This is a genomic window from Hahella sp. HN01 (genome assembly GCF_018986435.1).
Lineage (GTDB): Bacteria > Pseudomonadota > Gammaproteobacteria > Pseudomonadales > Oleiphilaceae > Hahella.
Genome location: NZ_JAHMIN010000013.1, coordinates 1 through 113,777, shown reverse-complemented (window position 1 = coordinate 113,777; position 113,777 = coordinate 1). Strand labels below are relative to the sequence as shown.

Genomic DNA, 113,777 nt, shown 5'->3' with positions numbered 1-113,777 from the left:
GAATCGTATCGCCAATCCCATCCATCAGAAGCATTCCCAACCCAATGGCGGATTTGACGGCGCCAGAACGGAACCCACCCGCCTCGGTAATGCCAAGATGAAGTGGTTGCTCGATCTGGCCTGCAATCTGGCGATAAGCCGCTACAGTCATGAAAACATCTGACGCTTTCAAACTCACCTTAAAGTTCTGAAAGTCATGACGATCAAGAATATCGATATGGCGCATCGCGGATTCCACCAGGGCTTCCGGCGTAGGCTCCCCATATTTTTTCTGTAAGTCTTTTTCCAGCGACCCGGCATTAACTCCAATACGAATCGGGATACCGTTATCTTTGGCGGCGCTGATAACTGCTTGCACGCGGTCCTCCCTGCCAATATTTCCCGGGTTGATACGGAGGCAGTCGACTCCCACCTCAGCAACCCGAAGCGCAATCTTGTAGTCGAAGTGGATATCCGCCACCAAAGGTAAAGTAACTCTTTGCTTGATAGCAGCAAAGGCTTCCGCCGCATCCATAGTTGGAACCGATACTCGGACAATATCCGCCCCGGCTTGCTGCAGCTTTTCAATCTGCGCTACAGTCGCATCAACATCACAGGTCTCAGTGTTCGTCATTGACTGTACAGCGATAGGCGCATCTCCACCAACCGGCACAGCGCCAACCATAATCTGGCGCGAACGTCGCCTTTTTATCGGTGACTCAAAATGCATAAAAACAGAACCTCAACGTTCCAAGGTCATTTCAACACGGTTATTGCGTACTCGGTATTGCCCGAAATCCAGAGGATTGCCATTTACCTCCAACTTCACAGCGTCCACCGCGCCGATAATAAAGCGCAAAGGGTACTCCCCTTGAAAATCAACCACATCGCCCTGGCGGTATAAGCCCACAACGCGGTTGTTGCTCTTATCTCTCAAATCAAACCAGCAATCCCCAATAAATGTAGCCCGAACAGCAACTTTACCAATCGCTGTTTGAGGAGCCGGGGACTCGGACGCTGCAGAGGGAGCTGGCTCGGCTGCAACAGGGACCTCAGTCGCCACCAAAGGCTGCTCACTTGTCGAGGGCTCAGAAGCGCCAACATCTTCTGGCTGTATAAAATCTTCAGGGGACGGCTCCTGATCATCTTCCTCGCGACTTGAACTGTCCAGCTGCATTGGTTCAGCCTCCGTGCCGGAGGTATCTTGTTCATCAGCTGGGACCAGCGGCTCAACTACATCTCCGCTGTCGTCGCCAGACACAGCCAAATTTTTGACTGAAGTTTCCGCTTCCTGGACCGTCGATTCAGCTTTCTCCGAGGGCACTAACTCTCGCCCCGAGAGGAAGAAGTAAATGAGTCCCGCCGCAACCGCCAACGCCAGTATTATCAGCCACAACCCTCCGCCACTCTTAGGCTTTTCCTCAAAGGATGGCGTAGAAGCTGATCTTTCTTCCGTAAAACCACCGTCTTCCAGAGATAATTCTTGCTCCAGATCTTCGATCACCCTGTCCTCAGACAGATTGACCAAACGGGCGTAAGCTCTAACATACCCTTTCAAGAACACTAAGCCAGGCAACTGACTGTGCTCGCCGTCCTCGATGGCCTTCACATAACGTGGAATAACATGCAGCCGTTCGGCTGTCTCCGGGATGCTCCAGCCCAAACTCTCCCGGGCCTGACGCAATCGGCTGCCCGGTCGATCATTAGCGGCGGGGTTGGATGCGGCCTCGGACGACATATCAACTACTTCCTTTCATCGTTTTATATTCAGCGGAGTCGGGAAACATATTCTTCAGCAACAACATCAGAGATGCTTCCTCATTCAAATCCTTCTTCTCCCTGGCGATTTTAATTCCCAACGCCAAGCTCGCGGGCGAGTGTGAAGCCCCGCCTCTGCGCACTGATTCCCAGAATGCGCCATATAATTTGTCCGCTTTCTCTAACTCACGCTTTTCAAAATATAAAGATGATAATGCGAGCACAGCATTGGGCTGACCATGCCTCAGAGTTAGTGACTTCTCATACGCTTTAATAGACTGGTCAATATCTCCCAGCCTTAAACGTATCAAACCTATATTACTAAATATTTGAGCGCGCCCCTCATAGTTCACATCGCTAGAGGCTTTTTCAAACTGCTCCACGGCCTCCTTAAAGCGGCCCTGCTCATACAGGTAAGCCGCATAATAAGTGCGCCCTCTGGTAAAATCCGCATCAGAGCGAAGTGCGGATTTAAATTGTTTTTCCGCCAAAAATGGTTCTTTTTGGCGCTGATAAACCAGTCCCATCGCCGCCAATGCCTCCGCATTATCAGGCTTTATCTCCAAAGCTCGTTGAAGCTTTAATAAAGCGCTTTCCATATCTCCCTGCTGAAAATACGCCAGTCCAAGTTGGACATATTGTTGGGCGGCCTTCTCTTCTGAAGCCTTTTTAGTGTAGGGACCAGTTACAGTAGTTACGCACCCTGCAACAGCACCGGATATTAAGACTAACATTAGTGCTGTTTTAAAAGCGTGCCTGAGGTTTTCCATTTTTCTCAACTTAACTATCAATGCCAGCGATATTTTCAAGGTTATAAACAGCCTTTCTTTTTCAGGAAACTCCCCTCCACCACCGACTAATCTGCTTAATTAAGCAGAAGCTCTACCGTCAGGGGAAACATTAATGTTTTGCAAAGGGATATACTTCTGGCTTCTCCGCGTCCGATCCTCAACGCGTCCCACTAACTGGCCGCAAGCGGCATCAATATCATCGCCACGTGTAGTACGAACGGTGGCGACATAGCCCGCATCGCTCAGTATTTTTTGGAACCTTAATGTCGCGTTTCGAGAAGGACGCTCATAACCGCTGTTGGGGAACGGGTTGAATGGAATCAAGTTAATCTTGCATGGCAGGTCGCGCAATAAGTCACGCAATTCACCTGCGTGCGTCTCACTGTCGTTTACACCTGCAATCAGAGTGTACTCCACTGTAATTCGACGCTTATCGGACAGTTTGCTCAAATAACGATGACAGGCCGCCAACAGCTCTTCTATCGGATACTTTTTATTGACTGGAACTAGCACATCTCGCAACGGATTATTTGGCGCATGCAAGGAAATGGCGAGAGAGACATCCGTCACATCGCCCAGCTTATCAAGGGCGGGAACAAGTCCAGAAGTGCTGACGGTCAGTCGGCGCTTGGAAATACCGAAGCCGAAGTCATCCATCATGACATCGCAGGCGCGCACGACGTTGTCGAAATTCAATAAGGGCTCGCCCATTCCCATAAAGACAATGTTGGTGACGTAGCGCTCTTTGGAAAGATCATAATCGCCGAAAGATCTCGCTGCTATCCACAACTGACCGATTATTTCAGCGGAGTTTAAATTACGGTTGAATCCCTGCTTTCCAGTAGAACAGAAACTGCAATCGAGGGAGCATCCTATCTGAGAAGAAACACACAATGTACCCCGGCCATTATCCGGAATATAAACGGTTTCAATACTGTTGCCGCCGGCCAATCGCATAACCCACTTACGGGTGCCGTCAGCAGAAATATCTTCATAAATAACTTCTGGCACGGAAACTTCAGCTACTTCTTTCAGCTTTTCCCGTAGCGCCTTACTCATATTCGTCATGAGGTCAAAGTCAGATACGCCAAGGTGATACATCCACTTCATCAACTGAGTGGCGCGGAATTTTTTCTCTCCCAACGACTCGAAAAAAGACTCGAGATCGGAACGATTCATTCCCAGTAAATTAATTTTAGCGTTGGCGCCTGACATGCTATACCTCTTAAAAAGAGTGCAGCGATAGTGCTGCACTCGATTAATTGCCTTGACTGATAAGTTTATATCAGCTGCGTGGGCAGATTTCGTTCTCGCTGAAGAAATAAGCCACTTCGCGCTCTGCAGACGCTGCAGAGTCGGAGCCGTGCACCGCGTTCGCGTCAATAGAGGAAGCGAAGTCTGCGCGAATAGTGCCTGGCTCAGCTTCTTTAGGGTTGGTTGCGCCCATCAGTTGACGGTTCAGAGCGATGGCGTTTTCACCTTCCAGCGCTTGAACAACAACAGGACCGGAAGTCATGAAAGCAACTAGATCTGGGAAAAACCCACGTTCTTTGTGTTCAGCATAAAAGCCTTCAGCCTGCTCTTGCGACAGGTGCAGCATTTTTGCAGCCACAACACGCAGACCGGCTTTCTCAAAACGCGAATAGATTTCGCCGATTACATTTTTAGCCACTGCGTCGGGCTTGATGATTGACAGCGTACGTTCTACGGCCATCGATATGCTCTCCAAAATCAGGGTTATAACAACTTTAGGTTTATATTCTGAACAGGCGATTATACGCATGTTCCAGGGAAAGTTACACTCCGCTCCTAACACGAAAAAGACGCCCGCGACATAAGTGTCAAACGAGCGGCAATTGCGACAGCGGACGCCCGATGCATTCAGCTTAAAATTGCATCAGACGCAGATTTAAATTTTGTTAACAAGAATAAAGAAAGCGCCCTCCACCAGGGTCTTACCGCATTAATTGCCCAGCTTCGCCTTCCACGCCGGCGACAACTCGCGCAATTTATTCACTGCAGTGATAATGACATCCGCGGCGACATCAACATCTTCTTCCTGAGTAAAACGCCCCATAGAAATACGCAGAGAGCTGAGCGCCAACTCATCCGGCACGCCAACCCCCCTCAACACATAGGAGGGCTCAAGCGAAGCGGAGGTACATGCCGAGCCGGTTGAGACCGCAAGGTCTCGCATAGCCATCAGTAGCGACTCGCCATCGACATACCCGAAACTAATATTCAACGTACCCGGTAGCCTATTGGATTCGGAACCGTTCAAATGGATCTCTGGCAATACAGACAGCGACCGCCACAATCTGTCGCGCAACCCTGCCAGTCGCTCAGCTTCTTCCGCCAGGCTTTCTCCAGCCAGCTCGAAAGCCACACCCATACCAACAATTTGATGAGTTGGCAGCGTACCGGAGCGCATGCCCCGCTCATGGCCGCCACCATGGATCTGAGCGTCTACGCCGACAAATGGGTTTCTTCGAACGTAGAGCGCCCCTATGCCTTTAGGCCCGTAAATTTTATGCGCACAACAGGACAACAGGTCGACAGGCATGGTTTTCATATCAACGACCAACTTGCCCACAGACTGCGCCGCATCCACATGAAAAAAAGCTTGATGCCCACGCAACAGCTCACCAATGGCCTGAATATCGTTAACGCTACCCAGTTCATTATTGGCGTGCATCAGAGAAACGAGAATAGTATCGTCGCGCAGCGCATTCTTAACCGACTCCGGGCTGATGACTCCATCTTTATCTGGTTTCAGATAAGTCACGTCATAACCCTGCTTTTCGAGGTAGGCGCAAGGGTCCAGCACAGCTTTGTGCTCAATCGCACTGGTAATGATATGACGACCTTTTTCAGCATAGCGACTCGCCACACCTTTAATAGCGAGGTTATCCGCCTCCGTGGCGCCGGAAGTCCAAACAATCTCCCGAGGATCGGCGCCAATTAGATCCGCCACTTGGCGACGCCCTTTCTCCACCATCTCCTCTGCGCGCCAGCCGTATATATGCGAGCGGGACGCCGGGTTAGCGAAGACGCCATCCAACGTCAGACAGTTGCTCATCGCCTCGGCGACCCTGGGGTCCACCGGGGTAGTGGCGGCATAGTCGAGATATATAGGTTTCTTCATTATTTCAATTATCCATATCCAAGTACTTCAGCGCTCCCCGCGCCTGCTTTAACAGTGACACGAGAGAAATCAGGTTAACCAATATCAACTAAAGAGATGCCTGTCTCGCCCGCTCGTTTTCTTTCGCTCTGCCTCTCGGCGATTTCCCGCACCGCCCGACTGGAGACAAGCTCCTCCAGACTGATACTACTGAGATAATCATGAATACGTTCGCTGAGGTCCTGCCACAAATGATGGGTTAGACAAATTTCGCCACCCTGACAGTCCCCTTTCCGTCCACACCTTGTCGCATCTATTGACTCGTTAACCGCCTCAATAATTTCAGCTACCGCGGTTTCGCCGAGCGGGCGCGCCAACTTATAACCGCCACCAGGCCCTCTGACGCTGGACACCAGACGATTACGCCTCAATTTGGCGAACAATTGCTCAAGATATGAAAGCGAGATGCCCTGACGCGCCGAGATATCCGCCAGACTGACAGGGCCGCCATCACCGTGCAGCGCCAAATCCAGCATGGCGGTCACCGCATAGCGGCCTTTGGTGGTCAAGCGCATGATCAAACCCCTAAATAATTTAGGGCATTATGAAATGACCCTGCAAACTGATCAAGTATTACGGATTATGTCGGCAGACTACTTATCTTCGCGGACACATTCAAAATCCTCACTCTTCAAAGGGGGCAGTTCACCATTTCGATATTCCACGTCCAACTTATGCAGGCACTTGCACATTGACTCCAGACGATCGTCCACCGCCTGCATATGATCCAACATTGCGCGAATGGAGCGCGCCACCGGATCTGGCATCTCTTCACTCAATCCATATGCGTCAAAGCCCATTTTCTCTTCCATGGCTTTACGGCGATCAGCTTCCGGCTCTGTCTTCTTGACTATCACGCGCCCCGGAATACCCACCACTGTGGCATTAGACGGCACCTCCTTGGTGACCACAGCATTGGAACCCACTTTCGAGTTATCCCCAACAGTGAATGGCCCCAGAATCTTGGCGCCAGCGCCAACGACCACGCCATTTCCCAGCGTAGGATGACGTTTGCCCGCATTCCAGCTGGTTCCTCCCAAAGTCACCCCCTGATAAAGGGTCACATCGTCACCGATTTCCGCAGTTTCCCCAATCACCACTCCCATGCCGTGATCGATGAAAAAACGGCGACCAATCTTCGCACCCGGATGTATTTCAATCCCGGTCATCCAACGACTAAATGTGGAGAGAAAGCGCGCCAACCACTTCAATCCCTTTTTCCACAACCAGTGACTAATGCGATGCGCCAGCAACGCATGCAGGCCGGGGTAGCAAGTCAGCACCTCAAAGGCGTTTCTGGCCGCCGGGTCCCGGTGAAAGACACTTCTTATGTCCTCTTTTAACTGTGCTAACATGATTCGCCCCGATTATTTCTTTTGCCAAGTTCCCGCCACTTTCTGCGTGGATCGTAGAATGCCTCGCAGAATGTTAATTTCCATCTTATCCAAACGCGCACGCTGATACAGTCGCCGCAGTCGCGACATCAATTGCCTTGGATTTTCCGGATCATGGAAGTCGATATCGATGAGCGTTTGCTCCAAGTGGACCAGATAGCGCTCAACTTCATCAGCCGTCGCGGCTTCGACATCCCACCCTGTATCGCCAGGACCGTCCAACCTCTGGATATATGATTGATTCTCTTCGTTTTCAAGCAGCCACCGCATGTGGAGCTCGTAACAAATCACTTGCGCCGCCATCGCAACGTTTAAAGATGAGTAATCAGGATTTGACGGAATATGAACATGCAAATGACAGCGTTGCAGCTCTTCGTTGGTGAGCCCCCGCTCTTCCCGCCCAAATACAATCGCCACCTCGCCCTGGGTCGTCGCAATATGATCATAGACATCATCCGCCAAATCTCGCGGATTTCTCACTGGCCAGGGAATACTCCGGCCTCTTGCGCTGGTTCCCACCACGAGGACACAACCAGCGATAGCCTCATCCAAACTCGCAACCACTTGAGCGCCATCCAAAACATCTAAGGCTCCGGATGCACGGCTTATAGCATCATCATCTGGAAATCGATCTGGCTCCACCAGCACTAATCGAGACAGCCGCATGTTTTTCATCACGCGCGCCGTAGCGCCGATATTACCGGGATGAGAGGTGTTGACCAGCACAATACGGATGTTTTCCAGCATTTTTACACCTTTTTAAAAGTGCGCAATGGTAGCAGAATTGTATGCAAATGCCTCCCCCACTGAGACTGAAACATCGCCATGACTCCGCTTTCTGGCGCGCTCCGCGACCTTTTCTATAATTTAACTCGTAAGTAGATTTCTGGGTGTGTTTACACGACGGAGTTGCTATCATTAGCGCCCTTTTTAAAACCGTTCTTTACAAAGTAGTGATCAAACCATGCAGCCAATGATTAATATTGCCTTGCGCGCAATTCGCTCGTCCAATGAGCAAATCAACATGATTCTTGAACGTGAAGAGTTGTCTTTTACCGATCCGGAAAAGCTAAAGAGAGTCATTGCACGCGTTGACGCCGCTTTCTACGATAATTTGTCCCGCGCCCTACAACGGGCCTACCCGACCCATCAAATCAACAAAAAAGGCGATTTGAAAGGCGCCCCGAAAAGCGTCAGCTGGCACATCATGCCTGTACACAACACCGCCAGCCTCGTACGCGGCCTATCCGACTGGTGTTTTTCACTTGTCTGCAAAAAGAATGATCAGACCGAACACGCCATCATTATTTTCCCTGTAACCGGCGACGAATACACGGCAAGCCGGGGCGGCGGAGCTTCTCTAAACGGCAAGCGCATCCGCGTTTCCGGCACAAAAGAGCTGGAGCTATCCGTACTGTCCACCAACATTTTAGAAGGCGTTGGCAAAAGAGAAGAGCCTGCAACCTTGCTGGAAGCTTATGCGGAACTGGATAAGAGCTGCTTCGGCGTAAGAAGCGCACACTGCATCCCACAGGAGCTGGCCTACCTGGCTTCCGGAAAAATCGACGTTGCGATTCTGAACAACATCAACCCGCTTGAGACGGTAGCTGGTTTACTTATCGCCAAAGAAGCCGGAGCTCTGCACAGCGATGTCCGCGGCAACCCGCTAAATGAAAGAAGCCGCTCCATTATTTGCTGCAATCCTAAAATGCTTAAGCCCGTCTCACAAAAAGCCCACAAATTGGCTGAGCTATTGAAATAACAAACAGCCCCAAAAGCTCTTTTACATCACAAGAGCTCACAAAAAAGCCGGTCATATGACCGGCTTTTTATTTGGTATTTGCCCCGTCCTGAATAGGGCTGACAGCTTACACCAAGAAGAAGATCGCCTTAAGGGCGATCATCCAACTCAGCACCTTCTTTCACAGGAATCATCAAATCTTCTTTACTGATATTCATGATCAGCAGCAGGTTACTCGCAACATATATTGAGGAATAGGTACCGACAACAATACCTACTATCAACGCCGTCGAGAACCCTTTAAGCGCAGGACCGCCGAACAAGAACAACGCCACCAGAACCAGCAAAGTAGTCAGGCCAGTAACGATTGTACGGGACAGGGTTTGCGTCAAAGAAATATTAATGATGCTTACCGGCGTTTCCTCACGCAGGCGGCGGAAGTTCTCACGCACGCGGTCGCTCACAACGATGGTGTCGTTCAATGAATAACCGATTACCGCCAACACCGCCGCCAACACGTTCAAATCGAAGTCCCACTGAAACAGCGAGAACATCCCTACCGTGATAATGACGTCATGCACCAACGCCAATACAGCGCCAACAGAGAACTTGAACTGAAAGCGAAAAGCGATGTAGAGCATGATGACGCCAAGCGCCAGCAGCAGGCCCAATCCACCCTGTTCGCGCAACTCTTCGCCGACCTGAGATCCAACGAACTCGGAACGACTCAGACTCACTTGTGCCCCGTCCGCAGACAGCGCATTCACCACTTCCGTTCCGATGGACTCGCTGTGCTCTTGCTGCAAACGAACCAGGATGCTGGTGTCAGAACCAAACTTCTGCACAACGAAGTTTTCATATTTGTGAGCCTCAAGCTGATGCCGCACATCATTGATTTGCGGCGCTTTGGCGTACTCCACCTCTACCAGCGTACCGCCGGTAAAATCCAACCCGAAAGACAAGCCGCGAGTAGCGATGGACACGATAGATACAATGATCATTATCACAGACAAAGCCAGCGCAGGCTTCGCTATGCCCATAAAGTTATAAACTTTTTCATCAGACATAGTTATGCCTCCTTAACCTTGCTTGACGCCACCAATGGACAAACTGCCAATATTGCGGCCGCCGTAAATCATATTGACTACTGCGCGAGTTACGGTAATCGCAGTAAACATGGAGGTCAGAATCCCGATAGACAGCGTAACAGCGAAACCTTTGACCGGGCCTGTGCCGATTGCGAACAAGATCAGCGCAGCAATCAAAGTGGTCACGTTGGCGTCAAAAATAGACACAAATGCGCGATCATAACCAGCATGAATCGCCGACTGAGGCGGCAGCCCGTTACGCAACTCTTCACGAATTCGTTCGTAGATCAGCACGTTGGCGTCGACCGCCATCCCCACCGTCAATACGATACCCGCAATACCCGGCAGAGTCAGCGTCGCCGACAGCAAGGACATGACCGCAATCAGAATAAAGACGTTGGCCGCCAAAGCGATATTGGCCACGATACCGAATACACGGTAGTAAACGATCATAAACAGCATGACCAGCACGAAGCCAATAGCTACGGAAGTGGCGCCGTCTTTAATGTTCTCTAGCCCCAAGCTGGGACCGACAGTACGCTCTTCAACAAAATAGATTGGAGCCGCCAATGCGCCGGAACGCAACAGCAAAGCCAGTTCTTTGGCTTCAAATACAGAGTCCAGCCCCGTTATACGGAAGCTGTTTCCTAACGGCGACTGTATGGTGGCGAGACTGATGATTTTCTTTTCTACGTAGCGGCGCTTCTTGGGCTGTCCAGTTGTGGACTTGGTATCCACGTCTTCTTTGTATTCAACGAAGAGCACGCCCATATTGCGCTGCACAGCATCCTTGGTGATGTGGAACATTTTGTTGCCGCCCAAGGAGTCCAGCTTAATGTTAACTTCAGGACGACCATTCTGGTCAAAGGACTGCTGCGCATTGGCGACGCTGCCGCCAGTAATAATGATGTCGCGCTCCAAGCTTGCAGTGCGGGGCTCTGAGCGGAACTCAAACTTTTCAATAGAACCCGCCGAAGCATCTGGACGCGCCTCAAGGCGGAACTCCAGGTTAGCAGTGGAGCCCAAAATACGCTTGGCTTCCGCCGTGTCTTGCACGCCCGGCAATTCCACAACGATACGCCCGCGTCCTTGACGCTGAACCAAAGGCTCGGCGACGCCCAGCTCGTTAACCCGATTACGCAAGGTGCTTAAGTTCTGGGAAATGGCGTAGTCTTCAATTTCTTTCGCCCGGCTTTCCAGCAGGGTCAGCTTCACCATAAACAAGCCGTTCTCTTCAGCGCTTTCCGCCAAAAAGTCGCCAAACTCACGACGCGCCAGAGATAATGCGTTATCGCGATCATCTTCGTCACGGAAGCCGACAGAGATCTGCTTTGGCGGCAGAATATCCACCGACTTGTAACGCAACCCTTCTTCTCTCAGCTTGGTTTTAATGTCGCCCTGGGTAATTTCCATTGTCGTGGCGACCGCTTTCGCCAGATCCACCTCCATCAGGAAGTGCACCCCTCCACGCAAATCCAGACCCAGCTTCATGGGCGCAGCGCCCAAACTGGACAACCATGCCGGCGTTGTCGGCGCCAGGTTCAACGCCACAACGTAGTCATTGCCCAAAGCGCTCTTGACGTGAGGCTGTGCGTCCAACTGAGTATCGTTGTCCGCAAAGCGTATGATGATGTTCTTCTCGCCGACTTTCGCTTCGCCGTATGCAATGCCCGCTTCGTCCAGGGCGTCGGTGGCTTTTTTCAGCACGCTCTCGTCAACCCCGATGGAGCCGCGAGATCCGCTTATCTGCAAAGCGTAGTCATCAGGATACAAATTCGGTAAGGCGTAAATAAAGCCCATCATCAGCACTATGACAACGAGCAGATTTTTCCAAAGTGGGTATTTATTGAGCATGCCGTAAAAGGCTCCCTATTGTTTATCTCTATGCCGGGGAATAGGCGCGCCATGCAGGCGTTCGCGGAAATTGAACGCCTGACGCAGGCCCGGCGCGCATGCGCGGCCGTCTTAGATATCTTTCAAAGTGCCTTTGGGCAACGCTGCGGTCACCGCCATTTTCTGCACTTTGATTTCCACTTTGTCAGCAATCTCAACTACCAGGAAGTCGTCCTTCACACGCACGATTTTTCCAGCAATGCCGCCGTTGACTAACACTTCGTCGTTCTTGTTCAAACCGCCCAGCAGCTCTCTGTGCTCTTTGGCCCGCTTGCTCTGGGGACGCCATACCAGAAAGTAGAAAATCAGCACGAAACCGCCGAGGAACAGGATCTGCATCACCGCACTCGGTCCTTGAGGACCCGGAGCTGGCTCAGCCGCAGCAATAGCAGGCATCAGCAGGGCGAACAGCGTGCCTAACAGCACATGTAGCTTACGCATAAGAAATAACTCCAAAATATGCTTATAACACTTTGACTAGGCTGGAATACCTTGCTCCTGCCTATGATAAAAGTCGGCGACGAAGTCGCACAATTTACTCCGTTCAATCGCATGACGCAAACCAGACATCAGGTTTTGGTAGTAGCGCAGATTATGAATAGTATTCAACTGCGCGCCTAACATCTCGCCGCAACGGTCAAGGTGATGCAGGTAGCTGCGACTGAAATTGCGACAGGTATAACAGTCGCAGTTTTCATCCAGGGGACGCGTATCTGTCCGGTACCGGCTGTTGCGCAATTTGAGCACTCCAAATGAAGTGAACAAGTGCGCGTTACGCGCATTCCGGGTCGGCATGACGCAGTCGAACATGTCCACYCCGCGCAACACCGCCTCTACTATATCCTCCGGCTTGCCCACGCCCATCAGATACCTGGGCTTATCTTCAGGCATCGCAGGAGGCAGGTAATCCAGCACCTTTATCATTTCATCCTTGGGCTCTCCTACCGACAATCCGCCGATAGCGTAGCCGTCGAAGCCGATTTCAGTCAGCCCCGCCAGCGATTCTTCCCTTAAATGGGGATACATTCCGCCTTGTACAATACCAAACAATGCAGAAGGGCTATTTCCGTGCGCCAGTTTGCTTCTTTTAGCCCAGCGCAGAGACAAGCGCATGGAGTCCGCCGCTTCTTTTTCAGTGGCCGGATAAGGCGTGCACTCGTCGAAAATCATGACAATATCGGAGCCCAGGTCGCGCTGGACCTGCATTGAACGCTCCGGGTCCATGAATATGGGCGAGCCGTCGATGGGCGATTTGAATTTCACGCCCTCTTCCGTAATTTTGCGCAGATCCCCCAGGCTGAACACCTGAAAGCCTCCCGAGTCCGTCAGAATAGGGCCATCCCACTGCATAAAGTCATGCAGATCGCCATGCTGACGGATGATTTCCGTACCCGGACGCAACATCAAATGGAAAGTGTTGCCAAGAATAATATGCGCGCCGATATCTTTAATATCCCGGGGCGTCATGCTTTTTACGGTGCCGTAGGTGCCCACGGGCATAAAGGCGGGTGTCTCCACCACGCCTCTTGGAAATTTAAGCCTACCGCGACGGGCTTTGCCGTCGGCATTGTCGATTTCGAACTGCATGTGGCAAGTACGCGACAAGGTTGTTCTCCTACTCAGATCTGACAGTCATTCTTAATTTGTTAAGGCGTCTTCGCGACCAGAAAGACGACGATGCAGAAACATGGCGTCGCCATAGCTGAAAAAGCGATAGCGTTGCTCAATCGCCTCTTGGTAGGCGGCCAGGATATGCTCTCTACCGGCGAAGGCCGACACCAGCATCAATAGTGTGGACTTGGGCAAGTGAAAATTGGTCACCAATGCGTCGACGGTAACAAATTCATATCCAGGATAGATGAATATACTGGTATCGCCCGCATAAGGCTCAATAGACCCAGATCGGCTCGCCGTCTCCAACGCCCTGACTGCGGTAGTGCCCACTGCAATGACGCGCCCGCCTGCCGCCTTTACCTTGCGCACCTGTTCGCAGACATCCGCGGAAACTTCCAGATACTCTGAATGCATCTGGTGATCCTGCACCACATCCACCCGCACAGGTTGAAACGTGCCCGCGCCGACATGCAATGTAACAAACGCAGTCTCCACGCCTTTTTGCGCCAGCGCCTGCAATAGCGGCTCGTCAAAATGCAAACCGGCGGTAGGGGCCGCCACCGCGCCGGGTTGACGACTATATACAGTTTGATAACGCTCGCGATCGCTCAAGTCATCTTCACGATCTATATAAGGAGGCAGCGGCATATGCCCGCACGCTTCCAATAATTCGCTGACGCTTCCGCCTTCGCTTACCCGCAGACGGAACAGATCGCCTTCCCGCTCCACCATCGTCAGCACATGGTTATCGTCTATAAGGATCTCGACGCCAGGCTTGGGCGCCTTGCTGGCTCGGACGTGAGCGAGTATTTCCGTCATGGACACGACTCGCTCAACCATCACTTCGACTTTGCCGCCGCTGCGTTTTTGGCCAAATAAGCGAGCCGGGATAACGCGGGTATCGTTGAAAACCAACAAATCCCCAGGATTGATCATGCCCAACAGGTCCTTGAAGCCGCGATGGTTTATTTCTCCGGTATCCGCATCCAGACACAATAAGCGGCTGGAGGAGCGCTCAGCCAGCGGACGCCGGGCGATTAACTCCGGCGGCAGATCAAAATCAAAATCGTCAACGCGCATCAAGACATTCTGCTTCAGTTTTGGGGGCGCATAGGTTAGCGGAAATGCCCGCCACTCGCCAGCTTCGACCGTTTTTATAGCGTCGAGCCAGGGCAAGGCAAAAAAATAGTTAGTAAAAGTTGTTGACGAGCAATCAAAAGCCCGTATAATCGCGGCCCTAGTTAGCCACTCACAGGCTGACATGGTTGCCGGGATGGCGGAACTGGTAGACGCGCACGACTCAAACTCGTGTTCCTTCGGGAGTGAGAGTTCGATTCTCTCTCCCGGCACCAACTTTCTTATTTAACTCCTTTCTATTTCATCTTTGTTAAACATTCTTCACGCTAGACGAATCCAACCTCTTTGTCTTTCTACTGATTTTCTCCACACGCCTGTATTGCGCTGATAATCACTTCTGTATGCGAGCTATTGGGCCTGCCCTGCTCTGCAAAATAACGAATATCGTCCAACGTCAAATCCTTGTCGACTCGTTCCACAACGCAAGAGCAATAATTCGCCACGGCTTCCGTCCCTTCGCCCTGACCACTGTGCGCACTGATACAACCATTGGACATATTGGAAATATAGTTCTTTTTCATTTCCTGCCATGGCGGCGCTGCGCCATCTATGGCGATAGCGGATGCGACGCCGCTGCAAAGAATCACGCCACACATAGCCAATGAAGAAATTATTCTCATAGATGAGCCTCTTTAACTGCGATCAACCCTGACTATAAGAATAGACGTGTTTGCGGAGTGTGGCGGCGATTCATTGGATCGCCGCCCTGCTTAGAGCAGATCGAACAGCGACAGGCTGGTGACGCGGGAATAGGATTGTTGGGCGGCCTGCAGGACAAAGTTTTGCAAGGTGAGATTGCTTACCGCTTCCGCATAGTCCAAATCCTGCAGCTCGGACAGCACTTCTTTGGTCAACACCTCAACATCTTCCTGCAGCTGTTTGGTGTCGTCGATAGTGTTTAGTCGGGCGCCGAGTCGCGACCGCGTCTCGAGTAGCTTGGTTTCCGCATTGGTGAAATTCGCCAAGGTGGAATCCAGCAGATCAGTCAATGTCTGGCGGCCAGCCGGGGTATCCTGATAATCCTCCAGTCCCGCCGCCAGGCGCTCCACCGTAGTCAGAAGGCCCTGCTTCTCTGACGACTGCACAAAGAAGGTGTCGCCGGGTTGAGGCGAGCCGATAATTTCGAACTGCACGCCTTGCACTTGAATAGGTTGTCCCGTGGCGAAGCGTTGATTATTCAAAATGGGCTTACCGTCAGAGCGCTGCACGATAGAGTAGTTCGGCGCAGGCGGAACCACATCGGCCTCGTCATTAAACACAACAACCATATCTTCTGGATAAAACGCGTCATAGAGCTCCTGATCGATCATCTGTCCCTGAGTAATGATCGCTGGCGGCTCCGCTGTGTTGCGAGGGCTCGCCTGAGTGAAAAAAGTGTTGTTGGCGCTTTTGATATTGACGAACACCTCTTTGCCATTGTCCCCCGCCGCCACGGAAACATTGGCGTCGATCTGCATGAATCGACGCCCCTCATCGCCCACATACTTATATGAACCCGCGGCATTTAGCTGAAATGGCTCCTGCTTACCCTGAAATCCCGCAAAGATATACTCTCCACTGGGATCTTTGGTATTCAGCATACCGACTAACTGACTGAGCCGTTGCCGCACTTCCGCCGCGATAAATGTTTTATCGTCTGCATTCTGAGAACCGTCGCCCGCCTGCACCGTCAATTCACGTAAACGCTGTATCACTTCACTGACGCCCCCCAGAAGGCCGTCTTCCAGGCTCAGACGATTTTCCGCCAGATTGATATTGCTCTTATATTGATCAATCAACGACAGCTCTTGGTTTATCTGCAGGATGCGCGTGGACGCCACCGGGTCATCCGCTGGCGTCAGTACGCGACGCCCGCTGGAGATCTGCAGCTGGGTTTTCTGCAACTGGCCGGTCACATCAAGGATGTTGTCCAGCCCGCGGTTAAACAGTTGTTGGGTTGAAATACGCATGGTCACATCCTCGGGTTATCCATCAGGCGAAAGTGTTCAACAGGGTGTCGAACAACTGTCGGGCGATGGACACCACTTGCGCAGACGCATTGTAGGCCGCCTGATACTGGATCAGACGACCCGCCTCTTCATCCAGACTGACGCCTGAAACTTCCTGCCAGCGATTTTCCGACTGCCGCAGCAGTGACTGAGCCGACTCTGTATCCAGTTGCGCCTGACTGGCGGTGGAGCCGACCACTTCCACTAATTGGGAATAGGCCTCATTGTAGGTGCTGACATTGCCGCCAATGGTTCCCTCCGTTTCCAGCCCCGCCATTTTCAATGCATTACGGTTATCGGAAACGCCGTTTTCGTTGTACTCGATAGTAAAAGTATCTCCTTGACTGGGCGTGCCGGTAATGTTGGCCTGATAGCCCCGGAACGAACTCTGCGCCACTGGCGCAGGCAAGAATATATTGTTGTTATCTGCATTCAAGCGCACGCCGTCATCCAGCTGCACATCCACGAACCCGCCAACGCTGGTCCCGCTCCCCCCGGCAATGGTGGTGGCGACAGTGTCATTGGCGGTAGCAATGTCCACAGAATCCGTTGCGTCGCCTGTCACCTCGACGGTAATGTCCTTACCGGTGAGTGCGCGAACAGTCAAAGTGCCGCCGTCGCTCCAGGCGACGATACCGGCATCTTGAAGGTTTGAGTTGTTGTTGATCAGATCCACGTAATCATCCGGCGTAAAAGAGCCTCCGCTTGGCAACGTCAGCACCTCACCGTTGATGGTCAGCCCCGGCGCCACACCACCGCCGTCATCCACAAAATTGGAAAGCTCCACTTCTGTGTAGGCGAGAGCGGACACGCCGTTGCGACTATTCAGGGCCGAGGCGATTTCCTCTGCGCTGGCGTTGGCGGCGATATTAAGCGGCGACTGAGTAGTGACTATCCCTGTCTCCGGATCGCGATTTCTAAGTGTCACTGTCTGCGCCCCATAGCCGTTTGCATAAGGTCCAGGAGACGCAACTGGCGCAGGAACCTGCGCAATACTGACGCCCTCGGCGCTGACCGCAGTTTGCCCCTCGTCCGCAGTGAAAATGGCGTTGGACACGCCCGCGATATATTTCTGATTGTTTAATGGCGGATCGAGCGGAACCGGATTAGCCGGATCGCTGTTATCCAGCACTTCATAATAGGTGTCAGTGATGAAACGGATCAGTATGGGCGGCGTCAGTTCGCCAGGAACCGCAAACGTTGGCAAGATAGCGTCGTTAGAGCTGCGCTTCACCGCCAGCAGTTCGCCCTGGCTGATCACTGCATTCCCCACGTTGCCCAAGTCTGACTCAGTGCGAATTGGCGACGCCAGGGCAATTTCCTCGACGCGGCTCACCGACATATCGATATCTCGGGCGCCGTAACGGGTCGGCGTCACCAGAAAGCTGTCGCCGGTTTGAAAGCTGCCTGACTCGAAGTTAATCCGCAATCCATCGAACTCAAAGGTGGCGGGAAACAAACCGGGCAGCCGCCCGCGAGTGACCGTGGCGCCACTTAATGCATCCACCACCAGGATGTCGTTATCGGAAGGTCCGGTGAACTGTATTCGATAATCTTTGGTGGTCAACGCGGAAGTGTCGATGATCTCCACGCCGATGTCGCGATCATTCGGCAGCGCATTGCCTTCATTCGCTGTGACCCGTTGACGCGCATTGTTTTCAGAGTTGATGTCCTCAAAAAACATGCCGCCGAGCCGGTTTTCCAAGTCCATGCCTAGCTGATGCTGCTCGTTGATCGTGTCCGCCATCACCACTGCAATTCGGCCCAGCGCGTTAAATGACGGCTGTAGAATCTGATCGCGAAACAGCAGTATGCCGCCCAGCTCACCGCCGGTTATTTCTGAAGTAATAATATTGGTTCCAGAGCCGCCGCTTTCCGTTAGCGCCACTTCCTGATGGGTCGGGTCGGTTTCGCTGACCTGCAGCCCCAATGTATTGGCGTGAGAGCCAATCACCAGAGACTGGCCTTTACCCACCAGGATATTGAGCTGACCATCGGTTTGCTCCACGACGGTCACCGATACAATTTCCGACAGCTCGCGAATCATTTGATCACGCTTGTCCAGCAAGTCGTTGACGTCTTTACCCTGCGCCGAACCGCGAGCCGACACGATGGCCTGATTCACCTGGGCGATGCCGCTGGCCAGACTGTTGGCTTCCGTAATCAACGCGCGCATATCCTGATCTATATTGCTTTGCTGCGATTCCAGGCGGTTATACAGCACATTGAAGCGATTGATCAGACCTTCCGCCTGAGTCAACACCAACTGACGTTCGGGTATGGACGAGGGATCGTCCGCAGCGCCCTGCAACGCCTGAAAAAAAGCGCTCATGCCGGGAGACAGTCCGGTGGTGGGGTCCGCCAGCAGGCTGTCGATCTGGCTCACATTGGCGCGGATCTTATCTATTTCACTGAACATGGAAGTATCCGAGCGCAACTGGGTAACCAGAAACTGGTTGGTCATGCGGGAGATATCGGCGACCCCTACCCCCGTGCCCAAATACCCCGCCCCGATATACTGGGACGGTGTCGCTTCGAACTCCACCCGCTGACGACTGTAGCCCTCGGTGTTGGCGTTGGAGACGTTGTTGCCGGTAGTGGCCAGCGCGGTCTGGCTGGCTTTGAGTCCGGTGAGTCCTATGTTGATGACGTTAGTGCTCATGACAGGAGTCCTCAGCCTTGATCATCCGAGCGGACGCTTTGTAGATACGCTCCGTTCATGATGCGCTGAATCTTCGACGCATAATTGGGATCTGTGGCGTATCCGGCTTTTTGCAGTTCCCGCAGGTATTCTTCCGGCTCCGCCACCTGTTTCAACGCCTGTTGATAGCGGGGCTGTTCCTGCAAGAAGTTGAGATAATCCGTAAAGCTTTCTTCATAGGAGCCATAAACGCGGAACGGAGCCCGCTCTTTCACCATGCTCCCTTCCCGATATTCAGTGGTCGTCACCCAGGCGACGGGTCCTTTCCAGCGCTGGTCCGCTTTGATGCCGAACAGGTTGTAGCTGGGCTCGCCCTCTTCGGTAAGAATCATGCGCCGTCCCCACCCGGTTTCCAGAGCGGATTGCGCCAGTAGGACGCCCGGCTCCACACCCAGCCCGGCGGACGCCTTACGGGCCGACGCCAGCAGGCTGTTAACAAAATGCTGCGGACTCTCAAATGAAGCCGGCGCAGACTCTTTCTTAAGGTCTCCGCCTTCGTTATGGTTTGCTTGCGAGGCTTCCGCCGCCGCAATGACCTCCTTCACCTCGACGTCCACGAACGCAGAGCGCGACATTTGCTCCGAGTAATAAGCTACCTGCTCCAGAGCCTGAGTCTCTTCTTCCGTCAACTCCGGCGCCTGCGCGAGGCTTTCTTCGGCCTGCGCATAGTTCAGCGGCATCGCCTCCAGCGCACGCGGATATTCATTGATTTCTTTGTAGCCGCCCTTTTTCGGCTCGCTGCTTTCTCTGGCCAAAAGTTGCTTCGTCAGCGCATCCGCCAATCCAAAACTCTTCTGCTTGGACAAGGTCAGACTGAGCTGATGGTCGAACATATCCTGATAAATATTGGAGGCGGAATCGTGAAATGGATTGCCTTGCTCAAATACCGCGTTGACCTGGCGCATGGATTTCAGCATCAGGTTGACCATGATGGACTCAAACTGCTTCGACACCGCACTGATCGCCTCCGACTTGTCCATGCTTGGCGACTTCAGTCGCTGCAACGCATTCAGGTCGGTATAGACATGAGCCTGGTCGAGGGCGCGATTGTTGATGGTCATACGCTTGCCTTAAAACACTATTGCCGTGTTAGATCACGATCAGTTCCGCTTTCAGCGCGCCGGCCTGCTTCAGGGCTTCCAGCACCGCCATCACATCCCCTGGCGCCGCTCCGACCTGATTCACCGCACGCACAATTTCATTCAGAGTCGCCGCCGGGCCGAACTTGAACATATGACTGGGCTGCTGCTCTACATTCACATCAGTCTGGGGCACAACGACCGTATCCCCTCCCGCCAGCGCATTAGGTTGGCTGACGCCGAAATCCTCGGTGATGGTGACGGTCAGATTGCCGTGGGTCACCGCCGCCGGCAGCACCTTCACGTTCTGCCCAACCACAATGGTGCCGGTGCGGGAGTTGATCACCACCTTGGCGGCCTCTTGCCCGGGCTCCACCTCCAGGTTTTCCAAAATAGACAGAAACCCGACCCGCTGCGACGCCTCACGGGGCGCCATCACTCGAATGCTGGCGGCGTCCATCGCTTGCGCCAGCCCTGGGCCTAGCAGGTCATTGATGCGATCCTGCACGCGCTTGGCGGTAGTAAAATCCGGCGAGCTCAGATTCAGCGTCAAGGTATCTCCGTGACCAAAACCGCTGGGAACCGCGCGCTCGACTGTGGCGCCGTTAGGAATACGTCCTACACTGGGGACATTCACCGTGATGCTGGAGCCATCCGCGCCGCCGGCGCCAAACCCGCCCACCACCAGATTGCCCTGGGCCACGGCATAGGTTTTACCATCCGCGCCTTTCAGACTGGTCATCAGCAAACTGCCGCCACGCAGGCTCTTCGCGTTGCCAACGGAAGACACCGTAATATCTATTCTCTGGCCCGGCTTCGAGAAAGCCGGAAGATCCGCATGCACGGATACCGCCGCCACGTTTTTCAGTTTCGGGTCAGTTCCTGTCGGAATGGAGATGCCGAAACGATTCATCATGTTGCGAAACGTCTGATCCGTAAACGGCGCCTTATCACCGGTGCCGTCCAGCCCCACCACCAGACCGTACCCCACGATCTGGTTACTGCGCACGCCTTCCACCGTAGCGATGTCTTTTATCCTTTCCGCGCCAGCCATTGTTGCGAAACATAACAGGCCAAACGCAATCAACGCCCGACACGCCTGTTGCAAAGGACGGATCGCTTTGGTTTTGTCGGATACTTCATGCATAGTCAGATACCGCTAGTTAGAGACAGAAGACTTCGTGTCGAAATCAAACGTTACAAAGGAAACCATTCGCTGTTGAAGAAGCGCTGCAGCCAGCCGGCGCGGTTCACATCGCCAAAGGCGCCGGTGCCGCTGTAGGCGAAACGGGCGTCGGCAATTTTGCTCGACAAAATGGTGTTATCGACGCCAATATCCTGAGGGCGCACCAGTCCACTGAGCCGGATGTACTCATCTCCTTCCGTCAGCGTGAGCCACTTCTCGCCCCGAATACGCAAAACACCGTTGGGCAACACATCCGAAATAGTGACGCTGATATTGCCAGTCAGACTGTTGCTTTGATCCGCATCCGCCGATCCGGAGAAGTCCCGGGTAAAACTAGGGTCCGTCAACAGACTGAGGTTATGGGCGGACACTGCTGTGCCCAGAATCGTCGCCTCGTTGAAGGAGTTATCAGAGTCTTTCTTTAAAGACGAGCCCGTACTCTTTTTTGACTGAGTGCTTTCCTGCAGCACCACCGTCAATACGTCGCCCACCTGATGGGCCGTGCGATCGCCGTATAGAGAAAAGCTTTGCGCGCTGGAATAGATAGAGCCATCCACCGCCGCCGGTTGCATTAGCGTCTGCGGTGGAACAGGCGCGAAAGCCGGGTCTCCCGGGCGCACCTGCTCTCTGGTGATTGGACTGCAACCGCTCAGCAACGTAACCACGATTAGTGAGATCAGCGTTAGTGTTTTCACGCCTGGCCCTCCCCGATTAAATCGACGACACATCAATTAAAGATTTTGGGTGATGTACTGCAGCATCTGGTCCGCAGTGGTCACCACTTTCGCATTCATCTCGTAGGCGCGCTGAGTGGTGATCATGTTCACCATTTCCTCAACGATCTCTACGTTGGAGGTTTCCACCATGCCCTGTTCCACAGTTCCCAGCCCCGCCAATCCAGGCGTGCCTTCTTGAGGATCGCCACTGGCGGCGGTCTCCCTGAACAGGTTGTTGCCGATCGCTTCCAGCCCGGCCGGGTTGATGAAATCCACCGTATTGATGTTGCCGATCTGAGTTGGCGTAGCTGTGCCCGCAACGGTGACACTGACCACGCCGTCGGTGCTGATGGTCAGGTGCAAGGCGCCGTCTGGTATGGTGATGCCGGGCTCAAGAGGGAAGCCATTGGCGGTGACCACATCGCCGTCGGAATTCAGGTGAAACTGGCCGTCCCGGGTATAAGAGATCGTGCCGTCCGGCATCAGAATCTGGAAGAACCCTCGACCATTGATGGCGATGTCCAGCGGCTGTTCAGTGACTTCCAGATTGCCTTCGCTAAAGACTTTCTGCGTGCCCACCACGCGCACCCCTGTCCCCAGTTGCAGACCAGAAGGCAGCTGCGTGTCTTGGGAACTCTGACCGCCCGGCTGCCGCTTGATCTGATACAGCAGATCCTGGAATACAGCGCGATCACGCTTAAAGCCGGTCGTGTTAACGTTCGCCAGGTTATTGGAAATGGTTTTTAGAGCAGTATCCTGGGCCGCAAGCCCGGTTTTACTCACCCACAACGCACCATGCATGACAAATTCTCCTATGCAGGTCGGACAACACAATAAATGGGTTTCAACCTATACCCGGATAGACTCCGGGCCGCATGGCGGAAAATTGCCGCTCATGCGGGATTACTAGGATATTTGCAATAAGCGTGCCGCAGCTTCGGAGTTATCATCCGCAGCGCGCATAACTTTGACTTGAAGTTCGAATTGGCGGGATAGAGAGAGGATTTCCGTCATTTCTTCGACGGCATTAACATTAGAGGACTCAAGATAGCCGGACTCTAGGCGCACCAGCCCATCAGGAAGAGCCGGACCAGGAACATCCGGTTTCAGATGAATCAGGCCGTCGACGCCTTTTTCCAGATTTTCGGCGGGAGGATTAACCAGACGGATACGATCCACTTCCTGAATTTCGTTCGGATTCCCGCCCAAAGGCACGATAGAAATCGTACCGTCTCCGCCAATATTAAGCTTGGCCGCCGGCGGCACGGCGATAGGCCCGCCGTTGCCGAGCACCGGCAATCCCGAGCCGGTGCGCAGCATGCCATTCACATCCAGCAACAGCTCCCCTTCCCGGGTATAAGCTTCGCCGCCGTCCGGCGCCTGCACCGCGATCCAGCCCTTGCCGGCGACGGCGACATCCAAGTCACGTCCAGTCTGCATCATAGACCCCATTTCGAAGTCCGTCGCCGGCCTCTCCGTCATGGCGTAGGCCCGGCTGGGGAAATGTTCGCCAAACACCGGCATACTGCGCGCCTGCATAAAGTCAGACTTGAAGCCGGTGGTATTGGCGTTAGCCAGATTGTTGGCGTGGCCGCGCTGAGACAACATGTTCTGCTTGGCGCCGCTCATGGCGATGTATAAGGCTTTATCCATGACTACCTCTCGAATTCCGCCTGATCGCGTTAATGGTCTCTATCACGCTTTCACTCATCCATTAACGTAGATTGATGATGGTCTGAGTGATGGCGTTCGCCGTCTCAATGGTTTTCGCATTGGCCTGATAGTTACGCTGGGCGATGATCAATCCCACCAACTGCTCGGACAAATCCACATTGGAATCTTCCAAAGAGCTGGAGCGAATAGCCCCCAGAGATGCGGTGCCAGGCGCCCCGATCACAGGATTGCCGGAGTTGAATGTCTCCACCCAAGTGGTTTCCCCAACCGGCGCGAGTCCTTGAATATCATTGAAGTTCGCCAGTGCGACCTGTCCCAGCACTTTGGACTCGCCGTTGGTGTAACGGGCGAAAATCACCCCGCCATCATCCACGTCCAGACCAATCAGACGTCCAGTGGTGAAGCCATCCTGCTGCAGGTCATTGACCGCAAATGCGCTGCCATACTGAGTCGTCGTGCCAAGATCTATTAAGAAATTGGAGCTGGTGGGGGGATCAGGAATCGGCAAGGTTCCGCCATCCACCACATTCAGCGGCCCTTCCGCGCCGTTTGGCGTACCGTCAGACGCCAACGGCGTCCAGTTGGATATCAACACGTCGTCGGACAACACTTCGTTAAGTGAGCCATCCTGATCGAACACCAGACTGTAGGAAGCGCGGGATGGCGTACCGCCAGTCACCAAGGGATCGCCGACATCCTGGCCGTCTATTAACGCATACATGGTCCACAGATTGTCTGGCGTGGTCGCTGACAGCGGCTCTTTGACGAAGAACGTCGTCAGAACGTGAGAGTTACCCAGACTGTCGTAAATCGTTGTGGAGGTGGCATGGTTATACGTGTTTTCATCCGCCGGATCGAACACGTTGTTGACGAAAGGCGTGCCTGTGAAAGTAGCGAATAAATCCGTTGTTCCGCTTGCCAAGGTAATGCCATCCTGCATGGTCAGGTTGACGCTGCCGCCTACAACGGCATCCGTCAATGCCGTGCTCAGAGTTTGTGATGTGGCCGCCGCATCATTGCCCTGCACCACAAATTGATCTCCGGCGGCGCCACTGAAGCCAAAACTAAGATCATCACCACGATTATTGATAATCACCAGGTCCGTGCCATCCAACACCGCGCGCACGCCATTTAGCTGAGAGGAAGAGTTAATTGCATTGCCTAAATCAGTCAGATTGGTATAGCCATCGAAAGGCACGCCATCAATAGTCACCTGCATAGTGCCGGACGCATTGTTGAAACCCGCCGCCGTAATTGTCGCGCGGGTGCTGGCGGCAGCGTCTATGTTGTCCAGATTGTTAAACAGGCCCGCTATTTCAGCAGCGGAACTATTGGCAGGAATAGTCACTGTTGAAGTCGAACCGTCAGCCTGAGTCACTGTTATAGTTTGTGCGGCGTATCCATTAGCGCCATTCGTACCTGCGGCGGTAGCGTCAACCGCCCGTCCGATCAACAAACCATCTGAAGACAATGAGTCTCCGCGTTCAAGCAGCACTGGCTCGGACGCGTCTAGGTTCAGATTGGCGTTCACTCTTGTGGTTCTGTCTGGCGCCAGGCTGGTGTCATCTATCAAAAGATCGCCAAGAACGCCACTGACCACGCCGCTGTCATTAGCGACAAAACCTTGCAAGCGCATGCCAGAGCTGTTCACTACATAACCTTCCTTGTTGATACCAAAAGCGCCAGCTCGGCTGTAGCGACGATCGCCACTGGTGGTATCGAGAATAAAGAAGCCTTCGCCGTTAATGGCGAGGTCCAGTCCATTCTCGGTAAAGGAGAGATTGCCCTGCGCAAATTCTTGCCGCACCTTCTGCACCCGCACGCCATCCCCAACCGGGTTGGAGCCCAGACTCAAAAAGCTGTTGGCGTAGAGATCGCCAAACTCCGCACGGGACCGTTTAAAGCCGGTCGTGCTGGCGTTGGCGATGTTGTTGCCGGTCACCTCCAGGTCGACCGACGCTGCTCTGATTCCTGTTAACGCGATATTAAACGGCATACCACACCTCGCACATGCTAACTGATCTGTTTGATATCGCTTAATCCGACCGAGCCAAGCCCGTTCAGATTTAATGTGACGCTGCCGTCACGCGCGATTGACACACTATCCACATTGGCCGCCAGATAAGAGCTGACTTGCATCTGCTCCCCACTGTAGCGGGCTCTTGCGACCACTTCATACCGCCCCGCCGGCAAAGTTTCGCCGTTGCTGTTTTTGCCGTCCCAGCTGAAATTGACGTCGCCGCCGGGCTGGTAACCTTTATCAATAGTCGTGATGAGCTCGCCTGCCTCGTTATAGACGCTAATGGCCAGTTGCGAGGTTCCCGCAGGCAGTTCCACCACCCCATTAATAGATCCATCCGCACTTTTAATGGCGCTTTCCATTGGCGCCAGCACATCCCGTCCCACCATCGCAGAAGCCTGCAGGGCTTGTGCGCTGCGAAACTGTGAGGCCATAGTGTCCACGGTCGAATTCAATGATTGAATGCCTTCCACCGAGCTGAATTGCGCCAACTGTGCGACAAACGCCGTGTTGTCCTGGGGATCTAGCGGACTCTGGTTATTCAACTGGGCGATCATCAGATCCATGAATTCGTTTTTACCCAGTTCGTTTTTCCTGTTGGCGGAATTCTGCTGAAGCGCGTATTGACTCAGCGCGTCGCTAGTCTGATTTGTCGTATTGATATCGCTCATCACGCTGTCCTCACGAAAAGTTCATCACTGACCAATAGTCAGCAGGCGCTGCATCATGGTTTTCGCTGAATTCAGCACTTCCACGTTGGTCTGGAAGCTGCGGGAAGCGGACATCATATCCGCCATTTCCTCCACCACATTCACGTTGGGATAAAACACATAACCGTCCGCATCCGCCATGGGGTGGTCCGGCTGGTAGCGACGCTCCAGAGACGCATCGCTTTCCACAATGGCCCGCACTTCAACGCCGCGGGAAGCGTCATCGTTGATTGAAGGAGGAATCGCCGCGTTGAGCGCATCCTGATGCACCGCAGCAAAAATCGGCTTGCGCGCGCGATAAGTCTGATCGATGCTGGAGCTGGCGGTGTCGGCGTTGGCCAAGTTGCTGGCGGTGGTGTTCAGTCGCACGGATTGCGCAGTCATACCGGAGCCGGCAATGTCGAAAATGCTATTGATCCCCATCGTTATTCTCCTTTAATCGCGCTGACGATGCCTTTCAGGCGGCTGTTGAGGAATTCAAAGCTGGCCTGAAAATCCAGCGCATTCTTGGAGTACTGCACGATTTCCGTCTGCGTATCCACCGTGTTGCCGTCAATGGAGGGCTGCAAAGGCTGGCGGTAAAGCAGAGCTCCTTCCGCCGGTGTTTTTATCGCCATGTGGGCATCGTGAGTGGTGACCACTTCCAATGAATCCTCCATACTTTTGGCCTGCTTGAGCACGGCTTTAAAATCGATATCCCGGGCGCGGAACCCAGGCGTGTCCGCATTGGCTATGTTGTTCGCCAGCACTTCCGCCCGTCTGGTGCGGACGTTCAGCGCCTGCTCATGGATACCCAGCGCTTTGTCGAATGATATGGCCATCTAACACCTCTGCAGTTGCCTGACTGCGACAATCGTCATTTGCGTCAATGTCAGCAAGTCCCGCGCCAGTTATTTTTTTGTTCTATTTTTCAGTTGGATAGCATTTTCAGGCAGGCAGAAGGCGGCAAAGGGATACCGCCCTGAAGGAAAGCGCGCACACGCCATGCGGCAAGTGGAATACCATCGCCACCGAAAGGCTCAGGCAGGACGACGGAGATACAGAAGAGATTTGGGAAAAGCGACGCCTGCAGAAAAGAAACATGCGACGTCGCAGGAGATATCAGCTCGCTTCGCCAGTAAAGAAACTGACACGCTCCTCAAAAGCTGGCGGTTCGGGAACTTTCTTTTCTTTGCTGGCCGGCGTCCCTACATACAGGTAACCCACCACATGTTCGTTGGAAGCCAAACCAAGGCGCCGCTTGACGCGCTCATCGTAGGCCACCCATCCGGTGCGCCACATGGCGCCATAGCCCAGTTCCTCCAGCCCCAGCATTAACGCATAGGCGCTGCAGCCAGCGGAAATCAGCTGTTCCGACTCCGGCGCCTTGGGATGCTCCTGAACGGTGGCGACCACGACGATCACCATCGGCGCGCGACTGGGCGCTTTGGCCAGCTTTTGCCTGGCCGCATCGTCCTGACCATCCTGCTCCGCAGTCTCGCCGTATATGCGCCCCAACGCGTCGAGCCCCTCTCCCTCTACAATAATCAACCTACACGGCCGTAAGCGGCCATGATCCGGCGCACGCATGATCACCGGATACAGTTTGCGCAATTCTTCATGGCTCGGCGCCGGCGCCTGCAACAAAGGGGTGGAGGTTCGATTTACAAGAATATCTAATACCGCCATGGCGTTATACGTGGCTCCTGTTGTTTATCCGTGTGGCCGCCGGTCAGGCCAATAAGTGGCCAACGGCTGATTCGGTTCAGATTATAAATAGGAATGATTCTTAAATATATGCAATTGGCCGTCGAAAAATGCTTGTCCTATCGCGCCACATTGCCTGCCTTTCACGCCAACTCAAAAGGTTAAAGATTGTCTAACGACGGACAAAACCGTCTCACAGATTGTCCGACAACCCCATTACTGCTAACCTTAGACGCGATCGAAGCGCTGGTGGACTATACTACCAGAAGAGGGCGGCAGTTATGGCGGATGGTTTACGCCGGTCCAACGGCTTTATACATGGCAATCCCGCATTCAACCAATGCGTCGCGCTACGCCTGTTGAGCAGGCGCCTCCCGCTTTCCACCCGGAAAACCTTCTATTCCTGTCCTTTTTAGGGTATATCCGTGCTAGGACAGGACGTTTTTTTGATAACAGCAAACCGGCGAGCCGCATTGCCACTCCCATGAGCTCGCAGGGACTTTTGGTTAGGTTGAAAAATATGCTGACGGGACAATACCGGTATTCGCGGTTATGACACAAATGATGCCGATACCTCCACATCTCGCCAATACGCCACACTCCCCGACTCAGGTGACCATCCCGCCCATGCCGGACTATAACGCCCGGGTGCTCGGCTATCTGGTATGCGCCGCCATCATCGTCGCCGGCATTCTGGAGGGGCATTTCGACGAGTACCTTATCTGGATCATTCCCGGCGCCATGTTATGGCCGCATATTCTGTATTTCGCCCTGCGTTTCTTCGATAAACAGAAGAACACCAAGGTCCGCCAGGGCATGATGGTGGTGGACGGCTTTCTATGCGGCGTGATTCTGGTGCTGATCAAATTCAGCGTCACCCCCACCCTGTTTTTTCTGCTGATGCTGAACTTTAGCTTCATAATCGTCGGCGGCATGAAAAGCTGGCTGTATGGCAATATCGCCTTTCTCGCCGGCTTTACCGTGGCGTCCATCTATTTTGGTCTGAGCTTTGCGCCGCCCACCCCCATGGTGGTCAGCATCATCGGCGGCGTCACCTGTTCGCTGTATGTCGGCGTCACTGCTTACTACACGCACCAACAGGCCCGCGCCCTGGTGCAGGCAAAGTCACAGATTCAGTTTCAGCGCGAGCAATCCATCGCCCTGTCTCACAAGCTGGCCAAATACCTGTCACCGCAGGTGTGGCAGTCCATCTTCACCGGCGAGCGCGACGTGCGCCTGGAAACTCAGCGTAAACGCCTGGCGGTGTTTTTCTCCGACATCAAAGGATTCACCGAGCTGGCGGAGGAAATGGAGCCAGAAAGTCTGACCGAGCTGCTTAACACTTACTTCAACGAGATGTCCCAGATCGCGCTTAAATACGGCGGCACCATCGACAAATTCGTCGGCGACAGCATCATGATCTTCTTCGGCGACCCCAGCAGTCGCGGCGCCAAGGAAGATACCTGCGCCTGCGTCATGATGGCGATCGAGATGCGCAAGCACATGAAAATTCTACGGCAGAAGTGGCGTAGCCAAGGCGTGCGCACGCCGCTGGAAATTCGCATGGGCATTAGCACCGGTTACTGCACCGTGGGCAACTTCGGAGCGGAAAACCGTATGGATTACACTATCATAGGCAAAGAAGTTAACCTCGCCAGCCGTCTCGAATCCATGGCGGCGCCCGGCGAAATTCTGGTATCCTACGAGACCTTCGCGCTGATCAAGGACACTACCATGTGCCGGGATAAGGGCGAAATTACGGTGAAGGGCTTCACCAAACCGGTGCCGATTTACTCCGTCGTGGATTTACGCCGCGACATCGGCGGCAATCAGAGCTTTATCGAGCATGAAACCGAAGGATTCGCCATGTATCTGGACGCTGGCAAGGTCAGCGCCCAGGCCAAAGAGCGCATTCTGAAATCCCTCGAAAGCGCTGCGGAAAAGTTGCGTAACTAACCGCGCCCTTCCCCCACAAATTACAGAAGATTTGCAAGTAAGCATCGCGCATCTCATGGCGTCGGCGACGCAGAGATGTGCGACATGGGTACATTTCAGTACACGGAGGTCGGCTTCGCCATGATCTAACCAAGTCGCGTCATCCCTCGACGCGCACCCCGCCCCAATTGCATTCACGCAGGCCCAACAGGCGCCGGCGCGACTGCGCGCAATTTTTCGCCTTTCAAAATCAGGTCCCATATGTCACACAAGAAAACGCTACTCAGCGTCTCTCTGCTTATTTTTCTGGGCGCACTGGAGAAAACCATCGTCACTACGCCTCTCCCCGTCATCGGGGCGGAACTCAACGCCATGAACGATATCGCCTGGGTCGTCACCGCTTACCTGCTGACCGCTACCAGCGTCATTCCAATCTGCGGAAAGCTAAGCGATCTGTTCGGCCGGCTCAAAGTGATCCTCGTCAGTCTGGGCATTTTCTCCATTGGCTCACTGCTATGCGCTCTCGCCAGCGATATGCAGTCGCTCATACTCGCCCGAGCCTTGCAGGGCGTCGGTGGCGGGGCTTTGATTTCACTGGCGTTCGTGGTGATTTCAGACGCCATTCCAGCACGGGAGATTGGCCGCTATCAGGGCTACATCTCCGCCATCTATGTGATTTCCAATATCGCCGGACCGGTATTCGGCAGTCTGTTGACGGAGCATATGAGCTGGCGCTGGATCTTCGCGATCAATATTCCTCTGGCCCTGTTGGCGGCCTTTATAGCCATAAAAAGCATCAAAGATAAAGTCGTCAAACGTGAAGACAAGTTCAATTGGGGCGGCTCGCTGCTATTGGTGTCCTCCACTACCCTGCTTATCTTGTTGCTGAGCGAAGACCTCAGCTTACCCCACGCCTTCTCGCTCGTTGGAGCCTTATTTATCGCCGGGGCCTGGACTTATCTGCTCACGGACAAAAAGCGCTCCGTTGTCCCGCGTCATCTGTTCAAGCTCCCCAACTACGCCGCCTGTATCTTGACGATGGGCGTAAGCCAGATCCTGATGACAGCGGCGTTAATTTACTTCCCGCTGCAAATGCAGGTGCAGAACGGCGTCAGCCTGACCCTCAGCGGCTATAGCATGTTGCTGTTCACTCTTGGTGTCTGCGTTAGCGCCTATTTTTCCGGCAAGCATATTGCCGCGACAGGGGCTTACAAGACGCACATTTTGGTGGGGTTCATACTGATCGCCGTCGCTTTCTTCCTGATGTTGATGAAAGTGGCGTTCGTGTCGCTGTTTCCAATAATTGGATTGGGAATCGGCTTCACTTTGCCAGGAGTGACCTGCGCGGTACAAAACGTGTTGCCCGCAGCGGACAGAGGCGTTGGCATTTCCTTCTTTGGTTACGTGCGGGAGTTAAGCGGCGCTGCTGGCGTGGTGATCTGCTCTACCTTGTACCACGGCAGTAGCTCCCTGCAAGCAGCCTACAGCGCTTTCGGCGCGATATATCTCGCCATGTGCTTATTCGCCAGCCTGGCGTTTATTATTGTGGCGGGGTTTATCACCGAGAAAGAGCTGATGACCCAAGTGGCGGAATAGCATTGCCGAAAGGCCTGTGACTATCAGTGGCGAATAGAGTTGGCAGCCGCGCCAGACGTATTCAGGCGCGGCTTGCCCTAGAAAGGACGAGGTGAGGTCTGAGCTACTGTCGAGGCAACTTAAAATTATCCGCCGTCAACGGGTAGTTGGAGCGCAATGGGTTGATGTCCAGACCGCCGCGTCGGGTATAACGCGCATACACCGCCAACTTCTCCGGCTGATATCGTTGCATCAGCGCCAGATAGACCGATTCCACGCAATGCTCATGAAAATCCTGATGCGAACGCATGGAAACGATGTACTTCAACAGCGCCGCTTTATCCAACGGCTTACCGCGATAGTGAATATATAAAGTGGCCCAATCCGGTTGTCCGGTGACCGGACAATTGCTCTTCAACAGATCCGAACTCAGCGTTTCCTCCACTACATCGTCGCCCACCGGATCGGGCAGTAGTGAGGCGTCAGGGGTATACACCTCCACCTCGATATCCAGACCGTCCAGATTTTCCGCCGCCTGCCAGAAGGAGGGCTCATCGCGCCAGTCTCTTGCCGACAACAATGTCACCGACACCTCGCCATCCGCCGCCGCAGACAGATCTTTCTGCATCAGCGCTTGCACCTCTTCACGGGAAGCGAAACGGCTTTGATTGAACGAGTTCAGGTACAGTTTGAAAGACTTGGACTCAATGATATTGAGGCTGTCGCAGCGAATGCGAAATACGCCAAGCGCCACTTCCGGCTTACCTTTGCTGTTGAGCCAGGACAGCTCATAGCCGTTCCATAAATCTTCGCCAACAAAATCCGGCGCGTCGCTCAACCCCAAAGTCTCCCGGGATTTGGCGCGGGGGATCGGGGTCAGCCAGGACGGAGAGTATTCCTCAGGGTATTCCGTCGCCTTCCCCAGATGCGTATGTTTTTCCAGTTCCACAATTACTTCTCCAAACCGGTTAAGTGCGTATGCCAACGCCTTTGTTCAACAAGCGCATGCTAAAGCTGAACAACGCGACGATAAATAAGAGAATCATGCCGTAGGCCGCGCCCAGGTTGATATCGCTAACGCCCAGCAGGCCATAACGAAAGGCGTTGATCATATACAGAATAGGGTTGATCAATGACACATTCTGCCAGAACTCCGGCAGTAGCGTGATGGAGTAAAAGACTCCGCCCAAATAAGTCAGCGGCGTCAGAATAAAAGTCGGCACAATAGAGATGTCGTCAAACTTGTTAGCATAGACCGCATTGATAAAGCCGCCTAGAGAGAACAGCACCGCCGTCATGAACACCACGCTGACCACCACCGGCACGCTGTGAATCTGCAGGTCGGTAAAATACAGAGAGATCGCCGTCACAATCACGCCCACCGCCAGACCGCGAGCGACGCCGCCGCCAACGTATCCCAGCAGAATAACGTAGTTCGGTACAGGGGCCACCAGCAGTTCTTCGATGCTGTGTTGAAACTTCATACCGAAAAATGAAGACACCACGTTAGCATATGAGTTAGTGATGACCGACATCATGATCAGTCCGGGCACAATAAAATCCATGTAGGAATATCCGCCCATTTCTCCAATTCTCGGCCCGATAAGGTTGCCGAAAATCACGAAATACAACGTCATGGTGATCGCCGGCGGCAGCAATGTCTGCGACCAGATGCGGGTGAAGCGGCGCACCTCCTTGATCAGAATAGTCTGGAAGGCAATCATAATCGCGCTGTTCATGCCTGCGCCCCCTCTGCGTTCGCCGTACTGCCTGTCTCATTCTTATCCTCGTTGACCATGCGGATAAACAACTCTTCCAGGCGATTGGTTTTCGTACGCATGCTGCTCACTTTCACCCCTAACTGGTCCAACTGCTGGAACACTTCATTCAGGCTGCGCTGCTTGTCCACGTCCACTTCCAACATACCGTCGGCGGTAAGGCGGGAACCATAGCCTTCCAGACGCGGCGCTTCCTGCAGACGACAAGTGAGATCCAACACGAAGGTTTCCTGGTTGAGCTTATTCAACAGGTCGCGCTTATTGGTGTTTTCCAGAATCCGGCCGCGATCGATGATGGCGATGTTGCGGCACAAGGCTTCCGCCTCTTCCAGATAGTGAGTGGTCAGAATGATCGTGCGGCCTTCGTTGTTGACGTTGGTAAGGAAGGTCCACATGCTGCGGCGCAGTTCAATGTCCACGCCAGCGGTAGGTTCATCGAGAATAATCAGCCGTGGCTCATGCACCAGCGCGCGCGCAATCATCAGACGCCGTTTCATACCACCGGACAACATACGCGCCTGTTGATCCTTCTTATCCCAAAGCCCCAGCTCTCGCAGATATTTTTCCGCATTGTCCTTGGATGCTTTAGCGGGAATGCCGTAATACCCTGCCTGGGTGACGAGGATATCGAATACTTTTTCGAACTGATTAAAGTTGAATTCCTGAGGCACAACGCCCAGTTGCAGTTTTGCTTTGACCAGGTCCTTATCAAGATCATGACCAAAGATGGAGACGGAGCCGGATGTTTTGTTCACCAGTGACGATACGATGCCAAGAGTGGTGGACTTGCCTGCGCCGTTAGGGCCCAGCAGCGCAAAGAAGTCGCCCTCCTCCACATCCAGATTGATGCCCTTCAAGGCCTCAAAACCGTTACCGTATATTTTTCTTAAATCGCGAATAGCCAGTGCGGTAGTCATATTTCTTTCTGATTCCTGCGGCCAGTGAGAGAGCGTCAGGCATAAGGGGCGCGCCAGCGGCCTGATCTACGGGAAGACTGTATAGATTGCGTCGCCGCCCGTTTTTTTCAATGAAAAAGACGGAATTAATCGTCCATTTCCCTGAAAACTGCGATGGGCTTCCTTTTTAGCGCCCGCCCACTCTTTATAATCTGCGTCAATAAGCGCCTGAATTAAGCGCGCAGCAGCGACCACGCGCGTAACCTGTTGTTTGCAGACACAATAAACGGACGCTATTGGTCTGCAGAATAAATAATAAACAAAAAGGAAAGCAGCGATGATGAAACGGCCGTTAAGAGCCATGACCCTGACGTTCGCCGCCGTGCTGGCGGGTTGTGGCGGTGGAGGAGAATCCAGCGACGACAGAGCGACCGCCTATCTTGGTTCACCCGGCGTGGCGGGCCTTAACTACCGCACCGCAAGCCAATCCGGCGTTACCGGCGATTATGGCGAGTTCAGATACTACCCTGGTGAAACTGTCACCTTCTTCGTCGGTGACGTGGTGCTGGCGCAAGACATTCCCATCAAGCGATTCATGACTCCCATCGACTTTGACCCGACCTGGGAGCAAACCATCTATCCCGGCACAGAGGTCGGCGGTCTCAGCACTCATAAAGAGCAGGAAAAGCAGGTGCTCAACGCGGAGTCGAATATCGCCGTCAATACAGCGCGCTTCCTGGTTTCCATCGATTTTGACTCCGATACGGAAAACGGCATTCAGATTCGCGACTCCACGCGCGCAACGATTGAAAACTCCGTCAATGCCGCCGGCGTGGACTTTACTATCGATCCCGCTAACTTCGGAAACCTGGACGACCTCCCCGAAAGCCCGGAAAACCTCCTTGTGGCGGAGCTGTGTCTGCGTGAAGTCTGTTCCGACCTAACACCGCTGGAAACAGTCGCCGCCGCCTCAGTGGGCGTAAATTGGGTCAACGCGCTCGGCTCCAATATCTTTCTCAGGGAAGGCGGGCATATCTTTCTGGAAAGCGAGCACATTGAGGCCAATGCTGGCGACACGCGCACCTTCACCGTACAAATCCGGCTGATTGATATTTCCGTCGGGCTGGCGGACCTGGAAGTGAAAACGGTAGATGAATTGCCGGATTCCGACGGCGAAATTCCAGACCCGCCCCGCTCCGTCATCGCAATCGTTCCCGACCCAACGCCGGAAAGCAGGGAGTTCAGTTTTATGATTACGGGAGAATCGGGAGAGGAAACGGAAATTGTGGTGAATATGCGTCTGGAAGGAGACTATCGCTGGTATCAGAAGGTGATGCGGGTAACGCTGCTATAGCGTCAACCGCATCACGCCTCATCATCCCATGAAGTGACGCAGGCTCCAGCGGCTGTTGGCGCCGGTCACCTGAAAGCGAGAGGCGTCGATGCCATAGGCTCCGCTGGGTAGACTGTGGGTGATGTGAAGATAGCTGTCTTCATTGCCCTGTTTGATATTAAACGCCATCAAATCCACCACCTTGGCGGTTCGCAGCGGCGCTTTGTCTTCATCCAACAGCACCATCACGGTCGGCCATAATTTCCTTTCCATGTTGTGCTGAATGACCACGCCCACTTCGCGATTGCTCAATTCGACCGTGGCGCCGGTCGGGTAGATGCCGACGCACTGAATGAATTTTTCCACCAGGTCTTCCTGGAATTCAATATTGCGGGAATGGTATAGCGCCGTCACCGCTTGCAGCGAGGTCATCGCTTCCGCGCCGGCGCGCGGTTCCAGCATTTCCTGATAATGATCAACCAGCCCAGCTATCTTGGCCAGCAAAGGAATCTTGTCGCCAGTCACCCCTTGCGGGAAGCCTGAACCGTTGTGGCGCTCGCGATGATATTCCACCACACTGATCACTCTTGGCGAAATAGTGGGGTCCGATTTGAGGATCGCCACGCTCATGTCCACATAACCTTTGTAGCGCTGGTACTGGGCGGCGTCCAGGAATTTGGCGCTTTGCAATAGCTCTTGCGGCATTTTCGCCTTGCCTACCTGGCTCAACAACAGGCCAGTGGCTAAATCCTTGAGGTAACTTCTGGAAAGTCCGAGCTGACGACCAAACACCAATCCCCAAATGCTGGCGGCTACTGAGTGTGAGTAAGCGTATTCATCCCGTCTTCTGACACGGGACAACCACAGCATGGCGTCGGGGTTGCGAATAACGCTCTCCACCATCATGGCGGCGACTTCTTCAGTCTCAACAATATCCGGCGCCTGCCCTAAGCAAACATTGGCGAAAACGCGGTCCAGCGCCTGATTCACCCGATGCGTCAGCTTTTCCGCTTCTTTTACTTCATGCTTCAGCGTACTTTGGCGCTCGTATTTGGCGGGACGACGGATTTTAATAGGAGGAAGGGTCAGACGGTGCTCTTCAACGGATTTACCGGAAGACAATGAGCCCAATTTGAACAGCAGCTCTTCTTTGCCGCTGCTCTCCATTTTTTCATATTCAGTGCGGGTCAACGGCCGGTCGATATATACCGAACGACAAAAGGACTGCAATGCGCGAATATCATCCGCACTGCGAATATAAAAACCCTGAATAGGAAATGGAGTTTGATGCCATGGACGGTCTAAATCCGCAACAAACATCCCGATTTGTAATTCACTTACCGCTATTTGTGTCTTCTTGGCGGCCATAGATACAACCTCATAGAGCGTCTGCTCTAAGCTCCACTACGACATGATGACTATATTTCCCACAATAACGGAAAGAAGCCACTGCATTCGGTAGGCTTTCGGTTACAAAAAAATTAAGTTTTCTTACGCTTTGTACAAATATAGACAAGTTCTCACGGATTTTGCGGGAGGTGTCACACTTCTTCAGGCATCGCCGTGACATCAATCCGTTATGCAGACAGTTTCCGAAAGCGCTGGCGGCCTGTCTTCCGACCCGCCGGCTTCCGCCCGCTTGACCGACACTATATAAGGAACGGAAGAGGCTTTGATATAGTCCAGATTACCGGAGCCATCATCCGTTTTAACTATTGTTCGCGCCGGCCAACAAGAAACCTGCAATTGCATGACCCGCCCCAGGTCGGCGATCTGGCTTGCTCCGTTTTCATCTGTGATCGCCCCGCATAAGGTCGTCGAATTAACTAACGCCTTACCTTCTAACGACAGATCCTGTCCTGGCTCCCCACACCAGACCACGCCAGTCTCTTGATTCCCTCGACAGGCGTCGCCGCCCTGCCCTGGCTCCATGAACAGCAGCTCTCGATCACTGCATTGGGTGCGAAGCGTAACAGGAGTGACAGCGGTCACCTCTCCACTCACGCTCTCCGTCGTCCGCCAGGAAATGAGAAACTCCCGTTCCTCCCCTGCGGAATTCTCGGCGACGAAACGACCGTAATGAGAATATTCCGTGGCGCAGCCGCCAAGCGCGCTTAATACAGGAAGGAGCATCAGTATGCGCTCGGTATGGAGGCGAATGGTCATGATTTTCTCCAATGTGGTTCAGGCTGTTGTTATTTCGCCAGGTATTCTTGCTTCGCTTTCTTCTTCTAACTCTTCTTTATTTGCCTTGCTTCCAGGTCTCTCATCAGCTTTTTTAAGAGGGGATGAGTTGCTTTAGGTCAGGTCAACACTGTTTTCGTCAATGCGCCTTAGTGTCTTCACACCCAGTAATATAAGGACACAATCGTTGTTAAGCGCTTGTTCTTGCACGCAAAGCAGTTCGATTTTCCACACCTGCGAGGAGATTTCAAATAGCGGGTCCGATTTATGCGGGCTTGACACTGTTACAAAATTACTGAGAATTATTTTCATTATATTTACTTTTATTTGTTGGGAACTCTTTTCATGCAAAAAAAGACCGCCTCGGTTATCAAAGCCGCCCTCCTTTCCGCCTTCTGTTTGACGCCCCTTGCCGCCCAAGCTGCGGAGGAAGTCAACGTCTACTCCTACCGCCAGGAGTTTCTGATCCAGCCTTTACTTGATACGTTCACCAACCAAACCAACATCAAGGTCAATGTCGTATTCGCCAAAGAAGGCGTGGCGGAGAGACTGAAGCGCGAAGGCGCCAACAGCCCCGCGGACCTGGTGTTAAGCACAGACATAGGACAATTGCAGGAACTGACTGACGCCAAGGTGCTGCAGCCAGTAAAATCTGACGTTTTAAACGCCAACATTCCGGAACAATATCAAGCGCAGGACGACTCCTGGTTTGGTCTCACCGCCCGCGCCCGCGTTATTTACGCATCCAAAGAACGCACCGACGTAAAAAGCATTTCCTATGAAGACCTGGCCAAGCCAGAGTGGAAAGGCCGCATATGCACGCGCTCAGGCAAGCACCCGTATAACATTGGCCTGATCGCTTCCATGATCGCCCACCACGGCGAAGCCAAAGCGGAAGAGTGGCTGCGCAGCGTAAAAGAAAATCTGGCTCGCAAGCCCCAGGGCAATGACCGGGCGCAAGTCAAAGCGATTAAAGACGGCATTTGCGATGTTTCCCTAGGCAACAGTTATTACTACGGCTTGATGCTGACGGATGAGAATCAGATCGAATGGGCCCGCGCGGTCAATTTGATTTTCCCCAACCAGGAAAATCGTGGTTCTCATGTGAATATCAGCGGCGTTGGTTTGACCAAAAGCTCCCCCAACAAAGCAAACGCCATCAAGCTGATGGAGTTTTTAACTGAGAAACTGGCCCAGAAAATGTATTCCGAGCAGAACTATGAATACCCGGTCAAACCCGGCGTAGAACCTTCTGGCCTGGTGCTTTCCTGGGGTGAGTTCAAGCGTGATGAGCTACCTTTGTACAAAATCGGCGAACTGCGCGAGAAAGCCGTGAAGATGGTGGACAGAGTCGACTTCGACGGCTGATCGCACACAACGACCACCCAATAACAAGCCGAAGCCTGTGCGCTTCGGCTTTGGCGGTTATAAATTCGGGAACTGACGGTAAGGTCACCCATTAATGGAAGCAGTATCAGCCCCGGTTATACGGGAGCTTTCCAAACACGCGACGACGGGCTCTCCAGACGCCCGCCGCTGGCGTTTTTTCAGCGCGATTGTCGCCTTGATCGCCGTCATCCCTCTGCTCGCCGTCATTTATGTGGCGTTTTTCCCTACAGAGAATATTTGGCCACACCTGTGGAGCACAGTGCTGCCGCGCTATCTGGAAGCCACGTTCTTCCTGATGCTTGGTGTGGGCTTATTGGCCACTTTCTTTGGCGTGACCTCCGCTTGGCTGGTGGCGTTCTATCGTTTTCCCGGACGTAAACTGTTTTCCTGGGCGCTGCTACTTCCCTTTGCAGTGCCCGCCTATGTCATCGCCTACGTTTATACCGACTTACTGGAATACTCCGGTCCAGTACAGGCGCTGTTGCGAGACTGGTTCGGCTGGCGCACGCCGCGGGACTACTGGTTCCCTCAGATTCGCAGTCTGGGCGGCGCCATCATCATGTTCTCCCTGGTTCTGTATCCTTATATCTATCTGACCTGTCGGGCCGCCTTGATGGAGCAGTCAGACAGTTTATTGATGGCCAGCCGTTCTCTGGGCGCCGGTGCCTTGCGCACCTTTTATCGCATTGTGCTGCCGATTATTCGCCCTGCTCTCGCAGTAGGTCTGGCGCTGGTGCTGATGGAGACTCTCAACGACTTTGGCACCGTCAGCTTTTTCGCCGTCCAGACGTTAACAGCCGGGCTTTACGATACCTGGCTAAACCTTGGCAATGTGGGCGGAGCGGCGCAAATCGCCGCATTGATGGTGGGCATCGCCCTGGCCTTGCTCTATCTGGAGCGCGCCTCAAGGCACAAGTCCAAAAGTTATCAAAGCGGCGGCCGCACACGACCTCTGACGCCGACGCAACTCACCGGTAAGTCTGGGTTCATCGCCTCCGCATTCTGCTTCTTATTGGTATTTTTCGGCTTCCTGGTTCCTGCTTCCGTGCTTGGGTACTACTCCATCGAATATTTTGATGTCACCTGGAATTCGGAGTTCTTCCGTCTGGCGATGAACTCGTTGCAACTGGCGACTATCGCCGCTGCGCTCTTAGTCGTTGTCGGCGCTTTGCTGGCCTACTCCCAACGTATCGCTCCCAGCGCACTTAATAAATCCATGGCGCGCCTGGCCTCGGTCGGCTACGCCATGCCCGGCGCAGTGCTGGCCATCGGCGTCATTGTGCCTTTGGGCGCATTGGATAATGGCATCGACGGCGTCGCCCGCGACTATTTCAACACCAGCACGGGCCTGATATTCAGCGGCACCATCGCCGCCATCATTTACGCTTACTCCGCACGCTTTCTGGCGATCTCCCTCGGTTCCGCCGAAAGCGGACTGGGCCGCATCACTCCCTCTATGGATCAAGCCGCACGCACGTTGGGACACAGCTCTTTATCCATTCTCACCAAGGTGCATTTGCCTTTGCTCAGTCGCAGCATGCTGACGGCGGCGATTATCGTGTTTGTGGATGTGCTGAAGGAGCTGCCCGCCACACTGATTCTGCGCCCGTTCAACTTCGAGACACTGGCGACGTATCTGTATCAGTATGCGTCGGATGAACTGCTGGAACACAGCGCGCTGGCCGCCATGTTTATCGTAGCGACGGGGATTATTCCCGTCATTTTGCTGAATCGGGCCAGTACAGCGAAACAATATTGAAGTAAGGCGCTACGCCTAGTCGGGGGAGCGGCCAGGAGAGCAAACTCCCCTGGCGCCAGACGATCGCTTACTGCCAGATAACCGGAGCTTTAGCGCTATACCATTGCTCAAGATGCGGCTTGTAGGCCTCTTCGATGACATTTCGCTTCAGCTTCATCGTGGGCGTCAGGAAATTGTTTTCGATAGTCCACTGCTCAGACACTACCGCCAGGAACTGCAAACGCTCATGAGGATCAACAGTGGCGTTGATGTCCTGCAGCAGGTTTTGCAAGCTCTTCTCCAGAGTCTGGCGGAAATCCGGGTTCGTCCGCTTCGGATAGGCGTCGTCAGACAGCATGACCAGACAGTGAGGCTGCGGATAGTCGGAACCGGCCACGCAAACCATCTCAATCTGCGGATGACTGATGATGCGGTTTTCAAGCGGCGCGGGCGCCACATACTTGCCCTTGCTGGTCTTAAACAGTTCTTTTTTACGCCCAGTCAACTTGAGACGACCCAGCTCGTCCACTTCGCCGAGATCGCCTGTGCGCAAAAAACCGTCTTCGGTAAGCGCCTCCGTGGTTTTATCCGGCTCCTTGTAATACCCCATCATGGTGGCGGGACTTTTCACCAGGACTTCCCCGTCCGAACCCACGCGCACATCCACGCCAGGCAACGCCTCGCCGACAAAACCCACTTTGGTTCGTCCCGGTTTGGTCATATGGGAATAGGCGAAGTTTTCCGACATGCCGTAGCCTTCCAGCAACTCCAGCCCCAACCGGCGATACCAGCTGAGAATATCCTGGGACAGCGGCGCGGAGCCGCTGCCGGCGAATCTCACATACTCCAGCCCCAGACCTTTCAACACTTTCTTTCTGATCAGATGCGACACGCCAGGGATCTTCAACAGAAGATTCAGTTTTTCTTCCGGCATCTTGCTCAAAACCCCCGCCTGGAACTTGGTCCAGATGCGCGGCACCGCCAAAAATAAAGTAGGCTTGGCTGCTTTCAAGTCGCGCACGAAGGTGTCCAGGGACTCGGCGAAGAACACGTGAAAGCCCGTGTACAGAGCGCCCATTTCCACCACAAAGCGTTCAAACACATGTGACAGCGGCAGGTATGAGAGCATCCGCTCATGGGAACCGACATCCAGAAAGTTCACGACGCCATCCGCCGCGAACGCCAGGTTATTGAAGGACAACATCACGCCTTTAGGCATGCCCGTCGAGCCGGAGGTGTAGACAATAGTGGCCAGCTCTTCGTGATTCCGGGGCGGGCTCTCCTCCAGAGGATGCGTCTTGGCGACGATATCGTCCCAGGTGGGAAAGTCGTTCGGGGGACTCAATGGATAGGAAATACAGTGAATATCATCCGGTACGCCGGCTTTCATGGTGTCCCAGTCATCCAGTTTGCCGACGAACAGCACCTTGGCCTCGCTGTGCTCCAGAATCTGCCGAACGCTGTCCGCGCTCAATGTCGGATATAAAGGAACCGATACATAGCCCGCCATCCAGATGGCCAGATCGCTCATGATCCAGTGGGCGCAGTTTTTCGAGAGGATGGCCACCTTAGCGTCTTGCGGCAGACCCAGCGAGCGCAGGTACGCCGCCATGCGTCGCGCTTCCTGCGCAGTCCGTTGAAAGGTGTAATCAACTGAAAGGTTATCGCCCATCGGCTGCGTCATGAAAACATCTCCGGGACGGCTTTTTTCCCAGTGGTAAAGACGTTGCAATGGGGTGGGAATATGCGTGTGCAGCTCCATAGTGTGTCCTTGCCTTCTTTTATTAGTATTGTTGGTTATTTATAAGTTATTGATTATTAGACTTATTCATTGTACGGACAACTATCTTTGCGAACAGAGTATTCGTTGCGGATAGCGTCTTGGCTCTTCCGGCCCTTAATTCGATCAGCCGCAGTATGTGGCGGGTCCCTGACCAGAGTTAGTGTATCCCCTGCCTGCTTGTGAATCCGGGCTTGATTCGCAAAATATCCTAGTCCGATTGACGCAGCAAGCGCTGACTTTGCCCTCTCCAGCTTTTGAAAACTCTGTAATACTTGTCCGCAAACGCCGTGAATCGTGGACCTGCCCCGCCAAGCGGCTATAATAACCCGCCAATACTGCATATATTGACATGTGCTCGTCGGAAGCGTGCGAGGCCGTTCCAATCACACCGCCACAGCCCCGGGTCGCCAGTCCTTTGTCGCAATATGGACAGCAGACTGACCACCGGACGCCGACAGTGAAAAGAAGGTTGAAGCGCGCGTTTCCTGAGGAGAATCCATTAAGAAGATAGGTCGAAGGCGTCCATCGCCAGGATCTTTACAACAGGAAAATAATAATGTCTTCTTACCGCTGCCGAAAATGCAAAAATGGAATTCTTATTGCCGCCGTGCAAGGGCACAACGAGACGGAGCTTACAGAAACATATGAGTGCGACGCCTGCGGACATGTCGCAGTGATACCGTCGCGAATGATTATCTGCAGTCAGATGGTGACAAGCTTTATCGGCGGCCTGATTACCGCCTACCTGTTCATAGAACAGCTGTCGATATTCGTCACCGTCGTGCAATTTAATATAGAACGGAATCTCACCCAGAATATTGTGTTGCTGGTCGTCTCTCTGCTGTTTCTGGCGGGCTTCGGCTACACCCTCTATACGGGCATGCAGGGACTGGCGAAAAGGAAGTTTTATCTCAAAGCGCCGCAACGAGATAAACGGGTCCGCGCGTCATAGCGAGGGTTGACGCGGATTTCCGGTTTTAGAAAACTCCCCTGCCGACTATAATCCGGCTCCCGGCGCACAGGAGTCAGGCGGGCAAAAACCATAACTCATAAAGAGAGATCGTGTATGTCGAAGAAATTGTTGGTGGGCTTGTTGTCCTTGTTACCCTTCATGAGTCCGGCGGCTCTGGCTGCTGACGAGAAATTCGTTGCCATCACCCAGATTGTTGAGCACCCCGCTTTGGACGCCTGTCGTAAGGGCGTACAGGACGAACTCGCCGAGAGAGGTTTCAAAGTAGGCGAAAACCTGAAGTGGATGTACGAAAGCGCTCAGGGCAACCCGACTACCGCCAACCAGATCGCCAAGAAATTCGCGGGTGAAGAGCCTGACGTAATCGTCGCCATCGCCACGCCTTCCGCGATCACCGCCGCAGCGGCCGCACGCAACACGCCAGTCGTTTTCTCCGCCGTCACCGATCCTCTGGGAGCAAAACTGGTCAAGACTCTGGAAAAGCCTGGCGGCAAAGTCACTGGCACCATGGACATGCTGCCCATCGACAAGCACCTGCAACTGGTTAAGCGCATCGTTCCTGATGTGAAAACCATTGGCACGATCTACAACCCCGGCGAAGCCAACTCCGTCTCGCTGGTGGAAAGACTGAAAGCAGAAAGCGCAAGCGCTGGCCTGGTGCTGCGTGAAGCCGCCGTCACCAAGAGTTCAGAGATTCTGAACGCCGCGCGCTCACTGGTAGGAAAAGTCGACGCTATCTACCTGCTGACTGACAACACTGTCATTTCCGGCGTAGAAGCAGTCATCAAAGTCGGCGAGCAGAACAAGCTGCCGGTCATCGCCGCCGACACAGACACCGTCACCCGCGGCGCCATCGCCGCCTATGGTTTCAACTATTATGACGTAGGCAGACAAACCGGCGGTATCGTAGCGGATATTCTTGAAGGCAAAGCCCCTGGCGATATCGACGTACAAGGCGTTGAAAAGCTGGAGCTTTACCTGAACCCCGGCGCCGCTGAGCGCATGGGCGTCAAACTGGATTCCAAATTGTCTGAAGAAGCCAAGGAAATCGTAGGCGGCTGATCCCGCTCTCTCCAGGGCCTCAAGGAGAGGCCCTCTCCCATCATTGCAGTTGTTCCCGGAGGTACTTTTGTCCCAAATCGCTTTTCTTGGCGCTATTGAAGTCGGCCTTGTATTCGCCCTCGTCGCCTTCGGCGTGTTTCTGTCTTTCCGCATCCTGGACTTCCCCGACCTCACCGTCGACGGCAGCTTCCCTTTAGGCGGAGCGGTGTGCGCCACCCTGATTACGTTCGGCTGGAATCCCTGGCTGGCCACGCTTGCGGCGATTACTGCAGGCGCAATGGCGGGCGGCGTCACCGCCTGGTTGAACGTAAGGCTCAAGATTCTGCATTTGTTGGCCTCCATACTGACCATGATGGCGTTGTACTCCATTAATTTGCGCATCATGGGCAAGCCCAATGTGGCGTTGTTGGGCGAGCCTACCGTCCTCAGCGTATTTGATACCCTGGGCGTTAAGTATTACTACGCCGCCCCTATCGGCTTTGCTGTCGTGGTCATCGCCGTCGCCGGTTTTCTGTTGTTCTTCCTGAAGTCGGAACTGGGTCTGGCCATGCGCGCGGCAGGCGCCAATCCACATATGGCGAAGGCGCAAGGGATCAATACCGGTTTCATGATTATGGTGGGCATGGCGCTGTCCAACGGGTTGGTGGCGCTGGCTGGGGCGTTGTTCGCGCAATCCACCGGCAACGCGGACATCACCATGGGCGTCGGCGTTATCCTGGTCGGTTTGGCGTCGGTCATTGGCGGCGAAGCGCTCTTAACGCCTCGCACTATATTGCTGGCGCTGCTGGGCTGCATTCTTGGCTCCATACTTTATCGTCTGGCCGTGGCGACCGCCCTTAACACCGACTTTCTGGGTCTGCAGGCGCAGGACCTCAACCTGATCACCGCCGCGCTGGTGGCCATGGCGATTGTTCTGCCTACCGCCAAACGCGCTGTATTCAAACCTGCAGGGAGGCCTTAAGCATGATCCAGGTTTCCGATCTTCACGTCTGCTTTGGCCGCGGCACGCCGCTGGAAGTCTACGCGCTGCGGGGCGTCGACCTGACCATCCCGCAAGGGCAGTTCGTCACCGTTATCGGCAGCAACGGCGCAGGCAAAAGCACCCTGCTCAACGCCATCGCCGGTGAAATACAGCCGGAGTCCGGCAAAATCGTCATTGGCCATCAGGACGTCACCCAGGCGCCCACTCACAAACGCGCCAAAAATGTCGCCCGTGTATTCCAGGACCCCAAGCGGGGCACTTGTGAAACTCTCACCCTGGAAGAAAATCTGGCGTTGGCTTTGGCGCGGGGCAAACGTCGCGGTTTGCGCCCAGCGATCAAGTCTGTCGACAACAAGCGCTTCAAAGAGCTGGTCGCCCGCCTGGGGCTGGGTCTGGAAGATCGTTTGGGCGATCAGATCGGCCTGCTGTCCGGCGGACAGCGTCAGGCGATGAGTCTGTTGATGGCCACTCTGCAGCCCATTGAGATTCTGTTGCTGGACGAACACACTGCCGCTCTCGACCCCAAGACCGCCGCCTTCGTTCTGGAGCTGACGGCGGAAATCGTCGAGCGGGAAAAATTAACGGTTCTGATGGTGACTCACAGCATGCAGCAGGCGCTGGACTACGGCGACCGCACGCTGATGCTGCACGAAGGCAAAATTATCTTTGATATTGAAGGCGAACAGCGTCAGTCCACCACCATCCCGGACCTGCTGAAACTGTTTGAGACTAAAAGCGGGCAAGGGTTGGCCGACGACTCACTGCTTCTGGGCTAGCTTCCAGCGCAATCTTAACGGCCACCCTATTCAGGCCGTTAACCCGGCGCGGCGGGAAAAACTTTGTAAATTACATTGAGCAATCCTCGCCGCGTTATCTATAGTTAGGATATAAAGCATAAACACCTGTCAAAACAGGCAACGGGCGATCGATCATCATTTACGGGTCATTTGCGCGGTAGTCCTTTAAATGCAAATTCAACAATTCATCCGGAAAAACGGTCAGTGGATGACGCCCCTCCCCGACCAACCGGATCATGACACGGTTTTGCTGCTTTGCTTCGGTCGACAGTCCCTCCTGTTTTCCGATGGCGTCGACTCTTCATTACGTGAAAGTTTCCCCGAGGCCCGATTAGTCGGTTGCTCCACCGCTGGAGAAATCATGGGAACCAAAGTGCTGGAGAATACCCTGACCGTTACAGCGCTCAGCTTCTCCCGCGCAACCATCGCCGTCGTTTCCAGCCCAGTTCAAGACGATTCAGATAGCCGCTCTGTCGGCCGCAACGTTGCGCAACAGTTACCGCCGGAAGGGCTGCGCCATGTGCTATTGCTGTCGGACGGTTTGAAGGTCAACGGTTCCGAACTGGTGCAAGGCGCGCAGGAAGCCCTGCCTCATAGAGTTAAAATTACAGGCGGACTCGCAGGCGACTATCAGGATTTCACTGATACGTCCGTCTGGGTCGACGCGCCAACGCATGAAGGGCTGGTGGCGGCGATCGGCTTTTATGGCGACTCGTTGCGCATCGGTTACGGCTCCATGGGGGGCTGGGACGCCTTCGGCCCTGACTGGCGCATCAGCAAATCCGAGCGCAACATACTGTTTGAATTGGATAAACATAGTGCGCTTTCTCTTTATAAAGATTATCTGGGCGATTACGCTAATGGGCTACCAGCTACCGCACTGCTGTTTCCCCTACTGGTCAAGCTCGCCGATAATCACTATGTTGTGAGAACGATTCTCGGCATCAATGAGTCGGAGCAATCCATGACCTTCGCTGGCGATATGCCTCAAGGCGCCGCCGCCCGATTTATGAAGGCCAATTTCGAACGACTCGTTGAGGGCGCCGCCTCAGCTGCGGAGCAAAGTCGCTTTTCCGGCGGACGGCAACCGCAACTGGCGTTACTGGTCAGCTGCGTCGGCCGCAAAATGGTGCTGAAACAGCGTACGGAAGAAGAAGTGGAAAGCGTTCGCGAGGTGCTCGGCGCCGACACCGCCATAAGCGGTTTCTATTCTTATGGCGAAATCAGTCCGGTAATCAATGGGGTTGGCTGCTCCCTGCATAACCAGACAATGACGATTACAACAATCAGCGAAGACTAAGAATGCAACATCAACCAAGCTTAATGACTCCCTATGCATAGGCTGTTAGAGCGTCAGTTGAAAAAACTTTTACCCGCCGATCTGCCACCGGAGCGGCTGCGCGCGCTTCTGGACGCAATTGACGCGGCTTACCTTCAGGCTGATGAAGAACGCAGCATGCTCGAGCGCGCCCTGGAGTTGTCTTCGCAAGAACTCACCAAACGCAATCAGGAACTGAAGCAGCAATTACAGGAGATCTCCACCACCAAACAGGAGCTGGAGAACTCGGTTTCCCTGCTTAACGCCACCCTCAACTCCACCTGTGACGGCATCATTGTGTTCGATCAGGACAATCGCGTGATCGCCTGCAATAACGTGTTTCTGAAAATGTTCGACATGCAGCAGGAAGTGGCGGAAAACATCAACAAACACCATATCCGTCCCTATTTGCGGGAAAAAGTGAAGAACCTGGATGAGCTGACCCGTCTCTGGGAGTTCAATAAACGCTTCAACCAGCGCTCCAGTTACTGTTTGCTGGAAATGAAAGACGGCCGTTTCATCGACTGCTACACCAACCCGCGCATTCATGAGGGCAAAGTGCTCGGTCGGGTGTGGAGTCTGAGCGATATTACCGAACTCAAGCGCAGCGAACAGCAGGCGCTGTTTCACTCCTATCACGACAGCCTGACCGGCCTGCCCAACCGCACCTTGTTCCACGAACGCCTCACTCATGCGATTGAGCGACGCGGCGGTCAGCAGCGGGATCTGGCGGTCATGTTTCTGGATCTCGACGGCTTCAAGGACATCAACGACTCCACTGGCTTGGAAACCGGCGACCAGTTGCTCCAAATGGCCGCACAGCGCATCAAGGAGACCCTGCCGCCAGAGACGACGGTCGCCCGCTACGGCGGCGACGAGTTCATCGTCCTGCTGGAAAACATCAAGACATCCTTTGAGGCGACCCTGATATCCGAACGCCTGCGTACCGCCATTGACCGTCCTTTTACGGTCGGCGAGCAGACTTTCCATCTCACCTGCTCAATCGGCATCGCCCTCTATCCGACCGACAGTCGCGACGCCGACGCATTGATCCGAAAAGCGGACATGGCTATGAATCACGCCAAGAGCCGTGGCCGCAACAACTGCCAGTTCTTCGCTGACGAATTCGAAATACTCACCTCCCATCGCTTGAGGATTCGCAACAATCTCAAATCGGCGCTGGAAAAGAATGAGTTCGATTTGCTGTACCAGCCGAAAATCGCTCTGCACAGCAACATGATTATCGGCGTTGAAGCATTGATACGCTGGCGTCGTCCCAGCGGCGAAGTAGTTTCTCCGGCGGAGTTTATTCCCGCGGCGGAGGAAAACGGTCTGATCATCGATATCGGCAACTGGGTCACCGAGGAAGCCTGCAAACAATTGCAGCGTTGGGGACGGGAAAATCACCATGACTTCTCGGTCGCCATCAATATCTCCCCGTTCCACTTTCAGCACGCGGATATCCTGAGCACCATCACTCAGGCTTTGCGACGTTATTCCGTGCGGCCCGAACTGCTGGAAATTGAGCTGACGGAAAGCGCCTTGATGGAGGACATCGAACACACCATCGCAATACTGGGAGAGCTGCGCAAGCTGGGCATCAGTTGTTCTGTGGATGATTTCGGCGCCGGTTATTCCTCTTTGAATTACCTCAAGCGGCTGCCGGTGGACACTCTGAAAATCGACAAGATGTTCATCGACGACATCACCAAATCACAACGTGATCTGGCGCTGGTCGACACCATGATCAACCTCGCCCACCATTTAGATATGCTGGTCGTGGCGGAAGGCGTAGAAACAGAAGAGACTGTCCATCTGCTTAAGGAGAAACACTGCGACTTGGCCCAAGGCTACTATTTCAGCCGTCCGGTCAGCGGCAAGATGATCAGTGAAATGCTGACCACCCGTTTGCAGGATCGCGCCTGACCGCCGCCACTCATTTAGGCTCCGTCTCTACATTCCCACTCTTTGACAGATCCGCTCTCTGTTAGAGTTCTTCAGGTCTGCCGCTGCGAAATGCGGATAAGGTGTAGGCCTCCTCCAGTTCATCCGCCGTCGCCACGCCGCTGCTCATGAACAGCACGACTGTCTTACTGCGAAGCTTCTGCCTGAGCAGGTAGGCCGCCATGATGGGCGCGCCACCCGCCGCATCCACCATTTGCCGGGTGTGGTGCGCCGCCAGCGCCACGCCCTCGTACAACCTGTGTTCCGGCAGTAAAACAAAATCCGTTAGCGCTTCCGTATACAGGCTGAATGGCGTTTCAAAGGCTTTACTCATACCCAGCTCTTGTGAAAACGTACGGCTCTCCTGACGTTGCAGTGCGCCGGTTTTCCATGACAAGTAAGCGGCCGGCGCCAACTCAGCCTGCACGCCAATGACTTTTAACTTGGGATTAAGGACGCTCGACGCCGCCAGAGTGGAAGCAATACATCCGCCCATCCCCACGGAACCAATCGCCACATCCGCTTCAGGCAGTTCTTCGATCACCTCCAGAGCGGCGGTGGCGCAGCCATGAATAAACTGCATTTCGTTAGCGGGATGCACAAAGTAGTAATCGCCATTTTCCTCCATACGACGCGCAATGCGTAACGACTCAGGAAAGTCGATTCCATTCGCGCGAACTTCCGCCCCTTGGTCCTGTATCGTTTGAATCAAAGACAGCGGGCTTTTTTCCGGAACAACCACCAGCGCGCTCATGTTGAACAAGCGGGCGGCGTACGCCAGCGCCAATCCCGAAGCCCCATTGGCGGCGGTGACGATGCGGGTGACGCCATTGCGCCGCAATTCCCACGCAAGATTGACCGCGCCGCGTATTTTTTGGCTGGCGGTGGGGTTATGATTCTCGTGTTTGATGTAGATATCCGCGCCTATCAGTCTGGAGAGGCTCTCATAGCGTAGCAATTGAGTAGGCTTGAGATTACGCGAAACCGTTTGACGGGCTTTGAATATGTCGCGAATATCAACGACTTGGTCCTTCATAAGTCAGTCTCAGGCAATGTGGGCGACGGCTAGCATATACGCAGGCGCGTTCAGGCACTGTGACTGCATTCAAAGTAAAGAAATGTAACAAGGAGCAAAAGGACATCCATGCTAATTTCTCCAGCATCCCTGCATTCGCATTTGGGCGACGCCAAATATCGCATAATCGATTGCCGCTTCGCGCTCAACGACCCGGAATACGGACGCCTCGCTTATCAGCAGGATCACATTCCAGGGGCCGTATACGCCGACCTGAACAAGGACTTATCTGCGCCGGTGATTCCAGGTAAAACAGGTCGCCACCCTTTGCCGGAGGTCCACCAGTTTCTGGGCTGGTTACAGCAGTCGGGAATCACCTCGGAAGATATCGTCGTCGCCTACGACGACGGCCCAGGCGCCTACGCATCTCGCTTGTGGTGGTTGTTAAAATGGCTCGGTCACGCAGACGTCCGCATTCTGGACGGAGGCCTGAAAGCCTGGCGCGCAGCAGGTTATGACATGTCCACTGAGCCAGCGACGCCCAGGCAGGTTAACGCTTACGAGGCGACGCCCGACGAGCGCCTGCTGGTGACAGCGGAGGAGTTGCACAGCAAGCTGAACGACGCGTCGGTCAATATTCTGGACGCCCGCGCCGCACCGCGATTCGCAGGTGAGATGGAGCCGATAGATCCCGTCGCCGGACACATCCCCAACGCGATCTGCGCGCCCTTTGAAGAAAACCTGACCGCCGAAGGCGTATTCAAACCGGAAGAAGAATTACGCCGTCGCTTCGCCAACTATTACGCTCACGGCAAAGCCTGGGAAGTCATTTGCTACTGTGGCTCCGGCGTCACCGCCTGCCACAACATCTTCTCCGCCCACCTGGCGGGCTACCCCATGCCCAAACTCTACCCCGGCTCCTGGAGCGAGTGGATCACCGATCCCAACCACCCCATTGCCGTTGGTAACGAATAGCCTTCAGATATATAACATCTCACTGGCGTCATTGCCTTACAATGACGCCCTTGTGGCCCTTCACTTAATAATGAATTGAAACCAGTTATACCGCTGCGCCCAGATTAAATCTCTTATGGCGAAATAAAGGTCGACGTCCTGCAATACAATAGGCGGCTGACTGTACTTGGGTTCAACTTCCTGAGTGACATAGCGCCCATCCAGAAACCGTTTCAGCGTCTTATTTGTATTAATTGGATCGCTTACTTCCGTAATAGTCAGTGTGTTGCGTCTATTTTTTCCCTGCGCCGCAAGCGTTATTCCTTGAATGAAGACCCATATATGCTCTTGCATGCCAACATAGGAGCCAAAGGTTACAATGTCATGGTCGCCCTTTATGACAAGATAGCCGGTGCAGCCTATCCAACATATAGGAAAGTAAAATGTCGAAGGTCTTTCCAATACCTTTTCTCTTGGGTAAGCCTCCGTGTTGCAGGTTCCAGATTAAGAAACTGAAAAGTGATTGCTTCCGCATGTACAGTATCCCATCCCGGACCAGTCGTTTTCAGAGTCCACTATATCTTTATACCAGTTATCAAAATCGCTCATTGCACGCCCTTGTTCGCCAACCTGAGTTAGTCACTGAAAATATGCGTTAATGGTTACCCGATATTGATAGATATCGTTAAACGAAAAACGCCTCCATATAGGAGGCGTTTCCGTAAAGGCTTGGTATGACGCTTTACTGATATCCCCCTTCGTATGGAGGATGTATAAGCGCTAACCGATTACAGCCTTATAAAACCATTAAGCAGCCAACCAGCTCTCAACAGTTTCTTTGCCGTATTGTTCTTTCCACGCGTTCAGAACTTTGTGGTTACCGCCGCGGGTTTCAACTACTTCGCCAGTCTGTGGGTTTTTGTAGACTTTCAAAGGACGCGCGCCACGACGCTTGTCAGAAGCAGAGGCTTTAGCTGGCGCTTTATCCCCACCCAGCAGGTTCAGCAACTCGTCGGAAGAAACGTTGTAGCTTTTCATCAGCGCTTCAAGCTGCTTTTTGAATTCCAGGCTCTTTTTCAGTTCGTCGTCATTTTCCAGCGCTTCCAGTTTCTTTTTCAGCGCTTCGATTTCAGCAAGAGTATTTTCGTAGGCGTTAATCTTTTTCATTTCTTATCCCCAATGTAATTATGAAAACTATTGATTTCGGGCCATCTACAGCCTGACCAATACAATACGAGTTGGAAGCGGAGTATAACGCAAAGTTATTAAGCATCAAGCATTTTCACTTATAAAGCACAATTATTTACTAATAAATAACATTACCGTCATATTAATTTTTGTTGTATCGACTCTACCCTTACGCAAATTCGATCACTTTATAATCAAAGCCATTGTGATGCGAACTATACGGCCAGATAAAACCACTTATACATAGACGGTCTGGCGCCACGTTAATAAGTGATAACTATGATGGCGTGAGTGATTCGAGTGGATACGGGATCTTTACGAGGTATGAGAATTACGATTACTTCAAACTCCACCAAAACCAGAGCCGATGTTCCTTGTCGCCTGAAGCATAGTCTCCGCGTCCGGCCATAATATCCTGCAATCCCTGCATTAGTATCTGAGCGCCCTGTTTCGATATATCCAGGCAAGGTTTGTCTTCAGTTTCACTAATGATCCATTGTTCCGCCCTATCCGGCGTATAGATCAGTTTGAGTTTGGGGAAGGTAATAACCTGATCGCTGCAGTTCGCCACTGCCGCCGCTGCGTCAGGCTTGCTTAAGGTTAAGGTGCGGAATAGAGCGTCATTAGCCTGAGTACATTGCCCCAATAACTGCAAAAGTGAATCGGCGCCGGTTGCATCCGCGCTCAAATGCCAGCCAGCGTAATCGCTGGGGTTGGTTTTATAGCGCCAGAAATATATTTCTCCCTGCTGGCGCCATGAATAAAGATCTGTCGTTGTCGATTTATTCTGCTTCATCTTCTCTATGGGCGATAATCAAGTCGTTCACATCGTCACATAGCTTCTTAAAGCTTTCCACTATCGCCGTGCCGCCGACTTCAATGTAGTAAACCGGGCATTTTCCATCTTCCGCATTTTCAATATCGAGAAACAACAGGCTTTCCGGTTGCGCGATGACATCCAGATCCCCCACTTCAAAGTCGCCGTCAATAAAGCCGGTAACTAAAAACGGAATTTTGGTGTCCAGGTCCAAATTTTCAGGCATGCCGTCGCAAAAGAGATCGTCGAAAAAGCATTCCGCGTCGCTTTCATCCACCTGCGATAGATCAAAGATCATCGCATCACGCGCCTCACCCTCAATCTCCACAGACACGGGACGCCACATTAAATCCGAGTATCTTTCATAGATGCTTCTTAACATGTCTTCACCTCTAACCTTGGAAATGAGAAATAACACCGTTCTAACGCGTTACCATTTCCCTATGGGTCAAAGCGAAACGAATCTATATAAGAGTAGAGTATGTCAGGGATTTCTTTATATGAAACTTTAATGGCTAAGCGCAGGGGCGCCACCTGAGCAGGATATGGCGCGCAGGCAGTAGATAGATAGGAGTCGTCAAACTCATCCCTGAGTCAGTTTTTCACACCGTCATGTACCCTCTGACCTGTTCTTTATCCATGTCCGCTTTCTGGCCGGACAGGACAACGGAGCCGCGATCCAGCACGGCATAGTTATCGGCGAGTTCGTAGGCGAAGTCGAGGTACTGTTCGATCAGCACAATGGCCATGTCCCCCCTGTCGCGCAGTCTGCCGATGACGTTCTGGATATCCTTGATGATGGATGGCTGGATGCCTTCCGTCGGCTCGTCCAACATCAGGAGTTTGGGACGGGTGACCAAGGCGCGGGCGATGGCGAGCTGCTGTTGCTGTCCGCCAGAAAGATCGCCGCCACGGCGTTTCAGCATACTTTTCAGTACGGGAAACAACGTGAAGATTTCCTCTGGAATGCTGCGCTGACTGCGAGGAATGGCGGCGAAGCCGGTTTTCAGATTCTCCAGCACCGTGAGCTGGGAGAATATCTCGCGCCCCTGGGGCACATAGGCGATGCCCAGTTTGGCGCGATCATGGGGAGAGAGTCGCGCAATATCGCGCCCCTGCCAGAGCACCGCGCCTTTTTTGACGGGATGGCGACCGGACAATGCCCGCAGCAGCGATGTCTTGCCGACTCCGTTGCGACCCAGAATGCAGGACACCTTGCCCGCCTCCGCTTCCATACTGACGCCATATAAGGCCTGACTGGCGCCGTAAAACAAGTCTACGTTCTGTACGTTCAACATATGACATTACTCGATTATTCTGTCGCTGTTTGATCCAGAGGCGTCGATTTATCGTTACCGCCCCAGATAAACCTCAATCACCTGCTGATTCTTCTGCACCTGATCCAGCGAACCCTCCGCCAGAACGCGCCCTTCGTGAAGCACCGTGACTTTGCATTGCAGCGCGCGCACGAAATCCATGTCGTGCTCCACCACCACCAGAGAATGCTGTTTGGAGACAGCCTTGAACAACTCGGCGGTTTTCTCGGTTTCCACGTCAGTCATTCCCGCCGCCGGCTCATCGATCAGCAGCAATTCCGGCCCTTGTATCAGCAACATGCCAATCTCCAGCCATTGCTTCTGCCCATGCGAGAGAGCGCCAGCGAGTTCGTCCGCCCTGGCGCTGAGATCCACCAGCGTCAGGATTTCATCAATGCGGGTTTTCTGGGCCTTGCTCAGTCGATGGAAGAAGGCCTCATACACCTTGCGACCGCCTTGCAGCGCCAGCTCCAGATTTTCAAACACTGTCAGCGACTCAATCACCGTCGGCTTCTGGAATTTGCGGCCGACGCCCATATTGGCGATTTCAGCCTCGTCGTGCTGAGTCAGATCAACGTTATTGTTGAACAGCACCTGTCCCGTGTCTGGCCGCGTCTTGCCGGTAATCACATCCATCATGGTGGTCTTACCTGCGCCGTTTGGGCCGATGATCGCGCGCAATTCCCCCGGGGCCAGAATCAATGACAGACTGTTCAGCGCCTTGAAGCCATCGAAGCTGACGGAAACGCCGTTTAAATAAAGAATGCTGGGTTGTTGCAGATGTTTCGCTTGCATGATCTTTCCTTATGAGCTGGGACTGACTTCCACCGCTTTCCCGGCGCGCAGGTCAGCGGCGGCGGGACGCGAAGGCTCACTTGGCGTGGACGCGGCGGAACCGGTAGTCGCAACGGCGTCCCCAGACACTTCAGACTGCGTTGGTGACGCCGACTTTTCCCTGGGACGGATGCGTTCAAGCAACCCCACCAGACCTTTAGGCAGAAACAACGTCGTGACCACGAATAAGGCGCCCAGGCAATACAGCCAAAGCTCAGGAAACGCCCCCGTGAAATAACTTTTCGCGTAGTTCACCGCGATCGCTCCAATGACTGCGCCATACAGCGTGCCGCGCCCGCCTACGGCCACCCAGATAATGATCTCGATGGAGTTGATGGGGGAAAACTCACCGGGGTTAATAATGCCCACCTGAGGGACATAGAGCGCGCCGGCTATTCCAGCAAGCACCGAGGAGACGACGAAGACAAAGAGCTTGTACTTGTCCACCCGATAGCCCAGAAACCGCGTGCGCGCTTCCGCATCGCGCACCGCCACCAGGACGCGTCCCAGTTTGGAGTTAACAATACGGCGACACAGAACATAGCCCACCATAAGCGACACGGCGGAGGCGATGAACAGGCCACAGCGGGCGGCGTCCGATTGCAGGTTGAAGCCCAGCAAATCCTTGAAGTCGGTCAGACCGTTATTGCCGCCGAATCCCATATCGTTACGGAAAAACGCCAGCATCAGGGCGTAGGTCAGCGCCTGGGTAATAATGGAGAGATAAACGCCGGTGACCCGCGAACGAAACGCCAGCCAGCCGAACACGAACGCCAACAGCCCCGGCGCCAACGCCACCATCAGCATGGCGAAGCCGAAATTATCGAAACCCTGCCAATACCAGGGCAGCTCTTTCCAGTTCAAAAACACCATGAAGTCCGGCAACAACGGATCGCCGTATACGCCCCGCTCGCCGATCTGACGCATCAGGTACATCCCCATCGCATAACCACCCAAGGCAAAAAAAGCGCCGTGCCCCAGACTGAGAATCCCGCAGTATCCCCAAATCAGGTCAACCGCCAGCGCCAAGAGGGCATAGCAGAGGTACTTTCCAAGCAATGTCACCGTGTAAGTGGACACGTGTAGCGCCGAACCCGGCGCCATAGTCAGATTCAACAGAGGCACGATCACCGCCAGCGCGGCCAGCGCCAGCAGCAGATAGCGACCGCCTTTATCGTTCATAAGAAGTCGAGTGACAGGTCCCAACTGCATCGTCATCAGCCCTCCACCGCGCGGCCCTTGAGGGCGAACATGCCCCGCGGGTATTTCTGGATAAATAGAATGATGAAAACCAGCACCAGGATTTTCGCCAGCACCGCGCCGGCAAAAGGCTCCATCAGTTTATTGGCGACCCCCAGGGACATGGCCCCAACGAACGTGCCCATGAGATTGCCCACGCCGCCGAACACCACCACCATGAATGAGTCGATAATGTAGGACTGGCCCAGATTGGGGCCGACATTGGTTAACTGACTCAACGCCACGCCGGCGATACCGGCGATGCCGGACCCAAGACCAAAGGTCAGCGCATCCAGCCAGCCGGTGCGAATCCCCATGGAGCTGGCCATGGGCCGGTTTTGCGTCACTGCCCGCATTTGCAGTCCGAACTGGGTTTTACGCAGCAACGCCGCCAGCGCCAGCAGCACCAGAATGCTGAAGATAATGATGTATAAACGGTTGTAGGTCAGAGACAGTGCGCCGTTGATCTCAATAGAGCCCGACATCCAGACCGGCGTAATAACGGATTGATTCAAGGAACCAAAAACGGTTCTGACCAGTTGCTGCAGACACAGGCTAATGCCAAAAGTGGCCAATAGGGTTTCCAGTGGGCGACCGTAAAGAAAACGGATCACGCCACGCTCGATCACGACGCCCGCCAGCCCCGACACCAGAAACGCCGCAGGAATGGCGACAAATAAAGAGTACTCAATATGGTTCGGCATCCATTGCTGAATCACATAAGTGGTGTAGGCGCCCAACATAATCATCTCGCCGTGGGCCATATTGATGACTCCCATCACACCAAATGTGATGGCCAGCCCTACCGCCGCCAGCAACAGCACCGCGCCCAGACTGACGCCGAAGTACACGTTCTCCACGCCTTTATTGAAGGCGACCAGGCTTTCGATCGCATCCAACGCCTCCTGCGCCGCCTGCCTTACGGCTGGGTCCGGTTCCAGGAACTCGCCCTGGCCGTTGGTGTTCAGAAAGCTGCGCAGCAGCGAACGCACTTCCACATACAGCTCGCCCTGCAGTTGCTCTATCGCCGCCACACGACTCTGCGTTGTTTCGCCATAGCGCGCCTGCAACATGGCCAGATCGACAGATAACAGCTCTTGAACGGACGCATCCTGCTCTTTCTCCAGCGCGCGCTGCAGTAGAGGAATATTGCTCGCGTCATCGGATTTCATCATATTGCGCGCCGCTTCCAGACGCACATTCACATCCGGCGCACGCAATTGCAGCGCCGCCAGACTTGCCCGCAGCAATTGCCGCAGGGAATTATTCACACTGATCTTCTTGAACGCGCGCTTCTCGACATCCTCCGTCACCTCGCCGGTCAGCGCGTTTTGCGCAGAGTAAAGATCATTGGCGTAGCGCAAGATAACCACCTCGCCCTCGCCTTTCTTGGCGTATTGCAGATCGCCTTCCAGCAACGCGCTGAGAATGGGAGCGACCTGGGGATCGTCAATCTCGCTTAATTTGCTGACGAGCTGCTCTTTTTCAGCAAAGCCCGCCGTCTTTAATTGGGTAAGAATGGGTTCCAGGCGAGCGTCGGCGGGTTCCGCCTGTGCGCCGGAGCCCAGCATCCACATACATATCATTAACAGCGCGCAGCCCAGTCTTGCAAAACTCAGCCGCGAGCTTGAGGAAAACAGGAGGGAAAGTCGTCGCATGGGTTACTCTTTCCGTAGCGGTTTACGCCCGGCGGAAGTCTGCGCTGTGACGCCAGTCGAAACTGTCGTCACAGCAATTTCCGCGATGGGATGGGCGTTATCGATTAATAGTTTTGCCCGGAGCACTTGCCGGTTTTGACGTTGTAGTTGCCGCAGCTCAAAGGCAGGGTCCAGTCCGCCGTCAGGTCTTTGCTGCCTGGCAAATAGTCGGACCAGGCGTCGCCCATGACAGCGCCGGATGTGCGCCACACGGTTTCAAACTGACCGTCTTCCTGAATTTCGCCTATCAGCACCGGTTTGGTGATGTGGTGGTTCGGCATCATGGTGGCGTAGCCGCCGGACAGATTAGGCACCGTGACGCCGACAATTGCCTGACCGACTACGTCTGGATCGGTAGTCCCGGCTTTCTTGACCGCTTCCGCCCACATGTTGAAGCCGATGAAGTGCGCTTCCATGGGGTCGTTGGTGACGCGTTTTTTATCCTTGATAAAGGTTTTCCAGGAATCGATGAATTCATCGTTCGCTTCCGCGTCCACACTCATGAAATAGTTCCAGGCCGCCAGGTGGCCGACCAGGGGTTTGGTGTCCAGACCGGACAACTCTTCTTCACCCACGGAGAAGGCCACGACCGGGATGTCTTCCGCGGAAATGCCCTGGTTGCCCAGCTCTTTATAGAAAGGCACGTTGGCATCGCCGTTGATGGTGGACACCACTGCGGTTTTCTTGCCGGCGGAACCGAACTTTTTGATATCGGAGACAATGCTCTGCCAGTCGGAGTGCCCGAAAGGCGTGTAGTTGATCATGATGTCTTCCTGTTTGACGCCTTTCGATTTCAGGTAGGCTTCCAGGATTTTGTTGGTGGTGCGCGGATACACATAGTCGGTGCCCGCCAGCACCCAGCGCTTCACGCCCAGCTCATTCATCAGATAGTCGACCGCAGGCACCGCCTGCTGGTTAGGCGCGGCGCCGGTATAGAAAACGTTCTTGGAGGACTCTTCCCCTTCGTATTGCACCGGATAGAACAACAGGCCGTTCAGCTCTTCAAACACCGGCAGTACGGATTTGCGCGAGACGGAAGTCCAGCAGCCGAACACCACATCCACTTTGTCTTTTTCCAACAGCTCGCGCGCTTTCTCTGCGAACAGCGGCCAGTTGGAAGCGGGATCAACCACGACGGCTTCAAGCTTCTTACCAAGCAGGCCGCCCTTCTTGTTTTGCTCATCCACGAGCATGAGAACTGTATCCTTCAGAGTTGTCTCGCTGATAGCCATGGTTCCGCTCAGGCTGTGCAGAACGCCCACCTTGATGGTGTCCGCCGCCTGCGCCAGGGAGGCGCTGATCGAAAGGGCCAACGCGCTCAAACCAATCCCAACACGCCTAGACATTTTTTTCATTGTACGAACTCCGATACGGGTTAATGTTGTGAGTTTCTCCCGTCGCAAGCAACGCACGCAGTGTTCCATCACTTTTTTATCTCTTTGTTTTCATAACGTTACATTTTAAAACCCAAAGATACGTAGTTTTACGGAGACCCCATTCGCACCAGTGTGACCCATGTCTCAAGCATGGGGGCACAATATCGGGGCGCGCTCAAAAAATGTCTGACGCCCCACTTAAGGCGCGCCAAACCCATGAACCAAAGCGGTGCAAAAACAGAGCGCCTGAACGCTTTTAAACCGTCGCCTCCGCCCTGTCAGCGCCAAAATGGCGAGGGATTGGCACAGCATTCGCTTAATGACTTGCCACAACGAGACAGAAACGAGCGCGTCCACGCATTGTTTCAGGGCGCAGCGGGTAAGAAGAAAGTCGCGGACAGAGGTCGCGACCCCAGCGTAAAGGTACGCAGCGTAATGCTTGCAGAGCAATTCACCGATAAAAACAAGCAGGCGGAGCAGGAATTGAATCCTGGCTCTTCCGCCGCCACCGGCGCCAGAAACTGGCGGGCGTCGCTCACATTAAACCTGACCAAAGAGTCAAATCGCACCATATTGAAGCAAGCCGTTCACCAAGGCCCTCTGCGGGTGCAACGACCGTTTTATCCAGAAGGCGCGCAACGCCCCCACATCTATATATTGCATCCTCCCGGCGGTCTGGTTTGCGGAGATGAAATCGAAATTAACGCCAGAGTGGAGCAAGGCGCAGGCGCGCTGTTCACTACCCCTTCCGCCGGCAAAATCTATCGCACTGACGCAACCGGACACCGGCAATGTCAGACCGTTCGCCTGCACTGCGCCGACGCGGACAGCCTGGAATGGCTGCCCCAGGAAAATATTATTTACGACGGCGCCGAGGGCGCACAGACATTGCGGCTGGTGACGAGCGCCGCCAGCCGCTTCATCGCCTGGGAAATTACCGCACTGGGACGCCCGGCGGCGGACGCTCCATTCGCCCGCGGCGCGTTTACCCAGACCACCCAGATTCTGCGTGACGGCGCGCCCTGCTTCTTCGAGCGGGTCGCGTTGCGCGGCGAAGGCCCCGGGTTTAAAGAGCCCTGGGGACTGCAGGGGCGCCAGGTTTACGGATCGCTGCTCGCCGGATACGTGCAGGACTCGCCGCAAAAGCTGCTGCAACAATGCCGCGAGGCGTTGCAGACGAATGCAGCCATCGCCGCCCTTACCGTAGACAAAGACCTGCGCTGGACCCTGACGCGCAAGGACGATCTGATCATCCTGCGCGCGCTGTGTCAGCAGTCGGAGCCCATCAAGCGGTTGTTTATGGCGGCGTGGTCCCTGTTGCGTCCAGCCTTAATCGGCGTGGAAAGCCATCCGCCGCGAATCTGGGCGACCTGACGCAGACTGGTTTTGAGGCGATCGCCGATGACGGCTCAAAACTCAGCAATCGAACAATAAAAGTAACCGCAAGATAAAAGAGGAAGTTCACGATGGAACTCACCCCTAGAGAAAAAGACAAACTGCTGCTGTACACCGCCGCACTGGTGGCGGAGCGTCGTAAAGCGCGGGGATTGAAACTGAATTACCCGGAGGCGATGGCCTACCTGAGCATGGAAATCGTGGAAGGCGCCCGGGATGGCCGCAGCGTAGCGGAGCTGATGGCTTACGGTCGCACGCTGCTGACGCGGGAAGACGTCATGGACGGCATACCGGAAATGATTCCAGAGGTGCAGGTGGAAGCCACTTTCCCGGACGGCACCAAACTGGTCACGGTCCACAACCCTATCCCTTAATCGCTGATGGAGATCCAGTCATGATTCCAGGAGAAATAGACGCCCTCCCCGGCGATATCGAAATCAACGCCGGCCTGCCAACCATTACCGTGGAAGTCACCAATACCGGCGACCGGCCGGTGCAAGTGGGTTCTCATTATCACTTCTTTGAGACCAACCCGGCGCTGTCCTTTCCTCGAGAGCAGGCGCGCGGCTTCCGCCTGAATATCGCCGCCGGAACCGCCGTACGCTTTGAGCCCGGACAAACTCGCACGGTGGAGTTGGTCGCCCTGGGCGGCGAGCGCAAGGTTTACGGTTTCCGCGGCGATGTCATGGGCGACTTATGACAACGCCCGGCGCGACAAAAATAAGGCAGCACGCAAACAGGTTACACAGCAGGACTTATCACCATGGCAAAGATTTCTAGAGCCGCCTACGCCGACATGTTCGGGCCAACCGTAGGCGACCGGGTGCGCCTGGGCGACACCGAATTATGGATTGAAGTGGAAAAAGATTACGCCGCCTACGGCCACGAAGTGAAATTCGGCGGCGGCAAGGTTATCCGTGACGGTATGGGACAGTCACAACGTCCTAATACAGAAGCGGTGGACACCGTCATCACCAATGCGCTGATTCTTGACCACTGGGGCATCGTCAAGGCGGACATCGGGCTCAAGCAGGGTCGTATCGCCGCCATCGGCAAAGCGGGTAACCCGGATATTCAGGACAACATCGACATTATTATTGGCCCAGGCACCGAAGTCATTGCCGGCGAAGGCATGATCGCCACCGCCGGCGGCATCGACGCCCACATACATTTCATCTGTCCACAGCAAATCGAAGAAGCGTTGATGTCCGGCGTCACTACCATGCTGGGCGGCGGCACCGGTCCCGCCACCGGCACCAACGCCACCACCTGCACGCCCGGCCCCTGGCATATGGGCAAGATGCTGCAGGCGGCCGACGCCTTCCCCATGAACCTGGGTTTTCTCGGCAAAGGCAACGCCAGCCTGCCAGCGGCGCTGGAAGAGCAGATGCTCGCCGGCGCCATGGGCTTGAAGCTGCATGAAGACTGGGGCACCACGCCGGCCTCCATCGACAACTGTCTGAATATCGCTGAAAAGTACGATGTGCAGGTAGCCATTCACACCGACACGCTGAATGAGTCTGGTTTTGTGGAGGATACGCTGGCGGCGTTCAAAGGGCGCACCATTCACACCTATCACACCGAAGGCGCCGGCGGCGGTCATGCGCCGGACATTATCAAGGCCTGCGGCGAACTGAACGTGCTGCCCTCCTCCACTAATCCGACCCGGCCTTACACCATCAACACGGTGGACGAGCATCTGGACATGCTGATGGTGTGCCACCATCTGGACCCGGATATCCCAGAAGACGTCGCCTTCGCCGATTCCCGCATCCGTAAGGAAACCATCGCCGCGGAAGACATCCTGCACGACCTTGGCGCATTCAGCATGATCTCCTCCGACTCTCAGGCCATGGGCCGGGTTGGCGAAGTGGTCTGCCGCACCTGGCAGACCGCGCATAAGATGAAAGTGCAGCGTGGCCCGTTGGCGCAGGACTCCGAGCGCGCCGACAACTTTCGCGCCAAACGCTACATCGCCAAATACACCATCAATCCCGCTATCGCCCACGGCATCGCCCACGAAGTGGGATCGCTGGAGCCCGGCAAGCTTGCGGATATTATTTTATGGCGACCAGCTTTCTTCGGGGCCAAACCCTCCCTGATCATCAAAGGCGGAATGATCGCCGCCGCTCCCATGGGCGACGCCAACGCCTCCATTCCGACGCCACAGCCGGTGCATTATCGCCCCATGTTCGGCGCCTTCGGTCAGGCCATGCAGCAGACCCGCCTCACCTTTGTCTGCCAGGCCGCTCTGGATAACGGAGTGAAAGAGCTGTTCGGTTTGCAGTCCCCACTCAGCGCCTGTCGCAACACCCGCACCGTCACCAAAAAGAGCATGGTGCTGAACGACCTGACGCCGCAGATGGAAGTGGATTCGCAAACCTATGAAGTGCGCGCCAATGGCGAACTGCTGGTCTGTGAGCCTGCAAAGGTGTTGCCTCTGGCGCAGCGCTATTTTCTCTTCTAAAAAGCGGAGGCACTGCATGATTCGCATCACCGAACGCTATATCGAGACCGGACAGACGCCCGCCGTCGCTGGCGTCATCAGTCTGACTTACGATGAACGCAAACGCGGCCGCTTGCGCGCCCAAACCCAGTCTGGAGAAGATGTCGGGCTGTTTCTGGAACGCGGCAAAACCCTGCTGGACGGCGACTTGCTGCTGGCGGAAAACGGAAACGTCTACGCCATCAGCGCCGCGCCGGAAACCGTCGCCACCGCGCAGGCCAGCGAAGCGCGTCAGTTTGCGCAAATTTGCTATCACCTGGGCAATCGACATACGCCGCTACAGATTGGCGAGCTCTGGGTGCGCTTCCAACCGGACCATGTTCTGGAGGATCTGTGCCGCCTGTATGGACTGGAAGTCGTGCGAGAATCCGCGCCATTCAACCCTGAAAACGGAGCCTATGGTGGACATAGCGGACATGGTGGACACAGCAGTCATCATCATGGCCACGACCACTCTCACGATCAGAGTCGCCACGACGCCAGAGAGCGCTACCATTTTCACGCTCCGGATCATGAACATCCACATGATCATGTTCACCTTCATTCGCACCCTCACGAGCATTAAAGGACTTGCCGCCCATGCCGCCTTTAGCGTTGCTGAAACTCATGAACCTGACCAGCCCGGCCTTACCAGTAGGCGCCTTCGCCTACTCACAGGGCTTGGAATGGGCCATTGATCACGGCGGCGTCGACACGCCGGAAAAAATCCACGACTGGCTGCAGGGCGTGATCAGCCAGGGACTCGGGAAAACCGATCTGCCAGTGTTGTTCAAGCTGCTCCAGGCCTGGCGCGCCAATGACCACGAACAAATCACCTACTGGAACGCCTGGCTACTCGCCGCTCGCGAAACCCAGGAGTTGCTGGACGAAGACCGCCATGTGGGAAAAGCCCTGGCCAAGCTTCTGCGGGACCTGGGCGCCCCCGGCGCGGAGCCCTGGCTGGAGCGACCAGCGTCCCTGCTGAGTTTGTGGACGCTGGCCTGCGCGCATTGGGACATTGATGCGGAGAACGCCGCCCTGGGATTTCTGTGGAGCTGGCTGGAAAACCAGATCGCCGTGGCGGGAAAAACACTGCCGCTGGCGCAGACGGCGGCGCAGCGCATATTGCAGCGACTGATGCCCATTCTGACCGAGACGGTTGCAGCCGCAACGCAGATAAAAGAAGAAAATTTCGGCGCGTCCCTGCCCGGCTGGGCCATGGCCTGCGCCCAACACGAAACGCAATACTCGCGCCTGTTCCGATCCTGAACAGGCGCGCAGGACAATAAACATCATCTGGAGGTAACGCTTTTATGAGCACACAAACTTTGCGCGTCGGCATCGGCGGCCCGGTGGGTTCCGGCAAAACAGCGCTGGTGGCCCGTCTGTGCCAGGAGCTGCGGGAACGCTTTAATATCGCCGTGGTCACCAACGATATCTATACGGAAGAAGACGCCCAGTTTCTGATCCGCAATCAGGCGCTCACCGAAGATCGCATCATCGGTGTGGAAACCGGCGGTTGTCCTCATACCGCCATTCGGGAGGACGCCTCCATGAACCTCGCCGCCATCGACACCCTGACGGCGCGCCATCCCGGGCTCGATCTGGTGTTGGTGGAAAGCGGCGGCGATAACCTGAGCGCCACTTTCAGCCCGGAGCTGTCCGACCTGACCCTGTATGTCATCGATGTTTCCGCTGGCGATAAAATTCCCCGCAAAGGCGGCCCAGGCATCACCAAGTCTGACTTATTGATCATCAACAAGACCGATCTGGCGCCAATCGTAGGCGCTTCATTGGAGGTCATGGATCGCGACGCCAGGAAAATGCGCGGTGACAAACCCTTTATTTTCAGTAATATGAAGACCGGCGAAGGCCTGCAGGACATCATCAGTTTTATTATTGACCAAGGTATGCTGCAAGCGGCTTAGCGTCCCCAGCGGACGACGACACAGCACTCATTTCCAACAAGGGAGCAGATTAATGCGATTCTCCAAAGCTCAATTTCTACTACTTACCACTGGCCTGGGCGCCTCGATGGCCGCAGTCGCCCATCCGGGACACGGCGTCGTCGGCGGATTTTTCTCTGGATTGACTCACCCCATGTTCGGCCTGGATCACCTCGTCGCCATGTTGGGCGTGGGCTTCCTGGCGTGGAAAACCGGCCAGAAAGCGCGTCTGTTGCTGGCGTTTCTCGGCGCCATGCTGACCGGCGGCCTGCTGGCGGCCTCAAGCGTTAGCCTGCCGATTCCTGAAGCCATGATCACCGCTTCTTTGTTCGTCCTTGGCGCTGCGCTGCTGGTGGCGGGAAACAGCCGAATGTTAACTCTCGCTGCGGCGCCGCTGGTGGCTTTATTCGCAGTTTTCCATGGCTACGCCCATGTCGCCGAGCAACCCGCTGGCGCAGATTCATTCAGCTACGTCAGCGGATTCATTCTGGCGACGGCGATGATTCAGCTGGTTGGCTGGGGCGTTGCGGCGCTGGCCAAACGTTATGAAAAAACCAACGCTACCCGCAAAACCCTTGGCGCTGGCGCAATCGCCACAGGCGTCGCCGCGGTAGCTTCCGCTTTCTGATAATGAGCGATTCTCTGCGTCCGTGTCGGTAATTACCCACGGACGCACTTTCCCCGACAGCCCTCATAAGCCAACTTCGATAACATCTTCCATCCCACTGTAAAATCAGCGTTGGCGTTTCCCTCAATTTTTTCCTATGTTATTACCCTGCAGTAACGGAATAACGAGCAGTATCGGAGCTAGTAGTCCGCAGTTAGCGATTAATAAATGAAGGCTTCCGGCAGGAGTTCATTTAATGATCAGCGTCAAGTCGCCTCATCACGCGCGCAATCAAAATGAAACCTGCTATCTCCACAATAAAACTGCAACCTTAGTGAGGGATTACCACATGCATAATCAACAACAATTGGAGAGTTTTTCTGACATCGAACTCATGCGGCTCGAAGAGCTGATCACAATGAATTTCGATGCCTCCGATGAAGACAGCCTGCGTGATTCGCTTGATTTCCTGCAGTCCATCGAACGGGAACTGGGCTATCGCGGCCTGACTGAAAGTTTCGGTCTGGATCATTCCCAGGCGGCCTGATCCGTCACGGGCGAATTCAGCGGTATCGCCCCAACTTCGACTTTCTCGCTCAGTTTTTTATCCAGACAAGTTTTTATCTCTCGCCCATCCCGCTCTCTCATCTCAGACTTATTCGACCTTAGACGATTACGCAGCTTCTGCGGTGAGCGAATCGGCGTGAATTGCCGTACAATATCAGTCAAACCGTCGGCGGAATCATCCGCTAAATCATCAGCTTGTCCGGATTGCAGCACTCATGAAATTAGACGACATCAGACGCGAGTATCTCTACTCCGGCCTGTCCCGCAAAGACCTGGCCGACGACCCCATTGTTCAATTCAAAAACTGGTTGCAGATGGCGATTGACGCCGACCTGAACGCCGACCCTACCGCCATGTCCCTGGCGACGGTCAATGCGCAGGGCGTTCCCAGCCAACGCATCGTATTGCTGAAAAACCTGGATGCCTCCGGATTCGTGTTTTACACCAATCTGGGTAGCCGCAAGGCGCAGAATATCGCGGAAAACGCCAATGTCAGCCTGCATTTCGCGTGGTTGCCGATGGAGCGTCAGATCTGCGTCACCGGCGTGGCGGAAAAGCTTTCCATCGCTGAAGCCACCCGCTACTTTCTGAGCCGTCCTCACGAATCCCAGGTCGCAGCATGGGCGTCACAGCAAAGCCAGGCGATTGGCTCGCGCAAGTTACTGGAGCAGGCGTTCGAGCAGATGAAAAACCGCTTTAAGCAAGGCGAAGTGCCACTGCCCTCATTTTGGGGCGGTTATCGGGTAAGACCGGTGACGATTGAATTCTGGCAAGGCCGCGCGAACCGTTTGCACGATCGCTTTATGTATAAGATGGTCGGTGAGAATTGGGAAGTTGAAAGACTGCAGCCGTAAGCTGCAGTCCTTTAAGAGCCTTGGAGTCAAGCGAGGATCAGTCGTCCAGACCGCCGCCGCTTTCTTCCATCACTTTACGCAGCTTGCTCATATGCGGCTTGACCGCTTCGACGTCTTCAGGCGGCGCGTTCTTGAATTTCTCCATCATCGCCAGCCCTTGTTGCATCATATCGCGCATCATTTTCTTCTGTTCCGCGCTGATATTCGGATTCTTTTCCAGCTCCGCCAATTGTTGCCTCATGGCGTCCATATCGACTTGCTGCCCCTGCATCTCAATCGCCGCATAGGCGCCGAAAATACGCAGCGCAGTGCTCGCCCATTCTTCCGGCGTGGAGAAACCGTAGCCTTCTACAATATCCTCAACCTGACCGTACAATCCTGAGGCTTTCAGTGGAGCGACAATGTCGTCGATATTGGTGGGGATCATTTCGTTGTCTTTTTCGTATTTGGACAACTCTTCTTCATGCTTGTCGCCCCACTCCTGCACGGCTTTCTGGGACTTGATCCAGCGATCGATGAGGTCTCCGGTAAGAGGCGCTTCCGCTTGAACAAACAAACTGAAGCAGAATGTGAACAATGCCACGCCTATTTTTGACAGAGTTCTACTGTGCATATATTTCTCCGAGTTTCATTGGGTTGCGCTATCGAATAAAAGCGTTTTCTAGTTTGTTATCGCATTTCGAAAATACGCTTCCGAGTTTAATGGATAATCCGTCTAACGCGCCAGCATAGGCTTTACTACACTCTAATTGTCTGAAGCAATTCAGAGTCTTTTTCATTTCATTTCTTCGTTTACCCTGCTTAAATACTTGCAGATACCAAGTAACAGTAGCGCTGATGGATCAGCGCTTTTTTTGTATGCGCTCCACTATCCATACTCGCTGCACCATAGGTTGAATCAACGTGGCCAATTCGCCAAATGACCTGCTGTTTGACTGGCTGTCCGTCATGTCTCCGACTTGCGTTCTGAACATCGGTCCGGCTCAGCCGCCCGCTTTGAGCAGATACAGTGAAGACAGGCAGGTGAATGTGACCTGCGCCGCTACGATAGAGGAGATTGCTGGCGCCGATAGCCGCCCTGAAGCCGCCATCATCAGCGATGCGGTGGAGAAACTTCCCTTCCAGGCGGGACAAGCACTTCTGGCTGCCCCGCGCAATCTGCTGATCCCCAATGTGCTGGCGACTATAGATCATAATCAGTCGCCTGAGTGGGACTTTAATCACTTGATCGCATTGGGGTTTCGCCGTCTGGAGATGTTTACCGACCACGATCGGGCGCTGGCGGTTTACGCTTACTCCATCACGGATTACAACCCCAAACGGGCCTGGAACAATGCGGAAAACTGGGCGAATCCAGAGAGGTTCGGTAAGTATTGGTGGTAAACGCGACCTCCGCGTAGTGAACTCGAAAGGCTCAGGATGAGTCTACGCAAAGCCGCGCAAACACCCTTCCGCGAATATTTCCAGCACTCTCTGGGCGTCAAAACAATCCTGTAAATGCGCCTCCAATTGCAACCGCTGCCCGGCTGGAATTTGATCCCGGTATACCGATAAATAAGCGGACATGATGGGACAGGTAAATTCAGGATGAAACTGCACGCCCCAGGTGCGATCGCCATAGCGGAACGCCTGATGTTTCACCCGCCCGCTGCTGGCCAGATTCACCGCCCCTTCCGGCAGGGTCAATACGGACTGAGCGTGAGTCAGATGGGCGTGAAAGGTGTGAGGCAATCGCGAGAAGATGTAATCATCGCCGTCTGAAGCATGGTTGGTGATCAGCAGGGAGCCGATTTCTCGTCCGTCTGGTTGGTAGTCCACCGCGCCACCCAAAGCGTCAGCCAGTAACTGGTGACCGTAGCACACTCCCAACAGCGGCAGACCTTGCTCTATCGCCAGCCGCATCCAGCGCCCCAGATCTTCCGACCATTGCGCCCGGTCCGTCACCATCGCCGGCGAACCGGTGACGACGCAGCCAATAAAATTTCCTTCCGGCGCGTCATGGTACATATGGGTATTCCACAAATGAGTGGAGATCCCCATTTTGTCGAAAACATCAATAAACCAACCATCAAAATTACCGAACTCTTCAAGAATCGCCGGATGCGTATCCCCACAGAGCGCGATCAGCAGTTTTCCTGTTTCCATATCGCCCAACGCCTTCATTAAAACCAAGCCGCCCGCCTCCCCGACGATCCCATAAAGAATCCCGGGGAGCAGCAGCCGTATCTATTATAATTTAAGCCTCTAAAAGCGCTTTTTACTAAATATAGTGATAAACCTGTCAGAAGTATGCGCTCTTTAGCGCCGACAGATAAGCTTGGCGACTAAAAAACGGCCTATATGTCGTCTGAAAGCAGTGAAGTGAGCCAAAAAATCGTTCTACACCCAGGCGTACATGGGTAAAAAGAACGCAGTGAGCAAAGTAAGCGGAACCAACGCAGCAAGAGCAAGCAAAGGAGAAAAGAATGCAGGACAAACAACACATCCGCGCCTGGGTCAGCGGCAAAGTGCAGGGAGTCTGGTACCGCAACTCCACCCGCCAAGTCGCCGAACGCCTCCACATACTCGGCTACGCCAAAAACCTGCCGGACGGCCGCGTCGAAGTACTCGCCTACGGCGACGCCGAATCCGTCAACCAACTCATAGACTGGCTCCACGAAGGCCCCGAAGCCGCCATCGTCACTGAGGTCAAAACTGAACAAGTGGAGGGAGAAACGCCGCCGTTGGGGTTTGAGGTGTGTTAGGGACAAAAGGTCTTTAGTACAGACCTGCTCCGACCCAACTCGCCAAATCTACAGTCGAAGGCGTGACAACTAGAAACGCTTCTGTTCAGCCATGCCAATCGAGTGAGTCTTGTTTCAGTTTCACCTTGGTTGCTCCAGCCAGTTTTAGGATAGCCACCAGGAAAGGCCCCACATAAACGTTACTTTCCACAAATATTTCATACCCTTTCCTTTTCTTGCTCACACTGCCACTTCCAAAGGCTTATCTGTAACTATAGAAGTCATCCAACCAGAGCCGGTAATCCTTATCTAACTCATCAAAATGCAATAAGTGTTCGGCGCTCTTTTTTATATCTGGATAATCGTCCAGCCACTCCAAATTTTCGCGCCCGTAATGAGGCGCTCTGATTAGGTCGACAATCTCCGGGTTAAACTCGCCTAGCATTGCCTCTACCTCTGAGTTCTTCCCAGTAAACCGCCAGTCGAGTATTTGGTTAAGCACTTCTGCAACTACTGGATTATCATGCTCAAAATATATCTCAGTCGATACGCCACCCATTATCTCTCCTCCAAACTTTTTCCTGGACCTGCACAGCCGCAGCGAATAGAAACATAGCCACAAACGACGCTATCAATAATGCAGCTTAAGGACGGATGACTGATTCACTGCTTCATAAGGTCATAGCGCAGCAAGAATAGCTTCGCAGGCGGCCAACCTTACTTCATCAGCTTCTCGAAGTAAGTATTCAATCAATGATTTCATATAGGTATTGAAGTCCGGATATGAGTCGCCAAACTCCTTCTCATAACCCGGAAACCAGTACTGCAGCCCAAATTCGCCAGTTACAGGATTATACTTTGACGTGTCTAGCGCTAAATGTCGGTCGTCCGGGTTGGATTTGATGAGCACAAAGCTCCTTGGCATCACATAACGCCATCGTCCATGTCGTCTTCTGCGAATATTCTTATAAAGACTATTTGTCCGAATGATATGAAAGTAGGACTGATAACTCTCATCAAAAAGACAGAACTGCTCCGCATAGTATTTGCTCGCTTGCATAAAACGAACGAGTGATACAGGAAAATTCATTCCAAAGTGGGAGTTAATACGCTCAATACTGCATTCGGTAGGTCTCGCTGACTCGTATTTCCCCTTGCAAAGAACATCAAAGAGATTTGGTAGCTTTTCCTCAGGAATCATTGCACTCCCTGGCTGATGTAGTTGATATGCATGTATTCTTCGATAGATTAGCTCACTCTCGGGACTTTTTAACGGCTATCCGCGCCTCTCCGCTCATTTTCTTTATCCAAGTCTTTTATGCCTGGCGCATTAGCCAACAGTCTGCGGCTTAACTCTTCAGAGAGGCCGATAAATAGTGTTGCGCTACTGTCCCAACATACGATTTCAAACAAAGCGCCGTCTAGCTGGGTACAGGGCGCGCCTTCCCAGAGCGCAGGGTTATCCTCGACATAAGGCAGGCTTGATGTGAAGGCTTCCGTTCCCTTCGGAAATGCAGATATAACAGCCCAGACAAACTGGTAATCGAACTCTTCAATCTTTGCTGTAAACTCTTCGCCCAGCACCCAACTCGGGTCGACGATCCCACACCACCCACCGTCTATATCGGATATGTGCCAGTCATAATCTCTCAGTTCAATTTCAAGCCAACCAGCAATGTCCTTCATGCTGGTGTAAAAGTTAACTTCTGGAACTCCCTTTTGGATGTAGTTCATTATTTAATCCCAGTTTGTAGCGCCCTCCACCATCAAGAACGTTTCGCCAGGGCATCTAGCGTAATCTCGCCAAATCGACTCAGTAGTTTCTTTTCCGCGTCGTCCATGGCGGTTTTTAGCACTTCATTGATTGCATGTTCAATAAAGCAGTTTGAGTGTTCGTCGGTGAGGCCCAGCGTAAACAGGGTCGGCTCGCCAAGCGCATTATGCACGTCAAGCAAGGTGATTTCGTTCAGCGGTTTTATCAACGTCCAGCCGCCGCTGTGGCCTTTGGCGGAATCAACATATCCCTGCACTCGCAACATGCCCATGGTGCGGCGCACCACGACTGGGTTGGTCGACAGCATCTCAGCAATCTGCCCTGAAGTCATAGGTTTGTCGCTGGCGGCCAGGTGAATCAGCACGTGCAACACTCGGGATAAACGACTGTCTTTTCTCATCTTGCATCTCGTGTAATAGACGCCCAATCCTATCACGCAACTTTTAACGTTACATCAATTGTCTCGCGCATCCAATATATGTAACATTTACAGTTACGTAAAAATGAGCACACACATTCAGCAAAGCGAGCGACCCCAAATGGATAAACAGCAACTGACACAGCTATTCGACCAACAGGCGCCAAACTACGACACGCAGTGGCGACGGATGTCGCCGATTAACAATGGGCTGTATTTCTTCATGGAGACCATTCTTGGCGTCCTGCCAACAAGAGCCCACATCCTGTGCGTGGGCGCAGGCACAGGTAAAGAAATGCTGCACCTGGCCAAGCACTTCCCAGAGTGGCGTTTTACCGCCGTTGAGCCGTCTGGCGAGATGCTGAATCAGTGCCGCAAAGCCGTTGAACTGGCGGGTTTTACATCCAGGTGCGACTTTTATCAGGGCTATGTGGAGACACTTCCCAGTGAAGAAAAGTTTGATGGCGCCACCAGTCTGCTGGTTTCCCAATTCATATTGGATCAACAGGCCCGAAGTGAGTTTTTCCGCCATATCGCCGACAGACTCAAACCTGAGGGGCTTCTCGTTAGCGCCGATTTAGTCGCAGATACCCACAGCGAAATCTACGAGGGGCAGTTAAATTTGTGGCTGCGGCTGATGGCGAACGCAGCGGTATCGCAAGGGGATATTCAGCGGATGAAAGCCGCCTATAGTCAGGACGTCGCCGTACTGCCGACAGACACAATCGCGGCCATCATCAAAGCGGGCGGTTTTACAACCCCTATTCCCTTTTATCAAGCTGGCCTTATTGGCGCGTTCTTCGCCCATGTCGCCTGACAGACTTGAAGAAATATGGTTGAAGAGGCTAGCCGCCTCGATTTCGAGCTATCGGTAAGGGTGGCGACCTTCCTTGTACACCAGGAGATAAAAGACGCCACTCTTTCTACTTCTCCTGCAAGATGCAGATTCAACAAGGCAAGCAACTGGAACAGCTCATACTATTTCGATGAACCAAGGGAATGAGATGTATTTCACGCACCCTGTTGAACCAGGTCCTTTATTTTTACCGCCTTTTCGAAGTGGTCCAGTTTATTGGTTAAAATCCACCATTCAGCGGCTTCCATTAGCAACTCAGGGTCATCATTTTTATTGGCGAAAAAAGCATAAAACGACACACCAACATTGACGCCTTTAGCCGCAATTTTCTGATCACAGACATCAATGATCTTCTTCCTCAAACTTTCTCTCATCACAACTCCGCAATTATCGACGCCGAATACACATTCGGCTGCGCCCTCAATCGACTCTGATTCAGCGCCCCACTAAAACACCCTTTCTCTATACATGAGTAGTAGCGATTGTCACCAAGGCATCTACAAAACATGTATATCCTCTATGGTTATTACAAGCTCCCCTGACGAATTCTTTTTGATTTCTGCAGACAAATTTAAATCACTGACTTCACCGTCATACCACAAATCAAACTCAATCCTTCGAGCTTCCGTAACATCATCATATATATCGTAAACACATACTGAACTATAAGCGGACTCTGGAGGCAAACTTATTAGCCCGGGATACTCTCGTAATGCTGCTTCTATCTCAGATTGTGAAAGACGACCATTTTCATTCCTGGCGACTATTTCAGAAAACTTTGAGTTGACAAGAAGTACAACCAAACTCTCAAGCAAGCCTATAATGTTATCGTCCACTTTGTCGCTCCGTTCCCTCAACCAAGCCGATGCCTAGAACTACGAGCACTGCATTTTTACTACAGTTGCTATTTCAGATCGGCTAATTCTCTAATGCAGATTAGCCTTGCCATGCATGCTCATCTCTCCATTGCTGTTCCGCTTCCCTGCATGCTTTGCAGAAATAAATATCATAGTTCTCGCCTTACATTTCTTCTGGCCCATTCACCGATGACATATAACTATTAGGGAACAGTTTTGCGCATGCTTTTATGTAATCCGGGGAGTAATCAATATGGCCACAAAACACCTTAGCTTTTCCATGTTCCAGTGTATTACCGTGTAACTCACATACACTGAAGATTTCTTGCAGCACTTCAAACGAAGGTATTTCCAGAGCATGCTTTTCGCAGAACTGCTCAATGGCGCGCTCCTGCCAGAATAGAAGCCGGCTATCTCTCCCTCTGTTGATAATCGCGACAAACTTCTTATAGCGCTCATCATTTTTTAGGAATTCTCTAAAATTTTCTCTAAATTCTATTGCGTTCATATGTTCGTATAACGTCGTACATACACAGCAAACTGCGTAAACTGCTGTGTCGTGGGAGCAAAGGGTCAACTACCGCCAGTTTTACCCGGAGGGTGTTGCTCAAACCAGGAAACAATTTGAGGCATATGTTGTTCGAAGTTGCCCGGGGTTGATATGTTTAAAACGCCTGCGCGGGACGCGCTTCGATTCTCAAAGTCGTGAGTGACGCCACTGGGGGCGAGAACAAAACTGCCTTTTGGCGCTTCCGTCCATGCTTCGCCAATGAGAAAGCTCATTGTTCCTTCTATAACAAAAAATATGTCATCTTCATTGTGGCTATGAGCCCCCGGTCCTTTTGAGTATGGCTCTAACCACCATTCGGATATTGAATAAGCTCCTGCAGACTCCTCGCCATCCGCTTTGAATATGGCTGAAATAGGCCCCATAGAGTACGAACGGCCTTGGCCTGGCGCTAAGAATATAGGCTGTCGATCTTCGTGTTTCATATTCAATGCTCCGTATTATTCAGCTAACGCCTTTCTGTGGGATGCTGCCTAGCATCCTTATGATTATTTTGTTAGGTGTTATCATAGCCACACTCGTTGACGAGCATAAGCCCATCAATATCACTGTGAACAGAGATTAATCAGTCATCGCGGTCGAATTGGAGTTGGTATTACAGTGTCTATATTCGAGCGTTTTACAAGCCCTGCCACATTGTGGGTATGTGGCCACTATCAGCACCCGAGGGTGCTCCGAGCCGCCGCTGAGTCAGAAAAAGCTGCGAAAATTTTAGCCTGGATTGATGCACATCGGTTGCACAGGACACATACAAAAACATGAGATATCTACTTTTAACTCTTTTACTTTCACTAGCCGGATGTTCTGTTGAATTTGGGCCTGAGCCGGACAAGGAAGGCCCTGCAGGAACCATATGGGCGGGAGGTGCGGATGGCGGCGTTTTTGTAAGCGTAAAAGATGATAGCAATCCCAATGACCGCATCTATCTTGGGAAAATTTATTACGAGCACGATTCCACAATCTGGTACGACGGGCGCTTAGAGCTGGTTGGCGTTATTGCTTTCGATCCTTCAGATAATACCCAGTACGCCGGTTGGGATGGCGACGATCTACACCTGAAACAAGGGGGATACCTAAAGTCTTTGGATGAACCGCGCCAGCCTACGCCGTAGCCGTCCGTTTTAAACTACGGAATATTATGATTGGCAAGGTAGAGGCAATTAAACAGGACAGACAGTGCAGAAATTGATTTTAAAAGTTGTGGCTGAGTAGAATTACAATATTTCTTAGTGAATTCATGAGAATGAGCAATATAGTCAAGTGCGCAAACGCGCATGCGAAATGCTTAAATTTTAACTGACCGTGAATATGACGCTTTCAAGTAGCCAGCAAGAACAACTTTGGATAGACGCCTGGAACGATCTTGACGATTTACAGGCTCAGAACCTGTTCTCATTTATCCTGTTACCAGACTATGTGGAAGCTAATTTAGAGCAGGCGCAAGGATGGATTCAGGACCGTGTTTATGAAAACTATAAAATTCACTTTGAGATTGCTTTCTACAAAGGGAAAAGATCCATTTTTATTCACGCCGAAAAATGCAACTGAATGCCCATCCACTCAATCAAACTAATGAGACCGAGCCCTTGATTTACTTCGGTTTCTAAAAATATGAATAGATACATATTAAACAGAGAAAACATATAAAGATCCCGAAAGCATTGCAATCACAGCCGCCCCTTTCCGTAGAAGTAGAGAAATGATGCGTAAACGCTTACTCCTATCAAAATTAACCGCCCTCTTAGCTAAAGTGAGCGCCTGCATACTCACGGCGACGCTAGTTGTTTCCTGTACGTCGGTAGAGGAAAGTGTTGCTGGACAATCCGACAGCCCGAAAAGAAGTCTGGTTGATGACTTTGACTATATCGTTCCGATTTTGGATGAGGATCATTTCCGCATCTGCACCGGCCTTATTCTGAAGCACGGACTAGTGGTTACCGCCAAGCACTGTTTTAGGGACGACTCCAAGAAAGGCAATTATTATCTCGCCTACTCTGAGGACAGCTCGATTGATCAAAACGATCTTTATATCCCCGTCGCCTCGTTCGAATATGACAGCTCGGTTGAAGGTATCAACGATCTGGCGATCGTGCATTATGATCCGGGTTACACGGAGGGTAAGCTGGCGCTTAAGGATATCCCGCTAAACTTCGGTCCAGCTCCAGAAACAGGCGCAGCGCTGTTTTCAGTTGGCTACCCCATTGTTAAGACACAAAACACTTTGAGGGTCAGCTCCGCCAAATGTCAGCACAAACAGCGATCAGGAAAGCTATTGCTCTCGCCCAAATCGCCGGGGTACGACGGTGTATTATTCGATACGGACTGCCCCGCCTTCTGGGGAAATTCCGGCGCGCCGGTTTTCAGTGCTCGCTACGATGAACAGGGGAATGTGGAGCTAGTATCTCTGGAAGGCGTAATCACGCATACCTTTGACTTGGTTAGTAATGGGGATCTTGATTATCGAAAAATGAAACACGACGCTTTCGGCCCGTATATGACGTCGAATTATTCGCCGCTCGGTCAGTCCGTACGCCTGAAGGAAATAATGAAGGCTCTATAAGAGTGAGCCTTCTCCCGACGCCTCAACAACAAGCCTGGTAATCAAATCCTGCAACGCCTTCGTCTCCTCCCGCCCAGGAAATGCGTAAAAACATAGCGCCACGGCAGGGTTTTCATGGAGCAGGAGGTAACCGCCTTCGCCTGGTTGAGTTTCATCGTAGGAGCGATACGTCGGAAACTGCGTAAACCCCGTCATGCCCGGCTGGTACAGTCGATATTGCGCAGCAATGTATTCAAACTGGGACTCTGCGTGCGCTGCCAGGATGGAGTCATGAAGCATGTTGGCAAGATGGTCGACCTGTTGCTGCAGCGCGGCCAACCTCCTGCCATTCTCCCTCTCCGCACGCTCCAGAGCATCGCCCTCACCTTTCAGGACCTTGAGTCCCACCGTCATTTCAACGTAGACAAAACCGACGATACTGAACCGGGAAACCATTCCACTCATGTCGCCCTCGACTCCAACGTTGGATATACGCTTTGCTGAAAGTTGTTCACGAGAAACACCAAGTTAGACGATAACAATCCAGAGCAGGCGACGACATGGAATAGTTTCCGTCAGATCATCAATTCAATAAATTCATGCAACGCTGATAATCACTATAGCTATGGTGGCTTCTCATCTAATTATGGGGATCTTTAACCAATCATCCTTTTACAGAGATCTATCGGTCCAATTACTAAGGTGACTCTCCTTGGACGCTTGGTCCGTCCTTGTTACGCCCCCCACATATGACCTAGGCCATACCCCCTCTTGCCCCGTCATAACAAGACAAATACCATTTCCTTCCAAAAACACAATTGCACTAGCCCTTAGGGCATCATTGAACACAGGTTTAAGGAGTAACAGTGAATCAGACGTCCCCTTCGCAGAAGGTCGTTAACGACTTATTCCGCATCGCGGAGTTGCTGCGTTATACCGAACAGATAACCCCTTACGGGTATGCTTGGCTGATGGAATTCTGCGCAAATGTAGAAGCCAAAGAGGATGAGCAACAATTTGACGCTGCCATCCCCTCAATTCAGTCAATGACCGATATCACCCCAGAGCCTTCTAAGACAGCTCAGTTATCTCGCCGAAACGGCTAACGAAATTAAAAGCACGGATTTATTAATCAATACGCCAGGGATTTGGCTTTTACTTTAACTGCCAGAGGCGACCTGAAGCTCCTTTTTGATCGTCGTCATCCACTCCGCAAAATCCGCATCCAAGAATTTCGCCTCATCTTTCAACCAGTCCTGGTAATCCTCGTAGCGCCCTTGCCGGAACCACTTCACCAATCGTTCAACATCGTCTGGACGTTGTTCGAACATATACCGCACCGCCCAATAACCCCAATGATAAATACGTGACTCATCGCTCTTGTAGTTGGAGTGTATGATATCCGAGAAACGCACCATTTCTGACAAAGCCGCTTCTTCTGCATCTGGATAATAATCCTGTAAGGCGATGTATTCGGCGACGCCTTCGGCCCACCAAACATTATCTTCAACGTACTCCGATTCCAAACCATACATGGTGAATCGCCCGTCCAAATAATGCACAAACTCATGATCCAGATTCAGTATCTGATGCGAGTCTGAGACCTCTTCTGACTGATAAGCCAGCACTCGCGCCTGATTAGCTTCATCAAAAGGGTCGCCCTCATAGAAAACGCCGCCAGCGGTCACTGCATCGGAATCAAACAATAGCCAGCCCAAGTCAACGAATGTGTCTGAGTCTTTAAATATGACCATTTCCAGAGTGTCGTTCTGATCCTCAGCAACGGGCTCTCGTTCACTGTTCAGCATCTGGTGAAAAATATCTTCGCGCCGAGACAAAGCTTCACAGGCGGAGTCAAACTGCTCCTCCGTCATGGATTGAGCCCTTATTCTGACCGTCTCGCCACACATGCGCTCTCGGCGCAAAATAACAGTCTCGACGCGCTTTCTATAATCGCAAGCGTTGTAAAGCCTGCAGTTCGACTTATCGTAGTAATCCACTGAGCCGGCCAAAATGCTCCACACATTCGCTGTATCACGACTCAGGTCATATCTGTTAATCAGGTTACGTATGAAGTGGCCTGTATCATCCCGTATCGTTTTATACTGCAGAAAGCGCCCGAGCTCTTTGACGGCATTCATCAATAGATACTCCCGGCTGCCAACCAACCACGAATCTTTATCAACAATGAAGCGATAGAGTGCGTTAGGAATCTGCGCATCATGAGAGGCGATGTCGACAAAGGCGTCATTGTCATGGCCTTTATAGTAGATATTGAAAAGCTCGTTTAACGCTGGATCATAACGCTCATTGGCGTCGGTCAGCGGGCCCAGTTTCTCTAACCAGGCGACGGACTCATTGACAACCGCTCCCTGATTATCAGAACTGTTTACCAGTTTGAAAGACAGCTCCGTCAATCGCGCGCGATCTGCTCCAATGGCGCCTTGCAGAGCATTATTGGTCACTTGAACGACGACTACCGCAACCTGTTTCTGCAACGCCTTTCCATATAGCTTCTTCTTACGCGGGCGGTTTCTTTCCAGCACATATCCCGCATGCAGATATTGAATGAGGTTCGTCAGTTCATAGATATTATCGTCTTGAAAATAAGATGATTCTGAAGTGGCCGCTTGCGCCACGACTGACATGTTGGCTTCCGAGAATACATTGAGAAGAGCTTGTTCCTCCATGAAGGCCAAGTCCCTCACACAATCATGATCCATTCCCCATATGGCCAGAACAAATTCGTCATCCGAGAGCCCCGAAAGACCATCCAAATAGCAGTCAGACTTACTCTCTTCCTCGTAGTGTGATTCGTCCTCTTTTGCTCGACTGTATGCCGGCAGCGGTGGAGGCAATTCTGATAACTTTTCCGGCTGCTCCGAGTTGTGTCGAAAATACTTAAAAAGCTCCCCACCGCCCTTTGACCATGTCATTGCGCTGACAGTGAGAATAAGAAAGACAACGCCAACCACAAAGGGGGCTTTAAACCATCTGTTCGCTGGCGTCATGACGATTCCTGAAGAGATTTACAACTGATATGAAAAGTACGCTGCGGATCATGAGCTTTACCGCACGGGCCATGAAGATATACCGATAGAAGTTATCGGTCTGTCTAAGAAAAGCATCAAATTGTATCAAAGTCGCCAAGCAGTTAAGGCAATGACTAAACCAAAGGCTATATCGCTTTACCGCCGTACCTGCGCATTCTATCCAGCCAGTGTTTTCGGGACCGCGAATCAGAATCCTCCACCGCGCCAATCAGCGACGCCTGGACCGGCGAAACGCCACAAATACCCAAGACATTACGTTTTAGACTTTTTAAACTATGCGAACGATAAAACCAGCGATAGACAAACGCAGGCATTCCCATCGTTACGACAATACGCGCTCTGCGCCCTTTCAATAGCCTTTTGGGCCACTTATCGCCACCGCCTACAGCAAACCCCGGCCGTAGCGTCTGCTCCAGGAATGCTTTTAATATCGCAGGAAGATCTCCCATCCATAGTGGATAAACAATAAACAGACATTCGGCCCATTGGATATCTTTCTGCGCAGCGATAATCGATTCTGGCGGCGGTTGTTCCTCAAACTCCTGCTTTGAACGCAACCAGGGAAAATTCATTGTCGCCACCGCCAGCCTACGCACCTCATGCCCCGCCGCCTCCGCGCCGTCTGCATACGCGTCAGCCAAGGCATGACAGTACCGGCCTCCTCGTGGATCAGGGTGTCCCTGAACAATCAAAATACGCGACCCCATAGGCGGCTCCCTGAGAGACTAATCATCTGTTTTATATTTTTCTTGATTAACCAAGGCGGGCATTTGTTGCTGATCAATATTCAACAGCTTTACTTGATAAGTGGTCCGCCATGAGAGTTTTCATCTTAAACCTCAGTCACTTAGACATTTTTTCTTTACTTGCCCAAACCATTACTGTATACATAAACAGACATGGATAAACATATAGTATACACAGAATTTTATCAGACCTTTTAGGTTCCCCGGAGGGTGGAGTGATTAAGCTAACCAAGCGCCAGGAGCAGGTTTTACAACTGATTCGCGAGCATATTGAGGAAACGGGTTATCCACCTACCCGGGCGGAGATTTCCAATCGTCTGGGGTTTCGCTCCGCTAACGCTGCGGAAGAGCACCTGAAAGCTCTGGCGAAGAAAGGCGCTATCGAGATGGTTCCCGGCGCCTCTCGCGGCATCAGGTTGCCAGCGACGGAAACGCAAAATCAGGGGATTCCAATTGTCGGTCAGGTTGCAGCGGGCTACCCCATTCTGGCCCAGGAAAATATTGAAGAATATTGCGAACTGCCTCCATCCTTCTTTACTCCTTCCGCCGATTATTTTCTTCGTGTCAAAGGCATGAGCATGAAGGACGTGGGAATACTCGACGGTGATTTACTGGCGGTGCATCGCACGACCGATATCCACAACGGGCAAATTGTGGTTGCGCGCATTGGCGATGAAGTGACCGTAAAGCGCTTTCAGCGTCAAAAAAACAAAGTGCTTTTATTGCCGGAAAACGAAGAGTTTGAGCCAATTGAAGTGAATCTGTCGCAACAACCGTTGGACATCGAAGGACTGGGCGTCGGCGTTATTCGCCGCTAACAGGGAACGAAGCGCCGACTGCCCTTGTATGGGCAGCCGGGGCCTTTAATGTACGGTTTTCGGCTTTTCTTCCGCCTCAGACTGACGAATCGCCTCTTCCCGCATATCTCCTACCAATTTAATCGCCGCATTAATCATTGCATGCGCAACAGCTGCGTCATTTTCCGCCAGATATGCCTTGGCTTCCTGACCGAAGCTGATTTTCACCAAATGTTCGCTTCCGCCTCCCATGGGTTGCAAAGCGAAATCGCCATTCGGCAATTGAACAATTTCAAAGAAGCTTGATGCCATTTCCAAATCTCCTACTCGTAAGTTCTCACTGAAATGTTTTCCATCGTCCCAACACCCGGGAGCGAACAAATCAGAAAACTAGCCACAGGCGCCTCATTCATTTTCCTAAGCTGTTATCAGTCGAGGCCTGAGAGGGTTTCTTTCATTCAAGCTTACCTCTACCACTCAAAACTGTGCTCTCTCATCTCGTTGATGAACGCCTGCATGGACTCCAGTATCACCACTAACTCCATCACATATGGAGCTGACGTGGCGGCGATAATATTTTCATTTTGCGGCGTTTCATTTTTTCGGGGGCGAGATATGTCCCCAAATTGTTTTAGCAGTTGAGCCAGCCAGGAATCGGGTTGCTCCACCGCCAGCTTCATGCTGAWTACTTCTGGCGATTCAACTTCCAACTCTCCTTCCAAGTCAGCGAGCGTCTCAATTTTAACTTTGATGCGACGCTGCTCCGCAAGCTCATTCAAGAAGCCGACATATGCCTGCTGCAGAAAACGCAAAGCCGCCCGTCCGGCGCATTGCTTTTCCGCCACCGTTGAGGATGCATCCCTCCACTGCAACTGCAGCTTGGCGAAAAACAGGTTTTCATTAACATAAGTCAGCCACTTATCGGACATACCTTAACTCATCAACAATTGCTCTTTGTTAGTGTATAGGTTTTTAACCATAAGTTCTTTAATAAAAAATTCCCCTCCGGACTATTTCCTGAGGCGCAATTCCGATTCGTTTAGACGCCTAAATTTCCTACCATTGCCACCTAAATCCGACTCAGGTTTCCGTAAAAATGGCGACAATCTATCAGCAGCCCCTTTCTCATAGCTTAGCACCCGATCCTCAGGCTCGCCCCTTACACAAGTTAACGTTCAGCAGCAACCCGCCATAAACGCTAACAAAGGCGCTAGTGAGAAAACTAGAATAATATTTTAGACTGCTATAATTTTGTCCAGGGAGAGAAAGTAAGGGAACTGTCTGTTACTTCTAGAAAGAGAGTGAGAAAGACATGGCTTATAGCCGTAACGCAAGAAAAAATATAAATAACGCACTGGTATTACTCGTATTTTCACTAATCGCGCAAAACGCCCCAGCTAAGGCGCCGCCGGATCAGGTTGCACGTTTGGACCGGGATCTCACGCCGCTTGGCGCCGAGAGGGCCGGTAGCGAAGGGGGGGAAGTGCCCTCTTGGGATGGTGGCATTAAGCAGCCGCCTGCGAATTATAATCCAGATAAATGGCATGCTGACCCCTTCGATGCGGACGTTCCACGCTTCATCATTAACGCCGGCAATGCACAGGATTATTCAGACAAACTGACCGAAGGCCACAAGGCTCTGCTGCAGAAGTATCCAAGCGATTACATTCTGAAAGTGTATCCCAGCCGCCGCAGCGCGTCTTACCCTGACCACGTCTATGCCGCTCTGAAACAAAACGCCGCCAAGGCGGAACTAATGCCTCGTGGAACAGGCGTTAAAGGATCGCTGATCACCAGTCCATTTCCGATCCCCAATCAGGGAGTGGAGATTATCTGGAACCATATCCTGCGCTACCGGGGCGAAGAGGCTTCATTTCGTTCTTCGTTCGCCGCCACACTTCCAGACGGTTCTTACACGCCGGTGACAACCGACTATGAGTATTTCTTTGTGTATGCTCAGCAGCACAATCGCCCGGAAGACATCGATAACAAAATCTTCTATCTCAAGACGGAGGTCGTCGCTCCCGCCAAGCTCGCAGGAACCATGAACCTGGTGCATGAGACGCTGGATCAGATTCGATCTCCTAGACAATCCTGGCGCTATCAGGCCGGCGAACGTCGCCTGCGCCGCTCCCCTAACCTGGCCTACGACGCCGAGGCCCCAAATAGCGAAGGGCTGCGCACCACCGACCAGATTGATATGTACAACGGGGCGCCGGATCAATATGAATGGACGCTAATCGCCAAGAAAGTCATGTATGTGCCTTACAACGCTTACCAGTTGCACTCCAGCAACCTGCGCATGAACGATATCGTGCGTCCCGGCCACATCAATCAGGAGCATGCGCGCTACGAAGCGCATCGGGTGTGGGTGGTGGAAGGCATCTTGCGCGAAGGGCTGGGTCACATCTATCACAAGCGCCGCATGTACTTTGATGAGGACTCCTGGCAACTGCTGGTTGCGGAGGATTATGACGATAAAGGTGAACTGTGGCGCGTATCGGAAGCTCACTTGGTGAATTACTACGAGGTGAAAGCTCCCTGGACCACACTGGAGGTTATTTACGACCTGAAGTCAGGGCGTTATTTCGTCGACGGTTTGGATAACGAAGAAAGGCCTCGCGACTTTGCGCCCGGACTGAGAGACAGCGACTTCTCAACTTCCGCGGTACGCCGCGCCGCCAGACGCTAATTGTTTTCCATTAGACACCTGTAGCCCACCTTTCTCCCACGAAAAAAAGGCCGCTGATTAAGCGGCCTTTCTCTTACTGCAACTTAGACAGCTATACGAGGCTTAGCCCGCGTTAGAAAGCTCAAGCAGCAGTTTATTCAGACGACTTACGTAACCAGCAGGATCTTTCAGGTTTTCTCCGCCAGCCAGTCGCGCCTGATCAAACAATACCCAAGTCAGATCTTCGAAACGCGCGCCCTGCTCTTCACCCAGTTTTTTCACCAGGGGATGCTCAGGGTTGATCTCGAAGGTCGGTTTGTTCTCAGGCAACGCCTGGCCCGCCGCTTCCATGATGCGACGCATCTGCACGCCCATATCGTAAGCGCCGACCACCAGACAGGCGGGAGAGTCAGTCAAGCGGTGAGTCACGCGCACTTCTTCCACGTGATCTTTCAACACTTCCTTCAAGCGGTTCAGCAAAGGCTCGGCCTCTTTGGAAACCTCTTCCTGCTTCTGTTTCTCTTCTTTGTCTTCTACTTCGCCCAGGTCCAATTCGCCTTTGGCGATATCCTGGAAGTGCTTGCCGTCAAACTCGTTGAGATGGCTCATTAGCCACTCGTCAATGCGGTCATGCATCACGAGCACTTCAATGCCCTTCTTGCGGAAAATCTCCAGGTGCGGGCTCTTCACGCCAGCGCTGTAGGATTCGGCAGTGATGTAGTAAATCTTATCCTGCCCCTGCTTCATGCGGCTGACATAGTCTTCCAAAGACTGAGTCTGCTTGTCGTCGTCCTGGTGCGTGCTGGAGAAGCGCATCAACTTGGCGATTTTCTCGCGGTTAGCGAAATCTTCAGCCGGACCTTCTTTCAATACGCGGCCAAACTCATCCCAGAAAGTCTGGTATTTTTCCGCATCGTCAGCAGCCAGTTTGGACAGCATGTCCAACACGCGCTTGGTCAGCGCGGAGCGCATGCTTTCCACCGCCTTGTCGTTCTGCAGAATTTCCCGCGATACGTTCAGGGACAGATCGTTAGTGTCCACGACGCCTTTCACGAAACGCAGATACAGCGGCAGGAACTGCTCGGCGTCATCCATGATGAAAACACGCTGAATGTATAGCTTCAGACCACGTGGCGCTTCGCGATTCCACAAGTCATAGGGCGCTTTTGCAGGAACATACAGCAGACTGGTGTAGTCCAGCTTGCCTTCCACGCGGTTATGCGCCCAGAGCACTGGGTCACTGAAGTCGTGAGCAATATGTTTGTAGAACTCTTTATAGTCTTCGTCTTTGATCTCGTTACGAGGCAAGGTCCAGAGTGCGGTCGCTTCGTTAACCGATTCGAATTCAGGCGCGGATTCCGCCTTCTCTTTGCCTTCTTCCTCTTCCCCAACGTCCATATTTTCTTTGATCATTTCAACCGGGAAAGAAATATGGTCAGAGTATTTTTTCACCAGACTGCGCAAGCGCCAGCCGTTAGCGAACTCTTTCTCTTCTTCTTTCAAGTGCAACACAATACGCGTGCCGCGCTCTTCTTTGGTCACGGTTTCAATGGAGAAATCGCCTTCTCCTCTGGACTCCCAGCGCACCCCTTCTTCAGGTTTCATGCCTGCGCGGCGAGTATAAACCTCAACCTTGTCGGCGACGATAAAGGCGCTGTAGAAGCCGACGCCGAACTGCCCGATCAAACGTGAGTCCTGTTTTTGGTCGCCAGTCAGACTGGAAAGAAATTCCGCCGTACCGGATTTGGCGATAGTGCCCAGGTTCGTCACCACTTCATCACGGCTCATGCCGATACCGTTGTCCGACAAAGTAATGGTCTGCGCTTTCTCATCAAACTCCAGGCGAACTTTGAGGTCGTTGTCGCCTTCGTAGAGGTCTTCTTTGCTCAACGCCTGAAAGCGTAACTTATCCAAGGCGTCCGACGCGTTGGATACCAATTCGCGAAGGAATATTTCCTTGTTGCTGTAGAGCGAGTGAATCATCAGGTGAAGCAATTGCTTCACTTCAGCCTGAAAGCCTAAGGTTTGTTTTTCTGTTGCAGTCGTCATCGGTCGACAAACTCCTGGCGTAAGTCCGTATCGGAAACAAGTGAAATAATATTGATTGCAGGCCGGCGATTTATCCGGCGCTTGTGGCCAGAAAGTGGGGGCGAATATGGATATTTCAACCGTTTCGGAGCTATGCTCACATTTTCATGACTAACAAATGCGAGAAACTCTGTGGGAGATGTCATTCCATTCAAAAGGCCGTCCCTGAAGAAGAAGGCCAAAGGTAAAACCTTGTGCCGCAATGGCTTTCACAAATGGGAGGTCAGTAAGGAAAAGCAATTCGACGTAAAATCGGGCAAGCTGGTGACGGTTTACCGTTGCGCCCGCTGCGGCGAACAGAAAGTGCAGGCGTTGTAACAGCGCCGAATGCTCAGCGCCCCGGCCAGGGCAGATCCCAAGGATACGCCCACTCCTCCTCCAATAAGTCGCGCATCGTCTCGGACACAAACAGCTCCCCAGTCTGCGGTGGACGGATGATCGCCAAGCGCTCCCCTTTATAACTGAAACGCACGCCATAAGCGTGCAAGTAAGTGCGGTCAAAATCTCTGGCCGCCTTTCCCGCATATAAGTCGTCCCCGGCGATGGGCGCCGAGATACTTTTCAATGCAACGCGAATCTGATGCGTTTTCCCCGTTAATGGACGCACGATAAACGCCCTGACGCCGGGCATTAGGGTGTGGCTGAAGAATTGGGTGACGGCGGGATTTTCGCGCCCCTGGGTTAATTTCCAAGCGCCCGCGCGCGCCTTTCCCATATCGCCGATGATTTTACCCTGCTTTTTTTGCGGCTTTTGCCCAGACAAAGCTATGTAAAATTTCTCAACTTGGCGGGCGCTGAACTGTTCGGTCAATTCGCGAGCTAACGCTGGCGTTTTCGGCAGCAACAATAATCCGGACGTCACTTTATCAAGGCGATGCACCGGATAGACGCGGACGCCTAAGGCGTCCGCCACACTGGAGCAAAGGCCCTGCACACCGTCTTCATCATGAAAAGATATTCCTGGCGCTTTATCAACGACCAGCAAGTCATCGTAGTCGGCGACTATTTGAAAAGAGGATGCATTCACCGTTTCACTCCACATCGGCCAGCAGGTGGAGCGGCAGTTTACCCCAGGTGTTTTCAATGCACGAGTGGAAACCGCCGAAACCGGTTAAAACATATTATTACGGCGTTGCGATCAATTAACGCCGAGAAGGCAATCCATTGCGGGAGAGAGAAGCGCCTGGGATCAGGCTCGACTGCGATAGTCTTCGAGAGAGATAACTTCGGCATTGGAAACCGGGGCGGCTTCCGCCTCAGCCAAGGCGAAGTCATAACGCTCGTTCAAACAGTAACGCAGCTCCGCCAGGGACTCATGCATTAACTGACTGATCTTGATGCATGCCGCCAAGGGGGTCTTGGCTCTGGCGCGGGTCATATCGACCTTGAACTGAAGTCCGCGCAGCTTGCGCTGACAATCAGTCCGGGCGGAGGTGATTATATACTCCACCATCTCTTCTCTTAGCGCTTCCAATGCTTCAGGCCTTTGTTTGGCCATTTCAAGCAATTCATCAAAATGTGGAAGTTCCATTCTAAGCTCTCTTACTACACTACAGCCTGATTCGGCTTTCATACTACCCAGCGGCTTTTTGTTACTACTCAGCAGCCACCTGCTGAAAAGCGATAGGCTCTTAAGCTTCAAGCTGGTCTCACCCAGCGCTCAAGACATGGACCCAACCAGAAAAGCCACACCTTATTTTGTTCAATTTTTAACCATATTCAGATAGTACAAGTCTGCTTTTGACCTGTACACATAAAATGCATTCTAACAGAAAAAAATGGCATGTTACATTGTGTAAAATTAGTTATACCTGTGTAAATAAAAGGCTTTATATACAAGCCGGTTAGCATAACAAGCTAAGGTTAGCAGGTAGATAAACAACCTAAGTGGTCTAGGAAAGATGGGTAAAAAGGCAGGCGCCTGTTAGTAAAAATGTGAGGCGAGACACACTTAAAGACTCGCCCTCATTGCTGTTTGAGGCGTCATATGGGGCGCTCAGACTCGGCTGATCAGTCCCCGCAAGTTCTTCAACCGGGTTTGCACACGGTCACGAACCAGGCGATAGGGAAACAAGGTCACGCCGAATCCCAGATCCATAAATAACTGAGCGCGCGGCGCCTGCTCGTACATGCTCAGATAAGCGCCCGCCATAGCGGTGATGGAACGGCTCAGGTGCAGGTAGTCGCTTTGAACGATAATTCCCAGTTGGTAGGTATTGGATAGCAGATGCATCACCGTCTGCAAACGACGCTGAACGCCTGTCACGCCCTCTTTGTACAACTGCGTCAAAGCATGAACGCCCAGTGGCGTGACCCCCTTCTTCTTCAGTGTTTCGGTCAAGGCGGCGTGTATAAACTCCCTGCGGCGGCGATTATCTTCCGGGTGCGTGCTCATTTCGATCAATGCGTGGGTCAGACGCTCTACATCCGCCGTCAGCGCTCCATAGACATAGTCCCAGACCAACGGCCACTTACCCCGCATATCCACCACGTTGCCCCAGTCAATCAGAAACAGACGACCTTCAGGCGTCACCATGATATTGCCCGGATGTAAATCGCCGTGAAACTCTTGATACACCAGGACGTGCTGCAAAATGGTGAATAGAAAGCGCTCCGCGACTTTCCGGCGCAGGTCTTCTTTTTCCTGTCCCGCCACTTCCCGTAAGAGACGATCCACTGACAGCGCCGTCTCCAGGTATTCCATCTCAATAATGCGCCCTGTGGCGGAGTATATTTGCGGTACGGACCAACTGTCGCTGTCCTGAGAGCGACGATAAAAACGTTTTTGTATCGCCGCCTCGTCCTCGAAGTTCAGCTCTTGCTCGAACCCTCGCGTGAATTCTTTAACCTGACGGGACATCGCCTCCAAAAACGGCAACAGTTTGGTATGAGGCGCCCAGTATTGACTGGAGATCAGCATCAACTCCAGGGCCAGCGCGCCCATCTGAAATTCCCGCTCAAGATTGTGCCTGGACACCTTCACGACAATCGGAACCAGCATTTCGACGCCATCCCGACGCACGGGCTTCTTCGCTACGTATACCGAACCAATGGAGCCTGAACGCAAGGGATTAGCGACATCAAAACCGAAATATATTTCCCCGGGAAGCTTGCCGTAGCATTCCAGAAACGCCTGATTCACTTCCTCCGCCGTCATTGGCTGCACGTCTTCCTGAAATACTTTCAGCTCAGTGGCGATTTCTTCCGGCAGGAACTCCGCATTCGCAGCGGCCACCTGGGCCATTTTGATAAACAAAGGGCCGAACTCGCGCACCATTTTCGCCACAATCTGCGCCTGTCCGGCGAAATCACGCGGATCGGTTTGTAAGAAAGGCTTGATATAACGGATAGCGCGGATCTGCCGCCGCAAAATCGCCAGATCACTGCGCAGAACCCTCGCCTTTTGCGCCATTTCACCGATAGCGAGGTTATTCACATGTCGCAAGTGTTTGATACGATTGATGATCTCCACCAGCAGCGGCTCATAGGCGCGCAACACGGAGCGGATAATATCCAGGTTGAGCTCCACCAGTCCTTTCAACTCAGGCGCGCTGATCAACTCATGGAAAAACTGCCAGAACTCATTGACGATAGCCTCAGGGATCTCCACCGGGCTCCGCGACACGGTCTGTTTGACCAGAAACTGAATCAGACCTTCTGTCGTCTCTTCATTGGGAATCAGTTTGTATTTGCGCAGATAGCCGGTCAGGGCCTTGGATTGTTCAGAGATGGGGTGCTGGTAGAGGGCTTCGAATAACAGATCCAGCTCGCGGGCCAGTTGTTCTCTGTCAATGAGGTCGTCGCTGAGGATCAACTGGCCGATGGGAAGGAAGGATTTCGGCAGTTTTACCGTACTGACCGCAAACTGGCCGGCCCCCCGCAACACCCGGTCAGTTCGTTGCTTTAAAACCGGAAGGTTAATCTCGATGAACTTCTTTGGGTCCGATTCACTCATGTGGGCGCCAGAGCCTGATGCTGTCCATAGGTTGTTTATGAAGTCCGACAAGCTCCAAGCTTATCAATATCATTCGAGGCAAAAAAGCAGTCTAGCACTTATCCACAGGGCGAATAGATAAAGTTTGATGGAGTTGGCCAAATTGAAAATGACCAACGGTCATTTATATTGATAGACTGCTATTCGGTGCTTTGTGGGCGTGTAAAAACAGCCCAGAGCCTCGCAACAAGACTCACGCTTTCATCAAGGTCACGCAGGAATCTGACAAACACACATAACACAAGACAGGGGTTGGAATTATGAGCGCGAAAACTGTATTGATCACGGGCGCCTCCTCCGGCATTGGCCTGGCGCTGGCGCGGGTATTCGCCCGCAATGGCTGGAATCTGGCCCTGGTCGCAAGACGCAGCGACAATCTGGAGCGTCTGGCCGCAGAGCTGAAAGAGAAATATGCCACCGACAGCCAGTGTATCGGCTTCGACCTGACCGCTGATAACGCCGCGCGAGCGCTGTACGACGAAGTTCGTTTTCGCAACGTGCGGATAGACTGTCTGGTGAACAATGCGGGACGAGGATATTTTGGCTCGTTCATCGAACGCGACTATCAGCTGGAAGAGGAAACCATCTACCTCAACGTGACCGTGCTCACCTCGCTCTGCAAACTGTTTGGCCGCGACATGGTGGAGCAAGGCGGCGGTCGCATCCTGAACATCGCTTCCATCGCCGGTTTTATGCCGGGCCCCAATTTCGCGGTATACCACGCCACCAAAGCTTATGTGCTATCGCTATCACGGGCGATTCACGCTGAACTCAAATCACAGGGCGTCACTGTCACCGCATCCTGCCCTGGACCCACGGAAACCGAGTTTTTCGACAAGGCGGGAACTGGCGTCCTGAAAGCGATGGAGTACATCCGCCGCATGCCAGCGGAAAAAGTGGCGGAGCAGGCTTACGAAGCGACGCTGAAAGGCAAGCCCGTCGTAGTCCATGGGATGCTCAACAAGATGATGGTGGAGTCGCCGCGTCTGGTTCCGAAGAGCTGGGTTGCGCCTGTCGTGAAGAGTCTGATGCGATAATTACAGACCCCGTTATTCAGCGGGAGCCTCTTTCAATCTGCGCCATTCTCTGACCGCGTCCGGGTCCATGCGGAAGTAATGCAGGACCTGAGACGCCACCAACAGACTGATCACCCCGGCAGCGATAAACAGCCCGTCATAACCCAGCATTTTGGCGACGAAGCCGCTGAATACCCCCGCCGCGCCGGAAACAATCACCTGAATGCAGGCTTGCAGCGTAAAGTCAGCGCCTTCATGTTCTTTGCGGCAGTAATGCATCATCATAGCGAACAAAGCGACATTCGCCATGCTGTCGACTATCTGTTCGAAAATGGCGACCGCCAGCACAACCGGCATGTCCGTCGCGCCGCCGCTAACGATGGAATACAGCGCTAACGCCAGGGCCTGCAGCAGAGAAAGCGACACCAGGCAAATCCTGGGACCAAAGCGGTCATAAAAACCACCGCCAGCGAAAACCGCCGCCACACCCACCAACGAGGACAACAACGTCACCACGCCCACATCCGACAGCGACATGCCCTTATCCACCAGCATGGGTTTGATCATGCCGGAGGCCAGGCTGTCCGGCATCTTGAACAACAGTAGCACCGCCACCCAGTAGATCATGCCGGGCTGACGCAGGAAAGACAGATAGGTGTTGAGAATCAGCGCCAGACTTACCGGGGATTTACTTTCTCCATCCTGAAGGTTTTCGTCGGAAGCGGGCGTCTCGCTCAAAGGACGCTCATCGAACAGCAGGATAGGAATCAGGCAACAAATCAGGATTGCCGCCATACTGTAAAGGCTCAAGCCCCAACCTATCTTATCGATGGCCATCAAAAGCAAACTGGCGCTGACGATCATACCCACCTTGTAACCGCCAACCTGGAGCGCATTCCCCCACCCGCGCATAGGCGGCGGCAGCAGTTTCACCGCCAGTCCGTCCGTCGCAATATCCTGAGTCGCCGCGCCAAAGTTCAGGCACACCAGAATCAGCATGAAAAACAGAATCCCCCAGGCGCCAAGGTGGCCCGGATGCATCGACCCCAACCACAGCAGTAACCCGCTGACCACGCCAATGGCCGTAATGATCCAACCTCTGTGCAGCCCCAGCTGGAACAAATTGTAGCGATCCACCCAAGGCGCCCATAAAAACTTCAACACCCATGGAAACGCCAGCATTTTGATCAAGCCGATATACTCCAACGGAACGCCATGCTCCCGTAGCACGGGCGGAATCACATGCACCATCAAACCTGCGGGAAAACCTTCCGCAAAATAGAGACTTAACAAAAGCACAGAATGAAAGGGCGTAAAGCGCATGGGGTATTAAACGTCATTGGATTTAGGATAGATAACGCAGCTCTTATTCTACCTGCAGGATGCCGCATCATGGCGCACAGGAGACTTTGATCCTGAGCGGAAAATCTACTTATACACGGTTGCAGACATCTATCGTAGCGCACGAGGAAAAACAAGAAATTTTCGTGAGACACTGCACGACCTATTCCATAATGCTGATTTGGGGCGGAACAAATTTTAGCTACGATGCCACCTGATGCCTTTAAATATGGAGGTTTACTCTTTTAACGCCGGGAACTCTCTGGGGCATCACAACCCAGCATGTTCTTTTTATCTTCAACTTTATACGTAAAAATCGAGCAAAAAAAACGAACTTTGGTAGCTTTTCGCATAACTCTTTAACTAGCTTTAAAGGTGAATGTAATGGGATTACGATATATATTTTTCGGCGGCACAAGAGAGAAAAATGCAGACGGTAGCAAAAGACAGTTAGGCGTTGCCCATAATAGCGCATTTGAGTTCGCTGCCCTTAATGTAATAAACGACTACAAATCGGGAAACATCAAGAAAATAAAAATAACCAATGCCGCAGACATGGTAAAAGCTCTGAACAACAATCAAATATCTTCTGTAAGCTCCTTAGACATACTTTGCCACGGAACGCCATACTCGCTTAATTTTTCCGAAAATGAGAATGAGAATTGCGGTTTAATTACAGGGTTCTTCGCAAAAGCCGGACTCGCCTTCTACTATTCTTCCTGGGATGATGGCATTTACTCATTTTCTGACGATAGCAGGTATGTTTCAGATATAGATTTCAAAGTTTTTACTGAAAATGCACGAATCCAAATACATGGCTGCAACACAGCCAGGGGATCTATGCCTGGCGATACCCTGACCATCGCCTTGTCTAAAGAGCTATATCAAGCTGGAAAGACCAAGTCGTATGTCATTGGACATACCGACAAATCAAATCCGAATATAAACGGAGCAAAAACGACCATTAGGCAACAGGACTACAGACATGGGGAAAGGTCGATATACTCAAATGGAAATCTGATTCATACTACGCAGATATCAGGTGTAATCACCCATGAAAGCATTCAGAATATACTATGAAAAAGCTAGTTATTATTATATTAGTAGCACTCCCCATCATTACATACAAATTTGCTTTTTCATTGCAGGGAGAAGAGGTAAGAATAGAAGCAACTTATCTTCAGCTGGCTTGTGAAAAATGTTACCACATGGAGGTAATATCCTCTTCAAACGAGGAGTTAATCGGAAAAACCATCATCCCGACCTCCTCCGTATTGAATATAGAGAATATATTAGCCAACAATCTGACTCCTACATCTAAAGTTTGCCTAAAAGGAAAACCCTACCTTTGGAACCCTAACTGGGGGAATATTGATCCTGACGGAATTAGATTTAACGTTATATCCCAATGCAATTAAACCCTGAATCTTTAAGGCCTGCAGCCAATCTCAACAGGAGCCCCCATGACATCGGACGTTTCACCATCCATTCAGCAACTGGTTGATCAATTGCGTTTGTCGCCGCACCCCGAAGGTGGGTTTTATCGGAGGATTTTCGCTGCGCCTTTTGTTGTTTCTACTCCCCATGGCGAGCGTCCGAGCGCGACGTTGATTTACTATTTATTACCCTTGGGCGCCTTTTCTCAGTGGCACCGATTGCGTCATGACGAGATCTGGCTTCATCTCGGGGGAGACCGTATTCAGATTCACGCCATTGCGCCGGATGGGGCGCTGGTCACACAGACCATAGGCCCTGACGGCGGCAGAGACGCGCATGTGCCGGGGATGCGCTGGCTCGCCGCGGATCCGGAGCCAGGGCCTGCGGGATATGCGTTGGTGAGCTGCATCGTTTCCCCCGGGTTCGACTTCGCTGATTTTGAATTGGGCGATGCGGATGAATTGACTCTCCTCTATCCCAAACACTTCGATCTTATCCTGCGCCTTTGCCGAAGCGGCTCCCAGGGGGGCTAAACCCGGATGCCCCCAGCGCGGGCAAGGGATATACTCCTATCATGACGCCGTGAATTTTATCTCGGCATTCAGCACTGCGTATGTACTGTATCAGCACTACTCCGTACTGCGTCCGCACTACGTCCGTACCGATTTCCAAGAAAGGAGAATGACTATCATGACCGCCGCCTACCAATGGCTTGAAGCGAAAGACTGCGTACTGGTTCTGGTGGATATCCAGGGCAAACTCGCTCAGCTCATGCACGAGAAAGAAAGACTGTTCTCTCAGTTGCAACGCATGGTCAAAGGCGTTTTGTTGTTTGATATTCCAATACTATGGATGGAACAACTACCAGAAAAGCTCGGCCCCACCATTCCGGAAATCACCGAGTTGCTCCCGGACCTGCGCCCAATCCCCAAGCATGCGTTCAGCTGCTACGGCGAGCCCCGCTTCGTGGAAGCGTTGCAAAAGAGCGGCAGAAAGCGGGTGTTGCTGACGGGCATTGAAAGCCATGTGTGCGTCTATCAATCCGCCTATCATTTGATTGAGGCTGGATATGACGTCACCCTGATCAACGACGCCATATCTTCCCGCGATCCCGTCAATCGTGAGCTGGGCCTGCAGCGCATGCAGGCGTTGGGGGCGACGCCGTCCAGCGTGGAAATGGTCCTGTTTGAACTGCAGAAAGAAGCCGCTGGCGAACGCTTCAAACCGATGGCGCAATTATTCAGGTAACGCGCGTCGGATTGTAGATCAGAGACGTCTATCTCTCTGATGACAAAGCGGATTAAACTGACGATTATAAAAAGACGACTCAGCAGGCGGCGCACCCGGTATTAAGCGCTCCGCTTCCTATTAGAGATGGTGATTGATATGAGCCAGAACCATGACGCAGGGATGTACGACTCGGTGACGATTAAACACGTCGACGGCCTTGATCTGATTGAAATTGAGCGCCCTGAGTGCTCCGCCAGCCTGACCCTGCAGGGCGGCCAGTTAATCAGCTATGCTCCCCACGGCGAACACCCCGTTTTATGGCGCAACCCGGACGTGGCCTATCAGAAAGGGGAAGCCGTACGTCAGGGAATCCCCATTTGCTGGCCCTGGTTCGCCTTTCTGGAGCGCAATGCGGACCCCGTGCGCAACAGTTTCCCAATACAGGAAGCCCCCGCTCACGGCGTGGCGCGCAATGCGTTATGGCGCCTGTTGAGCATTTCTGAAGATGAAACCAGCACCAGCATCGCTTTTGAGCTAAGCGCCGAGCCCTTGGGCCTGAAGGCGGTGGTCACCTACCGGCTGGGGGCGGTGATGAAAATGGAGCTGCAGTCATTCAATCTGTCAGATCAGCCCAAGCATTTGAGTTGCGCCCTGCATACCTATTTCGCCGTGTCGGATATCCAGCAGGTCAGCGTGCTGGACCTGGACGACCTGCCCTACATCGACTCGCTGCGCGGGTGGAGCCTGCATAAGCAGGACGGCCCTCTGCACATCACAGAGGAAGTGGATCGCATTTACTACGATACGCCGGCGATACTGCGCATTCATGATAAAAAGTGGGAGCGTTTCATCGTCCTGGAGTCCGCCGATAGCCGTTCCGCTGTGGTATGGAATCCTTGGACTGAGAAGAGCAAACGTCTGTCCCACTTCTCGCCGGACAGCTACAAACAGATGCTATGCGTGGAGACCGGGAAGCTGTTGAACGACTATATCGAGTTGGAGCCGGGCCAGAGCCATACACTGGATCTGACCCTGTCATCCCGTCGTTAGATCAGGGAGTGACCGTATCCGCGCCTTGCGGATGCAGGTTCTTTGAATAGCTCATCGCCTGGAACGCCAGCTCAAAGCTGGCTTCCAGCTCGTCTTTCTGGCTGAGGAAGTACTTACACTCGGTTTCCACATCGCCTTCCTTCAACTCGTTCTGGAACTCCCATTTGAACTTCCAGTACGCGTCTTCAGCGTTGTATTTGCGGTCCGGGTGGTTATCCATTTTCCTGACGATGGCGACCAAGTTAGCGCGTTCGCCTTCAATACCGCACAGATCATAAGCGGCGGAGGCCAGCGCCAGGGCTTTCACGGATTCATTGAACAGGTTGTCCACCGCGGACAGCACCGCATCGGACTCGCGCTTGATCTGCTCTGCCAGCGCCTGAATCTGCTGGCGTTCCGCCGACGCATCTTCGCCATTGCGCACTTTGACTTCGAGCTGAGTCAGCACCTGTTCACTCATATTTTCTCTGGAAGTTTTGCCGTCGGAAAAAGACTTGGAAATTTTCTGCAGATCCTGACTGGCCTTTTCCCTCTCTTGCTTGGAAGCCGTCATCAGCGCCTCGAATCTGCTTCCGTCGCCATTGTCCGTTGAACATCCAGCCATACCGCCAGCCATAGTGAAAGTAAGGAGGATCATTATGAAACGAAGCACAGGCATCCATCACCTTTATAATTAAAAACAGAAGCATACATAATCGGACACAGCAAGCAAATAATCCATCCGGCCCCTGAACGGGGTTCATTTCCAAGCGCAATCGGCCACGCATAGTCTACACTGAAAAATAAATAAAACATGGAGTTAGTCACCCGTGCCAGATACCCATTCCTCCGCTGATCCATTGACCCGGGAGCTGGATTCCCGCATCCAGGCGGGCAACCTGGATATCCCGATGCTGCCGGAAGTGGCGCAAAAAGTGATCGCCATCACCAACAACCCTGACTCCAGCGCGTCCGAGCTGGTCAAGGTGATTCAGGGGGATCAGGCTCTGGCGGCGCGGGTGATGCGTATCGCCAACTCCGCCGCATACTCTCCCAACGCCTCCATTGTGTCCTTGCAGCAGGCCATCGCCCGCCTCGGCATGGTGTCGATTCGCGACATCGCCTTGGCCGCCTCCATCAACGCCCGCATGTTCAAGGCCCCTGGCTACGAAGATCGCATCGGGGCCATGTGGCGCCACGCCCTGGCCACTGCGCTTTGGTGCAAGGAAATCGCCCGGCGCGCGCGGATGAATGTGGAAGCGGCGTTCCTGTGCGGGTTGCTGCACTCGGTGGGCAAACCCATCATGTTGCAGGAAACCCTGGACGTAGCCGGGGCGGAAGAGCTGCAACCGGAACTGGATCTGCTGCTGGAGATCGTCGACGAACTGCATCTGGACGCCGCCCGTTTGGCGTTAGAGCACTGGCGCATGCCGGAACTGATCATCGACGCAGTGACGCATCAAGACGACTACCAGGAAGCAGGCAACGGTAAAGATCAGGCGAAGTTAATCCGCGCCGGTAAACAGTTCGCCTCCCATTTTCTGTTTAATGAACTGGACAAAGATACCTTGCTGGCCTTACCCGCCATGGCGGACTTGAACCTGTATCCGGATGAGGTGGCTGAGCTGTATGAACAGTCCGACACCGTGAATCAGGGGCTGGAGGCCATGCGCGCATGAGCGATTTCGACATTATCGTCATCGGCAGCGGCCCCGCTGGTCAGAAAGCGGCGGTGCAGGCGTCCAAAGCGGGCAAACGGGTCGCTTTGGTCGAACGCGACGCCCTGCTCGGCGGCGCCTGCGTGCATCGCGGCACCATCCCCAGCAAAACGCTGCGTGAGAACGCACTGCGCGTAAACAACATGCGCAAAAACGCCGCCTTGTTCCGCTTCAAGCTCAGTGAAGATCTGGAAATGGCGACACTGATCGACCGCCTCGATGACGTCATGAAATCCCATGACGAATACATGCGCCGACAGATCGACCGCAACGCCATCAAGCGCATTCACGGCCGCGCCCGGTTTCTGAGTCCGAATGAAGTGGAGGTGACCTCCGTCAGAGGCGAAAAGCAGGTGCTGGCCACGGATTATGTGGTCATCGCCACCGGTTCCTTCCCTCGTAAACCGGATCAGGTGCCGATCGATCATGAGAACATCTTCGACAGCGATTCCGTGCTGTCTATGTTGTATCTGCCAAAAAGTCTGGCGGTGCTGGGCGGCGGCGTTATCGCCAGTGAATACGCCTCCATATTTCAGGCGTTGGGCGTGCGCGTGATCATGATTGACCGCTATCCCCGTCCGCTGGGCTTCCTCGACAAGGATCTGACCGACAACTTCGTCAACGCCTTCCAGGACATGGGCGGCGTGTGGATGGGGAACAGCGTGGTGAAACGGGTATATTTCGATGGCGTTAACGACGTAATCACCGAACTGGAGGACGGCCGCACCATCATCACCCAGAAATTACTGTGCGCCGCCGGCAGAGTGGCCAACGTCAATGATCTAGATATCGATAACGCCGGCCTGGAACTAGACGAACGCGGCGTGATTCCCGTAGACAGTCAACTACGCACCCGGGTGCCGAATATCTTCGCCGCCGGAGACGTTATCGGTCCGCCGTCGCTGGCCTCCGCGTCTATGGAGCAAGGCCGCCGCGCCGCCTGCAACGCCATCGGGCTGGAAGTGGGCAGCATGCCGGAGATGATTCCCGTCGGCATCTACGGGGTGCCGGAGCTGTCTTCTGTGGGCATGAGCGAACAGGAAGCGCGCAAAGCGCATGGTCAGATCATCGTGGGACGGGCGCCCTTTGCGGAAATCGCCCGCGGCCATATTTCCGGCAATCAGGACGGCATGTTGAAACTGGTGTGCGACGCCGAAGGACGTCGTCTATTGGGCGTACAGATCGTTGGTGAGGAAGCCACCGAACTCATACACATCGGACAAATGGCGCTGCTCTCCAAGTCCGACGTGGATATTTTCGTGGAGAGTATCTTCAACTTCCCCACCCTGGCGGAAGCCTACCGGGTGGCGGCGCTGGCGGTCATCGGTCAGCGCGCTCGCCGCAACAGCGTCTACTAAAGAACTCCCCGCGGACGCTCAGATCAATCCGCGGGCGCCTGTTGCAGCTCATACAGCGCATCGCTGATGTTCTCCACCTGCATGCGAATGATATTTTCCGCTTCGTCCAGGGCTTTGTTGTAGGCCAGCGGGCCGATTTCCCGCACGAAAAAGTCGATAAGAAACTCCGCCTGAAAACCGCCAATCTCCTGATCCAGCTCACTGGCGAAGTAGTCTTTCACTTTCGCAACGAGTTGCTGTTTTTCATCCCGGGTCATTTCAATCATTCGTGGTCTCTCCTTTGTCTCAGCGCATCAATCCCTTAAACGCCACGCGCACCGCGCGCCAGCGGTTGATCAATAGCGCGGAGAATATCAGGAAACAGCCCAGCATCTGCATGCCGGACATGGTTTCTCCCAACCATAGCAAAGCCATCAGGGTTGTGAACACCGGCTCCATGGTCATGATCACCGCCGCATGGCTGACGGGCGTCAGGCTCTGCGCAAAGGTCTGTAAAAAGAAACGTAGGCTGGTGGCGATGACGGCGCTGGCGGCCACCCATCCCCAGATGCCGGCGCTGACCTGTTGAGGCCACTCTTCCAGCGCCAGGGACAGTCCCGAGGCCGTGACGCCGACGGTCAATAGCTGCACGGTGGTCAGAGCGATGACCGGCACTTTCGCAGACATGTGGGTATTCAAGGTGAAGTTGAGCGAAAACAGCACCGCAGAGGCAAGAAAAAACAACTGTCCCAATCCTGGATGCAGGCCATTGCGCAATGACAGCAACGCCAGTCCGCAAGTAGCGACAGGTAACGCCAGCCAAGTGGCGAGCGCCAGTTTTTCCCCGAAGATAACGCGAGACACCAAAGGCGCCAGCACCATGGCAAGACTGGTGATGAAGGCCCCTTCCCCCACATGGTCGCCGTAAAACAGTCCGGAGATCCACAGACACATGGCCGCGGCGAACAACACGCCGGTGGACAACGCGATCCGTAACTGCTTCGCGGACAGCGACATCAGCGCGCGCCGCCCCACCGCCGCGAGGATCACACCGGCGCAGAAGAAGCGTATACCGATGAACAACAGGGGCGGCAACCCGGCCAGCGCTTCCTTGGAGAAGATCCAGCCGGCTGCGGCCAACAGAGTAACCAACAGCAGCAAGACATCTGCTTTTAAGTGACTGGACTGCGACACAGGCGGACTCAGGCTTGCTTTGACTGATTAAGCGCCGCCAGTTTGGCGTCTTTTTCACGCCATAACGCCGTCATCCACTCTTTGAATTCCTGTTTGAATGCCTCGTCATCGACATTGCGGCTCTTCAGCGCCTCGGGGATGGCGATGCGGCGAATGTACATTTCCACCGCCGGCACGCGACCGCACATAAAATCGCGCAGACGCGGCGCGCCGCCGGGATAGTGAATAGTGATGTCCACCATGGTGGGAATGTATTCCCCCATAGCGCTCAGGACAAAGGCCACGCCGCCCAGCTTAGGCTTCAACAGATACTGATAGGGAGACTGCTGGCGTTCGTGTTTGCGTTTGGTGAAACGGGTGCCTTCGACAAAGTTCATCACGCTTACCGGCGTCGTGCGGAACTTTTCACAGGCTTTGCGTGTGGTTTCCATGTCCTTGCCTTTCAGCTCGGGACGCTTGGCGATTTGCTCCGGAGTGTGCCGGCTCATGAAAGGAAAGTCCAGTCCCCACCAGGCCAGTCCGATGACGGGCACCCAGATCAGGTCTTTTTTCAGGAAAAATTTAAGAAAAGGAATGCGTCGGTTAAGCACGTGCTGCATGGCGAAAATATCCACCCAGCTTTGATGGTTGCAGACCACCAGATACCAGCCCTCCCGCTGCAGTTCCTCTAGGCCTTCCACCTTCCACTGAGTGCGTTGAGTCAAGGACATCCAGCCGCTGTTGCAGGCGATCCAGGCCTCGGAAATCAGGATAATCAAGCGGGTGCAGGCCTTACGCCATGCGGGAATGGGAATGATCAGCTTGAGAATGGCCGGGATGTACAACAGCGTACACCAGAAAATGGTATTGATCGCCAGGGACAATGAAGCCAGGCAGCCGACGAGGGGGGCTGGCAGAAAACTCAGCATAAAAAGCTCCGGACAACGATTGGATTAAAGGCTCCGCAACGCCTTCAGCGGGCGACCGTTTCGGCAAGGGCGCCCAAGATAACACACCTGCGCAGCGCGGACACCGAGCGGGAACGCAATTTTGCGCCTACCCACTTTGCGCCGTCGCGACGCCATCACCCTTAAAGGCTGAATTTCGCCGCCAGTTCTGCGCACTCGCGATGCTGAGGACAGAACGTCATATGGTCATTCACCATTCCCACGGCCTGCATGAAGGCGTATACGATGGTGGTTCCCACAAATGTGAAGCCCGCCTTTTTCAGCGCCTTGGACATGGCGTCAGACACGTCCGTACTGGTGGGCGCCTGTTGCATGGACTCCAGATGATTGACGATGGGCTTGCCTCCCACGAAGTTCCAAAGAAAGTGAGAAAACTCAATTCCTTGATCCCTGAGCGTCAGATAGCCGCGGGCATTCTTGATAATAGACTGGACTTTCAAGCGGTTGCGCACAATGCCGGGGTTCTGCAACAGGCGCTCGACGTCCTCTTCGGTGAAGCGCACGATGGCTTCCGGATCGAAGTCCGCGAAGGCTTCCTCGTAATTCTTCTGTTTGCGCAGGATCGTAATCCAGGACAATCCCGCCTGCTGACCATCCAGGCACAACTTGGCGAACAGCTCCTGAGAGTCCTTCACCGGTCGTCCCCAGACATGATCGTGGTAGCTTACATATTGAGGATCGTTCCCACACCAACTGCAGCGCTGCTCGGACGCCATACCGGTCTCCTGTTATTCTTGCTCTTGTTTATGCTTACACATGTTTATGCTTACACACGTCTATTCTTACGTTCGTCGATTGGTCGCCGCTTCCGCCCGGGCGTTCACCTGAGGGCTTTTGCGCACTATTCACCTGAGCGCTTTCGCACACTATAGGTTGCAGCTGCGCCCATCTGACGGGCCGCAATGGTAAATGCTAAGCGGCTGATAACCCGCCGTATTGTGCCGTCGCCCACGCCAAAAGCAAACCACCGGAAGACGAAAAACACGGTTGCCAGCGGCGACTTATCTCCGCACAATGGCTATCTTTGCGGCCCACCGATGGACGCAGCAGGATCGCGAATATAACGATGGATTTGCATCTCCCTATGTCTGAACCAACGCCCCATACGCCTATTTCCGTCGAGCAGCGCGCAACGCTGACCCGTTTGCGGAAGCTTGCGTATCGTCTGGACGCTCAGTTCCGCATCCCGGTTCTTGGCGTGCGCGTCGGATGGGACTCCCTGATCGGCCTTGTGCCGCTGGTGGGGGATATTGTCGGCGGTTGCCTGTCCCTGTACTTGTTGTGGCAAGCCTGGCGCATCAAAGCGCCGAAAAGACTGCTGCTGCGCATGCTCGCCAATATCGGCGTCGAGGTGTTCGGCGGCGCGGCGCCGCTGATCGGCGACGCCTTCGATATTTACTGGAAAGCCAATCAGCGCAACATGGATATGCTCGCCGTCTATCTGGAAAAGCAGATCATGCCCGCACCGCCCAAACGTCGGACGCCCTGGCTCTGGATCAGCCTTAGCGTCGCATTGCTGGTCGCATTCATTATCTACCTGCTCAGCACACCTGAGCCGTTTAGTTTCAGTTAAAGCCAATGAAAATATTCTGGGAATTGCGGGGATTTTTCCTGCGCAACTGGCCGCCCTATCTCGCGGCGGTGATCATGCTAACACTGGTGGCGCTATTGTTGATGCTGCCGCCTCATTTGATTGGAACGCTGGTGGACCGCATCGCGCAGCAGACGCTGGATGCGGATTACCTGATGATGACAGTGGGCGAATTGCTGGGGCTGGCGGTGCTGATTTATATCTTCCGCGTGCTGTGGCGGATCTTCCTGTTCGGAGCCTCCCATAAGCTGGCGGCGGAAACCCGGCAGGACCTGTACCGACACTGGACCACCATGTCGCCGCAGTACTTCCGCAAACACACCACTGGCGACCTCATGGCCCACGCCACCAACGACGTCGAAGCCCTGCAGATGACCGCGGGCGAAGGCATTCTGGCCACGTTTGACGGCCTGCTGACCGGCGTCATCGTGCTGGCGGTCATGATGATCACCCTGAGCTGGGACCTTACCCTGGTGGCGCTGCTGCCCTGGCCGATCATGGCGATCTTCATGTATCAGTTCGGCCGCAGCCTGCATACCGGATTTTCGGACGCGCAAGCTTCCTTCGGCGCGTTGACGGAGCTGAGTCAGGAAGCGATCTCCGGCATTCGCACCATCAAAGCCTATGGTCAGGAAGAGGCCATGGCGCGGCAGTTCGCGGAAACCGCGGAAACCGCCACCCAGGCTTACATGAAAGTGGCCGCCACCGACGCCAAGTACGAGCCCACCATCGTGCTGACCATCGGTGCGTCGTTCCTGTCCGCCGTCACCTACGGCGGCTGGCTGATTCACCAGCAAACGCTGACGTTGGGTGAGCTCACCAGCTTCACTATGTACCTGGGCTACCTGATCTGGCCCATGTTCGCATTCGGCTGGATGCTGAATATCGCCGAGCGCGGTTCCGCCGCTTACGATCGCATCAATCGTTTGCTGGCGGAGGCGCCGCAGATTCCCGATACCGGAGAACTGACATCCCTGTCGGACACGTCTCTGCAGGTGGCCATCGACGAATTTCATTACCCGGATCAGGACCCCGTTGCGGGCGACGCGGAACAGAACACAGTTTCCCTACAAGCGGCGCTACGGGACATCCACTTTCATCTGGCGGCGGGAAAAACTCTGGGGATAACCGGGCCCACCGGATCAGGCAAAACCACTCTGATCAAGCTTCTCCTGCGTCAGTACGCGTTGCCGCCCGGATCAGTGGCCTGGGGCGGCGAGTCTGTGGAGCGCTATCAACAGGCGGCGTTTCGCGCGCATATCGCCTATGTGCCTCAGGAGCCTTTCCTATTCTCCACCACCGTGCAGGAGAACCTGTCCCTAGGCCGTCCGGAAGCCAGCCGCGAAGAAGTCGAAAACGCGGCGGGGCTCGCAGCCCTGCATGAGGATATCGAGTTATTCCAAAACGGCTATGAGACCGTTGTCGGCGAACGTGGCGTCACCTTGTCCGGTGGGCAGAAGCAACGTCTGGCGTTGTCGCGGGCGCTGCTTATCGAGGCGCCCGTGCTGATCCTGGACGACGCGCTGTCGGCTGTGGATACCGGCACGGAAAACCGCATCCTGCAACACCTGAAGGAAGCGCGCCGCGACACCACGACCATCATCGTTTCCCATCGGCTGTCCGCCCTGCGTCACGCCGATAAGATTCTGGTGCTGGACCAGGGGCATATTCGGGAACAGGGCAATCACAGTGAACTGGTGGCGCAGGCCGGCTGGTACAGCCAGATTTATGAACTGCAGCAGATCGAGCAGGATCTGGACCGACTGCAGCCGCAAGACAGGGTCGTACAACAAGAGTAACCGCTGAACAAAGCATGGCCGCTCAACATTGGTTTGCGGCGGCCGGTTATTGAATTAATAAGTATCGAATAAACAAAGTACGGGGTTGGATAGGTTCATGCAGTGGCGGGTGTTTAAACGGTTGTTAGCCGCCAGCGCGAGCTGGAAGAAATTATGGATGGGCGGCTGCGCCATTCTCTTGCTGGCGACGGCGATGGATGTATTGGGGCCTTACCTGATCAAGCATTTTATCGACGATTATCTGTCGCACGGACGTTATCTGGACTCAGGCTCCGTGCAACTGTTCGTGTTCTACGTGGCGTCATTGTTAATAGGATCTCTGGCGCACTATGGCGCGCCACTGGTGTTCAGTCGCATCGCTCTGCAAGTGGTGGAGAAACTACGCAAAGACGTGTTTCACAGCGTGCTGTCGCGTCCAGTGTCCTATTTTGACAAGAGCGCCACCGGCGCGCTGGTGTCCCGCCTGAGCAATGACACAGAGGCCATCAAAGAGCTGTTCCTGAACGTCATCGCCAACTTCATCACCAACGTGGTGCTGGTCACCGGCATCTTCATCATGATGGCCGTGCTCGACTTCCGCCTTATGCTGGTGTGTCTGGCGTTAATGCCGCTGGTGGTGGGCGCCATGGTGATGTATCAACGCCTCAGCACGCCTATGTTCCAGAGGGTGCGCGCACTGCTCAGCGATATCAACGCGCAGTTGCACGAGTCCCTCAACGGCATGCCGATTATCCAGCTGCTGAATCAGCAAAAGCGTTTCAATGAACGCTTTCGCGGCACCGTTCAGGAACACTTCCGCTGGCGGGTGAAGAACGTCAAACTGGACGGCCTGATGTTGCGCGCCCTGATCGACATGTTCTCCATGGCGACCCTGGCGTCCATCGTGTACTTCTTTGGTAACCAGTCTCTGCAAGACGCCGTGGAGATTGGCGTGTTGTACGCCTTCATCAGCTATCTGGGCCGCTTCGTCGAACCACTGATCGAGCTGACCCAGCGCCTCAACATCATGCAGCAGTCTCTGGTGGCCGGGCAGCGGGTATTTGAACTTCTGGATACGGAGCCGGAGCGCTACGATGGCGTCGGCCAGATCAAGGAAGGCCGCATCACCCTGCGCAATGTCAATTTCAGTTATAACGGCGAAACTCAGGTATTGCAGGATGTGTCTCTGGATATTCCCGCCGGCGGCATGCTGGGCGTGGTCGGACGCACCGGCAGCGGTAAAAGTACGCTGATGCAATTGCTGATTCGGTTTTATCCGGTCAAACAAGGCGAAATCCTGATCGACGATCAGCCGCTCAACGCCATCTCCGCCGCCAGTCTGCGTCAGGACGTGTGTCTGGTGGAGCAGGAACCATTCCTGTTCCAGGGCTCACTGGCGGACAATCTGCGCCTGGACCGCAACTACAGTGAACAGGAGATGATCGACGCGCTGACCAAAGCCGGACTCCAAAGCATGCTGCAACGCCTGCCCCAGGGGTTGGCCACGCCTCTTGGCGAGCGCGGCGGAAGGCTGTCCAACGGCGAGCGTCATTTGGTGGCGCTGGCGCGGGCGTTACTGCGCAAGCCCAAAGTATTGATTCTCGACGAGGCGACCGCCACGGTGGACAGCGAAAGTGAGGCGCGGGTGCAGCAAGCAGTTAACCGCCTGCACGGCGAAGTGACGTTAATCGTCATCGCACACCGGCTGTCCACGATTCGTCATGCCGACAAAATCATCGTCCTGCATCATGGCAAGCTGGTGGAGGAAGGCGACCATCGTCAACTGATGGCGCTGGAGGGGCTGTATCAGCACCTGTACAGCATTCAAACCGCGCACCTGCTCGCCGACTGAGGGCGGTGCGGTCTGACAAGCCGGTGATTCACGGCTAAGCTTTTAGGGACTGTCGACGACTAGGCATCGCCACTGCAGCCCCTATGCTTGAACTGAGAGTATTACTGCTCTTACTGATCGCTAATGGAGCCCCGGTGTTCGCCCGTTTTCTAATGGGTGATCGTGGCGGCCTTGCCATTGATTTCGGCGTCTGCTTCAAGGATGGCCGTCCCCTGCTCGGCCCTGCAAAAACCTGGCGGGGCCTCATCGCCGCGATCCTTATCAGCGCGCTGGCTGCGCCGTTGCTGGGCTTTTCCATAATGACCGGCTGCGCGATCGCTCTGCTGGCGATGCTTGGAGATCTCATCACCAGTTTCTGTAAACGCCGCATCAATCTGACGCCCAGCAGTCGGGCGCCATTTCTGGATCAATTTTTGGAAACCGTATTGCCCCTGGCCGCTTATCAACAGACGCTCGGCCTGTCGTTGCTGCAAATCGGAGTTATCTTTGTCGCTTTTGTCGTGGTCAACTGGGGAATATCTCCCCTGCTGTTTCGCCTCGGCGTGCGCAAGAAGCCCTATTAAATCTCTGATTGAGTCAAACTCTGGTTGACTAAAGCTCTGGTTGACGGAACCCAACTCAACGACCACGGATTATTATCCTGGCTACCGCAGTTAAGAGCTAATTAGAGTGGAAAAGTCTATTCGCAGCAGGCCAGCAGCAACGCGCTGATTTCTCTTCTCAATTCCAGATCGTTAGTGGACTGCGCCAGCTTGTCGGCCTCCATCAGCAGCTCGCGGGCGGCGTCGCGTTCGCCGTCGTCATACAGCCGGTTAGCCATGGCGAAAGTAATGGAGGCGGAATAATCGACCAGATTCTTCTCGTTGGCGTATCGAAGCGCCTTGCGATAGATCTTTAGCGCCTGATTGAGGTCACAGGTAAAGTCCGCCAACGCCTCCCACTGGAAAGGATGATTGCGTGGTGAGAACTCGTTGTTTTCGCACAGCTTTCGCAACGCCTGATAATTGCTCCATAACGCTTTGGTGTCGCCTTCCGCCGAGGCGTTGACGATATCCACCGCCAACTGGTGTATTTCATCGAAAAAAGGCAGGGCGATTCCAGAAGACATAGGCGGGCTGCGTCAGATAGCGGGGAAACCCGCGGGAACCATAACCCGCAGGTTTCCGGTGGATAAAGTTATCATGCTCCCCGCGCTCGAATGCGGCGGAGAGTATAGCGCCGATCACGACTGTAGTGTTCGGCCAACTCCAGATCGTTATCGCCGGGCGCCCGGGAGAGTTCCAACAGACGCTCGAGTTCTCCACTTTGCTCCAGTTGCTCGATGTACTCCTTCATAAGCTTAACGACATTCTGCGTTCTCTGAGTGTCCGCCATAGCAGTCTCCTTTTCTATTTATTTCTTATAAGGTCCTGTCCCACCTACTTCCAGGGACGTCCTGAGCACTGATTACAGCGAGAAATGCACTGGGGAATTGTTACAGTCCCCATACTTAATATGTAGAAGATTAAACCGGCGGACGCAAGTCGCAATTTTCGCCTCTATCAGGTGAACTGCGTTAATTTACGCGGCAAAACAGCCGATTGTAGAAGCTTTTTGATAACGAAAATAATTAGGCGCCGATTGAGGGAAACGGTAGCTCTAGGGGATGAGTTCCTGAGGCGGAATAGAGAGATCGGACACCCTGGCGATCCGCCTGTCCGCCCTGCTTTCGGGCGCGCAGCCCTGGACCTCTCCAAGCTTACTCTCCTTGAACACCGCGCCAGCGGAGACATTGAAGTAATAATGGAAATCGCTTTGCATTCGACAGGCATCGTCGTTGTTGCTGTAGGTGAAGAGACTTTCGCAAATATCAGCAATCAGCCAGGCCACGGTATCCCGCTTTCGCTTATCAAAATACGACAACATGCGTCTGGCGTTAGCGACGCCATAATGCGTGATGGGGAGTTCTGAGCAGGGAGTCTCTTCTAACTGAGACAGCCAAAAATCGAAAAGATCCGTTTTAAACAGTGATTTTGCTCGCGCCAGCAACGCCGCAAATTCATTCACCAGCGCCGCTTTGTCCTTTTCCAGCGCGCTATTGACGTCCTTTATCAAGCCCGCGACATGTGCGCCGAAGTTCATACTCAGTACCCGTTATCGTTGCGCTTTGCATCCCACTTACTGCGACGTTTTACACCTGTAGACACTGACGCATTCGCCCGACACATCATACACGCTGCCGGTGACGGCGATTACGCCAGTCACCGGACAATGAAGGCTTTTTTACCTCAGATACTTCTGACGTAACCGGACCAGCCCGCCTCGGTTTTTACGCCGATCACCAGCGCTTCTCCGGTTTGCGGCCCCTGGGCCAGCAGGTCCCCTCTGGGGCTCCATACCGCGCTTTTGCCGATTGGCTCCCAGCCGCCGGAGGGGCCGCTGAAGTTAGCCATGACCACGCACATGCCATGGGTCTGTGCGTAATCCTGTAGTTTGGCGGTGTCTTCATCGTACCCCCCAGCGGTAATCAAGACCGAGCTCAAATAGGCGTCGGCGCCAGCGGCGGCCGTGTTGCGGGCATGGGTGGCGACGCCGGTATCCGCACAGATCGCCAGCCCTAATGCAACGCCTTGAAGCTCAAATACCTTTTCGCCAGCGCCCGGCGCAAAGTGCTGATCCTCGCCGGGATGTAAGTGCATTTTGCTGTAATGAAATATCGGCGCTTCCGGGCTGATGACAAAAAGGCCTATGTGAGGCTTGCCTTGCCCTTCCTGCGCCGGCGCGCCAACCATCAGCGTCATGCCATGCTCTCGCGCCACCGCCTGGAACGGAGCCAGACGAGAATCCGTGTCGGTGAACGCCAACTCCCTCGCCAGATCCGGCTCATACCCAGTCAGAGAAAGCTCAGGAAAAATGACCACATTAGCGCCTTCTGCGGCGGCGGCCGCTATCAACCGCAAATGTCTCCGCGTATTTTCCTCAACATCCCCTCGCACCGGGCCAAACTGAGCCGCGGCTATTTTGAAATCGCCTTGCATCATAAATTCCTTGATAAATTGCATGCGCCTGTCAGACATTGGGCAACCCCGGCGCGGCGGCGCCTGACGCCGGGGCTAAACGGGCTGGCTATAACATTTTCAGAAGCACAAAAACGGCCACGCCCAACGAGCTGGACAGTATAAGCCGTTTAGTAAACAACATGAGCGCAAATGTGGCCACTGACGCTAAAAAATAGGGGTGCGTCAACAGGCTCAAAGACACCTCTTTCTCAACGAAAACCACTGCCGGCGCGACAAGCGCAGCAATGACCGCCGCCGGCGTCATGCGCAGAATGTTTTCCACTTTGGGAGGCAAGGGTTTCCCGGCCCAGACCACCCAGGGCAGATAACGGGGAAGAAACGCACACACTGCGATCAATGCAATCAGAATATAAATATCCATCTCAGCTTTCCTTAACCTCTTCCACAACCGCTTCCGCGTTTTTCACCGGAACCCACCGACTGTACAACACGCCGGCGGCGACGCCCGCAACCGTCCCCAGAATGGTTCCCAATCCGTATGGCGCATGATGAGCCAGTATCGCCGTCAGGCCTGCAACCGAAACAATGCAGTAGGCTTTTCTATCCACCAGACAGGACGCCAGCATGGCGACAAACAGAGCGGTCATGGGGAAATCAACGCCGGAGCCCGCCCACTCAAGCAGCGCAGAGCCGACCAGAATGCCCACCACCGTAGCGGCGGTCCAGGCGCCATAAATGGAGAACGATCCCCCCAAATAAAACCACTGGCGAGCCGTCACCGGCGCGTCTTTGTCTTTAAACTTCTCCACGAAGATAAAAAACAGCGCGTCGATCAGACCAAACCCCATCACCAGTTTCCACCCGGGAGAAATATCATTGACCTTGTCCCGCAGTACGATGCTGTAAATCATCATGCGCAGACTCAATGTGAGCACCGTCAGCAGAACCACCGTCCAGCTCGCTGACTCCTGCAGCATCATGTAGACGACAAACTGAATGGTCCCCGAGTTTGCCAGCATCGCCAGCAGCAGCGTCTGCAAACCCGTCAGTCCACTGGTGACGCCCAACGCCCCGGCGATCATCGCCATCGGGATGGCGGAGAGAATAAACGGGGACATGGCTTTCACGCCGTCCAGGAAGTGTTTTTGTCTTAACTCCGAGTTTAATGGCTGTCCGGAGCTGTCATCCGGTTTTGCGGCCACACTTTCCATACTAAAGGGCTCCCTCACTGCAAATTTTTTCAAGGCTGGACATAACGCCGCCGCTTCAACCTACGGTCACAACTGGGGTGAACAGCTTCAGATGCTCATCCCGGCTTTGCGGATTGTCGGATTCAAAGATCATCCAGCCAATCCGGTCATAGAATCCCGTGCTGGACTTGATCTTGTCGCCAATGCGCGCGTCTTGCTTTTGTTTGAGAACGTTCACGCTGCTTTCGAACTGAGCAGGAAATGTGAAGGCCTTTAACTCGCCTTCCTGCGCCATGACGAACTCAATGCTGACCAGACGATCCTGGGCCTTGATCGGCGCAGGAACAGTTTTATCCGCAAGGAAATTAAACTGATCCGCAAACACTTCCGCGCCTGTGCTGAAATGGATCAGGTCGGTAATAAAGTCGCCGCCGAAGCGAGAGTGCAGCTCTATGATTTCTATCTTGTCGCCGTCCACTTTGAACTCAACATGGAAGGGGCAGTTGCGCATGCCCAGCGCCTCAAATACCTGCTGGAAATAATCAGCGAACGTTTCCAGGTGGGGATGGCGAGTGTAGAAAGTGTGGCCGGTTTCGACAAAATACGGAGCATCCGTCGTCCGCTTCTCCGTCAGACCGTAATAGTAGACCTGGCCATCAAAGACCTGCCCTTCCACGCTGAACTCTTTACCGCCGATATAGCTTTCCACGGTAAGCTCGGTTTTATCGCCACCATAGGGATGGCTGCGAACGCGCTCCAGATAACCTTCCACTTCCGGATAGGAAGACAGCAGTTGCACACAAATGCTTCCTCCCAGGCGCACCGGTTTGACGACAACCGGAAAGTCGACGGAGAGCAATGCTTCCGCCAGTTCGGCGACGGTGGTTCTGAACGACTGAACCGAGGACAGACCCTTTTCCACCAGAGTGTGGCGCATCAGGCTTTTATCAATGCTGAACAGCTCCACGTCTTCGCTATGCCCTGCAAAGCCGAAGTGCTTGCGCACCTTGGCGGCGATGGTCAGTCCGGCTTCAGCGGTGGAGATAACCTGTGTACAGGCTTCCGCCTCCACAAGTCTGATCACGGCGTCCACGTCGGAGGGGGAGCAGGCCACAGCTTTGGCGTTTTGCGGCCACCAGGAAGCGGGAATGCGATCAATCCGCTCCTGCATGTCGATAAACACAAACTCGTGCGCACAGTTTCCCGCCTGGCTGAGAATGGACTGCGCAACGTCCAGATTAAACGGCAATGGCAATATGGCCAGTTTCATGTCTGATCCTTGATTTCATGTGTTGTTATTAATACGCAAGTCGCAAAAAGGCCCCACGCCGTCTGGAGTGGGGCCTTAACGTTATTTGGACAGTCGCATCAGTTCGCTGACCGCTGCGGCGGTTTCCGCCGGTTTGGTCCGGCAGAAGTAATGGCCGCCGTCAGCCAGCTCAATCAACGCTACTGACTCGCACACCTTGCTCCATCCCAGGTATTGCTCCCGATACTGCGGCGTCAGGGGATCGTCTTGCGCCGCCACCATGGTCAGTGGCAGTGTCATAGGCGTCCCGTTTTCCGTTAAATCAGCAAGGTAACGGTTGGCGCCGCAGGCGTCATGACGGAAGGCTTTCACCAATTGCGCCAGTTGCGGCTCGGACAAGGCGTTCAGATCGCCGTAGCCCGTCTGCGTCACCAGCCACTCGCCCACGTCCTTCAACGGCATGGATTCCAGC

Annotated in this window: 122 protein-coding genes and 1 tRNA gene (1 of these 123 running past the window's edge); 47 read left to right on the top strand and 76 right to left on the bottom strand. The window is 53.6% G+C overall.

The features are described from left to right. The 9 genes from ispG to trmJ all read right to left on the bottom strand — a co-directional run. Positions 1-709, bottom strand: the 5' portion of a protein-coding gene (ispG, locus tag KP814_RS14450; RefSeq protein ID WP_216737426.1) for a flavodoxin-dependent (E)-4-hydroxy-3-methylbut-2-enyl-diphosphate synthase. 404 nt of this gene lie to the left of the window's left edge; 709 of the gene's 1,113 nt are visible here — the first part of the coding sequence; its start codon is at positions 707-709; its stop codon lies off the left edge, out of view. 12 nt (positions 710-721) lie between these two features. Beyond that, positions 722-1,717, bottom strand: coding sequence for a RodZ domain-containing protein (locus tag KP814_RS14445; protein ID WP_216737425.1), 996 nt, complete (start codon positions 1,715-1,717; stop codon positions 722-724). Between the two features lies 1 nt (position 1,718). Beyond that, entirely contained in the window at positions 1,719-2,546 is an 828-nt protein-coding gene (pilW, locus tag KP814_RS14440) for a type IV pilus biogenesis/stability protein PilW (RefSeq protein WP_216737424.1), read from the bottom strand. A 60-nt stretch (positions 2,547-2,606) separates the two neighbouring features. Further along, positions 2,607-3,743, bottom strand: coding sequence for a 23S rRNA (adenine(2503)-C(2))-methyltransferase RlmN (rlmN, locus tag KP814_RS14435; protein ID WP_216737423.1), 1,137 nt, complete (start codon positions 3,741-3,743; stop codon positions 2,607-2,609). Between the two features lie 70 nt (positions 3,744-3,813). Continuing rightward, positions 3,814-4,242: a nucleoside-diphosphate kinase gene (gene ndk, locus KP814_RS14430; protein WP_127972100.1), complete on the bottom strand. Its 429-nt coding sequence runs from the start codon at positions 4,240-4,242 to the stop codon at positions 3,814-3,816. A 249-nt stretch (positions 4,243-4,491) separates the two neighbouring features. Then, positions 4,492-5,673 carry an IscS subfamily cysteine desulfurase gene (locus KP814_RS14425; protein WP_216737422.1) on the bottom strand — a complete coding sequence of 394 codons (1,182 nt, stop codon included), beginning with the start codon at positions 5,671-5,673 and terminating at the stop codon, positions 4,492-4,494. A 74-nt stretch (positions 5,674-5,747) separates the two neighbouring features. Then, positions 5,748-6,227 carry a Fe-S cluster assembly transcriptional regulator IscR gene (gene iscR, locus KP814_RS14420; RefSeq protein ID WP_216737421.1) on the bottom strand — a complete coding sequence of 160 codons (480 nt, stop codon included), beginning with the start codon at positions 6,225-6,227 and terminating at the stop codon, positions 5,748-5,750. A 78-nt stretch (positions 6,228-6,305) separates the two neighbouring features. Further along, a complete protein-coding gene (cysE, locus tag KP814_RS14415) occupies positions 6,306-7,067 on the bottom strand; it encodes a serine O-acetyltransferase (protein ID WP_216737420.1) in 762 nt (253 codons plus the stop codon). A 12-nt stretch (positions 7,068-7,079) separates the two neighbouring features. Further along, positions 7,080-7,853 (bottom strand): tRNA (cytosine(32)/uridine(32)-2'-O)-methyltransferase TrmJ, encoded by a 774-nt coding sequence (gene trmJ, locus KP814_RS14410; protein WP_216737419.1) that lies wholly within the window; start codon positions 7,851-7,853, stop codon positions 7,080-7,082. A gap of 217 nt (positions 7,854-8,070) precedes the next feature. Between trmJ and KP814_RS14405 the strand changes: the two genes are divergently transcribed. Beyond that, positions 8,071-8,868 (top strand): inositol monophosphatase family protein, encoded by a 798-nt coding sequence (locus KP814_RS14405; RefSeq protein WP_216737418.1) that lies wholly within the window; start codon positions 8,071-8,073, stop codon positions 8,866-8,868. Positions 8,869-8,996: 128 nt separating this feature from the next. Here the strand turns inward: KP814_RS14405 and secF are convergent, their stop codons facing one another. The 5 genes from secF to queA all read right to left on the bottom strand — a co-directional run bounded on the left by secF (position 8,997) and on the right by queA (position 14,522). After that, positions 8,997-9,914: a protein translocase subunit SecF gene (secF, locus tag KP814_RS14400; RefSeq protein WP_216737417.1), complete on the bottom strand. Its 918-nt coding sequence runs from the start codon at positions 9,912-9,914 to the stop codon at positions 8,997-8,999. A gap of 12 nt (positions 9,915-9,926) precedes the next feature. Beyond that, positions 9,927-11,789: a protein translocase subunit SecD gene (secD, locus tag KP814_RS14395; protein WP_216737416.1), complete on the bottom strand. Its 1,863-nt coding sequence runs from the start codon at positions 11,787-11,789 to the stop codon at positions 9,927-9,929. A gap of 111 nt (positions 11,790-11,900) precedes the next feature. After that, entirely contained in the window at positions 11,901-12,224 is a 324-nt protein-coding gene (yajC, locus tag KP814_RS14390; protein ID WP_206618153.1) for a preprotein translocase subunit YajC, read from the bottom strand. 81 nt (positions 12,225-12,305) lie between these two features. Further along, on the bottom strand, positions 12,306-13,415 hold the full coding sequence (gene tgt / locus KP814_RS14385; protein ID WP_216737474.1) for a tRNA guanosine(34) transglycosylase Tgt: 1,110 nt from the start codon (positions 13,413-13,415) through the stop codon (positions 12,306-12,308). A 51-nt stretch (positions 13,416-13,466) separates the two neighbouring features. Then, entirely contained in the window at positions 13,467-14,522 is a 1,056-nt protein-coding gene (queA, locus tag KP814_RS14380; protein WP_216737415.1) for a tRNA preQ1(34) S-adenosylmethionine ribosyltransferase-isomerase QueA, read from the bottom strand. 187 nt (positions 14,523-14,709) lie between these two features. Between queA and KP814_RS14375 the strand changes: the two genes are divergently transcribed. Further along, positions 14,710-14,794: transfer RNA gene (locus KP814_RS14375), tRNA-Leu, on the top strand. A 78-nt stretch (positions 14,795-14,872) separates the two neighbouring features. Here KP814_RS14375 and KP814_RS14370 read toward each other — a convergent pair. The 13 genes from KP814_RS14370 to KP814_RS14310 all read right to left on the bottom strand — a co-directional run bounded on the left by KP814_RS14370 (position 14,873) and on the right by KP814_RS14310 (position 28,321). Continuing rightward, positions 14,873-15,199, bottom strand: coding sequence for a hypothetical protein (locus KP814_RS14370; RefSeq protein WP_216737414.1), 327 nt, complete (start codon positions 15,197-15,199; stop codon positions 14,873-14,875). A gap of 90 nt (positions 15,200-15,289) precedes the next feature. Beyond that, complete coding sequence (flgL, locus tag KP814_RS14365) at positions 15,290-16,528, bottom strand: flagellar hook-associated protein FlgL (RefSeq protein ID WP_216737413.1); 1,239 nt, start codon at positions 16,526-16,528, stop codon at positions 15,290-15,292. 22 nt (positions 16,529-16,550) lie between these two features. After that, positions 16,551-19,229 (bottom strand): flagellar hook-associated protein FlgK, encoded by a 2,679-nt coding sequence (gene flgK / locus KP814_RS14360; RefSeq protein WP_216737412.1) that lies wholly within the window; start codon positions 19,227-19,229, stop codon positions 16,551-16,553. Positions 19,230-19,240: 11 nt separating this feature from the next. Beyond that, the gene (gene flgJ, locus KP814_RS14355; protein ID WP_216737411.1) at positions 19,241-20,329 is read right to left on the bottom strand and encodes a flagellar assembly peptidoglycan hydrolase FlgJ; all 1,089 of its coding nucleotides are present in this window, start codon (positions 20,327-20,329) and stop codon (positions 19,241-19,243) included. 28 nt (positions 20,330-20,357) lie between these two features. Further along, positions 20,358-21,494 (bottom strand): flagellar basal body P-ring protein FlgI, encoded by a 1,137-nt coding sequence (locus KP814_RS14350; protein WP_216737410.1) that lies wholly within the window; start codon positions 21,492-21,494, stop codon positions 20,358-20,360. A 50-nt stretch (positions 21,495-21,544) separates the two neighbouring features. Further along, on the bottom strand, positions 21,545-22,228 hold the full coding sequence (flgH, locus tag KP814_RS14345) for a flagellar basal body L-ring protein FlgH (protein WP_216737409.1): 684 nt from the start codon (positions 22,226-22,228) through the stop codon (positions 21,545-21,547). A gap of 36 nt (positions 22,229-22,264) precedes the next feature. Then, positions 22,265-23,050: a flagellar basal-body rod protein FlgG gene (gene flgG, locus KP814_RS14340; protein ID WP_216737408.1), complete on the bottom strand. Its 786-nt coding sequence runs from the start codon at positions 23,048-23,050 to the stop codon at positions 22,265-22,267. Positions 23,051-23,155: 105 nt separating this feature from the next. Then, the gene (locus tag KP814_RS14335; RefSeq protein ID WP_216737407.1) at positions 23,156-23,902 is read right to left on the bottom strand and encodes a flagellar basal body rod protein FlgF; all 747 of its coding nucleotides are present in this window, start codon (positions 23,900-23,902) and stop codon (positions 23,156-23,158) included. Between the two features lie 61 nt (positions 23,903-23,963). Further along, positions 23,964-25,919 (bottom strand): flagellar hook protein FlgE, encoded by a 1,956-nt coding sequence (locus KP814_RS14330; RefSeq protein ID WP_216737406.1) that lies wholly within the window; start codon positions 25,917-25,919, stop codon positions 23,964-23,966. A 17-nt stretch (positions 25,920-25,936) separates the two neighbouring features. After that, complete coding sequence (locus KP814_RS14325) at positions 25,937-26,614, bottom strand: flagellar hook assembly protein FlgD (protein ID WP_216737405.1); 678 nt, start codon at positions 26,612-26,614, stop codon at positions 25,937-25,939. A 24-nt stretch (positions 26,615-26,638) separates the two neighbouring features. After that, positions 26,639-27,076, bottom strand: a complete 438-nt coding sequence (flgC, locus tag KP814_RS14320; RefSeq protein ID WP_216737404.1) for a flagellar basal body rod protein FlgC — start codon at positions 27,074-27,076, stop codon at positions 26,639-26,641. A 2-nt stretch (positions 27,077-27,078) separates the two neighbouring features. Next, positions 27,079-27,474, bottom strand: coding sequence for a flagellar basal body rod protein FlgB (gene flgB, locus KP814_RS14315; protein WP_216737403.1), 396 nt, complete (start codon positions 27,472-27,474; stop codon positions 27,079-27,081). A gap of 280 nt (positions 27,475-27,754) precedes the next feature. Next, on the bottom strand, positions 27,755-28,321 hold the full coding sequence (locus KP814_RS14310) for a nitroreductase family protein (protein WP_216737402.1): 567 nt from the start codon (positions 28,319-28,321) through the stop codon (positions 27,755-27,757). A 570-nt stretch (positions 28,322-28,891) separates the two neighbouring features. On the opposite strand from KP814_RS14310, the gene KP814_RS14305 reads away from it, so the two are divergent. Beyond that, a complete protein-coding gene (locus KP814_RS14305) occupies positions 28,892-30,295 on the top strand; it encodes an adenylate/guanylate cyclase domain-containing protein (RefSeq protein WP_253938376.1) in 1,404 nt (467 codons plus the stop codon). 240 nt (positions 30,296-30,535) lie between these two features. After that, the gene (locus KP814_RS14300) at positions 30,536-31,870 is read left to right on the top strand and encodes an MDR family MFS transporter (protein WP_216737401.1); all 1,335 of its coding nucleotides are present in this window, start codon (positions 30,536-30,538) and stop codon (positions 31,868-31,870) included. A 103-nt stretch (positions 31,871-31,973) separates the two neighbouring features. Here the strand turns inward: KP814_RS14300 and queF are convergent, their stop codons facing one another. The 3 genes from queF to KP814_RS14285 are packed head-to-tail and all read right to left on the bottom strand — an operon-like array spanning position 31,974 to position 34,544. Next, the gene (gene queF, locus KP814_RS14295) at positions 31,974-32,798 is read right to left on the bottom strand and encodes an NADPH-dependent 7-cyano-7-deazaguanine reductase QueF (RefSeq protein WP_216737400.1); all 825 of its coding nucleotides are present in this window, start codon (positions 32,796-32,798) and stop codon (positions 31,974-31,976) included. Positions 32,799-32,817: 19 nt separating this feature from the next. Further along, positions 32,818-33,588 carry an ABC transporter permease gene (locus KP814_RS14290; protein ID WP_216737399.1) on the bottom strand — a complete coding sequence of 257 codons (771 nt, stop codon included), beginning with the start codon at positions 33,586-33,588 and terminating at the stop codon, positions 32,818-32,820. Beyond that, positions 33,585-34,544: an ABC transporter ATP-binding protein gene (locus KP814_RS14285; RefSeq protein ID WP_216737398.1), complete on the bottom strand. Its 960-nt coding sequence runs from the start codon at positions 34,542-34,544 to the stop codon at positions 33,585-33,587. The genes KP814_RS14290 and KP814_RS14285 overlap by 4 nt, the downstream gene beginning before the upstream one ends. A gap of 316 nt (positions 34,545-34,860) precedes the next feature. Between KP814_RS14285 and KP814_RS14280 the strand changes: the two genes are divergently transcribed. Next, positions 34,861-35,877: a hypothetical protein gene (locus tag KP814_RS14280; protein WP_216737397.1), complete on the top strand. Its 1,017-nt coding sequence runs from the start codon at positions 34,861-34,863 to the stop codon at positions 35,875-35,877. A gap of 21 nt (positions 35,878-35,898) precedes the next feature. Here the strand turns inward: KP814_RS14280 and KP814_RS14275 are convergent, their stop codons facing one another. After that, a complete protein-coding gene (locus KP814_RS14275) occupies positions 35,899-37,224 on the bottom strand; it encodes an HD-GYP domain-containing protein (RefSeq protein WP_216737396.1) in 1,326 nt (441 codons plus the stop codon). Between the two features lie 201 nt (positions 37,225-37,425). Then, complete coding sequence (locus KP814_RS14270; RefSeq protein ID WP_216737395.1) at positions 37,426-38,022, bottom strand: hypothetical protein; 597 nt, start codon at positions 38,020-38,022, stop codon at positions 37,426-37,428. On the opposite strand from KP814_RS14270, the gene KP814_RS14265 reads away from it, so the two are divergent. From KP814_RS14265 to KP814_RS14255, 3 genes are all read left to right on the top strand, one after another. Next, on the top strand, positions 38,021-38,158 hold the full coding sequence (locus tag KP814_RS14265; protein ID WP_216737394.1) for a hypothetical protein: 138 nt from the start codon (positions 38,021-38,023) through the stop codon (positions 38,156-38,158). The genes KP814_RS14270 and KP814_RS14265 overlap by 2 nt on opposite strands. A 227-nt stretch (positions 38,159-38,385) precedes the next feature. Further along, entirely contained in the window at positions 38,386-39,408 is a 1,023-nt protein-coding gene (locus tag KP814_RS14260; protein WP_216737393.1) for a Fe(3+) ABC transporter substrate-binding protein, read from the top strand. Positions 39,409-39,502: 94 nt separating this feature from the next. Beyond that, positions 39,503-41,188 carry an iron ABC transporter permease gene (locus tag KP814_RS14255; RefSeq protein WP_216737392.1) on the top strand — a complete coding sequence of 562 codons (1,686 nt, stop codon included), beginning with the start codon at positions 39,503-39,505 and terminating at the stop codon, positions 41,186-41,188. A gap of 67 nt (positions 41,189-41,255) precedes the next feature. On the opposite strand, the gene KP814_RS14250 is transcribed toward KP814_RS14255, so the two are convergent. Beyond that, a complete protein-coding gene (locus KP814_RS14250) occupies positions 41,256-42,929 on the bottom strand; it encodes an AMP-binding protein (RefSeq protein WP_216737391.1) in 1,674 nt (557 codons plus the stop codon). A 577-nt stretch (positions 42,930-43,506) separates the two neighbouring features. On the opposite strand from KP814_RS14250, the gene KP814_RS14245 reads away from it, so the two are divergent. The 6 genes from KP814_RS14245 (at position 43,507) to KP814_RS14220 (ending at position 50,005) form a co-directional block, all read left to right on the top strand. Then, on the top strand, positions 43,507-43,902 hold the full coding sequence (locus KP814_RS14245; RefSeq protein WP_216737390.1) for a hypothetical protein: 396 nt from the start codon (positions 43,507-43,509) through the stop codon (positions 43,900-43,902). Between the two features lie 114 nt (positions 43,903-44,016). After that, complete coding sequence (locus KP814_RS14240; protein ID WP_216737389.1) at positions 44,017-44,982, top strand: ABC transporter substrate-binding protein; 966 nt, start codon at positions 44,017-44,019, stop codon at positions 44,980-44,982. A gap of 67 nt (positions 44,983-45,049) precedes the next feature. Beyond that, positions 45,050-45,943, top strand: coding sequence for an ABC transporter permease (locus KP814_RS14235; protein WP_216737388.1), 894 nt, complete (start codon positions 45,050-45,052; stop codon positions 45,941-45,943). A 2-nt stretch (positions 45,944-45,945) separates the two neighbouring features. Then, positions 45,946-46,740, top strand: a complete 795-nt coding sequence (locus KP814_RS14230) for an ABC transporter ATP-binding protein (protein WP_216737387.1) — start codon at positions 45,946-45,948, stop codon at positions 46,738-46,740. 190 nt (positions 46,741-46,930) lie between these two features. After that, positions 46,931-48,061, top strand: a complete 1,131-nt coding sequence (locus KP814_RS14225) for an FIST signal transduction protein (RefSeq protein ID WP_216737386.1) — start codon at positions 46,931-46,933, stop codon at positions 48,059-48,061. A gap of 57 nt (positions 48,062-48,118) precedes the next feature. Continuing rightward, complete coding sequence (locus KP814_RS14220) at positions 48,119-50,005, top strand: bifunctional diguanylate cyclase/phosphodiesterase (protein ID WP_253938375.1); 1,887 nt, start codon at positions 48,119-48,121, stop codon at positions 50,003-50,005. Positions 50,006-50,066: 61 nt separating this feature from the next. Here the strand turns inward: KP814_RS14220 and KP814_RS14215 are convergent, their stop codons facing one another. Then, the gene (locus KP814_RS14215) at positions 50,067-51,059 is read right to left on the bottom strand and encodes a threonine/serine dehydratase (RefSeq protein ID WP_216737384.1); all 993 of its coding nucleotides are present in this window, start codon (positions 51,057-51,059) and stop codon (positions 50,067-50,069) included. A 108-nt stretch (positions 51,060-51,167) separates the two neighbouring features. Here KP814_RS14215 and KP814_RS14210 point away from each other — a divergent pair, with 108 nt between their 5' ends. Continuing rightward, complete coding sequence (locus tag KP814_RS14210) at positions 51,168-52,013, top strand: sulfurtransferase (RefSeq protein ID WP_216737383.1); 846 nt, start codon at positions 51,168-51,170, stop codon at positions 52,011-52,013. Between the two features lie 60 nt (positions 52,014-52,073). Here the strand turns inward: KP814_RS14210 and KP814_RS14205 are convergent, their stop codons facing one another. The 9 genes from KP814_RS14205 to urtA all read right to left on the bottom strand — a co-directional run bounded on the left by KP814_RS14205 (position 52,074) and on the right by urtA (position 60,438). Further along, entirely contained in the window at positions 52,074-52,454 is a 381-nt protein-coding gene (locus KP814_RS14205) for a hypothetical protein (protein ID WP_216737382.1), read from the bottom strand. Between the two features lie 345 nt (positions 52,455-52,799). After that, positions 52,800-53,159, bottom strand: coding sequence for a histone-like nucleoid-structuring protein, MvaT/MvaU family (locus KP814_RS14200; RefSeq protein ID WP_216737381.1), 360 nt, complete (start codon positions 53,157-53,159; stop codon positions 52,800-52,802). Between the two features lie 358 nt (positions 53,160-53,517). Beyond that, the gene (locus KP814_RS14195) at positions 53,518-53,976 is read right to left on the bottom strand and encodes a hypothetical protein (RefSeq protein WP_216737380.1); all 459 of its coding nucleotides are present in this window, start codon (positions 53,974-53,976) and stop codon (positions 53,518-53,520) included. Further along, positions 53,963-54,379 (bottom strand): hypothetical protein, encoded by a 417-nt coding sequence (locus KP814_RS14190; RefSeq protein ID WP_216737379.1) that lies wholly within the window; start codon positions 54,377-54,379, stop codon positions 53,963-53,965. The genes KP814_RS14195 and KP814_RS14190 overlap by 14 nt, the downstream gene beginning before the upstream one ends. A 220-nt stretch (positions 54,380-54,599) precedes the next feature. Next, positions 54,600-55,295 carry an urea ABC transporter ATP-binding subunit UrtE gene (urtE, locus tag KP814_RS14185; RefSeq protein WP_216737378.1) on the bottom strand — a complete coding sequence of 232 codons (696 nt, stop codon included), beginning with the start codon at positions 55,293-55,295 and terminating at the stop codon, positions 54,600-54,602. 54 nt (positions 55,296-55,349) lie between these two features. Continuing rightward, positions 55,350-56,108 carry an urea ABC transporter ATP-binding protein UrtD gene (gene urtD / locus KP814_RS14180; RefSeq protein WP_216737377.1) on the bottom strand — a complete coding sequence of 253 codons (759 nt, stop codon included), beginning with the start codon at positions 56,106-56,108 and terminating at the stop codon, positions 55,350-55,352. A 9-nt stretch (positions 56,109-56,117) separates the two neighbouring features. Next, the gene (gene urtC / locus KP814_RS14175; protein ID WP_216737376.1) at positions 56,118-57,365 is read right to left on the bottom strand and encodes an urea ABC transporter permease subunit UrtC; all 1,248 of its coding nucleotides are present in this window, start codon (positions 57,363-57,365) and stop codon (positions 56,118-56,120) included. Further along, positions 57,365-59,044 carry an urea ABC transporter permease subunit UrtB gene (gene urtB / locus KP814_RS14170; RefSeq protein ID WP_216737375.1) on the bottom strand — a complete coding sequence of 560 codons (1,680 nt, stop codon included), beginning with the start codon at positions 59,042-59,044 and terminating at the stop codon, positions 57,365-57,367. The genes urtC and urtB overlap by 1 nt, the downstream gene beginning before the upstream one ends. Before the next feature lie 104 nt (positions 59,045-59,148). Then, positions 59,149-60,438: an urea ABC transporter substrate-binding protein gene (gene urtA, locus KP814_RS14165; RefSeq protein WP_216737374.1), complete on the bottom strand. Its 1,290-nt coding sequence runs from the start codon at positions 60,436-60,438 to the stop codon at positions 59,149-59,151. A gap of 456 nt (positions 60,439-60,894) precedes the next feature. On the opposite strand from urtA, the gene KP814_RS14160 reads away from it, so the two are divergent. The 10 genes from KP814_RS14160 to pdxH all read left to right on the top strand — a co-directional run bounded on the left by KP814_RS14160 (position 60,895) and on the right by pdxH (position 68,313). Further along, positions 60,895-61,833, top strand: a complete 939-nt coding sequence (locus tag KP814_RS14160) for an urease accessory protein UreD (RefSeq protein WP_216737373.1) — start codon at positions 60,895-60,897, stop codon at positions 61,831-61,833. A gap of 92 nt (positions 61,834-61,925) precedes the next feature. Then, positions 61,926-62,228, top strand: a complete 303-nt coding sequence (gene ureA / locus KP814_RS14155) for an urease subunit gamma (RefSeq protein WP_216737372.1) — start codon at positions 61,926-61,928, stop codon at positions 62,226-62,228. A 20-nt stretch (positions 62,229-62,248) separates the two neighbouring features. Beyond that, a complete protein-coding gene (locus KP814_RS14150) occupies positions 62,249-62,554 on the top strand; it encodes an urease subunit beta (RefSeq protein ID WP_216737371.1) in 306 nt (101 codons plus the stop codon). 63 nt (positions 62,555-62,617) lie between these two features. After that, the gene (gene ureC, locus KP814_RS14145; RefSeq protein WP_216737370.1) at positions 62,618-64,321 is read left to right on the top strand and encodes an urease subunit alpha; all 1,704 of its coding nucleotides are present in this window, start codon (positions 62,618-62,620) and stop codon (positions 64,319-64,321) included. A 16-nt stretch (positions 64,322-64,337) separates the two neighbouring features. Continuing rightward, a complete protein-coding gene (ureE, locus tag KP814_RS14140; protein ID WP_216737369.1) occupies positions 64,338-64,925 on the top strand; it encodes an urease accessory protein UreE in 588 nt (195 codons plus the stop codon). 14 nt (positions 64,926-64,939) lie between these two features. Then, positions 64,940-65,608: an urease accessory protein UreF gene (locus tag KP814_RS14135; RefSeq protein ID WP_216737368.1), complete on the top strand. Its 669-nt coding sequence runs from the start codon at positions 64,940-64,942 to the stop codon at positions 65,606-65,608. A gap of 44 nt (positions 65,609-65,652) precedes the next feature. Further along, positions 65,653-66,267, top strand: a complete 615-nt coding sequence (gene ureG, locus KP814_RS14130) for an urease accessory protein UreG (protein ID WP_127972211.1) — start codon at positions 65,653-65,655, stop codon at positions 66,265-66,267. A 52-nt stretch (positions 66,268-66,319) separates the two neighbouring features. Continuing rightward, positions 66,320-66,913, top strand: a complete 594-nt coding sequence (locus KP814_RS14125) for a HupE/UreJ family protein (protein ID WP_216737367.1) — start codon at positions 66,320-66,322, stop codon at positions 66,911-66,913. A gap of 235 nt (positions 66,914-67,148) precedes the next feature. Then, positions 67,149-67,439, top strand: a complete 291-nt coding sequence (locus KP814_RS14120) for a hypothetical protein (RefSeq protein ID WP_216737366.1) — start codon at positions 67,149-67,151, stop codon at positions 67,437-67,439. Between the two features lie 235 nt (positions 67,440-67,674). Beyond that, the gene (gene pdxH / locus KP814_RS14115) at positions 67,675-68,313 is read left to right on the top strand and encodes a pyridoxamine 5'-phosphate oxidase (protein WP_127972217.1); all 639 of its coding nucleotides are present in this window, start codon (positions 67,675-67,677) and stop codon (positions 68,311-68,313) included. Between the two features lie 37 nt (positions 68,314-68,350). Here pdxH and KP814_RS14110 read toward each other — a convergent pair whose 3' ends face one another. Further along, entirely contained in the window at positions 68,351-68,926 is a 576-nt protein-coding gene (locus KP814_RS14110; protein ID WP_216737365.1) for a hypothetical protein, read from the bottom strand. Between the two features lie 290 nt (positions 68,927-69,216). On the opposite strand from KP814_RS14110, the gene KP814_RS14105 reads away from it, so the two are divergent. Further along, positions 69,217-69,696: a DUF6231 family protein gene (locus KP814_RS14105; RefSeq protein WP_216737364.1), complete on the top strand. Its 480-nt coding sequence runs from the start codon at positions 69,217-69,219 to the stop codon at positions 69,694-69,696. Between the two features lie 42 nt (positions 69,697-69,738). On the opposite strand, the gene KP814_RS14100 is transcribed toward KP814_RS14105, so the two are convergent. Continuing rightward, positions 69,739-70,458: a glutamine amidotransferase gene (locus tag KP814_RS14100; RefSeq protein ID WP_253938374.1), complete on the bottom strand. Its 720-nt coding sequence runs from the start codon at positions 70,456-70,458 to the stop codon at positions 69,739-69,741. A gap of 320 nt (positions 70,459-70,778) precedes the next feature. Here KP814_RS14100 and KP814_RS14095 point away from each other — a divergent pair, with 320 nt between their 5' ends. Continuing rightward, positions 70,779-71,057, top strand: a complete 279-nt coding sequence (locus KP814_RS14095) for an acylphosphatase (protein WP_216737363.1) — start codon at positions 70,779-70,781, stop codon at positions 71,055-71,057. A 241-nt stretch (positions 71,058-71,298) separates the two neighbouring features. Here KP814_RS14095 and KP814_RS14090 read toward each other — a convergent pair whose 3' ends face one another. From KP814_RS14090 to KP814_RS14075, 4 genes are all read right to left on the bottom strand, one after another. After that, on the bottom strand, positions 71,299-71,595 hold the full coding sequence (locus KP814_RS14090) for a hypothetical protein (RefSeq protein WP_216737362.1): 297 nt from the start codon (positions 71,593-71,595) through the stop codon (positions 71,299-71,301). Between the two features lie 120 nt (positions 71,596-71,715). Then, positions 71,716-72,237: a hypothetical protein gene (locus tag KP814_RS14085; RefSeq protein WP_216737361.1), complete on the bottom strand. Its 522-nt coding sequence runs from the start codon at positions 72,235-72,237 to the stop codon at positions 71,716-71,718. 68 nt (positions 72,238-72,305) lie between these two features. Beyond that, entirely contained in the window at positions 72,306-72,770 is a 465-nt protein-coding gene (locus tag KP814_RS14080) for a hypothetical protein (protein WP_216737360.1), read from the bottom strand. Positions 72,771-72,802: 32 nt separating this feature from the next. After that, a complete protein-coding gene (locus tag KP814_RS14075; protein ID WP_216737359.1) occupies positions 72,803-73,210 on the bottom strand; it encodes an Rrf2 family transcriptional regulator in 408 nt (135 codons plus the stop codon). 103 nt (positions 73,211-73,313) lie between these two features. Here KP814_RS14075 and KP814_RS14070 point away from each other — a divergent pair, with 103 nt between their 5' ends. Then, positions 73,314-74,045 (top strand): class I SAM-dependent methyltransferase, encoded by a 732-nt coding sequence (locus tag KP814_RS14070; protein ID WP_253938373.1) that lies wholly within the window; start codon positions 73,314-73,316, stop codon positions 74,043-74,045. A 194-nt stretch (positions 74,046-74,239) separates the two neighbouring features. On the opposite strand, the gene KP814_RS14065 is transcribed toward KP814_RS14070, so the two are convergent. The 4 genes from KP814_RS14065 to KP814_RS14050 all read right to left on the bottom strand — a co-directional run bounded on the left by KP814_RS14065 (position 74,240) and on the right by KP814_RS14050 (position 75,934). Next, positions 74,240-74,458, bottom strand: a complete 219-nt coding sequence (locus tag KP814_RS14065; RefSeq protein WP_216737358.1) for a DUF6500 family protein — start codon at positions 74,456-74,458, stop codon at positions 74,240-74,242. A gap of 123 nt (positions 74,459-74,581) precedes the next feature. Next, on the bottom strand, positions 74,582-74,920 hold the full coding sequence (locus KP814_RS14060; protein WP_216737357.1) for a hypothetical protein: 339 nt from the start codon (positions 74,918-74,920) through the stop codon (positions 74,582-74,584). 184 nt (positions 74,921-75,104) lie between these two features. Next, a complete protein-coding gene (locus KP814_RS14055) occupies positions 75,105-75,449 on the bottom strand; it encodes a hypothetical protein (RefSeq protein ID WP_216737356.1) in 345 nt (114 codons plus the stop codon). A gap of 65 nt (positions 75,450-75,514) precedes the next feature. Then, entirely contained in the window at positions 75,515-75,934 is a 420-nt protein-coding gene (locus KP814_RS14050) for a cupin domain-containing protein (protein ID WP_216737355.1), read from the bottom strand. A 333-nt stretch (positions 75,935-76,267) separates the two neighbouring features. Between KP814_RS14050 and KP814_RS14045 the strand changes: the two genes are divergently transcribed. The 3 genes from KP814_RS14045 to KP814_RS14035 all read left to right on the top strand — a co-directional run bounded on the left by KP814_RS14045 (position 76,268) and on the right by KP814_RS14035 (position 78,069). Then, on the top strand, positions 76,268-76,621 hold the full coding sequence (locus tag KP814_RS14045; protein ID WP_216737354.1) for a hypothetical protein: 354 nt from the start codon (positions 76,268-76,270) through the stop codon (positions 76,619-76,621). 196 nt (positions 76,622-76,817) lie between these two features. After that, on the top strand, positions 76,818-77,057 hold the full coding sequence (locus KP814_RS14040) for a hypothetical protein (RefSeq protein ID WP_216737353.1): 240 nt from the start codon (positions 76,818-76,820) through the stop codon (positions 77,055-77,057). A 151-nt stretch (positions 77,058-77,208) separates the two neighbouring features. Next, positions 77,209-78,069 (top strand): serine protease, encoded by an 861-nt coding sequence (locus tag KP814_RS14035; protein ID WP_216737352.1) that lies wholly within the window; start codon positions 77,209-77,211, stop codon positions 78,067-78,069. On the opposite strand, the gene KP814_RS14030 is transcribed toward KP814_RS14035, so the two are convergent. Then, entirely contained in the window at positions 78,064-78,513 is a 450-nt protein-coding gene (locus tag KP814_RS14030; RefSeq protein WP_216737351.1) for a hypothetical protein, read from the bottom strand. The genes KP814_RS14035 and KP814_RS14030 overlap by 6 nt on opposite strands. Before the next feature lie 401 nt (positions 78,514-78,914). Between KP814_RS14030 and KP814_RS14025 the strand changes: the two genes are divergently transcribed. Then, a complete protein-coding gene (locus tag KP814_RS14025) occupies positions 78,915-79,154 on the top strand; it encodes a hypothetical protein (RefSeq protein WP_216737350.1) in 240 nt (79 codons plus the stop codon). A 54-nt stretch (positions 79,155-79,208) separates the two neighbouring features. Here KP814_RS14025 and KP814_RS14020 read toward each other — a convergent pair whose 3' ends face one another. Both KP814_RS14020 and KP814_RS14015 read right to left on the bottom strand, forming a co-directional pair. Further along, positions 79,209-81,059: a collagenase gene (locus tag KP814_RS14020; protein WP_216737349.1), complete on the bottom strand. Its 1,851-nt coding sequence runs from the start codon at positions 81,057-81,059 to the stop codon at positions 79,209-79,211. A gap of 167 nt (positions 81,060-81,226) precedes the next feature. After that, entirely contained in the window at positions 81,227-81,808 is a 582-nt protein-coding gene (locus KP814_RS14015; RefSeq protein ID WP_216737348.1) for an NAD(P)H-dependent oxidoreductase, read from the bottom strand. A 254-nt stretch (positions 81,809-82,062) separates the two neighbouring features. On the opposite strand from KP814_RS14015, the gene lexA reads away from it, so the two are divergent. Beyond that, the gene (lexA, locus tag KP814_RS14010; RefSeq protein WP_347815435.1) at positions 82,063-82,665 is read left to right on the top strand and encodes a transcriptional repressor LexA; all 603 of its coding nucleotides are present in this window, start codon (positions 82,063-82,065) and stop codon (positions 82,663-82,665) included. A gap of 45 nt (positions 82,666-82,710) precedes the next feature. On the opposite strand, the gene KP814_RS14005 is transcribed toward lexA, so the two are convergent. Together KP814_RS14005 and KP814_RS14000 are read right to left on the bottom strand one after the other, a co-directional pair. Continuing rightward, entirely contained in the window at positions 82,711-82,956 is a 246-nt protein-coding gene (locus KP814_RS14005) for a hypothetical protein (RefSeq protein ID WP_011395969.1), read from the bottom strand. A gap of 158 nt (positions 82,957-83,114) precedes the next feature. Next, positions 83,115-83,573, bottom strand: a complete 459-nt coding sequence (locus tag KP814_RS14000) for a DUF6586 family protein (protein WP_216737347.1) — start codon at positions 83,571-83,573, stop codon at positions 83,115-83,117. A gap of 554 nt (positions 83,574-84,127) precedes the next feature. Between KP814_RS14000 and KP814_RS13995 the strand changes: the two genes are divergently transcribed. Beyond that, positions 84,128-85,336 (top strand): DUF1329 domain-containing protein, encoded by a 1,209-nt coding sequence (locus KP814_RS13995; protein ID WP_371824061.1) that lies wholly within the window; start codon positions 84,128-84,130, stop codon positions 85,334-85,336. 102 nt (positions 85,337-85,438) lie between these two features. On the opposite strand, the gene htpG is transcribed toward KP814_RS13995, so the two are convergent. Further along, on the bottom strand, positions 85,439-87,364 hold the full coding sequence (gene htpG, locus KP814_RS13990) for a molecular chaperone HtpG (protein WP_216737345.1): 1,926 nt from the start codon (positions 87,362-87,364) through the stop codon (positions 85,439-85,441). Positions 87,365-87,535: 171 nt separating this feature from the next. Here htpG and KP814_RS13985 point away from each other — a divergent pair, with 171 nt between their 5' ends. Then, positions 87,536-87,721 carry a hypothetical protein gene (locus tag KP814_RS13985; protein WP_216737344.1) on the top strand — a complete coding sequence of 62 codons (186 nt, stop codon included), beginning with the start codon at positions 87,536-87,538 and terminating at the stop codon, positions 87,719-87,721. Positions 87,722-87,734: 13 nt separating this feature from the next. Here KP814_RS13985 and KP814_RS13980 read toward each other — a convergent pair whose 3' ends face one another. The 3 genes from KP814_RS13980 to KP814_RS13970 form a co-directional block, all read right to left on the bottom strand. Continuing rightward, the gene (locus KP814_RS13980) at positions 87,735-88,430 is read right to left on the bottom strand and encodes a TIGR01621 family pseudouridine synthase (RefSeq protein WP_216737343.1); all 696 of its coding nucleotides are present in this window, start codon (positions 88,428-88,430) and stop codon (positions 87,735-87,737) included. Between the two features lie 162 nt (positions 88,431-88,592). Beyond that, positions 88,593-88,934, bottom strand: a complete 342-nt coding sequence (locus tag KP814_RS13975; protein ID WP_041598539.1) for a DUF3135 domain-containing protein — start codon at positions 88,932-88,934, stop codon at positions 88,593-88,595. A 465-nt stretch (positions 88,935-89,399) separates the two neighbouring features. Continuing rightward, entirely contained in the window at positions 89,400-91,358 is a 1,959-nt protein-coding gene (locus KP814_RS13970; protein ID WP_216737342.1) for an AarF/UbiB family protein, read from the bottom strand. A 299-nt stretch (positions 91,359-91,657) separates the two neighbouring features. On the opposite strand from KP814_RS13970, the gene KP814_RS13965 reads away from it, so the two are divergent. Further along, entirely contained in the window at positions 91,658-92,434 is a 777-nt protein-coding gene (locus KP814_RS13965; RefSeq protein WP_216737341.1) for an SDR family oxidoreductase, read from the top strand. A 12-nt stretch (positions 92,435-92,446) separates the two neighbouring features. On the opposite strand, the gene KP814_RS13960 is transcribed toward KP814_RS13965, so the two are convergent. Continuing rightward, positions 92,447-93,736: an MFS transporter gene (locus tag KP814_RS13960; protein WP_216737340.1), complete on the bottom strand. Its 1,290-nt coding sequence runs from the start codon at positions 93,734-93,736 to the stop codon at positions 92,447-92,449. 402 nt (positions 93,737-94,138) lie between these two features. Between KP814_RS13960 and KP814_RS13955 the strand changes: the two genes are divergently transcribed. The 5 genes from KP814_RS13955 (at position 94,139) to KP814_RS13935 (ending at position 97,471) form a co-directional block, all read left to right on the top strand. Then, a complete protein-coding gene (locus KP814_RS13955) occupies positions 94,139-94,834 on the top strand; it encodes a hypothetical protein (RefSeq protein WP_216737339.1) in 696 nt (231 codons plus the stop codon). Then, positions 94,831-95,172, top strand: coding sequence for a hypothetical protein (locus tag KP814_RS13950; protein WP_216737338.1), 342 nt, complete (start codon positions 94,831-94,833; stop codon positions 95,170-95,172). The genes KP814_RS13955 and KP814_RS13950 overlap by 4 nt, the downstream gene beginning before the upstream one ends. 45 nt (positions 95,173-95,217) lie before the next feature. Beyond that, complete coding sequence (locus KP814_RS13945) at positions 95,218-95,724, top strand: cupin domain-containing protein (protein ID WP_216737337.1); 507 nt, start codon at positions 95,218-95,220, stop codon at positions 95,722-95,724. A 148-nt stretch (positions 95,725-95,872) separates the two neighbouring features. Beyond that, on the top strand, positions 95,873-96,439 hold the full coding sequence (locus KP814_RS13940; protein WP_253938372.1) for a hydrolase: 567 nt from the start codon (positions 95,873-95,875) through the stop codon (positions 96,437-96,439). A 138-nt stretch (positions 96,440-96,577) separates the two neighbouring features. After that, on the top strand, positions 96,578-97,471 hold the full coding sequence (locus KP814_RS13935; RefSeq protein WP_216737336.1) for a D-hexose-6-phosphate mutarotase: 894 nt from the start codon (positions 96,578-96,580) through the stop codon (positions 97,469-97,471). Position 97,472: 1 nt separating this feature from the next. On the opposite strand, the gene KP814_RS13930 is transcribed toward KP814_RS13935, so the two are convergent. Next, positions 97,473-98,075 carry a hypothetical protein gene (locus KP814_RS13930; RefSeq protein WP_216737335.1) on the bottom strand — a complete coding sequence of 201 codons (603 nt, stop codon included), beginning with the start codon at positions 98,073-98,075 and terminating at the stop codon, positions 97,473-97,475. 205 nt (positions 98,076-98,280) lie between these two features. On the opposite strand from KP814_RS13930, the gene KP814_RS13925 reads away from it, so the two are divergent. Next, positions 98,281-99,129 (top strand): HDOD domain-containing protein, encoded by an 849-nt coding sequence (locus KP814_RS13925; protein ID WP_216737334.1) that lies wholly within the window; start codon positions 98,281-98,283, stop codon positions 99,127-99,129. Continuing rightward, a complete protein-coding gene (gene sthA / locus KP814_RS13920) occupies positions 99,126-100,526 on the top strand; it encodes a Si-specific NAD(P)(+) transhydrogenase (RefSeq protein ID WP_216737333.1) in 1,401 nt (466 codons plus the stop codon). The genes KP814_RS13925 and sthA overlap by 4 nt, the downstream gene beginning before the upstream one ends. 23 nt (positions 100,527-100,549) lie before the next feature. Here sthA and KP814_RS13915 read toward each other — a convergent pair whose 3' ends face one another. The 4 genes from KP814_RS13915 to KP814_RS13900 form a co-directional block, all read right to left on the bottom strand. Next, the gene (locus KP814_RS13915; protein WP_216737332.1) at positions 100,550-100,792 is read right to left on the bottom strand and encodes a DUF2164 domain-containing protein; all 243 of its coding nucleotides are present in this window, start codon (positions 100,790-100,792) and stop codon (positions 100,550-100,552) included. Between the two features lie 19 nt (positions 100,793-100,811). Further along, positions 100,812-101,699, bottom strand: a complete 888-nt coding sequence (locus KP814_RS13910; RefSeq protein ID WP_216737331.1) for a DMT family transporter — start codon at positions 101,697-101,699, stop codon at positions 100,812-100,814. 8 nt (positions 101,700-101,707) lie between these two features. After that, positions 101,708-102,607, bottom strand: coding sequence for an acyltransferase (locus KP814_RS13905; protein WP_216737330.1), 900 nt, complete (start codon positions 102,605-102,607; stop codon positions 101,708-101,710). Positions 102,608-102,768: 161 nt separating this feature from the next. Continuing rightward, complete coding sequence (locus tag KP814_RS13900) at positions 102,769-103,362, bottom strand: DNA-3-methyladenine glycosylase I (protein WP_216737329.1); 594 nt, start codon at positions 103,360-103,362, stop codon at positions 102,769-102,771. Positions 103,363-103,730: 368 nt separating this feature from the next. On the opposite strand from KP814_RS13900, the gene KP814_RS13895 reads away from it, so the two are divergent. From KP814_RS13895 to KP814_RS13880, 4 genes are all read left to right on the top strand, one after another. Next, complete coding sequence (locus tag KP814_RS13895) at positions 103,731-104,219, top strand: DUF4112 domain-containing protein (RefSeq protein WP_216737328.1); 489 nt, start codon at positions 103,731-103,733, stop codon at positions 104,217-104,219. A 5-nt stretch (positions 104,220-104,224) separates the two neighbouring features. After that, positions 104,225-106,036, top strand: coding sequence for an ABC transporter transmembrane domain-containing protein (locus KP814_RS13890; RefSeq protein WP_216737327.1), 1,812 nt, complete (start codon positions 104,225-104,227; stop codon positions 106,034-106,036). Positions 106,037-106,133: 97 nt separating this feature from the next. Next, complete coding sequence (locus tag KP814_RS13885) at positions 106,134-107,867, top strand: ABC transporter ATP-binding protein (RefSeq protein WP_216737326.1); 1,734 nt, start codon at positions 106,134-106,136, stop codon at positions 107,865-107,867. Positions 107,868-107,950: 83 nt separating this feature from the next. Next, entirely contained in the window at positions 107,951-108,430 is a 480-nt protein-coding gene (locus KP814_RS13880; protein ID WP_216737325.1) for a CDP-archaeol synthase, read from the top strand. 116 nt (positions 108,431-108,546) lie between these two features. On the opposite strand, the gene KP814_RS13875 is transcribed toward KP814_RS13880, so the two are convergent. From KP814_RS13875 to KP814_RS13840, 8 genes are all read right to left on the bottom strand, one after another. Then, positions 108,547-108,975, bottom strand: coding sequence for a tetratricopeptide repeat protein (locus KP814_RS13875; protein WP_216737324.1), 429 nt, complete (start codon positions 108,973-108,975; stop codon positions 108,547-108,549). A 71-nt stretch (positions 108,976-109,046) separates the two neighbouring features. Then, the gene (locus KP814_RS13870) at positions 109,047-109,241 is read right to left on the bottom strand and encodes a hypothetical protein (protein WP_216737323.1); all 195 of its coding nucleotides are present in this window, start codon (positions 109,239-109,241) and stop codon (positions 109,047-109,049) included. Positions 109,242-109,505: 264 nt separating this feature from the next. Further along, entirely contained in the window at positions 109,506-109,988 is a 483-nt protein-coding gene (locus KP814_RS13865; RefSeq protein ID WP_216737322.1) for a hypothetical protein, read from the bottom strand. 146 nt (positions 109,989-110,134) lie between these two features. Beyond that, positions 110,135-110,923, bottom strand: coding sequence for a carbon-nitrogen hydrolase family protein (locus KP814_RS13860; protein WP_216737321.1), 789 nt, complete (start codon positions 110,921-110,923; stop codon positions 110,135-110,137). Positions 110,924-110,972: 49 nt separating this feature from the next. Continuing rightward, the gene (locus KP814_RS13855; protein WP_216737320.1) at positions 110,973-111,287 is read right to left on the bottom strand and encodes an AzlD domain-containing protein; all 315 of its coding nucleotides are present in this window, start codon (positions 111,285-111,287) and stop codon (positions 110,973-110,975) included. A gap of 1 nt (position 111,288) precedes the next feature. After that, positions 111,289-112,077 (bottom strand): AzlC family ABC transporter permease, encoded by a 789-nt coding sequence (locus tag KP814_RS13850; RefSeq protein WP_216737319.1) that lies wholly within the window; start codon positions 112,075-112,077, stop codon positions 111,289-111,291. Positions 112,078-112,132: 55 nt separating this feature from the next. Then, on the bottom strand, positions 112,133-113,326 hold the full coding sequence (locus KP814_RS13845; RefSeq protein ID WP_216737318.1) for an acetyl-CoA carboxylase biotin carboxylase subunit family protein: 1,194 nt from the start codon (positions 113,324-113,326) through the stop codon (positions 112,133-112,135). Between the two features lie 81 nt (positions 113,327-113,407). Beyond that, positions 113,408-113,777, bottom strand: a 370-nt coding sequence (locus tag KP814_RS13840) for an alpha/beta hydrolase (protein WP_216737317.1), incomplete at its 5' end; no start/stop codon positions are given.

Bases quoted from the DNA above. Each gene is read 5' to 3' on its own strand.
- KP814_RS14225 (WP_216737386.1), top strand. From the start codon at position 46,931: ATGCAAATTCAACAATTCATCCGGAAAAACGGTCAGTGGATGACGCCC.
- cysE (WP_216737420.1), bottom strand. From the start codon at position 7,067: ATGTTAGCACAGTTAAAAGAGGACATAAGAAGTGTCTTTCACCGGGAC.
- KP814_RS14370 (WP_216737414.1), bottom strand. From the start codon at position 15,199: ATGAGAATAATTTCTTCATTGGCTATGTGTGGCGTGATTCTTTGCAGC.
- KP814_RS14290 (WP_216737399.1), bottom strand. From the start codon at position 33,588: ATGAACAGCGCGATTATGATTGCCTTCCAGACTATTCTGATCAAGGAG.
- secD (WP_216737416.1), bottom strand. From the start codon at position 11,789: ATGCTCAATAAATACCCACTTTGGAAAAATCTGCTCGTTGTCATAGTG.
- KP814_RS14285 (WP_216737398.1), bottom strand. From the start codon at position 34,544: ATGACTACCGCACTGGCTATTCGCGATTTAAGAAAAATATACGGTAAC.
- KP814_RS14335 (WP_216737407.1), bottom strand. From the start codon at position 23,902: ATGGATAAAGCCTTATACATCGCCATGAGCGGCGCCAAGCAGAACATG.
- KP814_RS14095 (WP_216737363.1), top strand. From the start codon at position 70,779: ATGCAGGACAAACAACACATCCGCGCCTGGGTCAGCGGCAAAGTGCAG.
- urtE (WP_216737378.1), bottom strand. From the start codon at position 55,295: ATGTTGAACGTACAGAACGTAGACTTGTTTTACGGCGCCAGTCAGGCC.
- KP814_RS14350 (WP_216737410.1), bottom strand. From the start codon at position 21,494: ATGCATGAAGTATCCGACAAAACCAAAGCGATCCGTCCTTTGCAACAG.
- KP814_RS14160 (WP_216737373.1), top strand. From the start codon at position 60,895: ATGCTTGCAGAGCAATTCACCGATAAAAACAAGCAGGCGGAGCAGGAA.
- ndk (WP_127972100.1), bottom strand. From the start codon at position 4,242: ATGGCCGTAGAACGTACGCTGTCAATCATCAAGCCCGACGCAGTGGCT.
- KP814_RS14040 (WP_216737353.1), top strand. From the start codon at position 76,818: ATGACGCTTTCAAGTAGCCAGCAAGAACAACTTTGGATAGACGCCTGG.
- KP814_RS14100 (WP_253938374.1), bottom strand. From the start codon at position 70,458: ATGGAAACAGGAAAACTGCTGATCGCGCTCTGTGGGGATACGCATCCG.
- flgC (WP_216737404.1), bottom strand. From the start codon at position 27,076: ATGGGGATCAATAGCATTTTCGACATTGCCGGCTCCGGTATGACTGCG.
- yajC (WP_206618153.1), bottom strand. From the start codon at position 12,224: ATGCCTGCTATTGCTGCGGCTGAGCCAGCTCCGGGTCCTCAAGGACCG.
- KP814_RS13865 (WP_216737322.1), bottom strand. From the start codon at position 109,988: ATGAACTTCGGCGCACATGTCGCGGGCTTGATAAAGGACGTCAATAGC.
- KP814_RS13970 (WP_216737342.1), bottom strand. From the start codon at position 91,358: ATGAGTGAATCGGACCCAAAGAAGTTCATCGAGATTAACCTTCCGGTT.
- KP814_RS14270 (WP_216737395.1), bottom strand. From the start codon at position 38,022: ATGACCATTCGCCTCCATACCGAGCGCATACTGATGCTCCTTCCTGTA.
- KP814_RS13945 (WP_216737337.1), top strand. From the start codon at position 95,218: ATGACATCGGACGTTTCACCATCCATTCAGCAACTGGTTGATCAATTG.
- KP814_RS13905 (WP_216737330.1), bottom strand. From the start codon at position 102,607: ATGCTGAGTTTTCTGCCAGCCCCCCTCGTCGGCTGCCTGGCTTCATTG.
- KP814_RS13895 (WP_216737328.1), top strand. From the start codon at position 103,731: ATGTCTGAACCAACGCCCCATACGCCTATTTCCGTCGAGCAGCGCGCA.
- ureG (WP_127972211.1), top strand. From the start codon at position 65,653: ATGAGCACACAAACTTTGCGCGTCGGCATCGGCGGCCCGGTGGGTTCC.
- pdxH (WP_127972217.1), top strand. From the start codon at position 67,675: ATGAAATTAGACGACATCAGACGCGAGTATCTCTACTCCGGCCTGTCC.
- KP814_RS14045 (WP_216737354.1), top strand. From the start codon at position 76,268: ATGAGATATCTACTTTTAACTCTTTTACTTTCACTAGCCGGATGTTCT.
- KP814_RS14080 (WP_216737360.1), bottom strand. From the start codon at position 72,770: ATGAACTACATCCAAAAGGGAGTTCCAGAAGTTAACTTTTACACCAGC.
- KP814_RS14135 (WP_216737368.1), top strand. From the start codon at position 64,940: ATGCCGCCTTTAGCGTTGCTGAAACTCATGAACCTGACCAGCCCGGCC.
- KP814_RS13845 (WP_216737318.1), bottom strand. From the start codon at position 113,326: ATGAAACTGGCCATATTGCCATTGCCGTTTAATCTGGACGTTGCGCAG.
- KP814_RS14150 (WP_216737371.1), top strand. From the start codon at position 62,249: ATGATTCCAGGAGAAATAGACGCCCTCCCCGGCGATATCGAAATCAAC.
- KP814_RS14005 (WP_011395969.1), bottom strand. From the start codon at position 82,956: ATGGCATCAAGCTTCTTTGAAATTGTTCAATTGCCGAATGGCGATTTC.
- KP814_RS14275 (WP_216737396.1), bottom strand. From the start codon at position 37,224: ATGGCCGCCAAGAAGACACAAATAGCGGTAAGTGAATTACAAATCGGG.
- KP814_RS14265 (WP_216737394.1), top strand. From the start codon at position 38,021: ATGATTTTCTCCAATGTGGTTCAGGCTGTTGTTATTTCGCCAGGTATT.
- KP814_RS14200 (WP_216737381.1), bottom strand. From the start codon at position 53,159: ATGAAAAAGATTAACGCCTACGAAAATACTCTTGCTGAAATCGAAGCG.
- KP814_RS13875 (WP_216737324.1), bottom strand. From the start codon at position 108,975: ATGTCTTCTGGAATCGCCCTGCCTTTTTTCGATGAAATACACCAGTTG.
- KP814_RS14030 (WP_216737351.1), bottom strand. From the start codon at position 78,513: ATGAGTGGAATGGTTTCCCGGTTCAGTATCGTCGGTTTTGTCTACGTT.
- KP814_RS14310 (WP_216737402.1), bottom strand. From the start codon at position 28,321: ATGGCGGTATTAGATATTCTTGTAAATCGAACCTCCACCCCTTTGTTG.
- ureC (WP_216737370.1), top strand. From the start codon at position 62,618: ATGGCAAAGATTTCTAGAGCCGCCTACGCCGACATGTTCGGGCCAACC.
- KP814_RS14195 (WP_216737380.1), bottom strand. From the start codon at position 53,976: ATGAAGCAGAATAAATCGACAACGACAGATCTTTATTCATGGCGCCAG.
- urtA (WP_216737374.1), bottom strand. From the start codon at position 60,438: ATGAAAAAAATGTCTAGGCGTGTTGGGATTGGTTTGAGCGCGTTGGCC.
- KP814_RS14110 (WP_216737365.1), bottom strand. From the start codon at position 68,926: ATGCACAGTAGAACTCTGTCAAAAATAGGCGTGGCATTGTTCACATTC.
- flgK (WP_216737412.1), bottom strand. From the start codon at position 19,229: ATGAGCACTAACGTCATCAACATAGGACTCACCGGACTCAAAGCCAGC.
- KP814_RS13860 (WP_216737321.1), bottom strand. From the start codon at position 110,923: ATGTCTGACAGGCGCATGCAATTTATCAAGGAATTTATGATGCAAGGC.
- KP814_RS13870 (WP_216737323.1), bottom strand. From the start codon at position 109,241: ATGGCGGACACTCAGAGAACGCAGAATGTCGTTAAGCTTATGAAGGAG.
- flgL (WP_216737413.1), bottom strand. From the start codon at position 16,528: ATGCGTATTTCAACCCAACAACTGTTTAACCGCGGGCTGGACAACATC.
- KP814_RS13855 (WP_216737320.1), bottom strand. From the start codon at position 111,287: ATGGATATTTATATTCTGATTGCATTGATCGCAGTGTGTGCGTTTCTT.
- KP814_RS14425 (WP_216737422.1), bottom strand. From the start codon at position 5,673: ATGAAGAAACCTATATATCTCGACTATGCCGCCACTACCCCGGTGGAC.
- KP814_RS14020 (WP_216737349.1), bottom strand. From the start codon at position 81,059: ATGACGCCAGCGAACAGATGGTTTAAAGCCCCCTTTGTGGTTGGCGTT.
- flgB (WP_216737403.1), bottom strand. From the start codon at position 27,474: ATGGCCATATCATTCGACAAAGCGCTGGGTATCCATGAGCAGGCGCTG.
- KP814_RS14280 (WP_216737397.1), top strand. From the start codon at position 34,861: ATGATGAAACGGCCGTTAAGAGCCATGACCCTGACGTTCGCCGCCGTG.
- ureA (WP_216737372.1), top strand. From the start codon at position 61,926: ATGGAACTCACCCCTAGAGAAAAAGACAAACTGCTGCTGTACACCGCC.
- KP814_RS13975 (WP_041598539.1), bottom strand. From the start codon at position 88,934: ATGGAACTTCCACATTTTGATGAATTGCTTGAAATGGCCAAACAAAGG.
- KP814_RS13915 (WP_216737332.1), bottom strand. From the start codon at position 100,792: ATGATTGAAATGACCCGGGATGAAAAACAGCAACTCGTTGCGAAAGTG.
- KP814_RS14070 (WP_253938373.1), top strand. From the start codon at position 73,314: ATGAGCACACACATTCAGCAAAGCGAGCGACCCCAAATGGATAAACAG.
- KP814_RS13880 (WP_216737325.1), top strand. From the start codon at position 107,951: ATGCTTGAACTGAGAGTATTACTGCTCTTACTGATCGCTAATGGAGCC.
- KP814_RS13965 (WP_216737341.1), top strand. From the start codon at position 91,658: ATGAGCGCGAAAACTGTATTGATCACGGGCGCCTCCTCCGGCATTGGC.
- KP814_RS13930 (WP_216737335.1), bottom strand. From the start codon at position 98,075: ATGGCTGGATGTTCAACGGACAATGGCGACGGAAGCAGATTCGAGGCG.
- KP814_RS14245 (WP_216737390.1), top strand. From the start codon at position 43,507: ATGTCTTCTTACCGCTGCCGAAAATGCAAAAATGGAATTCTTATTGCC.
- KP814_RS14300 (WP_216737401.1), top strand. From the start codon at position 30,536: ATGTCACACAAGAAAACGCTACTCAGCGTCTCTCTGCTTATTTTTCTG.
- KP814_RS13890 (WP_216737327.1), top strand. From the start codon at position 104,225: ATGAAAATATTCTGGGAATTGCGGGGATTTTTCCTGCGCAACTGGCCG.
- KP814_RS14065 (WP_216737358.1), bottom strand. From the start codon at position 74,458: ATGAGAGAAAGTTTGAGGAAGAAGATCATTGATGTCTGTGATCAGAAA.
- KP814_RS14015 (WP_216737348.1), bottom strand. From the start codon at position 81,808: ATGGGGTCGCGTATTTTGATTGTTCAGGGACACCCTGATCCACGAGGA.
- trmJ (WP_216737419.1), bottom strand. From the start codon at position 7,853: ATGCTGGAAAACATCCGTATTGTGCTGGTCAACACCTCTCATCCCGGT.
- KP814_RS14075 (WP_216737359.1), bottom strand. From the start codon at position 73,210: ATGAGAAAAGACAGTCGTTTATCCCGAGTGTTGCACGTGCTGATTCAC.
- KP814_RS14055 (WP_216737356.1), bottom strand. From the start codon at position 75,449: ATGAACGCAATAGAATTTAGAGAAAATTTTAGAGAATTCCTAAAAAAT.
- KP814_RS14255 (WP_216737392.1), top strand. From the start codon at position 39,503: ATGGAAGCAGTATCAGCCCCGGTTATACGGGAGCTTTCCAAACACGCG.
- iscR (WP_216737421.1), bottom strand. From the start codon at position 6,227: ATGCGCTTGACCACCAAAGGCCGCTATGCGGTGACCGCCATGCTGGAT.
- KP814_RS14190 (WP_216737379.1), bottom strand. From the start codon at position 54,379: ATGTTAAGAAGCATCTATGAAAGATACTCGGATTTAATGTGGCGTCCC.
- KP814_RS14230 (WP_216737387.1), top strand. From the start codon at position 45,946: ATGATCCAGGTTTCCGATCTTCACGTCTGCTTTGGCCGCGGCACGCCG.
- KP814_RS14405 (WP_216737418.1), top strand. From the start codon at position 8,071: ATGCAGCCAATGATTAATATTGCCTTGCGCGCAATTCGCTCGTCCAAT.
- KP814_RS14125 (WP_216737367.1), top strand. From the start codon at position 66,320: ATGCGATTCTCCAAAGCTCAATTTCTACTACTTACCACTGGCCTGGGC.
- KP814_RS13935 (WP_216737336.1), top strand. From the start codon at position 96,578: ATGAGCCAGAACCATGACGCAGGGATGTACGACTCGGTGACGATTAAA.
- KP814_RS14250 (WP_216737391.1), bottom strand. From the start codon at position 42,929: ATGGAGCTGCACACGCATATTCCCACCCCATTGCAACGTCTTTACCAC.
- KP814_RS14210 (WP_216737383.1), top strand. From the start codon at position 51,168: ATGCTAATTTCTCCAGCATCCCTGCATTCGCATTTGGGCGACGCCAAA.
- rlmN (WP_216737423.1), bottom strand. From the start codon at position 3,743: ATGTCAGGCGCCAACGCTAAAATTAATTTACTGGGAATGAATCGTTCC.
- queA (WP_216737415.1), bottom strand. From the start codon at position 14,522: ATGCGCGTTGACGATTTTGATTTTGATCTGCCGCCGGAGTTAATCGCC.
- KP814_RS14120 (WP_216737366.1), top strand. From the start codon at position 67,149: ATGATCAGCGTCAAGTCGCCTCATCACGCGCGCAATCAAAATGAAACC.
- KP814_RS14215 (WP_216737384.1), bottom strand. From the start codon at position 51,059: ATGAAGGACCAAGTCGTTGATATTCGCGACATATTCAAAGCCCGTCAA.
- htpG (WP_216737345.1), bottom strand. From the start codon at position 87,364: ATGACGACTGCAACAGAAAAACAAACCTTAGGCTTTCAGGCTGAAGTG.
- KP814_RS13900 (WP_216737329.1), bottom strand. From the start codon at position 103,362: ATGGCGTCCGAGCAGCGCTGCAGTTGGTGTGGGAACGATCCTCAATAT.
- KP814_RS14085 (WP_216737361.1), bottom strand. From the start codon at position 72,237: ATGATTCCTGAGGAAAAGCTACCAAATCTCTTTGATGTTCTTTGCAAG.
- KP814_RS13940 (WP_253938372.1), top strand. From the start codon at position 95,873: ATGACTATCATGACCGCCGCCTACCAATGGCTTGAAGCGAAAGACTGC.
- KP814_RS14325 (WP_216737405.1), bottom strand. From the start codon at position 26,614: ATGAGCGATATCAATACGACAAATCAGACTAGCGACGCGCTGAGTCAA.
- KP814_RS13955 (WP_216737339.1), top strand. From the start codon at position 94,139: ATGGGATTACGATATATATTTTTCGGCGGCACAAGAGAGAAAAATGCA.
- KP814_RS14305 (WP_253938376.1), top strand. From the start codon at position 28,892: ATGACACAAATGATGCCGATACCTCCACATCTCGCCAATACGCCACAC.
- ureE (WP_216737369.1), top strand. From the start codon at position 64,338: ATGATTCGCATCACCGAACGCTATATCGAGACCGGACAGACGCCCGCC.
- KP814_RS14445 (WP_216737425.1), bottom strand. From the start codon at position 1,717: ATGTCGTCCGAGGCCGCATCCAACCCCGCCGCTAATGATCGACCGGGC.
- KP814_RS14050 (WP_216737355.1), bottom strand. From the start codon at position 75,934: ATGAAACACGAAGATCGACAGCCTATATTCTTAGCGCCAGGCCAAGGC.
- urtC (WP_216737376.1), bottom strand. From the start codon at position 57,365: ATGACGATGCAGTTGGGACCTGTCACTCGACTTCTTATGAACGATAAA.
- secF (WP_216737417.1), bottom strand. From the start codon at position 9,914: ATGTCTGATGAAAAAGTTTATAACTTTATGGGCATAGCGAAGCCTGCG.
- urtB (WP_216737375.1), bottom strand. From the start codon at position 59,044: ATGCGACGACTTTCCCTCCTGTTTTCCTCAAGCTCGCGGCTGAGTTTT.
- flgJ (WP_216737411.1), bottom strand. From the start codon at position 20,329: ATGACCATCAACAATCGCGCCCTCGACCAGGCTCATGTCTATACCGAC.
- sthA (WP_216737333.1), top strand. From the start codon at position 99,126: ATGAGCGATTTCGACATTATCGTCATCGGCAGCGGCCCCGCTGGTCAG.
- KP814_RS14035 (WP_216737352.1), top strand. From the start codon at position 77,209: ATGATGCGTAAACGCTTACTCCTATCAAAATTAACCGCCCTCTTAGCT.
- KP814_RS14240 (WP_216737389.1), top strand. From the start codon at position 44,017: ATGTCGAAGAAATTGTTGGTGGGCTTGTTGTCCTTGTTACCCTTCATG.
- KP814_RS14090 (WP_216737362.1), bottom strand. From the start codon at position 71,595: ATGGGTGGCGTATCGACTGAGATATATTTTGAGCATGATAATCCAGTA.
- KP814_RS13885 (WP_216737326.1), top strand. From the start codon at position 106,134: ATGCAGTGGCGGGTGTTTAAACGGTTGTTAGCCGCCAGCGCGAGCTGG.
- KP814_RS14260 (WP_216737393.1), top strand. From the start codon at position 38,386: ATGCAAAAAAAGACCGCCTCGGTTATCAAAGCCGCCCTCCTTTCCGCC.
- urtD (WP_216737377.1), bottom strand. From the start codon at position 56,108: ATGCAAGCGAAACATCTGCAACAACCCAGCATTCTTTATTTAAACGGC.
- KP814_RS13950 (WP_216737338.1), top strand. From the start codon at position 94,831: ATGAAAAAGCTAGTTATTATTATATTAGTAGCACTCCCCATCATTACA.
- flgG (WP_216737408.1), bottom strand. From the start codon at position 23,050: ATGCATGGTGCGTTGTGGGTGAGTAAAACCGGGCTTGCGGCCCAGGAT.
- KP814_RS13960 (WP_216737340.1), bottom strand. From the start codon at position 93,736: ATGCGCTTTACGCCCTTTCATTCTGTGCTTTTGTTAAGTCTCTATTTT.
- KP814_RS14330 (WP_216737406.1), bottom strand. From the start codon at position 25,919: ATGCCGTTTAATATCGCGTTAACAGGAATCAGAGCAGCGTCGGTCGAC.
- KP814_RS13850 (WP_216737319.1), bottom strand. From the start codon at position 112,077: ATGGAAAGTGTGGCCGCAAAACCGGATGACAGCTCCGGACAGCCATTA.